Here is a 115,343-nt window from a genome sequence, read left to right on the forward strand (position 1 = left end):
AGAAGCAGGTTCCCGGCGAGAGGATGCCGCAAAAAGGGATTGACTAACCAAGGCCCGTTACAGAAGCCCGGATGGAGCGCAAGCGAAATCCGGGACGGTTCCTCCCGTTGCAAGCCCCCAGATGCGCTCCGCTCCATCCGAGCTACGCACCCCGAAATAGAAAAGGCCCGATCGCCAATGGCGACCGGGCCTTTTGTTATCAGTGATCGCAGAAACCGCTCAGGCGGCCTCGGAGACCAGCGCTTCGCTCTCCACGAGCTCGGTGCCAATCAAATAATCCCGGCAGCCGCGCAAGGAGCGTAGCGCGCGATTGAAGTCGAGGCCGGTCGAGACCAGTCCATGCAGCGCGGTCGGATTGCGCGCGATGCCGCGCAGCACGGCCAGCACGTCGATCTGGCCGTTCGGCTTGATGGCGGCGCGGGCGAGTGCCGGCAGCGCGCGATGGGCAGGATCGCTGATGACGCGGACCGCGGCGAACGGCAAGCCGGCCTCGGCGGCATAGGCGGCCGCGATGTGGCTTTCCATGTCGACGGCGGCAGCTCCGGTCTCCGAATGCAGCGCCGCCTTGCAGGAGCGCCCGGTGACCACTTCCTCGGCACCGGCGAGGCTGCCGCGCACCACGCGGCGGCGCCCCGACGTCAGGCGGTCGATGAGATCATCTCCGAGCGAGAGGCCAGCGGCCCAGCGGGTATCGCCCGCGAGCACCTCGGTCGCGAGCACAACGTCACCGGAGCGTAGCGTCGGGTCCAGCCCGCCGGCCACGCCGAACGAGATCACACCGCGAATCGTCTCGGGATCCAGCACAGTCAACAGCGCCCGCAACTGGGTCGGGCTGCTCGACGAACAAATGACCGCCATGCCCGGCCCCGCCGCGATGCGGGCCTCCTGAACCAGTCCAGTCACGATCAATATCGGCCTCGGATCAACGGTTTGACCCGCGGTAAGATAGTCCCCCGTCCCCAAAGTCACATTCCGACCCCTACCACCCTGCTGTTGGTGTTCCGCAAGTTCCGATACCGCGCCAACGCCCACAGCGGGAAGAACTTCGGGTAACCATGGTACCGTAGATAGAATACACGGGGAAAGCCTGTGGCGGTGTACCGCTGTTCGTCCCACAGTCCTTTTTCGTTCTGTGTTGCAATCAGGTACTCCACCCCGCGGGCGACGGCCGGGTGATCAACCTCGCCTGCCGCCATCAGGGCAAGCAAGGCCCATGCCGTTTGCGAGGCGGTCGAGAGAGCAGCCTCCCAGCCCCGATAGTCCAGCCGGTAGCTGACGGCATCCTCGCCCCAGCCGCCGTCCTTGTTCTGGATCGAGGCCAGCCAGCCGGCGGCTTTCCGGATCATGGGGTCGTCATGGCGGACGCCGGCCATGTTGAGGGCGCACAGCACCGACCAGGTTCCATAGATGAAGTTCATGCCCCAGCGGCCATACCAGGACCCTTCCGGGTGCTGGGTCTTCCGCAGGTAGGCGACGCCATCGGCGACATGCTTGCTGGTCGTCGCGGTCTCGCCGAGCTGGGCCAGCATCGAGATGCAGCGCGCGGTGACGTCTTCGGTCGGTGGATCGAGCAGCGCGCCATGGTCCGAGAACGGGATGTTGTTTAGATAATATTCGAGATTGTTGACGTCGAAGGCAGCCCAGCCGCCGTCGTCGCTCTGCATGCCCTCGATCCATTCCCGGCCGCGATCGATCGCGGCGTCATAGCCGGCCGCGCCATGCTCCCGGCGCATGCGGTCCATCGACATCACGACAACCGCGGTGTCGTCGAGATCGGGATAATGGGCATTGTTGTACTGGAAGGCCCAGCCGCCCGGGCGCACGTCGGGCCGCTTCACCGCCCAGTCGCCCTTCACCTCGAGCTCCTGCTTCGGGATCAGCCAGTCGAGACCCTGCTTCGCCGCAGGCACCGCTCTGTCACCGCCGGCTTCGAGCAGTGCGTGCGCGGTCAGCGTCGTGTCCCACACCGGCGAGACGCAGGGCTGGCAATAGGCCTCGTCGTCCTTGATCACGAGCAGCTTGTCGATACCCCGGCGCGTGATCGCGCGCGGCGGATAACTCTCATCCTTGCCGAGCGCCTCGTACATCATGACGATGTTGGCCATCGGCGGGTAGATCGCGCCCATGCCGTCCTCGCCGTTCAACCGCTCCTCGGTGAAGGCGAGCGCGGCATCGATGGCGCGCTTGCGCAGGCTCTTGGGAAACATCGGCTCGATCACGCGCAAAATGCCGTCGAGCGCACGGAACAGCACGAACCAGGCCATGCTCTGGTGCGGCGCCTTGGCGGTCATGCCGATCGAGCGCGGATCCTGCAGGAACAGCTCGTCGATGCCGACGCCCTTGGGATTCTTCGCCCGTGGCTTCAGCGCGGCGATGACCATCAGCGGCACCATGGTGGTGCGCGCCCAGTAGGAGATCTTGTTGATGTGGAACGGCGACCAGAACGGCAGCAGCACGATCTCGATCGGCAGCACCGGTACCGCGCGCCAGGTCACGACGCCAAACATCGCAAGCATGAAGCGCGTGAAGACGTTGCTGTGAATGGCGCCGCCGCGGGAATGGATCGCCTCGCGCGCACGCGCCATGTGCGGCGCGTCGATGGAATCACCGATCATCTTCAGCGCGAAATACGCCTTCACGCTGGCGCTCATGTCGAACTCGCCGTCGTGCACCAGCGGCCAGCCGCCATGGGCGCCCTGAACGCGGCGAAGATAATTGGCGATCTTGGCTTCGAGCACGGCATCGACCGGCTCGGCGAGATAGTGGCGCAGCAGGACGTATTCGGCCGGAATCGTGCAATCGGCCTCGAGCTCGAACACCCAATGGCCGTCGGGTTGCTGGAAGCCGAGGACGCCTTCGGTGGCCGACGCAATGCTCGATTCCAAGTTCCTGAATTCTTGGGCTTCGCGGCTGGTCGCGTTCACGGAATCCATCTCGCTCGATTGCTCCGATAGTCGATTGAATTAGCCGAAATTGACCGGGACAAATGCCCGTCAGGGCCGCCTGTCACTATCCCTTGGCGGCCAGAACCAGATCGGCGGCGCGATCACCGGATCGGACCGATCCCTCGATGGTTGCAGGCAATCCCGTAGCAGTCCAATCGCCTGCAAGAAACAGGTTTTTCAGCGCAGTGACCGGCCCTGGACGCAGGGCATTCTGCGCCGGCGTCGCCGCAAATGTGGCACGGCGCTCGCGCACGATCTGCCAAGGGGGAAGCTCGCCGGACACACCGCCCGCCTTGCAGACGTCGTTCCAGATCGCCTGCGCGAGTTCCTCCCGCGGCATGTCGACCAGGCGGTCGCCGTTGCTGATGGTGACGGACAGCCGGTTCGGGAACGCGAACAGCCATTCAACGACGCCGCCGATCACGCCAAGGATCGGAGCCGATCCCGCCGGCGGCTCGACGCGGAAATGCGCATTCACGATGGCGCGGAATTCGGTCGGCGTCTTCAGGCCCGGCAGCAGGTTGGAGGCAGCACGCGGCGGCACCGCCATCACGACGACATCACCCTCGCCGATCTGGATCACATCCTCGCCGCCGAAATTCAGCGCGCCAACCTTGCCGTCCTGAGTCGCAAACGAGCGCAGCTCATGGCCGAGCTGAACGGTGTGGCCGCGCTCGCTCAAGAATTTGACGGCGGGTTCGATCAGCACCGCGCTGAGGCCGTCGCGCGCGATCAGCGGGCGGCAGGCCTGCCCGCCGGCGAGCAGCGTCTCGCGCACGATCGCGCCGGCAAGCCCCGCCGAGCCTTCGGGTGGATCGACGTTGAGCGCCGCGAGCAGCAGCGGCTGCACCAGGCGCTGATAAAGGACGCCCTCGCAGGGAATGGACTTGCCGACCAGCGTCTCTTCCGAGGCCCAGATCAGCGGCGCCAGCTTCAGATAATCGGTCAAGCCGGTGTCGGGGACGCGGCGGCTCTCGTCGAGCACCCAGGTCGGGAGCCGGCCGTCGCCGAGGTCGATCTGCCAGCGCTGCCCGGTCTTCATATCGACGAAGGGAAACTGCGCGCGCTCCGGTCCGACGAGGCCCGCCTCGGTGCCGATCGAGCGCGCATAGGCGCGCGCATGGCTGTTGCCGGACAGCAGCAAATGGTTGCCGTTGTCGATGGTGAGATTGGTGGCGCCGTCGAAATAGGAACGGCAGCGGCCGCCGGCCTGCTGCGTCGCCTCGTGCACGGCGATCTTGAAGCCGGCACTGGCAAGCCGCACGGCGGCGGAGAGGCCGGAAATTCCAGCGCCAATGATGTGAGCTGTTTTTTGCATCAGATGAGAGCGTAACGGAGCAGGATGGCGATGCGTGTGACCTTCGACACACGCACCGGCTCGCGCGGCGCGTTGAACCCGCGCGCGATCAGGAGATCCAGAATGGCATGATAGTATTTCGACATCATCCGGGGCGCGCGCACCGCGCGGCGCCGGTTGCGGTTCATGATCTCGTCCGACTTCTCGAAATACACCTTTGCGCGCTGCGCCAGCGGCAGGCAGACCTTCGGCAGCGCGCGGTCGACGATCACGCGGTCCGGATCGTTGGAGGTGATGCCGGCATGCAGCAGCGCTTCGCGCGGCAGATAGAGACGGCCGAGGCCCGCGTCCTCGTCGATGTCGCGCAGGATGTTGGTGAGCTGGAGCGCGCGGCCGAGATGATGGGCAAGCTCGATGCCGTCTTCTTCCGGCAGGCCGAAGACCCGGACCGACAGCCGCCCCACCGCACTCGCGACGCGATCACAATAGAGATCCAGCGTCGCCATGTCAGGCGCGCGGATGTCCTGCGGCACGTCCATCTCCATGCCGTCGACGATCGCAAGGAAATCCTCGCGCTTGAGGCCGAAGGTCTTCACCGAGGCGAGGTAGTCCTTCAGCCGCGGCGGCGGATTGCCCTGGTAGAGCGCATCGATGTCGTTGCGCCACGCCTGAAGGGCGGCGAGCCGCTCGTCGCGCGGTCCGTCGGAATCGGCGATGTCGTCGACCTGGCGGCAGAAGCTGTAGATCTGGAACATCGCTTCGCGCTGGTCGTGCGGCAGGATGCGCATCGCGGCGTAGAACGAACTGCCGGATGCGGTCGAGCCATAATTGGCGCCGGGCGAGGTCGCCTCAAGCGTCATGTGCAGTCCCCGGTCTGGAAATGGCCTTGCGTCCGACCGCGCGGCGGCCGACTTCGCCGATCATGCCTGCGAGGCTGAAGGTGAGGAGCTCGAGCTTGTTCAGGTGCACGCGCTCGCGCAGGGGATCGCGCACCTTCAACAGGCGCACGATGCGGTCGGCATAGGCCTGGATCACCGAGACCTCGACGCCGAGGCGGAAATCCCGGATCTCCGCAGCTAGCGACCTGCCCTCGTCGAGCAGCGCTTCGTTGCGCACGGCGAGAGCCTGAAGGCAGGCCAGCATCGGCGGTGGCGACTGCGCCAGTCCGAGCTGCTCGACCGAGGCGCCACTCGCGGCCAGCGCATCGCGCGGCAGATAGACGCGGTTGAGCTCGCGGAAATCCTTGCCGCAATCCTGAAGATGGTTGTTGATCTGCAGCGCTGCGCAGAGCGCATCCGACGCGGCCCAGGTCGCGGTGCTCTCACCATGGACGTCGAGCATGAAGCGGCCGACCGGCATCGCCGAATAGCGGCAATAATGGATGACCTCGTCCCAATTCTCGTAGCGCAACTTGGTCACGTCCATGCGGAACGCGATGAGCACGTCGAGCGCGTGGCGCGGCGCCATGCCGCGTTCGGCCAGTGCGTGCCGCAGGCTGACGGCCTCGGCCTGGGTGTCGCCTTTGCCGACCAATTCCGCCTCGAGCAGGTCGAGATAAGCGAGCTTCTCGTCCGGCGGCAGCGTCGCGTGGTCGGCGATGTCGTCGGCGGTGCGGACGAAATTGTAATACGCCAGGATCAGCGCGCGATGACGCGGATGAATGATCCAGGACGCGACGGGAAAGTTCTCGTCGCGCTCACCCTTTCCGGATCGCAATTCGCTCGCAGAGGTCATCGAGGGCTGGTCTACAATCGTTTGGACAGGAAGGGCTTTTTCGCTCGCGCTAGCCCGTGCCGGCGATGCCGCCGCGGCCCCCATATAGGGGAATACGGCCGCAAAACCAATCCTGTCTCTCGATGGCTGCCCTTTGCGGATCAGGTCCGAAAAGGCGGCCCTGGGGGCCGCCTTTTGTGGGCCAGTGGCCGAGCTTACTGGTTGTGGTTCTTCAGGACCTGGTCACAGGCCTGCGAAATCTTGGCCCGGTTTTCCTTGAGGCAGGCCAGGATGGTGAAATCGCCCTGATCGATGACCGGACGGCAGAGCTTCTGCACATCGCGCGAGCAGGCCTTCTGCTCGGCGTCCGTGCCGCGCCCTTGCTGGGCGAACGCTGCGGTCGAGAGGGAGGCCGACAGCAAGGTGAGAGCGACGAGAAGCTTACGCATTGTATTCCTTCATTCTGACGGCAGAATCGCACCAATCCCGGACAGCACAGCGCGACGACCGGAGCGGATTGTTCTGATGGGCAAGTCGCCGCGGGAGTAGCGGCCTCGGAGAAGGCACAAGCACTGGCAAATGCGGCCAAATTGGCGCCACGTCCACCAAATCAGGTCTTCCCTGCGCCTTCTCTGGCAAATGTAAGAGATTGATACTACGTCATAATTCAGGCACGCCGCGTTTTGCTGCGCACCTGTTGCAGAGCTGCATCTCTTCCTCCCGCCTTGGGCGTCAGAAACATGCCGAAACGCAGAGAATCCGGAGGCCAACCATGGCAAGCGCGCTTCGCGATGCCGACGTGTGGGCGGCCGGCCATTGAACCTGACACAGGCTCGGAACACTAAACCTTCGATGTGGCGAGACGTCCTTGGTGACAAGCGGACGTCGTTCCAAAACGGGATATTTTGAGATGAGATTCTTTGGACGATCTGAACTGGCAATCAAGGCAGCCGGCATCGGCGCTGTGCTGCTCTTCTCGGTTTCGACAAGTCAGGCTCAGTCGTCCGGACCGTTTGCAGGTTTCGAGGGCGCATGGACCGGCACGGGTACGGTGTCGCTGTCCGACGGCTCCACCGAGCGCATCCGTTGCAAGGCCGACTACAAAGTTGCCGGCACCGGTCTCAGCCTCAAGCAGGCGCTGCACTGCGCGTCCGACAGCTACAAATTCGACCTCACCAGCGACGTGACCAGCCAGGGGGAGCGGATCTCCGGCAATTGGAGCGAGACCAACCGCAACATCTTCGGCAATCTGCAGGGCACCGCCGGCGGCGGCCAGATCGAAGTGTTCGTCGAGGCCAACGGCTTTGCCGCCAATTTGTCGCTGCGCACCAACGGCACCAAGCAAACGGTGCAGATCTCATCCAAGGGCGAGATTCGCGGCGTCAACATCACGATGACGAAGGGCTGACAGCTCTTACCGCTTCGAAAGCAGCAAGCCCCGGATCTCGCGAACCGGGGCTTTGTTGTTTTCGGAGGCGCGGCGCAGTCGCCCGGACCGCGCCGATTCGAGTGCCCGATGAATGAAGCCGCTCAGATCGCGGGCTTGTCGGTGCCCTGAAGCTTGGCGTGCAGATTGATCAGCCACATCGCCGTCGGCCGCAGGATGAAGAGATCGGCGACGAGCGCCATCACCATCGAGAAGGCGCTGAGCCAGCCGAACAGCCGCAGCGAGGGCAGGTCGGAGAACACCGTGACGACGAGGCCGCAGGCCAGCACCAGCGTGGTCAGGATCAATGCCGGGCCGACCAGCACGGTGGCGCGCTCCACCGCCAGCGCCGAGCCGACGCCCGGCTTGCTCTCGAGCCTGAGGCGGTTGAGGAAGTGGATGGTGGCGCTCAAGCCCAGGCCGAACGAGACGGTGAGCGCCACGACGCTGGCGAATTGCAGTCCCTCGCCCATCGCCCACAGCACCGTTCCCGACATCACGACGGGGAAGATACCCGGCAGGATGCAGGCGAACATCACGACCCAGGAACGGAAGGCCAAGCCGATGAAAATCGCGACCAGCGCGAATTCGACGGTGAGCCCGCGGTTGAGTTTCTCGATCATGCCGGCCGAGTTGCGCGCGGCAATCGCGGCAAGACCCGTGACCGCCACTTCATAGCCGGGATGCTTCTTGCGGACGGCGTCGAGCTCGGTATCGAGCTTGTCGACGATCGGCAGGAGCTGGCTGGAATCCTTGTCCGGCACGCGACCTGCGACCACGACGGCGTCCTGCTCGGCATCGATGAACCGGCGCACCAGATGCTCCGGAATGACGCTGACATATTCCTTCAGCGTCGCGACGTCGGCGCTGCCTGCCTTTTCCGCGAGCCAGCGGCGCAGGGTCTCGACCGACCAGACATTGCCGACACCGGCTGCCTTCTCCACCGTCGCGTGCACGTCCGCGATGGTCTGCAGCGTCTCCGGCGAATAGAGCGATTCACCCTTGGGGAACTGGACCAGAACGTTGACCGGGTTGGCGCCGGTGAGCTTGGCGTCGAGCCGGTCGCTGGCGGCGACCGCTTGGCGCTTGTCCGGCACCTGGTCGGCGAGGCGATAGCGCGGCTCCAGATTGGCGTAGATGACGCCGAGACCCGCCACGAACAGCACCGCGATCAGGCTGAACAGGCCGGGACGGCCCACCATCCGCACCGCGATCCAGTAGCAGAAATTACGCAGCGCCTGCACGCCGGCGTCCGCGCTCTGGAACTTGGTCGCAAAGACCTTCTCGTTGCGCACCAAAAGCACGCCGAACACCGGCACCAGCGACAACACCGCGACCAACGCGATGATGGTGGCGGCGAGACCCGCCTCGCCGAACTTGCGGATCAGATCGGAATCGGAGAACTGGAGCGCGATGAAGGAAATGCCGGCGGTGCCGTGCGTCAGCACGCAGGCCGGTCCCACCACCAGCACCGCGTTCTTGAATGCGGTGAACTTGTCCTGGCCCGCGATCAGCCGGTCGCGCGCGGCGAAGGTGAGCTGCATCGAGTCGGAGAAACTGATCACCATGATGAGCGGCGTCATCACGTTCAGGAACATGTTGAGATTGAAATTGGCCCAGCCGAGCGCGCCGAGCGCCAGCAGGATCGCGATCATCGGCGGGAACGCCGCCGCCACCATGAACGATATCTTGCGGAAGAAGATGATGGCGATGACACAGCCGGCGAGAATGCCGAGGATGTTGTAGGTGAGCCCGTCGCGCTCGACCGCGTTGCGGATCTCGAGCTGCATCACCGGCACGCCGGAAAGCTGCACGTTGAGGCCGGTGTCGCTGAGGTCTTCCTTCATCAGCGCGCGGATGTCGGCGACGGTCTTGGTCAGCTTATTGGAGGCGACCACCTCCGGATCGAGCGAAAGCACGATCAGCGCCAGCGTGCCGTCCTCGGACAACAGCTTGCCGCGGATGATCTCGTTGGCTTTGACGCCCTCGATGAACTTGTCATAGGCCGCGCCCTCGGGCAGCTCGGGCGGGAACAGCGCGGCGGGAAGCTTGCCCGGCGCCGGCGCCTGACGCGCGGAGAACAGCGAGACCAGTCCGCGCGTACCCTCGACCAGCTGCATGTCGGTGACGAAGTCGCGCAGCTTCTCGAGGTTGTTCCGCGCCAGCAGGGTCTTGCCCTCGACCACGACGAGGACGTCGAATTCCTCGGCTGGGAACTTCTTGGTAACCGCTTCGTACTGGCGGAATTCCGGCGTATTGGACCGGAACAGCTGCGACAGCGAATCGTCGATCTTGATCCGGTGGATGCCGAACACGGCGCCGACGATCAGGACGAGCAGGACGATGCAGGAGACGATGGGCGCCCGGACTGCAAACAGCCCGATGCGCTCCAGCCCGAAGGCGATCGAGGACGCAGGCCCCTGCTCGACCTTGTCGACATGAACCTCACTCTCGCTGTGCTTTTCGAGCATGCCTTGTCCAGTTCCTAAATCGGCTCGGGTCTGTGAGCTTGTCGCGCCCCGCGAACGGCTTGAAAATGCCATACCAATGGGAGGCTTGCCCTTTGAAAATGCGCAGAAAATCGCCGCGAGGGGTTTAGCAGGTCAATCACCCTTCTCGCAAGCAGGCGGAGTGTGGCCGAATCGATCAAGATGTGGCGATTTTGCCTTAATGCCCTTCATTCGAGGAAAGCCGTGCCAATTCGACGCGGCGCGCGGTCCGCGCTCTCGTCCTTCAACGCCACACCGCTCACTTCCCGCGCGAGCCCCTCGCGGACCAGCCAGGCGATCTTGGAGGCAGCCTCGTCATAGCTCAACCCGGCCTTGTGGATGTTCGACACGCAATTGCGCTCGGCATCGGTGCGATCAGGCTTCGGGGCGAAAGTCAGATAGGCGCCGAGACTGTCGGGCGCCGACAGGCCCGGCCGCTCGCCGATCAGTGTCACAACCATGCGCGCGCCGAGAATGGCGCCGATCTCGTCGCCGAGCGCGACACGCGCGCCTGAGGCGACGACGACATGGCCGATCGCGACACCATCGTCGGCTGCGAGCAACGGCAGCAGGCGCATCACCAGCGCGACCGCATGGGCCTGGACCGCCGCCGCCGACAGCCCATCGCCAATCACGACCGCGACTTGGCACGCTTCCGAGGCGCTCTGCGTCAGAGCCTCGGCTGATCCGGCATCGAGCCGTCTGCCCAGATCGGGCCGCCGCAGATAGTCCCCGCGGTCGACCGCCCGGCTGTTCGCCTCGGTGACGACGAGGCCAAGCGCGCGGAGATCTGCGACCAGCCGCGGCGCATCGAAGACGGCATGCACGGCATCACGGGCGCGGGCATGGTCCAGCGTAAAATCGAGCAGCGCCCGCGTCGGCAGGCTCGCGCCGCTGCGCCCGAGCGCGACGCGTGCGGGCGTAAGCGACCGCAGATCGAGGGTCGGACGACGCGGGATGGCCGGATCAGACATGTTGTGTCATTCGGCCGGGACGGAGGCCTCGCGTAGCCGGATCGAATAGTTCGAGGCGTTCTGCTGGCCGGTCGAGGCCGCCCGTGCAAAGGTGATGAGATGGTGCGCGATAAGGGTGCAGCCGATCAGACCTTCGAGATCGCCGCGCTTGATGCGGCCCAGCGCGAACTTCCAGAACACGCGCTTGTAGTCGCCGAGCACGCCGACCTTCCAGAAGATGTTTCGCAGCATGACGAGGCCGCGCCTGATGTTGGGCCAGGTCTTCATCTCGTCCGGTTTCGGCATCTTCAAGCGGTGCACGTAAACGTGGTCGCATTGATACTGGAAGCGCGCGTAGACCTTCTCGGGCTCGTAGGCGACGGCCATGGCGTGCTTCCAGGACGCGACGACGTCGTCGTAGGGCAGCAGGAAGTTGACATTGGAATCGCGCCCGTCGTCCTCGACCAGGCGTCCCTCGCGCTCCAGACGGTCCCACAGCGGCGTCTTCGGCAGCGCCTGAAGCAGATTGATCGTGAGCAGCGGAATCCGGGAGTCCTCGACGAAGGCGAGCAACGCCTCCGAAGTGTTGGGCTTGTCGGTGTCGAGCCCCATGATGATGCCGGACACGACCTCCATGCCGTAGGAGTTGATGGTTTGCACGCCCTCGAGGATCGGGACCATCATGTTATGGTCCTTGTGCATCGCCTTCAGCGCATCGGGGTCGGGCGTCTCAATGCCGCAGAAGATGGTGACGAAATAGGCTTCGCGCATCTTCTCGAGGATTTCCGGCCGCTTGGCGATGTTGAGCGTCGCCTCGCAGGCGAGCCGCACCATGTAGCCGGTCCTCTTCTGCCATTCGATCAGATGCGGCAGGAGGTCAAGCGCCGCCTTGCGGTTGCCGATGAAATTGTCGTCGACGAAATAGACCGTGTCGGTCATGCCGCATTCGCGCAGGCGGTCGAGTTCGGCGATGATCTGCTCGGGCGACTTGAGGCGCGGATTGCGGCCATAGAGGCCGGGGATGTCGCAGAACTCGCACTGATACGGACAGCCGCTGGAATACTGGATGCTGCCGAGGAAGTATTTCTTGACGTCGGCGAGCTCGTAGGCCGGGATCGGAAACTCCGTCATCGGCACGCGGTCTTTGGTGGTCAGCACCACCTGCGCTTCCGGACGCGAGGTGTCGCGGGACAAGATTTCGAGCAGCTGATTGGTGGCGTCTCCGAGCTCACCGACATGGAGATAGTCGAACGACGGATAGTAATCCGGGCAGGCGCTGACAGAGGGACCGCCGAGCGCCACCGGCAGATCGAACTCGTGGGCGCGGCGGCAGATGTCGTTCATCTGCTGGCGCTGGATGTGCATGCCGCTGACGAAGACCGCCTCCGCCCATTCGAACTCTTCCCTCGTCGTACGGCGGAGGTTCTCGTCGACGAATTTGACCTGCCACTCCTCGGGCAGATAGGCCGCGAGCAGCAAGAGTCCCTGCGGCGGCATGAAGGCGCGGACGCCGTCGGTCAGGGGATAGGAATGCTCGAACGTCCCGAACGACGATGTGTATCGTGGAAACACGCAGAGAATCCGCCGGGACGTCCCGTTACTTTCAGCTCGCATCAAAGCTCCCCCGCCACGCTCGACTTAGCTGCGGAAATTGCCAGACAGACACATAGCGTAATGCTGCCGCCGGAATTTCTCAATATTGTGGCACGAGCATAATTCCCGGAAGCACCAATGGTTGCTTCAGGCCGCCGGGTGGCTTCGGCCGCGTCATGCGATCAGCCGGGAGGCAAAATCGGGCAGCAGGCCTGCATCGCCGGCAAGACGGAAATCGGGGCCCGCAATGCCGGACCGCACCAGCCAGTCGTCGAACTCCGGCGCGCGGCGCAGTCCGAAGACGTCGCGGACATACAGCGCGTCGTGAAAAGACGTGGACTGATAGTTCAGCATGACGTCGTCGGCGCCGGGGACACCCATGATGAAGGTGACGCCGGCGGCAGCAAGCAGCGTCAGCAGATTGTCCATGTCATCCTGGTCCGCCTCGGCGTGGTTGGTGTAGCAGATGTCGATCCCGAGCGGCAGGCCGAGCAGCTTGCCGCAAAAGTGATCCTCCAGCCCCGCCCGGATGATTTCCTTGCCGTCGTACAGATATTCCGGGCCGATGAAGCCGACCACGCTGTTGACCAGGAGGGGCGCAAAGGCGCGGGCGACCGCATAGGCGCGCGCCTCGCAGGTCTGCTGGTCGACGCCGTGATGGGCGTTGGCCGACAGCGCCGAGCCCTGCCCGGTCTCGAAATACATCACATTCTGCCCGACCGTGCCGCGCTTCTGCGACAACCCGGCCTCCTGCGCCTCCTTGAGAAGCGCGAGGTCGATGCCAAAACTGCGGTTGGCGGCCTCAGTGCCGGCGACCGACTGGAACACGAGGTCGACCGGCGCCCCCTGCTCGATCAGCGACAGCGTCGTGGTGACATGGGTCAGCACGCAGCCCTGGGTCGGGATCTTCAGCCGCGCGATGATCTCGTCGAGCAGCCGCAGCAATTGTCCGATCACGGCCGGGTCGTCGCTCGCCGGGTTGATGCCGATGCAGGCATCGCCGGCGCCGAGCAGGATGCCGTCGAGGATGGAGGCGGTGATGCCCTTGGCGTCGTCGAAGGGATGGTTGGGCTGGAGCCGGGTGCTCATCCGACCCTTCAGACCGATGGTGTTTCGGAAAGCGGTGGTGATCTCGCATTTCCGCGCCGCCAGGATCAGATCCTGGTTGCGCATCAGCTTCGAGACCGCAGCCGCCATCTCCGGGGTGATGCCGCCTGCCAGCTTGCGCAAGATTTCGGGCGTCGCGGCATCCGACAGCAGCCAGTCGCGAAAGGCGCCGACCGTCAGCGAGGCCACGGGCGCGAAGGCCTTGGCGTCGTGCCTGTCGATGACGAGGCGGGTGACCTCGTCGGTCTCATAGGGGATGACGGCTTCCTGCAAGAACTGCCCGAGCGGGACGTCGGCCACCGCCATCCGCGCGGCGATCATCTGTTCGGCACTTGCGGCGGCGATCCCGGCCAGCCGGTCGCCGGAGCGCGGCGGCGTCGCCTTGGCGAGCAGGTCGCGCAGATCCGGGAACGTGTAGGTCGTGGCGTCGATGGTGTGGCGGTAGACCAAGGGTCTCTCCGGGCTTCGTCGGCCAAAGGCCGACTCCTGGGCAATCCCAAGACTATACCTTCAGATCAAGGCGCTGAAATATCTACCTTTCCTGCGACCGAGGGCGAAGGGCGCCAAACCCGGCGTTAACGCTGTGTCCATCTTCATTCTGCATAGTTTTGCAATAATTTGCACGACCGCGCTCTCCGGCCGATCCCGGCCATTCGGGCCTCTGGAAACCATGACAACCGACCAATCTGGGAATGCCGCCGGCCTCGCCGGCCGCTTCACGCTTGCCAACAAGCTCTACGCGATCTTCGCGCTGTTCGCGCTGCTCACGGCGGCGATCGCGATGCTGTCTGACTACAACAGCCGCCGCGGCGCCGAGCTGACCACCGCGATCGAGACCGCCAACGCCGCCGCGCTGAACGTCGAGCGGGTCAACTCGCTGGTCTATGCGGTCGTGATGGAATCGCGCGGCGTCTACATGTCGACTGAACCGGCCGTGGTGAAGAAATACGGCGAGGGCCTGCTCAAGTTCAACGCCCAGATCCTCGATGTCGTGAAGCGCTGGGAGACCATCGTCAAGGCTGACGATGCCGAGCAGTTCGCCACCTTCAAGAAGCGCATCGAGCAGTTCGTCGAGTTTCGCAAGGAGCTGGTGCGCCGCGGCGTCGAGATCAATGCGGCCGCGGGCCGCGAATGGGGCGACAACGACGCCAACCGCGCCGTGCGCTCGGCGCTGAACAAGGATCTCGAGGCGCTGTCCAAGGTCTATGCCGAGCGCGCGAGGCAAATCGCGCACGAGACCGAGACCAATCGCACTCTGTCCTTCGTCCTGACCTGCCTCGCCGGCGTGGCGCTCGCACTCGTCGTGATCGGCATCGTCATCATCGCCCGCTCCATCGCACGCCCCCTCTCCGCGATAACCGCGACCATCAAGCAGGTCGCTGACGGCGCCGAGAACGTCGTGGTGCCCCACAGTCACCGCGCCGACGAGATCGGCGCACTGGCACGCGCGATCCAGATCTTCCAGGACGCGATGGGGCGCAACCGCAACCTCGCCTCCCAGGTCTCGCAGGACTCCGCCGCGCGCGAGGAGCGCGCCCGCCACATCGAGCAATCCGTCGACGCGTTCCGCGAGGCGATCGGCGCGATCATGCGCGGCCTCAGCGACAACGCCTCCGTCATGCGCGAGACGGCGCAGACCATCACCCGCGTCACCGCGGACGCGAGCAGCCGCGCCGGCACGGCGGCGAACGCCACCGAGCAGGCCTCGCACAACGTCACGGCGGTGGCAGGCGCGGCCGAGGAGCTGTCTGCGTCGGTGGTGGAGATCGGCCGGCAGGTGCGGCAATCCGCCAGCGCGGTCGAGCAGACCGGCCAGCGCACCGAGAAATCGATCGCCGAGATCGAGAGCCTGGCGGCCGCCACGCAACGTATCGACGGCGTGCTCAGCCTGATCCAGGCGATCGCCGAGCAGACCAATCTGCTCGCGCTCAATGCCACCATCGAGGCCGCGCGCGCGGGCGATGCCGGCCGCGGCTTTGCCGTCGTCGCGCACGAAGTGAAGGCACTCGCGGGGCAGACCGCGAAGGCAACCGCCGACATCAGCGAGAACGTCTCGATGATCCAGTCGTCCACCCGCAACGCAGTCGACGCCGTCCGTGAGATCGGCGGCGCGGTGCGCGAGATCAACGACGTCACCTCGGCGATCGCCGGCGCCATCGGTCAGCAGGACGCCGCCACGCGCGAGATCTCGTCCAACGCACAATCGGCGGCCCAAGGCAACGAGACCCTCGTCGCCAACATCAGCTCGCTCCGCGACGCCATCGGCGAGACCGACACTGCGGCCTCCTCGGTGCTGACGGCTGCGAGCAGCGTGACCGAGACGGCGGAGACGCTGTCGCGCGAGGTGGAGAAGTTCTTCCAGAACCTGCGCTCGGGTGCAGCGGACGGCCGCGTCGCCAAGGCGGGGTAGCAGCACGTCCATCGCCAGCAGAGCCGGCGGTGGGTCGCTCCATCAAAAAACGCGAAAACAACCCCATGCACAGTAGCCGGGGATAGCGATATCAACGGCTTGGCTCTAGTCTAAAACTATTCGTATTTTACGAAATGATATTTGACTCGTCGGGCAAAACACTGGCACGATGTCAGTGTTGGAGCTTTCCGCACTGGGCCGGCAGATCGTGAGAAGCCGAAGGCTGGCTGAAGCCGCCACCCTGTGAACCAAAGCCGCGGAGCAGTCCGCGGCTTTTTGCGATCGCCACCATCAGGCGTTATCGGAAGCGATGCAGGAGGCAGTGATCCTTGGAAGCGGCCTAAATGCTCAGGCTTTTCGGCGGGAAGCAGGCCGGAAAGATCACGCGCCGAGACGCTATCGCGAGCTGAAGCGGGGCGCCATACCGCGCTCTTGGAGCAGCGCGCGGAACTAAACCCGGCGTGGCATGTTCATTCCCAACGTGGCTTGGCGCTCCCGATTCAATGCCGCCGTTAGCGCAACATCGTTCGCTTCAGATGCTCATGGCAACAATGCGTACCCGTCGGGATCGTAGCCCCAGCCGATCGGGCCTGGTCAGTTGTGACCGGCCTCGCAAACCGGCCTGAAGCTCATGCACCGACTTCGACAGCTTGCGTCATGTCAGGACTGGACGACCTTCCCAAAGATGTGCCGTCCGAACTCACTGGACCCTCAACAAACTCGCCGTCTTTCCCGGCCTAGCGAGGAGCTGTGATCAGGCAGCCATTCAAAGCACGAACACCGGAAGAACTGATTTCGCTGTTGAGCGCCGTGGCGATGGCTATTCTCGCCGCGATCATTGTCATGGTGCTCTATTACGGTCGCGAGATCATCATACCTATAGCGCTTGCCGTCTTGCTCAGCTTCGTGCTGGCACCCCTGGTTCGACTGGTTCAGCGTCTGCGCGTTCCACGCAGTTTGGCTGTGGTGAGCGTGGTCGTAATCGCCTTCGCGTTCATATTTGCGATGGGCAGCCTGCTAGCCACCCAACTCGCGGAGCTGGCCGGCGATTTGCCGCGATATCAATCCACAATCAGCGAGAAGATCCAATCCTTCCGTGAGACCACCGCCGGTCGAGGCACGCTCGAGCGGGCTTCGAGCATGTTGAAAGACCTCAGCAAGGAGCTCGACAAGCCCAAGGACGCCGCGAATTCGTTGGGAACCATAGCAGCTCCGAAAGCGGCCTCGCCGAAGCCCGTTCCTGTGGAAGTGCTTCAGCCCGATCCCGGCGCGCTGGAGAGCTTGCAAACGCTGATTTCACCCTTGCTTCATCCGCTCGCAACGACCGGGATCATCGTCATATTCGTGATCTTCATTTTGCTTCAGCGCGAGGATCTTCGTAATCGTCTGATCAGGCTGGCCGGTTCGGATGACCTGCAGCGCACCACGGCTGCCCTTGATGACGCGGCGAGCCGCCTCAGCCGGCTCTTCCTGATCCAGCTTCTCGTGAACGGGAGCTTCGGCATCGTCATCGGAATGGGTCTCTGGCTGATCGGCGTTCCAAGCGCGATCCTGTGGGGCATTCTGGCGGCAGTGCTGCGCTTCGTGCCTTACATTGGGGCAGTCATCGCCGCCGCCTTTCCTCTCGCTCTCGCGGTCGCCGTCGATCCAACCTGGACGATGCTGCTTTGGACGATCGCGCTGTTCGTGGTGGTGGAGCCCGTCGTCGGCCATGTGCTGGAGCCGATGGTCTATGGACACAGCACGGGACTGTCGCCGGTGGCCGTTGTCGCTTCTGCGACGTTCTGGACGGCGCTCTGGGGTCCGATCGGCCTCGTTCTGGCGACACCCCTTACGGTGTGTCTGGTCGTACTGGGCCGCCATGTCGAGCGCCTGGAGTTCCTGGACGTCATGTTTGGAGACCGACCAGCGCTCTCTCCGCCTGAGATATTCTATCAGCGGATGCTCGCCGGCGATCCGACCGAAGCATCGGCAAAAGCCGAGGAGTTCTTGAAGGAGCGATCTCTCAGCTCCTATTACGACGAAGTCGCGCTGCGAGGACTGCAATTGGCTCAAGCGGATGCCGAGCGCGGCGCTCTGGATCCCGACCGGCTGGCCAAAATCAGGGATGCGGTCCAGGAATTCGCCAACAACATTTCAGAGCAGGATGAGCGTCCGCCTAAGGTCAACCCGACCACAGATATCGAAGCTACATCTGCCATAGAGGGCGTGGCTGAGGACGCGCCTTATGAGAGTCTGCGGGTTCTGCGCAAGGAGGACTTGCCTTCTGAATGGCAAGGCGATCATCCCGTGCTCTGCCTGGCTGGACGAAATCCGATCGACGAAGCCGCTGCGATCATGCTGGCTCAATTGACCGGTGCGCATGGCTTGCCGGCGCGAGTTGAAGCGGCGGAAGCGTTATCAACGGCGAATATCTTCCGGCTGGAGACCGCCGGGGTCGCCATTGTCTGTCTTGTCTATATGGACGCAAGTAGTCCTGCCCATATGCGTTACTCGGTGCGACGGCTTCGCCGTAAATTGCCCAAGGCTACAATCATTCTCGGTTGCTGTATGAAGGACATCGACCCAGGCGCGCTGGAAAGCCTGCGGGAAGGTGCCAAGGCGGATCTGGCTGCTGCAACTCTGGGCGGGGCTCTTAAACTCTGCATGGAGGCGACGGGTGTGGACTCCCTTGGCACAGGAGCTGAAGGCCCGGTTTCGAAGATCACGGCCGCTTAGGAGTTTGTACGCATGGACATGGCTGCCGCAGGCGCGCAGCAAACCATGATGTCATCATGGCGATAACGCCGGGACCTTCGGTCGTGCTGCGCGACCTGCTGGTGCGACGGTTCAACCAACCGGTCCGGGTGTCCAATCGCCCCCGGCAAGCGGCCGGACTTTTACATCAGGAATGACCCCGCGCTCCAGGCTCGGATCGAAATGACGCATCGTCCGCTCATTGAAGTCGATGATGCGGCCGGGCCTTAGCGGTCCCACGTCGTTTATCCTGACGATGACCTTCTTGCCGATGGCCTCGACGAGGGCGTATTTCGGCTTCACGCCAAATCGGACCCCACCGAATTTCTTTCGCAAGCTCGTCTTGATGGCAGCCGACCAGACCGAGGGGTCATAGCGCTCGCCGGAAGCCGTCTTCGGCCCGCCCTCCTCTCTGCCTGGCTTGAACGGATTGTACATGGATGCCGCGCCAACGATCGCTTCTCCGGAAGCGGCATTGTCGGCAGCGCTTGAGTGAACCCCACCAGCTTCACATCGCGCAATAGAAACGGAAACGGCAAGCGCAACCACGGCGCCGCAAACTGCGGCGCTCGATCGGAACACCATTATATCTCCTGTGATTTTCGATTGTTCGGTTCCGATGCCGCAAAGCGTTTTGCGGGTCGAGCCAACCCTTGGCTCCGGAACCGTTTGTAGGAACCCCAACAGTTCCAGCACGGTGTTTTAGTTGTTGCCGTCTAAGACAGACATTGCGTCAACAGCATGACGACGAGCGCGACAGTGAAACAGCGCGACGACATGAGTCTCACGGCGCCACCCGTCAGGACAATCGGTGCGCTTGCCTGTCTGACCGTGTTTTCATTCTTGGAACGTTGTTTTTCGCAAAAGCGCGATAATCGCAGCGACGCTGCGGCGAAGGCAGGCACCTTCTTCCACAAGGAGAGAAGGAAGATCGTCCCTAAGCCATTACCCCGCCGCGCTTGATCAGCTCCTTCCCCACCGCGGCCAGATGCACCTGATCCGGTCCGTCGCCGATGCGGATGAAGCGGGCGTAGACGTAAGCACGCGCCAGGAACGTGTCCTGCGAGACGCCGGCAGCGCCGTGGATCTGGATGGCGCGGTCGATAACGCGGGCGGCCATGCTGGGCACCACGATCTTGGCGGCCGCAATCAGGTCGCGCGCGATCTTGTTGCCCTCGCGGTCCATCCTGTCGGCGGCCTGCAGCGTCAAGAGCCGCGCCTGCGCGATCTCGCAGAAGGAGTTGGCGATGTCCTCGCGCACCGAGCCTTGCTCTGCGAGCGGCTTGCCGAAGGCCGTGCGCGAGACCGCACGCTGGCACATCAACTCCAGCGCGCGCTGGGCGCAGCCGATCAGCCGCATGCAATGATGGATGCGGCCGGGGCCAAGCCTGCCTTGCGCGATCTCGAAGCCGCGGCCCTCGCCGAGCAGGATGTTCTCCGCGGGCACGCGAACGTTCTCGTAAACGATCTCGGGATGGCCGACCGGCGCGTCGTCATAGCCGTAGGTCAGCATGTCGCGCACGATGCGCACGCCGGGCGTCGCTCTCGGCACCAGGATCATGGATTGCTGGCGGTGGCGATCGGGATCGTCGGGCGCGGTCTTGCCCATCACGATCAGGATCTCGCAATCCTCGTTCATCGCGCCCGAGGTGAACCATTTGCGGCCGTTGATGACGTAGTCGCCGCCGTCGCGCCTGATCTCGCATTGGATATTGGTGGCATCGCTGGAGGCGACCTGCGGCTCCGTCATCGAGAAGCCGGAGCGGATGCGCCCCTCCAAGAGCGGCTTCAGCCAGCGCTCCTGCTGTGCCGGCGTACCGTAGTTGGCCAGCACCTCCATGTTGCCGACGTCGGGCGCCGAGCAATTGAAGATCTCAGGCGCCCAAAGGATGCGGCCCATGATCTCCTTCACCGGCGCATATTCGAGATTGGTCAAGCCGGTGTTGTTAGGGTCTTGGCCGTGCTCGCCAGAGAGGAACAGGTTCCAGAGCCCCTGCTCCCGCGCCAGCCGCTTCAGGTCCTGAAGGACATGCGGCGTCCGGTAGCGTGTCGCTTCCGGCTTCACCTGCTCGTAATAGAGCTCCTCGACCGGCTCGACATGCGTCCGCATGAACCGGCGGACGCGCTCCTGCAGCTCGAGCGAACGTTCGGAGTGGTGAAAATCCATGGTGTTCCCCTGTTCGCAACATCTGAGGTCGTCATGCCCGGGCTTGTCCCGGGCATCCACGTTCTTTCGTGCCAGGGGCAAGACGTGGATGGCCGGGACAAGCCCGGCCATGACGATGTGGAAACATCGGTGCCTCCAAAGCGGGCGCTCGCTTGCGCCTCACGTGCCTCGCAGCAGCTCGCTTGCCACGATCCAGTCGTTGCCGTTGAACTGAAGCATATAGCCGTCCTTGATCGGGCGGAAATCCTGCGGCGTGGTGTTGAGCGTGATGCCGGGCAACAGCAGCGACAGCGGCACATTCTTCAAATTGGCCGCCTGCGCCATGATGTTCTCACGCGTCAGATTGTCCTTGCACTGCTTCAGCAAGACCACCAGCGCCTCGGCGACGGTGTAGCCGTAGAGACCCGCGACGTTGTTGACGTCGGCATTGGGCAGACGCTTCTTCATGAAATCGATATAGGCCGTCATCGCCGGATCGTCCTTCGGCGCCTCGACGAACGGCTTGAGCGAGCCGAGCGAGAGCACGCCCTTGCCGGCATCGAGGCCGGCCGGAACCATCACGGTGGCCTTGTTGGCGCAGCCTGAGGCGAGGAAACGCGTCGCCTGCCAGCCGACCTCATGCGCTTTCCGGATCGCCTGGGCGCAGGCACGCGGCGTCACCGAATAGATCATGAACACGTCAGCCTTGGTGTTGGCGAGCGTCAGCACCTGGGAATCGACGGTGGGGTCGGCGACCTCGAAGCTCGACGCCATCGCGATCGCCTTGTCGGCGTCGGCGCCAAGCGCTTCCTTGACGCCGCGCAGATATTCCTTGCCGGCATCGTCGTTCTGATAGAGCACCGCGAAGCGCGCGTTCGGGTTCTTGGCACGGGCATAGGCGACGTCGATGGCGGCCTCGCTGGTGTAGTTCGGCGCCCATGGCAGCGCCATCGACCAGGGCATGTTGGCGGGATCGTTCCACTTCGAGGCCGAGCTGATCAGAAACAGCTGCGGCACCTTGTTGCTGTTGAGATATTTCGCTATCGCCGAGCTCGGCGCGGTGCCCATGGTCGCGAAGATGAAGGCGACGCCGTCGCCCTCGACCAGCCGCCGCGCCGCTTCCATGGTTTTCGGCGGTGAGAAGGCGTCGTCGAGCGACAGGAGATTGAGCTTGCGGCCGTTGATCCCGCCCTTCTCGTTGACCTCGTCGAAATAGGCCGAGAGCACCCTGCCGGTGATGCCGAGCGGCGATGCGGGGCCGCTATAGGGCATGGTGTTGCCGATCTTGATCTCGGTGTCGCTGATGCCGGGACCGTAGGATTTTTGTGCGGAGACAGGCGTGGACAGGCAGGCAGCCAAGGCTGCAGCCAGGACCAAAGCGGCTTTCATGGTTTCTCCCCGGTGATGATCGCTGCGCGAGTCGGAAGGCGCGGCGTGCTGCTTTTTGCCAGCGCGCCAGATCAGCGGAGATCCGTGAGAGGGTCTTGCGTCGAGTTGCTGATCAGTGGCGCCGCTTCAGGCTGAAGCCCAGGCTCACCCACCCCGCGCCCGCCATGATCAGGTCGATGCCGAGAAACAGGCCGAGGATGTAGACGCTGTTCACCGGCCAACGTGCCAGGATCAACAGCCCCAGCAGCAGCGTGATGGCGCCCGAGAGCGCCACCCAGACCCACGGACTTTCACGCTTCATGCTGAAAGCGAGAAAGAGTCGGACGGCGCCGGAGGCGAGCAGCGATGCACCCAGGAACAGGGTCAGCAACACTGCAGCAAACAGCGGGTTCTCGAAGGTGATAAAGCCCGCGATAACATAGAGTACGCCGAGCAAGGCCCAGATCACGAACTTGCCCCAGCTTTTCATCTGGAACGCGCCGATGATTTCGGCCGCGCCTGCGACGATCATCATGGCGCCAACCACGATCACGCTCGCCACCGTCGCCATTACAACACTGCCAAGTGCGACGAAGCCGGCGACGAGGTAGACGACTCCCAAGGCTACGATCCAGCCCCATTTGGCATGCAGGGCCGAGATCCCGGAGCCCAGGCCGGAAGGATGGGAGATATCCGAGGCACTTGTCATGACGGCCACTCCTGCATGGAAGCCCGCGAGCACAGGCCAGACTAGCGCGCGCCGCACCGGGACAACAGCCAGCACAGCAGCCCTCGCGGCCAGCAACCTTGACGCAAATCAAGACCGGATGCGCGTCTCAGCCGCGTGTCCGCTCCATCTCCAGCTCGGTCTTGAGATTGTCGAGATCCCTATAAATTGAAGCAACCGCAAGGACGCGGCCGCCCTTGCGATACTTCAGCAGGCAGTCCTTGCCGGAAATGCTGCCGTCGATCGCGATGTCGTCGAAACTCTCGGCGTGGCCGACATAGTTGATCGGCACGTCATAGTGCTGAGACCAGAAGAACGGCACGGCCTCGAAGCGCTCGCGCTTGCCGAGCATGTTGCGCGCCGCGGTCTGGCCCTGCCGCTCCGCCACGACCCAGTGCTCGACGCGGATGGTTTGCCGCGAGTGAGGATCCGGCCAGCGCGCGATGTCACCGGCCGCGAAGATGCCGGCTATGCTGGTTTCAAGATATTCGCTCACGCTGACGCCCCGGTCGGCCGCAAGGCCTGCCTGCTCGGCGAGCGCAAGGCGCGGCTTGACGCCGATGCCGACCACGACCAGTTCGGCCTCGATCACGCCACCGCTCTTCAACGTGGCGCGCGTGCCGTCCAGCTTTTCCACCGTGTCCTCGAGATGGAAGTTGACCCCATTCTCCTCATGCAGGGCGCGTACGAAGTCACCCATTTCGGGACCGAGCACCTTCTGCATCGGCCGTTCGTCCGGCGCGACCACGTGCACCTCGAGCTTGCGTGCACGCAAGGAGGCCGCAACTTCCAGGCCGATGAAGCTGGCGCCGATCACCAGCGCACGCTTGGCGCTGCCGGCCGCCTGGATGATGGCACGGCTGTCGGCAACCGAGCGCAGGGTGTGGACATGAGGCTGGTCGGCACCCGGAATCTGCAATCTGACCGGCTCGGCGCCGGTCGCGAGCAGCAGCCGGTCGAACGGCAGCCTGTCGCCGTTGCCCAGCGTCACGCTGCGCGTCTTCGCTTCGATCGCAGAGACATTCGTGTTGAGCCTGAGATCGATGCCGGCGTCCTGATAATAGTCCTCGCCCCGCAGCGACAGCCAATCCTCCGGCGCGTTGCCCGCGAGGTAGTCCTTGGAGAGATTGGGCCGGTCCACCGGCATCGCGCTGTCATTGCTGAGCATGGTGATGGCGCCGGCAAAGCCCTCGCGACGGAGCGTCTGCGCCGCCGCGAAACCCGCCGCGCCGCCGCCGATGATGACGATTTTCTCCGGCGTTGGCGCTGTCCGGTGAGACGCCGGAGGATTCGGCACCTCGCGCTTGCGCTGAACGACGATCTTGTCCTGATCGCGCGAGACCTCCCACACCGCCAGCGCATTCAGCGCCGGCGGACGGGTCGCCTCACCTGACCGCAATGAGAAACAGGCGTGATGCCAGGGACAGCGGATGGTGTCGCCAACCACGAGTCCTTCAGCGAGCGGACCGTGATAGTGGCTGCAGGTCGGCTCGATCGCAAAGATCTCGCCGCCGGCCTGCACCACCAGGACGTCTTCCTCGCCGACATGGCCGAGCAATTTGCCGTCCTTGAACGCGGCGAGCGTCACGCCCCGGCTCAGGTCGGGCCCGCTTGGCTTCTTGTCCTCGGTCATGGCGTTGTGCCTCCTTGAGCCGTCGCGGATCAATCGTCCGAATTGGCCAGCCCAAGCAGCTCCTGGCGTGTCAGCGCATTGTCGCGGAACACACCGAGCATGCGGCTGGTGACGAGATCGGTGCCGGGCTTGTGCGCGCCGCGCGTGGTCATGCAGTGATGCGTTGCCTTGATGATGACCCCGACGCCTTCGGGCCTCAGCACATCATTGATGGTGTTGGCGATCTGCGCGGTCATCTTCTCCTGGATCTGAAGCCGCTTGGCGTAGATGTCGACGAGACGCGCGAGCTTGGAGATGCCGACGACGCGCCCTTGCGGGATATAAGCGACCCAGGCGCGGCCGACGATCGGCGCCATGTGGTGCTCGCAATGGCTTTCGAAGCGAACGCCGCGCAGGACGATCATCTCGTCATAGCCTTCGATCTCCTCAAACGTCTTTTGCAGGATTTCGGTCGGATCCTGCGCATAGCCGGAGAAATACTCCTCGAAGGCGCGCGCGACCCGGTCCGGCGTGTCGCGCAGACCGTCGCGCGCGGGATCGTCGCCGGCCCACCGGATCATGGTCCGGATCGCCTGCTCGACCTCCGCCCTCTCGGGCCGCTCGCTCGGCGCCTGCGCGACCGCGACACGTTCCAGCCTGCGCGTTTGCGTCTTCATCGAAAACCTCCCCTGCAACGGACCGCATACAGAACGCGGCCCCACAGCTTGGACGGCTGCGATTGGAAAAGGTTCCCGGGATCAGGAAAAATCGGAAGCTGTGAGAGCGGCAAGACTGAGGGACGAGAAACCCGGCTCTATGCGGCCGCTTTCCGCACATCGAGCACGGCCTGCGCCCATTCGGCCGGCCGCTCCTGCGGCAAATTGTGGCCGGCCCCTGTAAAGACGCGCCGCTCGAAAAAGCCCTCGAATTTGCGTGCATGGTGCGCGGTGCCGGGATTGACGCCGTCGCTGTCGCCGTCGATCGCGATGGTCGGCACCCGAACCGGCGGCTGCACGGCGAGCTTCGCCTCGATCGCGGCATAGGCGGGATCGCCCGCGACCAAGGCATAACGATGTCGGTAGGAGTGGATCACGACATCGACGAAATCAGGATTGTCGAACGAGATTGCGCTGGTCTCGAACATCGCATCGTCGAAGGTCCATGTCGGCGACCACATCGACCAGAGCTGTCGTGCAAAACCGCGCCGGTTGCGCTCCAGCGCGCGGCGGCCGCGCTCGTTGTGGAAGAGATATTGATACCAGAGCGCCGCCTCCTCCGGTGGCGAAGCCGGCTCCATCGAACGCGCGATGTTCTGGATGTTGTAGGAATTGCCCGAGACGAGGCCGATCACGCGCTCCGGATGCAGCACCGAGACCACGCAGGCCGCGCGCCCGCCCCAGTCGTAACCGCCGACCACCGCGCGCGAGATTCCAAGCGCATCCATGAAAGCCAGGAGATCGGCGCCAAGCGCCGCCTGCTCGCCGGAGCGCAACGTCGCAGCGGAACGGAATCGCGTCGGCCCGTAGCCGCGCAGCCAGGGCACCAGCACCCGCGCGCCCGCCTGCGCAATGATCGGCGCGGTCTCGGCATAGGCGTTCACGTCATAGGGAAAGCCGTGACCCATGATGCAGGGCCAGCCGTGCGGCGCACCGTATTCGCGATAGGCGATGTCGAGGATGTCGGTGATGATTGCTTTTTGTTGCATTAGAAGGCGAAGCTATTTTTGCGGCCCCGACAACGTGATGTCACGCTCGGCGCGGAAGACGTTGCTGTAGAGGTTGGCGATCCACTGCCGCCCAATCTCGGTCTTGTTGAGGTAGCCGATCTCGGTCTGGATGTGCGGCGCGACGCTGTTCCAGTAGAACTGAGGATAGCGGTTCACGATGTCGGCCGGCGAATCGTAGCCGAGCTGGCGGTTCATACCGACTTCTTCGAATTCGTAGTAGAGCGCGTTGGCCTTGCGCAGATAATTGGGGTCGCCGAGCTGGCCGATGAAGTCGGCGGCGCGCAGGATCGAGGCGTCGTCGTCATAGTCCTGGCCCTGGCGGGCCGGAAAGCGGGTGCCCTCGATGGCGCGGGCGATGCGTTCCGGATCAAGCCCTGGGATATGCTGCAGGCGGCGCATGACGTACAGCTTGGACCGGTCGACATGATACATCATCAGGCTGGCATCTGATGAGCCGCGGGGCAGCGAGACCTTGGTGCCTGCCGCATCGACCACAAAACCGTCCTCGTCATCCTCCTCGAACAAGCCGCGGACATAACCGATGTCATGGGCAAGACACGCGATCAGGACGTGGACGTAATCCTCGGCCGAGAGATGAATATGAAGATACCGGCCGCTCAGGATGGAATGGCCCGCCAGCGTGACCAGCATCGTATGTTCGACATTATGATAGAGAGCGTCGCTGTTTCCGATGCATTCCATCGCGGTACGGGTCGCGCTCTCGACGATGTTTGCCGGAGAATCGCCGTACCTGCGGCGCATGAACGAACCCAGCGTTTTCTCCAGGGATTCCGCCGCCAGTCTCGGTAACGTCATCATGGATGCAGCCCCGTCTGTCGGTGGTTTTCCACGCAAATACCCGACGTCTCATTCTCGTCCTCGACGCAGGCGCCAGCATAGCCCATCTTGGCCGACTGGCCAAACCCGGGAGCGTAAACACGGAAATATGTTGCGGTTTGTGCCCCGCGATATCACGGTTGCGCTGCGGGCCCGACACACCTTGGCAGGGCGTCGCCGGAGGGCCCGCAATCATTCCACCAGCAGCACGTCGACGGCGACGTCGAGCTTCTGCTTTGGCGAACCGACGATGATGCCGTCGACCGGTGAAACGTCGGAAAAGTCGCGGCCGACCGCGAGCACGATATGGTCGCCAGCAACCATGAGATCGTTGGTCGGATCGAAATCGACCCAACCAAGCTCCTCCCCGCACCACAGCGACACCCAGGCGTGGGTGGCATCGGCGCCCTGCAGGCGCGGCTGGCCCGCCGGCGGAATGGTGCGAAGATATCCACTGACATACGCGGCGGGTAAGCCCAGCCCGCGCAAGCCCGCAATCATCACATGGGCAAAATCCTGACAGACGCCATGGCGCTTGACGAAGACCTCGTCGAGCGGCGTCGAAATCACCGTCGCCTTCGGGTCGTAGCGAAATTCGGCGCGGATGCGATGCATCAGATCGACCGCCCCGCCGAGGATGCCCGCGCCGGGCGCGAAGCTTTCCGCCGCATAGGCGCTGACCGGTCCCAGCACCGGCACCAGCGGGCTCGCAAAGACATAGCCGACCGGCGAGGACGGCCCGAGGCTCGTCGCCTCGAAGGCGATGTCGCGAATGCTCTCCCAGCCCGGACTGGCAGCGGCGCGCGCCGGCGGCTGGCGCGACACCTTCACGCGAGAGCGGGAATCGATGCGCAGAGTGCGATGCGCGGCCTCGATCACGACACTCTCGGTCAGGGTGCCGAAGAAATCGCGCCGGACGCTACGCTCCGCGGCGCGCGGACGAATCTCGACCTTGTGCGAGATCAGCTCCTGGCCATGGCCGCTCCTCGGCTCCAGCCGCAGCGTGCAGCGGGCGAAGCTGACCGGGCTCTCGTATTCGTAGGTGGTGAGGTGACGGATATCGTAGATCACGCCAGCCCCGTCAGCTTTTCCGGCCGGCTCGCATTGGGACCGTGCGGGAAGTAGTGCTGCCCGACCGCCTCGGCGAGGCTGAGCAGATCCTGCTCCAGGGCGAACAGTGTCTTGACCTCGAGCTTCTCGGCCTCCGCGGTCGCGAGCATCGCCTGCATCGCGACCGCAAGCCGCTGCGGCTTCTCGATCAGGCCGTGCTCCTTCAGGCTCGGCAGCGCGGCGATATGCTCGTTCAGCGCCGTCACCTGGAACGCCACCGAGCGCGGATTGTAGCTGTCGAGCACGGCGAGGTCGCGCACCGGCGCCAGGATCGGCGCCAGCAGATAACGCGAGCGGTACGTGATCTGGCAATCCACCAGCGTCAGCAGAATATCGAGATCCTCGTCGCCGGCCTCGTCATAGGCAAACTGCCGGGCAAAACGCGTGGTGTTGATGGCGCGCTCGGTGCGCCGACCGATATCGAGGAAGCGCCAGCCGGCGGCGCGGTTCATGTTCTCATGCGCAAGGCCGGCAAAACTCGCGAGCTCCTGCAAGGTCAGCTCGGCCGCGCTCAGCACGCTGTCGTCGTCCTCGACCTCGACGGCAAGACGCTCGGCCATCTCGGTGATGACTTGCCAGGCATCGGGCGACAGCCGCTCGCGCAAGGAGGTCGCCGTGCGCTGGGCCGCGCGGACCAGCGACAGTGCCGAGCCGAAACGCTCCGGGCTCTGCAGTGCTTCGGCGACGATGCGGCCGGGCGCCGCGCGCGAGGTCTGTGAAATCGCGCCCCAGGTCACCAGCAGGCGCTGGATACGCTCCGCCGATTGCAGCGAGGCCGCGGTGCCCTTGTTGGGCCCGCTCGGCGAGCCCAGCGCCCGCACCAGGCGCAACGTCGCCTCGGCGCGTTCGAGATAGCGGCCGAGCCAGAACAGATTGTCAGCCGCGCGGCTCGGCAGCACGCCGGCGATACGGCGGATGCGCACCTTGTCGGTGGCGGGCAGCAGCGTCGCGGTCGAGACCTGCTTGTCCGAGACCACCCAGACGTCGGCGGAACGCGCGCCGTCGCCCATCGACACCGCACGCGCATCGGGCTGCTCAGCGATCCGGCAGAAGCCGCCGGGCATGATGGCCCAGCCGTCGGGCGTCGCGGCTGCGAACACGCGCAGCACGAAGGGACGCGGCGTGATCTGCCCCTGCTCCCACACCGGCATGGTCGAGAGCCGCACCACCTCCTGGCCGACATAGTCCATGCCGCGCGCGGCGATGGCGTCGCTCAGGCGCCGGCGCCCGGCGGCGTCGAGCTCGCTCGCGAGCACGGGACCGTTGCTGTCGAAACCGGGAACGCCGCGCCGATAGGCGCCTTCGATCGCGACCTCGTCGAGCCGCGACAACACCTCGTCGCGCGCCGAGCGCTGGCCGCACCACCAGGTCGCGATGTGCGGCATCTTCAGCTCTTCGCCGAGCAGGCGACGGCTGAGCGCCGGCAGGAAGCCGAGCATCGCCCGCGCCTCCAGCACGCCCGAGCCCGGCATGTTGGCGACGACGACGCCGTCCTTGCGCAGCACGTCGATCAGGCCGGGGACCCCCAGCCGCGAGGAGGCATCGAGCTCGAGCGGATCGAGCGAATTGGAATCGACACGGCGCAGCAGCACGTCGAGGCGCTTGAGCCCCGCAACCGTGCGGATGTGGATATGGTTGTCACTGACGGCGAGATCGTCGCCCTCGACCAGCAGGAAGCCGAGATAGCGCGCCAGCGTCGCGTGCTCGAAATAGGTCTCGCTGAAGCTGCCCGGCGTGAGCACGCCGATCCGCGGCTCGTCGCGGTCGGCGCGCGCCCGAAGACTGTCGCGAAACGCCTCGAAGAACGGCGCGACGCGCGGCACGTTCATCGACTTGTAGAGATCCGAGAAGGCGCGCGAGAGCACCAGGCGGTTCTCCAGCGCATAGCCCGCACCCGACGGTGCCTGCGTGCGGTCGCCGAGTACCCACCAGCGGCCGTCGGGCCCGCGGCCCACATCGGCGGCATAGAGCGAGAGATAGCGCCCTCCCGGCGGCGGCACGCCGCAGACGGGACGGAGATATTCGGGGCTGCCGGCGATCGCGGCCGCCGGCAGCGCGCCTTCGGCGACGAGGCGGCCCTCGCCATAGATGTCGCGCAGCACGAGCTCGAGCAGCTCGGCGCGTTGGGTGATGCCGTCGGACAGCTGCTTCCAGTCGGCCTCGTCGATCAGCAGCGGCAGATGGCTGATCGACCAGGGCCGGTCGGCGCTCTCGCCGGGCGCGCGATAGGTGACGCCGGCCTCGCGGAGATGACGATCCGCCATGCCAAACCGCCGCTCGACCTCGTCGGGCGCGAGCGCGCCGAAAGCATCGAAGAAGCGGCTCCAGACCGCGCGGGGCTTGCCGTCCGGGCCGAGAAACTCGTCGGGGATGCCAGGCAGGCGCCTATAGTCGCGGACCCATTGCGCGAAACGGCGCTGGCCGTCACGTTGACCTTGCGCCTGACCCGCCTTGTCGTCCTCTTCGGCTGCGCCCTCGGCCATGCGCCTCTCCCTGCCCCCGCATCATACTCATTGCAGGAGCGGGGACCGCAAGTCGAGGGTCAGCGGAAACTCATTTGTGCGTTCCTCGGGCGGCGGCTGCATCGGGCCCGGCGTATGGCCGTGGTCCTGGAATCGCGCCAGCCGCCGCGCCTCGGCCTCGTAGGTGTTGACCGGCTTGGTGTCGTAGCTGCGGCCGCCGGGATGGGCGACGTGATAGACGCAGCCGCCGAGCGAGCGGCCGTTCCAGGTGTCAATAAGATCGAATGTCAGGGGCGCGTGAACGGGAATGGTCGGGTGCAGGCCGGAGGCCGGCTGCCAGGCCTTGAAGCGGACGCCGGCCACAGCCTCGCCGGAGCGGCCGGTGGCGGTCATCGGCAGGCGACGGCCGTTGCAGGTGACGATATGGCGGCCCTCGACGAAGCCTTCCGCCTTGACCTGGAGCCGCTCGACCGATGAGTCGACATAGCGCACGGTGCCGCCGGCCGAGCCCTCCTCGCCGAGCACGTGCCAGGGCTCCAGCGCCTGCCGCAGCTCCAGCGTGACGCCGCCATGATGGATGCGGCCGAAGGCGGGGAAGCGGAATTCGAGCTGGGCCAGATACCATTCGGGCTCGAACGGATAGCCGGACTGCCTCAACTCGGTCAGCACTTCGAGGAAATCTTCCCAGATGAAGTGCGGCAGCATGAAGCGGTCGTGCAGCGCGGTGCCCCAGCGCACGAACTTGCCTTGTTGCGGCTCACGCCAGAATTTTGCGATCAGCGCGCGGATCAGCAGCTGCTGCGCTAGCGACATGCGCGGATCCGGCGGCATTTCGAGCGCGCGAAATTCGACCAGGCCGAGGCGCCCGGTCGTGCCGTCCGGTGAATAGAGCTTGTCGATGCAGATCTCGGCGCGATGGGTGTTGCCGGTGATGTCGACGAGGAGATGCCGGAACAAGCGATCCACCAGCCACAGCGGCGCCTGAGTGCCCGGCGGCGGCACGTGCGTGAGCGCCACCTCGAGCTCGTAAATGCTGTCGTGGCGGGCTTCGTCGATGCGCGGTGCCTGGCTGGTCGGGCCGATGAACAGGCCGGAGAAGAAATAGGACAGCGACGGATGACGCTGCCAGTGCAGGACCAGGCTCTTCAACAGATCAGGCCGGCGCAGGAACGGCGAGTCCTGCGGGCTCGATCCGCCGACCACGACGTGATTGCCGCCGCCGGTGCCGGTGTGGCGGCCGTCGACCAGGAAGCGATTGGCGCCGAGGCGCGTTTTGCCGGCATCCTCATAGAGCCCGACGGTGATCTCGACCGCCTCGCGCCAGTTCTTGGCCGGCTGGACGTTGACCTCGATCACGCCGGGATCGGGCGTCACCTTGATGACGTCGACACGCGGATCGAACGGCGGCGGATAACCCTCGACATGGACCTGGAGCTGCATCTCCTCGGCCGTCGCTTCGAGCGCCGCGATCATCTCGAGATAATCCTCGATCTGCTCGACCGGCGGCATGAAGGCGCAGAGCACGCCGTCGCGGACCTCGACCGACATCGCGGTGCGAACCGGCACGGAGGTGTTGAGCTCTTCGGGCTCGAGCCGCTCCGGCGAGTCCGGACGCGCCGGAAGGCTGAACACGGGCAGCTTGCCGCGGGCCTCCATCGGATCCCGCTCGACGATGTAGGGATATTGATCGGGCGGGACATAGCCGAGCGAGTCCAGCGGCAGGCGCAGGCCGAGCGGCGAATCCCCCGGCATCAGGAACAGATGACTGCGCCGGAGCTGCCAGCGCTCGCTGCGCCAGCGTGGCGCCGCATTCCAGCGCTGCACGGGCAGCACGAAGCCGCGAGGATTGTTGAGCCCCTGCTCGAACACCCGGGCCATTCGCGCGCGGGCCTCCGGATCGGACAATTTGGAATCGGACGGATCGACGTTGACGGGAAGCTCGGCTTCCTTCTGCAGCCAGTACGCGGTGTCCTCAAAGGCCGGCATGATGTAGCCGGGATCGAGCCCGAGCCGCAGCGCCGTGCCCTCCACGAACGCCTTGACGTCCTTGGCCTGCGCCGGCCGCGGATTTTCGATGCTGGCAATGAGGTCGGCATTCTTCCAGATCGGCACGCCGTCCTTGCGCCAGTACAGTCCAAACGCCCAGCGCGGCAGGCTTTCGCCGGGATACCATTTGCCTTGCCCGAAGTGCAGCAGGCCCCCGGGTCCGAAACGCGCGCGCAGGCGGCGGATCAGATCGTCGGCGAGCCCGCGCTTGGTCGGACCGACCGCGTCCGTGTTCCACTCGGCGCCTTCGAGATCATCGACGGAGACGAAGGTCGGCTCGCCGCCCATGGTCAGACGGACGTCCTGCGCTGCAAGATCGCCGTCGACCTGCTCGCCGAGATCGTTGAGCCGTATCCAGGATTCGTCCGAAAACGGCTTTGTGATGCGCGGCGCCTCGCGAATGCGCTTGACGCTCATGTCGAAGGCGAATTCGACCTCGGCGAAGCCGGCGCCGCCGGAGATGGGCGCGGCCGAGCGGTAGTGCGGCGTCGCCGCGACCGGGATGTGGCCCTCGCCCGCCAGCATGCCCGAGGTCGCGTCGAAGCCGATCCAGCCCGCGCCCGGCAGGTAGACCTCGGCCCAGGCGTGGAGATCGGTGAAATCGTTCTCGACCTCCGGCGGCCCCTCGATCGGATCGATGTCGGGACGGACCTGGATCAAATAGCCGGAGACGAAACGGGCGGCGAGACCGAGGTGACGGAAGGTCTGAATCAGAAGCCAGGCAGAGTCACGGCATGAGCCGGCCGCGGAGGAGAGCGTCTCCTCCGGCGTCTGCACGCCCGCCTCCATGCGGATGACGTAGCCGATCCTTTTCTGCAGCTCCCTGTTGAGATCGACCAGGAAGTTGACGGTGTTCGGGGCTTCGGGCGGGATCGTGTCGAGATATTTCGCGAACAGCCGATCGGGCTTGACGGTCTCGAGATAAGGCGCGAGCTCCGTCTTGAGATCTTGCGTATATTCGAACGGAAAGCTGTCGGCATAGGGCTCGACGAAGAAGTCGAACGGATTGACCGTGGTCATCTGCGCCGTGAAATCGACCTCGATCTTGAGCTCGGTCGTCTTCTCCGGGAAGACGTAGCGCGCGATCCAATTGCCCAGCGGATCCTGCTGCCAGTTCACGAAATGATTGGCTGGAGTGACCTTGAGCGAATAACTCAGGATCGGCGTGCGGGTATGCGGCGCCGGCCGCAGACGGATGGTCTGCGGGCCGAGATCGATCGGACGGTCGTATTTGTAGTGCGTGACGTGGTGTAATGCGACGTAGATCGACACGGGGTGCGGTACTCCAGCAGCTTTTTTGAGCAGAACACCGCTGGTGACCTCGATCAAGCACTAACAACGGGCAAACGGTGCCTACGAAGTATCCCCGTTGTCCACGGAGCAATCGCAGCGTCATTGCCGGGCTCGTCCCGGCCATCCACGACCTTCACGGTCCCCAAGAACGTGGATGCCCGGGACGTCTAGCGCGAAGACGCGCTTCGCGCTTCTGCCCGGGCATGACGACCTCATGCGGGGCAACGTTACGCCGCTGACGTCAGCCGTTGCAGGAACTGCGTCACCTCGCGCCGGAGCGTCTCGACCTCGCCATGGACGCGTTCGGAGGCGCTGTTGACGCGGCTCGCCACACGGCCGGTGTCGGCGGCGGCTTCGCTGATGCCTGTCACGTTGGAGGACATTTGCGAGGTGCCGGCCGAGGCTTCCTGGACGTTGCGGGCGATCTCCCGGGTGGCGAGACCCTGCTGTTCTATCGAGGCCGCGATCGAGGCGGTGATGCCGTTGATCTCGGTGATGGTCTGCGCGATCGCCTCGACGGCGGCGACCGAATTGGTGGTCGATTGCTGCATCTCGCCGACCTTGGCGCTGATCTCCTCGGTCGCCTTCGCGGTCTGGTTGGCGAGGCTCTTGACCTCGGATGCGACCACGGCGAAGCCCCGGCCGGCCTCGCCTGCCCGCGCGGCCTCGATGGTGGCGTTGAGCGCCAGGAGATTGGTCTGCTCGGCGATCTCGCTGATCAGCTTGACCACGTCGCCGATCCGCATCGCCGCATCCGCGAGCGTGCGGATCTCGCTGCCGGCACGATTGGCTTCGTTCACCGCCCGCCCCGTGCTCGCGGTCGAGCCCGCGACCTGGCGACTGATCTCGGCGATCGATGACGCGAGCTGCTCCGCGGCGCTCGCGACGGTGGCGACGTTGCGCGAGGCCTGGTCGGACGCACTGAGCACGCCGGAGGTCTGCCGGCTGGTCTTCTCGGCCGCGGCCGCCATCTGGCCGGCGTCGGATTCAAGCTCAGTTGCCGCGCCCATCAGCGTGCCCGCGACCTGGTCGAGATGCGTGCCGAACTGCTTTGCGAGGTCCGCGATTTCGACCACGCGGCGGCCGAGGCTGTCGGTGCCGGAATTGATGACCGTGGCCGAACGGCGGAACGAGCCGGGTAGTCCGCGTGCGAGGATCTTGCGGAAATGTTTACCGCGGCTCGCATAGTCCATCGACGCCGAAGCTTCCCGCAAATAGGCATCGGTGATGTCGAGCATGTCGTTGACCGACTTCTGAATGGCGCCGATGCGTCCGGCCTGGCGGATGCTGAGGATCCGCGCCTCGAGGTCGCCACGTGCGGCCTTGCGGCACACGTCTGCCGCCTCGTCGACGGCCACCGCCGTGCGATGCTGGCACCAGACGGCATAGGCGAGCAGCGCGACCGTAACGCCTAACAACGCCGCGCCGGAAATTCCGGTTGCCCCAGTCAGCGAGAGCACGAACGCAACGACGGCAAGAACGGATGCGAGCGCGGTCGCTCCCTGCGCCTTAGAGAGAGAGCACAAATTCATCGTAACCGACACCCTGTTGGTTGAGCAGCCCGACCATCGCCTCGAAGCTCGCATGCATGCCGTCCTTGGCATTGGCATGCCGCGCCTCTTCCGCGCACAGCGCCTTGTAGATCGGCTTGATGCGCTCGATCTGCGCCGGATCGGGCTTGCGACGGTTGGAGTGATAGCCGACGATATTGCCACGCTCGTCGAATGTCGGCGTGACGTGGGCGAACACCCAGTAATGGCTGCCGTCCTTCGCGAGGTTGACGACGTAGGCGAAGATCTCCTGTCTGGACTGAACCGTGTCCCACAGCAGCTTGAAGACGGAGCGCGGCATCTCGGGGTGGCGGATCAGGCTGTGGGGCGCACCCATCAGCTCCTGCCAGGAGTACTTCGCCATGCGGATGAAGACATCATTGGCGTAGGTGATGCGGCCCTTGAGATCGGTCTTCGACACGATCAGCTCCTCCTCACCGAGGAGATTTTCCACGCCGGTCGGCCGTATCGTACGCGTCATCGTTGACGAATCCTCACGAAGGGCGAACGCCCCGAATGAGTGGAGCTCGCATCCTCCCAGGGATCACGGCAGAAGATGTTAATCAGGTGTGACCGCGGGAACCCCCGCGATCGCTTGACGGCTCCGTATCATTACTTAGGAGCGTCGCTTGCAGTGCGGTGCTACCGCCGACGCGCAACGACGGGACTACATCGTCGCGCCCAGCACCCACGGCGCGAACTCGGCGCCGCCGAAATCAAAACTCTCGCTCTTGGTTGGCTGTCCGGACGCGGTCTTGAGGATGAGATCGAAAATGCGCTGGCCGCACTGCTGGACGCTCTCCTCGCCTTCGAGGATGGTGCCGCAATTGACGTCCATGTCCTCTTCCATGCGCTTGTACATGGGCGTGTTGGTGGCGAGCTTGATCGAGGGCGCCGGCTTGCAGCCGAACACGCTGCCGCGGCCCGTGGTGAAGCAGACCAGATTGGCGCCGCCGGCGACCTGCCCGGTCGCGGCAACCGGATCGTAGCCGGGCGTGTCCATGAAGACGAAACCCTTCTTGGTGATGGGTTCGGCGTAGCGCAGCACCTCGACGAGGTTGGTGGTGCCGGCCTTCGCCATCGCGCCGAGCGACTTCTCCAAAATGGTGGTGAGACCGCCGGCCTTGTTGCCCGGGCTCGGATTGGCGTTCATCTCGGCGCCTTCGCGCGTCGTGTACTCGTCCCACCAGCGCATGAGATCGACCAGCTTCTCGCCGACCTCGCGGCTGACGGCGCGGCGCGTGAGCAGATGCTCCGCGCCATAGGTCTCCGGCGTCTCCGAAAGGATCACGGTGCCGCCGTGACGTACGATGAGATCGCTGGCCGCGCCGAGCGCTGGGTTGGCGGAGACACCCGAATAGCCATCCGAGCCGCCGCACTGCAGAGCCACGGTGAGCTCGCTCACCGGCACGGACTCGCGCTTGACCTTGTTGGACTCCGCGAGTGCCTCGCGCACGAAGGCGATGCCCGCCTCCACCGTCTTGCGGGTGCCGCCGACCTCCTGGATGTCCATCGCGCGCAGACGTCCTGCGAGCTTCTGCTCCTCCATCAGGCCGCCGATCTGGTTTACCTCGCAGCCGAGGCCGAGCACGATCACATGAGAGAAGTTCACGTGCCGCGCATAGCCGCCGAGCGTGCGGCGGAGCAGCGCCAGGGGCTCGTTCTGCGTCATGCCGCAGCCGGTCTTGTGAGTCAGCGCGACCACGCCGTCGACATTGGGGAAGTCGGCCAGCGGATTGTCGCCGGTGAACGGATTCTTCTTGAAGACGTCCGCGACGAGGCTTGCGACATGCGCGCTGCAATTCACCGATGTGAGGATGCCGATATAGTTGCGCGTGGCGACGCGGCCGTCCGGGCGGCGAATGCCTTCGAAGCTCGCCGGCAGATCGAAATTCGGCGTCGGCTTGACGTCGGCGCAATAGGCATAGTCCTTGGCGAAATCGCCCATGCCGCAATTCTGCACGTGCACGTGCTGGCCCGGCGCGATCGGCGTGGTCGCAAAACCGATGATCTGGCCATAGCGTATCACCGGCTCACCGACTGCGATCGGCTTGATCGCGACCTTGTGGCCGGAAGGAATGCGCTCGACCGTCGTCACGCCGTCGGCCACCAATGTTCCCGGCGGCAGACTCGCGCGCGCGATCAGCACGCCATCATCGGGATGCAGGCGAATGACGGGGCTGATGGTCATGGGAGGTCTCCTATATCGAAACTATCGTGCCCCGGACGCAGCGCAGCGTGAAACGGTGCGCTGCTGAGCCGGGGCCCAGTTGTTTACGTAATGTGCTTCACTGGGTTCTGGGTCCCGGCTCTGCGGAGCGGAGCTACGCGCCGCATCGCGTCCGGGACACAGAGAGAGCTCAGGCCTTGCCGCCGGAATCCTTCCGCGTGGCATTCACCTGCATCTTGGCGTAGGTCGTCATCAGGCCGACCTCGTTCGAGAGCGTCACCAGCTTGAAGCCCATGTTGATGGCGCGCGCGGCACCTTCGGCGCCGCTGCAATGGATGCCGGGGTTGAGGCCGCGCTTGCCGCACTCCTTGATGATCTTCTCGTAGATCGCGAGGATTTCGGGCTCGGTGCGATCGAGCTTCGGTTCGAGGCCGTAGGAGAAGCCGAGGTCGGATGGGCCGATATAGACGCCGTCGATGCCTTCGACGTCGAAGATCGCTTCCATGTTCTCGACCGCGGTCCTGGTCTCCATCATCGGCAGCAGCACGATGTCGTCGTTGGCCGTCTTTTGGTAGGAGCCCGCGGTGCCGTACATGCCGGCGCGGATCGGGCCGTTGGAGCGCACGCCCTTCGGCGGGTACTTGGAATAGGAGACGAGGTTCCTGGCTTCCTGCGGCGTGTTGACCATCGGGCAGATCACGCCATAGGCGCCGCCATCGAGCACCTTGCCAATGATGCCGGGCTCGTTCCAGGGCACGCGGACCATCGGTGTGATCGGGTGCTTGTCCATCGCCTGGAAGCACTGCACCATCGACAGATAATCCTGCACGCCGTGCTGCATGTCGACGGTGACGCTGTCGAAGCCGCATTGCGCAATCATCTCGGCCGAGAAGCCGGAGGGAATCGCGAGCCACGCGTTGACCACGGCCTTGCCCGACTTCCAGATTTCCTTGACCTTGTTCGCCACGTTGCCTTCCTTCTTTGTTTTGGACCGTGTTATTTGGACCGTGTGATTTGGACTATCGTCACCATGACGAGCGTCGCGACAGCACAACCGCTGTTAGCGCGAACTGGCGCGTCGCGCTACGCTCGCAATGACGCAAGACCTATGCGGTCGCCCTCTGGATGCTGACTTCGCTGACGCCGACCTCGCGGGCGGTATTCACTATTGCCGCCCAGGTGTCATCCGGCAAGGGGATGCCGTTTTGGGTCCGCTCAGCCCGGGTTTTCCGCTCGGGATCGCCGGGGATCAGCACCTGATCGACCCCGGCCACCGGCTTGGTGGTACGAATGAAGTCGGCATAGCGCGACACCTCTGCGTCGAAGACATGGGAGGTATCGACCACTTTCGGATCGACGTAGAAGGCCAGCATGCCGTTGGCGAAGCGCCGACCGCCGGACGTGGCCCCGGTTCCGGTCAACGCGCCGCCGAGCAGCTCGCACATGAAGGCAAGGCCCGAGCCCTTGTGCTCGCCGAACGCACGGATCGCGCCCGTTCCCTTGGTGTGATCGCGCGGCCCATCCGGCGTGTAGGGGCCGTAGAGCACGGCCGGCTCCTCGCTCAGGCTGCCGTCGGCATCGACCAGCGCCTCCTTCGGCAACTTCTTGCCGCCGCGGCTTGCGACCAGCACCTTGCCCTCAGCCACGACCGAGGTTGCAAAGTCCAGCACGATCGGATCCTGGCCCTCGCGCGGAATGCCGACGCAATAGGGTGCGGTGGAGAGCCGTTTCTCCACGCCGCCGAACGGCGCCACCAGCAACGAGCCTGCGGCATTGACGAAATGAACCGAGATCAGTCCTTCGGCGGCGGCCATCTCGGCCCAATCGCCGACCCGGCCGATATGGCCGGCATTGCGCAGCGCGACTGCGGCAAGTCCCGCCTTCCTGCACTTCTCGATGCCGATCCGGACCGCTTGCGGCGTCACGGTCTGGCCGTAGCCGAACTTGCCGTCGATCACCGCGAGCGAAGGCGTGTCGAGCACCAATTCGGCGTTCTGGTTGGGCACGACCGCGCCGGACTTCTGCCAGCGAATATAGACGGGGACGCGGATCACGCCGTGGCTGTCATGGCCGGTCAGATTCGCCGTGGTTAGATAAGTGGCGATGCGCCTGGCTTCGTCAGGCGACGACTGCGCATGCGCGAAGACCTCGGTGACGAAGTCGATCAGCTTCTGAACCTGGATGGTGACCATGAGGGTCTGTTTGCCTCTACCTCGGCGCCGATTTTGCAGTCATCGGCTTGAGCGGCACTTGAGCGAAAAAATGCGGCGATGTCCATGATTGTTGCCGCGCGCTTGCGCATATCAGCTTTCACCCCTCGGCACTTGCCTCCTCGCCCGCGCCGAGCCCTGCGAGACTTTGTTCGAGCTCGCCGAGCATCTCCTGCAACTCGACGAGCTTGCGTGCGCCAAAGCGGCGCGTGATCTCCGCATAGATCGCTTCGGAGGATGGCGCCACGGAGGCCATCAGCTTCACGCCCTTTTCCGAGATCGAGACCATGCTGCGGCGCTGGTCCGCCTTCGCGGTCTTGCGCTCGATCAAATTGCGCGCCTCCAGATCACGCAGGATCCGCGACAGGCTTGGTCCGAGCAGGAACGCGGTGCGCGCCAGTTCCGTGACCTCGACCGTGTCGATCGCCGCGAGCGCGCGCAGAATGCGCCATTGCTGCTCGGTCAGGCCATGCTCGCGCAGCGAAGGACGGAATTGCCGCATCACCGCTTCGCGCGCCCGCAGAAGCGACATCGGCAGCGAGCGCGAGAAGTCGCGCATCGGCACCTGCCGGACGGCGGGCTCGCTTCCGTTCGCAGGATCAGCCGGTCTTTTCACCATGACGCCCCTTCATGCCGCAAAACGTTTGCAGTGCAGCAAGCCAATTTGCGATTGACGCATTCACTTAACATGTTAAGTATCTTCCCGCACCACGGTTTGTAAGATCACACATGGCGCTTTCCAACGACGATATCCGAGCTTGCGCGAACCGTCTGCATCAGGCGGAAAAGACCCGTACACAGATCCGGCAGCTCTCGCAGGACTTTCCCGACATCAGCATCGCTGACGCCTACGCGATTCAGAAGGCCTGGGTCGACGTCAAGATCGCCGAGGGGCGCATCGTCAGGGGACACAAGATCGGCCTGACCTCGAAGGCGATGCAGAGCGCGCTCGGCATCAACGAGCCGGATTCCGGCGTGTTGCTCGACGACATGTTCTTTGCCGATGGTGGCCTCGTCCCGACCGAGCGCTTCATAGCCACGCGCGTGGAAGCCGAGCTCGCCTTCGTCATGAGCAAGCGCCTCGCGGGCCCCGACTGCACGCTGTTCGACGTGCTCAACGCCACCGACTTCGTGGTGCCGGCGCTGGAGATTCTGGACACGCGGATCGAGCGCGTCGATCCCCGGACCAAGGCGACGCGAAAGATCTTCGACACCATTGCCGATAACGCGGCCAATGCCGGCATCGTGCTCGGCGGACGGCCGATCCGCCCGCTTGACGCCGATCTGCGCTGGATCGGTGCGTTGTGTTTCAAGAACGGCCAGCTCGAAGAGACCGGCCTTGCCGCCGGCGTGCTCAATCATCCCGCAACGGCCGTTGCCTGGCTCGCCAACAAGATCGCACCGCTCGGCCTTGCGCTCGAGCCCGGGCAGGTCGTGCTCGCGGGCTCCTTCATCCGTCCGATCGAGACCCGCAAGGGCGACACAATTCAAGCCGATTATGGCGCCTACGGCTCGGTGAGCTGCTACTTCGCCTAGACGAACAAAAAGACAGGGAGTGAAACCGCGATGCCGCATTTCACGATCGAATATTCGGCCAATCTAGACGACCGCTTCGACATCGGCGCGGCGTGCGAGGTGGTGCGCAAGGCGGCGGTCGAGACCGGTATCTTCCCGCTCGGCGGCATCCGCGTCCGCGCCGTCAAATGCGAGCATTATGCGATTGCGGACGCGCGGCAGGACTACGGCTTTCTCGACATGGTGCTGCGCATTGGCGAAGGCCGAGACCTCTCCACCCGCAAGAAAGCCGGCGAGCACGTCTTCCAGGCGCTCTCCAAACATCTCGATCCCGTGTTCGCTGCGAGCAAGTTCGCCCTCTCGTTCGACATGCAGATCAACGACAAGGACACGAGTTGGAAGCGCAACAACATCCACGACGCTCTGAAAGCGGAGGCCGCCCATGGATAAGCCCACGCCGAAAACCGATGTGTTCCAGGCCAACCGCGACCGCGTCGCGCCGCTGCTGAAGACGCTGCGGGCCGACGGCATCGGCCACATGATCGACGGCAAGATCGTGCCGTCGATCTCGGGCGAAACTTTCGAGACCAAGTCGCCGGTCGACGGCGCGACGCTCGCAAGCGTCGCCCGCGGCAACGCCGAGGACGTCGATCGCGCCGCGACCGCTGCCGCACTCGCCTTCAAATCCTGGCGCGACATGGGCCCAGCGATGCGGAAGAAGCTGCTGCATCGCGTCGCCGACGCCATCGAGGACAATGCCGAGGACATCGCGGTGCTCGAATGCATCGACACCGGCCAGGCCTATCGCTTCATGGCAAAGGCCGCGATCCGCGCCGCCGAGAATTTCCGCTTCTTCGCCGACAGGTGCGGCGAGGCTCGCGACGGCCAGAATACGCCGAGCGACGAGCATTGGAACGTCTCGACCCGCGTGCCGATCGGGCCGGTCGGCGTGATCACGCCGTGGAATACGCCGTTCATGCTCTCGACCTGGAAGATCGCCCCTGCCCTCGCCGCCGGCTGCACCGTCGTGCACAAGCCGGCGGAGTGGTCGCCGGTCACGGCGGCTATCCTTGCGAAGCTCGTCAAGGAAGCCGGCGTGCCCGACGGCGTGCTCAACACCGTGCACGGTTTTGGCGAAGAAGCCGGCAAGGCATTGACCGAGCATCCCGCCATCAAGGCGATCGGCTTCGTCGGCGAAAGCTCGACCGGCTCGGCAATCATGGTTCAGGGCGCTCCGACCTTGAAACGCGTGCATTTCGAGCTCGGCGGCAAGAACCCCGTGATCGTGTTCGACGACGCCGATCTCGACCGCGCGCTCGATGCCGTCGTGTTCATGATCTACTCGCTCAACGGCGAGCGCTGCACGTCGTCGAGCCGCCTGCTGATCCAGGCCGGCATCGCCGAAAAGTTCATCGAGAAACTGACCGCGCGGGTAAGAGCCCTGAAGGTCGGCCATCCCCTCGATCCCGCAACCGAGATCGGGCCGCTGATCCACGAGCGGCATCTGGCGAAGGTTTGCTCGTATTTCGACGTCGCACGCCAGGACGGCGCGACGATCGCGGTCGGCGGCAAGGCCTATGACGGCCCGGGCGGCGGACATTATGTCGAGCCGACCCTGGTGACCGGCGCGCATGGCAAGATGCGCGTGGCGCAGGAAGAGGTGTTCGGCCCCTTCCTCACCGTGCTGCCCTTCAAGGACGAAGCTGACGCGATCGAGATCGCCAACGACATCCGCTATGGCCTGACCGGCTATGTCTGGACCAACGATCTCGGCCGCGCGTTGCGTGTCGCGGATGCGCTGGAGGCCGGCATGATCTGGCTGAACTCGGAAAACGTCCGCCATTTGCCGACGCCGTTCGGCGGCATGAAGGCCTCAGGCATCGGGCGCGACGGCGGCGATTATTCGTTCGATTTCTACATGGAAACCAAGCACGTCTCGCTGGCGCGAGGCACGCACAAGATTCAGAAGCTGGGAATCTAACTGTCATTCCGGTGCGGCTCGAAGAGCCGAACCCGGAATCCATCGCGCAGCAGAGTTCGTGGAAGAATGGATTCCGGGCTCGCGCTCCGCGCGCGCCGGAATGACAAGAGCCGAGAGGGGAAACGCAATGCCCGTACCGCAACATGTCTTCGAGCCGCCGTTCAACATCATCCGCTCCAGCCACGCTGTGCTGGACGTTACAGACCTGAAGCTCAGCCGCGAGTTCTATGAAAGCGTTGTTGGCCTGCATGTCGAGGACGCCGACGACAAGGTCGTCTACTTGCGCGCCGCCGAGGAGCATCAGCATCACTCGCTGGTGTTGCGCAAGGCGGCGGCGCCCGCCTGCAACCGCCTCGGCTTCAAGGTCGGCAATGACGGGGATCTGGACAAGGCTGCCGCGTTCCTGTCCGAGAACGGCCTTGGCTACGCCTTCGTCGATCAACCATTCCAGGGCCGCACGCTGCAGTTCACCGACCCCTTCGGCTTCCAGATCGAGCTGTATGCGTCGATGGACCGGCGGCCGCATCTGCTGCGCCGCTACGATCTCTACAGGGGCTGCCATCCGCAGCGGCTCGACCATTTCAACGTGTTCGCCGCCGAGGTGCAGGACACCGTCGAATTCTATGCCCGGCTCGGCTTTCGCCTCACCGAATACGCCGAGGAGGACGGACCGAACGGGCGCATCGCCGCCGCCTGGATGCATCGCAAGGGCAATGTCCACGATTTTGCGATCACCAACGGCAAGGGCCCGCGGCTGCACCACTTCGCGTACTGGACGCCGACGGCGATGAACATCATCCATCTCTGCGACGTCATGGCCTCGCAGGGCTTCGTGAAGAACATCGAGCGCGGCCCGGGTCGCCACGGCATCTCGAATGCGTTCTTCCTCTACGTCCGCGACCCCGACGGACACCGGCTCGAGCTCTACACCAGCGACTATTTCACCGGCGATCACGACCACGAGCCGCTGCGCTGGTCGCTGCGCGATCCGCGTCGCCAGACATTGTGGGGCGCGCCTGCCCCGCGCTCCTGGTTCGAGCAGGGCTCGCCGTTCTCCGGGCAAGCCGTGCGTGAGCCGAAGTTCGTGGCCGATGTGCTGGTGGCGGATTAAGCAATGACACTCCCTCGCCTCGCCACCTATTCCGTCAACGGCGCCGTCAGCTACGGCGCCGTCGTTGACGGTGGCATCGTCGATCTCTCCGCGCGCCACGCCAAAGACTATCCGACGCTGCGCGAGGTGATCGCGGCGGGAAAGCTCGCGAGCCTCGCCGAGGAGGCCGCCAGCCGCACGCCCGATCACGCGCTCGGTGACATCATCTGGCTGCCGCCGGTGCCCGCGCCGGAAAAGATCATCTGCATCGGCGTCAACTACCCCGACCGCAATGCCGAGTACAAGGACGGCCAGGACGCGCCGAAATATCCGAGCATGTTCATGCGGAGCCCACGCTCCTTCGTCGGCCACGACACGCCGCTGGTGCGCCCGCGCGCCTCCGCGCAGCTCGACTATGAGGGCGAGATCGTGCTGGTGATCGGCAAGGCCGGCCGGCACATTGCGGAAAGTTCGGCGCTCGATCACATCGCCGCGATCACGCTCTGCAACGAGGGCTCGGTGCGCGACTGGCTGCGCCATGCCAAGTTCAACGTCACGCAGGGCAAGAACTTCGATTCCAGCGGCAGCCTCGGCCCGTGGCTGGTGCCCTACACGCAGGAATCGCAGATCGCCGACATCCGCCTCACCACGCATGTCAACGGCGAGCTGCGACAGGACGACCGCACCAGCCGGCTGATGTTTCCGTTCCGCTATCTCATCAGCTATATCTCGACCTTCGCAACGCTCGTTCCCGGCGATATCATCGTCACAGGCACGCCGACGGGCGCCGGCGCCCGATTCGATCCGCCGCGTTATCTGAAGCCCGGCGATGTTATCGAAGTCGCGGCCGAGGGCATCGGAACCTTGCGAAACGGCGTCGTCGACGAAGCCTGAACAATGATTGAAATGGAATAATGCCATGACCACCCTCACCGGCGGCGAAGCGATCGTAAGCGGCCTTGTCGCCCATGGCGTCGACACCGTGTTCGGCCTGCCCGGCGCGCAGGTCTACGGCCTGTTCGACGCCTTCCATCAGGCGCAGCTCAAGGTGATCGGCGCGCGGCACGAGCAGGCCTGCGGCTACATGGCGTTCGGCTATGCGCGTTCCAGCGGCAAGCCCGGCGTGTTCAGCGTGGTGCCGGGTCCCGGCGTGCTCAACGCAAGCGCGGCACTGCTCACCGCCTTCGGCTGCAACGAACCGGTGCTGTGCGTCACCGGCCAGGTGCCGACGCAATTTCTCGGCAAGGGCCGCGGCCATCTGCACGAGATGCCGGACCAGCTCGCGACCCTGCGCACCTATGTGAAATGGGCGGATCGGATCGAATATCCCGGCAACGCGCCGACCACGGTCGCGCGCGCCTTCCAGGAGATGACGTCCGGACGGCGTGGCCCCGCCTCGGTCGAGATGCCCTGGGACGTCTTCACCCAGCGCGCGGATACAGCCGCAGCACAGGTGCTGGCGCCCTTGCCTGCGCCGCTGCCTGATCCTGACATGATCAAGCAAGCGGCCGCGCTGATCAGGAACAGCAAGGCGCCGATGATCTTCGTCGGCAGCGGCGCGATCGAGGCGCGCGAGGAGATTCTCGAACTCGCCGAGATGATCGACGCTCCTGTCGTCGCCTTCCGCAGCGGCCGCGGCATTGTCTCCAATGCGCACGAGCTTGGGCTGACCATGGCGGCAGCCTACAAGCTGTGGCCGACAACCGATTTGATGATCGCGATCGGCACGCGCGCCGAGCTGCCGGCGTCGGGCTTCCGCTGGCCGTACCAGCCGAAGGGGCTGAAATCCATTCGTGTCGATATCGATCCGGCCGAGATGCGCCGGCTCGCCTCCGATGTCGCTGTCGTCGCCGACGCCAAAGCCGGCGCGGCCGATCTCGTCGCCGCCGTGAAGAAGGCCGGCTATGCCAGGACGAGCGGCCGGCGGGGAGAGATCCGCGAGGCGACTGCAACGGCGCAAGCCGAGATCCAGCGCATCCAGCCGCAGATGGCGTATCTTAACATCCTGCGCGAGGTGCTGCCGGCGAACGCTATCGTGACCGATGAATTGTCGCAGTTCGGTTTCGCCTCCTGGTACGGTTTTCCGATCTACGAGCCGCGCACCTTCATCACATCAGGCTATCAGGGCACACTCGGCTCAGGCTTCCCGACCGCGCTCGGCGCCAAGGTCGCCAATCCCGACAAGCCGGTGGTGGCGATCACCGGCGACGGCGGCTTCATGTTCGGCGTGCAGGAGCTCGCCACCGCGGTGCAGTTCAACATCGGCGTGGTGACGCTGGTGTTCAACAACAACGCCTACGGCAATGTCCGCCGCGACCAGCGCGAGCGCTTCGACGGCCGCGTGGTGGCGTCCGATCTGGTCAACCCGGATTTCGTCAAGCTCGCGGAATCCTTTGGTGTCGCGGCAGCGCGCGTCACCGCGCCGGATCAGTTCAAGGCGGCGATGGAGAAGGCGCTGGCCTATGGCGGACCGTATCTGATCTCCGTGGAAGTGACGCGGGATTCGGAAGTCAGCCCGTGGGCGTTCATTCACCCGCCGAAGCCTTGAGGTGAACGCCGCCCTGTAGCCGCGCCGCCGCGATCACCAGCAAGCCCGCGCCTGCGACCGCCCAGCAGGCGACCGGGGCCCAGTGCAGCAGCGGCGCGTATTCAGGCATTTTCTGCAAGCCGCCAGCGACCGCCGCCATCCGCGCCAAGGTCCCGAGTGCGAGCGCCGAGAAAACGAGGCCGGTCACCTTTCCTTCCGCGCCGGTCGAGCCGATGGACAACGCGGCCGAGATCGCGCTCATCAGCATGCAGCCCCACGCCGCTCCGGCGAGAAACTGCGCGACGATCAGCGTGTTGAGGCTGCCGGCGAATTCGGCCCCAGCGATCGCGGCCGCTCCAAGCAGTCCGGCCGCGCCCATCACGATCACGCCGCCACGGTGCTTGACGACGAGGCTTGCCGGAAACAGCGCAATGTTGAAGCCGATCCAGAACACCGGCATCAGCCATTGCAGCTCATCCGGCTGGGCAAAGCGCAGGTAGAACGGCGCGCTGTTCAGAGCGAAGTGCAATTGATACCCGAGCGCGAGCGCCACCATCGCGACGATGAAGGCGATCGGCACGAGGCCAAGCGGCTTTGCTGCCTCGGCCGGTGTCGGCGGCGCGGTGTCGCGGGCCACCTCGTGCTCGATCCTTGACAGTCCGAGCGCGGTCAGCAGCAGCACTGCGCTCGATATCACGAAGGGTAGCCGCGCGTCGTGCTCGCGCAGCACCACGCCAAGATAGGGCGAGACCGCGCCAGCGATGCCATAGCCGAGCATCGCGAGCGCGGCGAGGAACGGCACCTGCGGCCGGGCGCGGTATTTGCCGAGCAAGGTCAGCGGAGGCGCGCGCATCGCGGACGAGGTGATCGACCAGACCACGATCAGCGCAATAAACCAACCCTGCGCGGCCATGCCGCGTCCCGCGACGAAGGGCAGCGCGACAAACGCGCCGCAGGAGATCGCGGCCACGAGCCCGACGAACAGGCCAAGCCTGCCGAGATGGGGAGCGATCTTGTCGGCGGTGATCCCCATCGCGGTGTCAGCGATGGTGAAGATCGCCTGGTCCAGCATCAGGATGAGGATGACGGCTGATGGCGCGATGCCGACCTCAGCGGCGAGCTTTGGCAGATAGATGACGTAGGTGGTCCAGCCAAGCGTGAACGCCAGTTGCAGCACGGCTAGATACAGGCCGGTGCGGTTGGCCGCGCCGGTGCCGGCCGAGAGCTGTGTGGTCGCCATATTGCCTCCCCCCGCCGGAAGCTTAGACGAGCGGGCGCCGCGAGGAAACGCGTCAGCGGACTTTTCGGAACGTCAAATTGATCCGCTTGCGCCCGAGCAACGCATGCTCGCCGTCGGCGAGCGGCGCCACGCCGTGATAAGCGAGCCGTGACGGCCCGCCCCAGACCACGACATCGCCATGGACCAAGCGGAAGCGGCGCGGCTTGTCGTTGCGTGCCAGGCCGCCGAACAGGAAGGTCGCAGGCAGGCCGAGCGAGACCGAGACGATTGGCGCTGAATAATCCAGCTCGTCCTTGTCCTGATGCAATGACAGCCGCGTGCCGGGCTCGTAGCGGTTGACGAGGCACGCGTCGGGCGCGAAGCCTGTAAAGCCGCCCTGCTCCGCCGCGCGGCGGGCGAGATCACGGAGCACCGGCGGCATCGCCGGCCATGGCGCGCCGGTCCGCGGATCGACGGGATCATAGCGATAGCCGGTATGATCGGTGATCCAGCCGCGCTCGCCGCAATTGGTCATGGCGACCGACATCAGGTGCCCGCCGGGCGTGGTCATCCGCCGGAACGGCGATTGCGCCACGATGGCACGCACGGCTTCGATCAACTCGCTTTCGATCGCCTTGACGAAACCGCGCAGCAGAACGGCGCCGTCGGCGATCTCCTCGCGCGACGGCTGGGCTTCGGCGACATTGTCGAACAAATCCGCCATCAGCGGCAGCGTTTATTTCGCATCGTGAAAGATCACACCTAGTGTGTGGCGCTGGCCAGAGCGAATCCGGCTGACGCCATGGCGCAGGTTAACGCGGTAGGTGCCCCGTGTCCCCTGCACCGGGCGGTGATGCACAGCGAAGGCCACCGCGTCGCCCTGCGCGAGCGGAACCACCTCGGCGCGGGACTGCATGCGCGGACGCTGCTCGGTCAGCACGAACTCGCCGCCGGTGAAATCGCGGCCCGGTTCGGACAAGAGGATCGCCACCTGCAATGGGAACACGTGCTCGCCATAGAGATCCTGATGCAGGCAGTTGAAATCGCCCGTCTCGTATTGCAGCAGCAGCGGCGTCGGCCGCGTCTGCCCGGCCTCGTGGCAGCGCTTCAGGAACGCCGCATGCGCGGCCGGATAGCGGATGTCGATCCCCATCGCCTCGTTCCAGCGATTGGCGACGCCCTGGAGATGCGCGTAGAGCGCCGGGCGGAGCTGCGCGATCAGGTCGGGCAGCGGATAGGAGAAATATTTGTACTCGCCGCGGCCAAAGCCGTGGCGGCCCATGACGATGCGGCTGCGGAAGTTGGCGTCGTCGGGATAGAGCGCGGCGACGGTGCGGCATTGCTCCGGCGTGAACAGCCCCTTCAGGACAGCGCAGCCCTGGGTATCGAGCTCGCCTGTGATCTGCGGCCAGTCGAGGGCATCGACGTGGGCGACGAGGTCGGCTGTCGGAGATTGAGCCGATTTGCGCGCTGTTGCTGTCATGGCACTGATCTTCGCAGGACCGCCCCGTCCTCTACCACCCGATTTCCGACTCTCTCCCCGTCATTGCGAGCGGAGCGAAGCAATCCAGAATCCCTCAGCGGAACCAGTCTGGATTGCTTCGTCGCATGGGCTCCTCGCAATGACGGCGGAGAGAGTTCCGCTGGCAATGACCGTGGGGCGTATCAGCCCCGCACCGGCAGCGTCACCACGTCGTAGCCGTGCTTGATCGTGCGCTTCAGCACGGGGTCTTCCAGCTCGAAATCGAAGCGGTCGGCGGGGCGGATACCGCCTTTCGCCGCAAACGTACCGCCGAACATGGCGCAGCCGTCGGGGAATTTCCCACCCTCGAAACCGCGCGCGATCAAGTCGTCGACCGGGAGCATCGCGTCGAGCGTGCCCTCCTGGTAGAGCACGCGCTCGCCGTTGATGGTGGCCCAGGAGCGCAGGATCATCCTGTCCCAATGGCCGATGACGTCCTCGAGCTCCCACAGCGTGGATGCGACCGGCTTGTCGCACATCTGCTTGGAAACCGTGACGTTGTAGGCTTCGACCTTGCGGTCGGTGTGGTCGGAGCCGCAACCGACAAAAATGCGGCCCTGCCAGCCGATCAGCACGAACTCGACCTCGCCGCTGGAATCGCCGCCGGTGCACTCGATGCTGTCTTCCATCGTCAGGCGCCGCGCCGAGGCGCGATAGTAGATCGGCGTCGAGGCCGGCGGGGCGATACCCATCTCCTGCAGCTCGGCAATGTGCTTATCGCGCGCAACCGGATCGCGGCCGGTCCAGCCGGCGATGACCATCTGGTCGATTGCCAGCGTCAGCGGCGTGGTGGTGTCCTGGGCATCGACGGTGAAAGTCAGGTCAAACACGAATAACGGCCTCCACGCCGGCAGCAAGCTCGAAGATACGGCGGTCCGATCCGCCCGCGCCCGCCAGCATCAGGCCGACGGGAATCTCGCCCTCGCGATGCGCCGGCAGCGAGATGGCGCAGCCGTCGATCATGTTGATCAGGGTGCAGTTCCGGAGCGCCCGCAGGTTTTCCCTGGTGAACGCCTTGTCGTCGGCAAGGTCCGAAATTTTCGGCGGCGTGTTGGCGGTGGTCGGCAGCACCAGCGCGTCATAGGGCGCGATGCGCGCATTGACGCGGGCGATCAGCGAGCGGCGCTCGTTGAGAAGATCGATGTAGTCCGCCGCACTCTGCGCCTCGCCACGCATGATGCGCACGGAGACTCTGGGATCGTAGACGTCGCCCTTGGACGTGAGGAGGTAGCGATGCCAGGCATAGCTTTCGGAAGCCGCAAAGCCACCCTTGGCGTTCATCGGCCCGATGTCGTGGAATTCGGCCATCTCGATGCGCTCGATGATCGCACCGTGTTCGGCAAGGCTCTTGAGCGCCCGCTCGAATGTCGCGGCCACAGCCGCATCGAGGTCGTCGAGCACGATCGTGGTCGGCACCGCCAGCCGCATGCCCTTGACCGGGCGAGGCTTCGGCGGGGCGATCGGCTCGTTGGCGAGCACGGCATCGAGAATGGCACAGCAACTGACCGATCGTGCCAGCGGACCGATGCTGTCGAGCGAGAACGACAGCGGCACAGCCCCATCGAGCGGCACGCGCCGCTGCGTCGGCTTGTAGCCGACGATACCGTTATAGGCCGCCGGAATCCGGCAGGAGCCGCCGGTGTCGGTGCCGAGTGCGCCATGCGCCATGCCGTCGAGCACGGAGACCGCGGCGCCCGAGGACGAACCGCCGGGCACGTGGCCCTCGGCCCGGTTCCAGGCGCCCTTTGGCGTGCCGTAATGCGGATTGATGCCGATGCCGGAATAGGCGAACTCGGTCATGTTGGTGCGCCCGATCACGACAAAGCCGGCCTTGCGCAGCCGCGCCACCGTGGGGGCATCCTGTTCGGCCGGCGAGGAATCGTCGAGCGCGCGGGAGCCGGCGCGCGTCACCTGGCCCTTGATGTCGAAGAGATCCTTGATCGAGACCGGGATACCGGCATAGCGCGATGGCGCCGCCTTCACCTTGCGCAACCCGTCCATCGCATCCGCCGCAGCGAGCGCGGCATCCTTGTCGACATGGATGAAGGCACGCTGCCCCTCGCCGGCCGGATCGCCGATTTTGGCGAGGCACGCCTCGACCAGCTTGCGGGAGGTGGTGCGGCCGCTTTCGAGGTCTTCGGCGAGCTTCTTCAGTGTCGAAAAATCAGGCATGTCTGTCTCACGGAATATTTGCGCGCAATGTATAGCGCTGCCTCACTTCGACACAAGCATTGTGCGCATGATGGCATGCATGCGCATTGCTGGACCGTTGACGCGCCATGGTCGATTGTCGCATCAAGATCGCAACAGCCGGGCTCAGCTTGGCCTTGGGAGGACCTGCCGAGATGGCCGAACCGCAGCGCGCGCGACCGAAACCGACGCCGGAGACCCAGCATTTCTGGGACGGCACCAGAGCGGGCGAGTTGCGCCTGCAGCGCTGCGACGCCTGCGCGCATGTCTATTTCCCGCCTCGCCCGTTCTGCCCGTCCTGCGCCTCGCGCAAGGTCAGCATCTTCAAGGCGAGCGGCAAGGGCTTTCTCTACAGCTACGTGATCAACCACCGTCCCGCCGCGCCCGGCTTCACGCCGCCTTACGCCATCGCGGTGGTCGAGCTCGACGAGGGGCCGCGGATGATGAGCAACATCATCGACTGCCCGCAGACGCCGGAGGCGCTCGAGCTCGACATGAAGCTCGAGGTCACCTTCGAGGCACTCGACGACAAGATCACCCTTCCCGTATTCCGTCCGGCGAAGGGGTAAGCCCATGCGCAGCAACCAGGTTGCCGTCGTCGGCGCGGCCGAGACCACCGAGCTCGGTGTCATCCCCAACGCCTCGCAGCTCCAGCTTCACGCGGATGCGGCGCTCAATGCCATCGCCGATGCCGGACTGAAGCTGTCGGACATCGACGGCTTCGCCACCGCGGTCGAAACGCCGCAGCAGGTCTGCCACTATCTCGGCATCAAGCCGACCTGGGTGGACGGCACCTCGGTCGGCGGCTGCTCCTTCATGCTGCACGTCCGCCATGCGGCCGCGGCAATCGAGGCCGGCCTGTGCAAGACCGTGCTGATCACCCATGCCGAGAGCGGCAAGTCGATGATCGGCAAGGCGCCGCGTTCAATCCCCGCCGACAGCCTGCAAGGCCAGTTCGAGGCGCCGTTCGGCGTCTACGGCCCGCCCAGCATGTTTCCGATCCCCGTGCTGCGCTTCATGAAGACCTATGGCATCACGCACGAGCAGCTCGCCTCGGTCGCAGTGGTGCAGCGGGAATGGGCGGCGAAGAATCCGCGTGCGATGATGAAGGATCCGATCACGGTCGCAGACGTCCTCAACTCGCGCATGATCGCCTATCCGTTCCGCCTGCTGCAATGCTGCCTCGTCACCGACGGCGGCGGCGCGCTGATCCTGACCTCGGCGGACCGTGCCCGGGATTTTCCGCGCAAGCCGGTCTACATCATGGGCACCGGCGAGAGCGTGGAGACGCCGATGGTCAGCCAGATGGAGACGTTCAACTCCTCGCGCGCGTTCAAGACCGCGGGACCGCTGGCGTTCAGGGAGGCTGGCATCGCGCACAAGGACGTCGATCATCTCATGATCTACGACGCGTTTGCGCATCTACCGCTGTTTGGCCTCGGCGATCTCGGCTTCATGCCGCATGAGGAGACCGGCAAGTTCATCGCCGACGGCAACACCCGCCCCGGCGGCAAGCTGCCGCTCAACACCAATGGCGGCGGCTTGAGCTACATGCATTCCGGCATGTACGGCATGTACGCGCTTCAGGAGAGCGTGCGGCAGATGCGCGGTATTGCGCCGGCGCAGGTCGCCAACGCGAAGATTTCGCTGTGCCACGGCGTCGGCGGCATGTTCGCCGCGTCGGGCACGATCGTGTTTACGAACGAGAGGTAATCCAAATGACGAAATCACTCCAAGACAAGGTCATCATCGTCACCGGCGCAGGCCGCGGCATCGGACGGGAGATCGCGCTGCTCTGCGCTGGCGAGGGCGCCAAGGTCGTCGTCAACGATCCCGGCGTCGCCGCTGACGGCGCCGGCACCAGCGCAGCGCCAGCCGAGGAGGTGGTCGAGGAGATCAAGAAGCGCGGCGGCACCGCCGTCGCCAATTTCGAGTCGGTGGCCGAAGCCATCCCCGCCAGCAAGATCGTGAAGACCGCAACCGATCATTTCGGCCGGCTCGACGGCGTCGTCAACAATGCCGGCATCCTGCGCGACATGATCTTCCACAAGATGAGCGTGGAAGCGTTCGAGGCCGTCATCAAGGTTCACCTGATGGGCTCGTTCTACGTCAGCCACGCCGCGGCGCGGATCTTCCGCGAGCAGGAGTCCGGATCGTTCGTGCACTTCACCTCGACCTCCGGCCTGATCGGCAACTTCGGCCAAGCCAATTACGCCGCCGCCAAGCTCGGCATCGTCGGCCTGTCGAAGTCGATTGCGCTCGACATGGGCCGCTTCAACGTTCGCTCCAACTGCGTCTCGCCGTTCGCCTGGACCCGCATGATCGGCACCATCCCGACCGAGACCGAAGCCGAGAAGGCGCGCGTCGAGAAGATCAAGCAGATGGGCCCGGAGAAGATCGCGCCGGTCTGCGCCTATCTGCTCTCTGATGCCGCAAAGGACGTCTCCGGGCAGATCTTTGGCGCGCGCATGAACGAGCTGTTCCTGTTCAGCCAGAACCGCCCGCTGCGCTCGGTGCATCGGAGCGAAGGCTGGACCCCGCAATCGATCGCGGAGCACGGCATGCCGGCGCTGAAGGGATCGTTCTACAAGCTCGACCGCTCCGCCGACATCTTCCCGTGGGATCCCGTGTAAGGAATCTCGTCTGACCGTATTTCCGGCATTTCTGCCCTGCAATCTCCGGTTATCTTAGTCCGGAGATCGCTCCGCTTTACGCCCGATTGCTGGCGGATCATTTCCTCCCAACACAACTTTGGGAGGAAACCATGACAAGAATACTGACCGACTCCGACGACACGACTGCAAGCAGCGGCCTCGCCCGCCGCACTCTGCTCAAGGGCGCCGCGACCGTTGCCGCATCCGCCCTGCTCGCCTCGAACGCCGACGCTCGTGACTTCGGCGCCAATGCCGAGCCGCAGCGCTATCCCGACCCGGATATCGTTGCCATCGATCCCAAGCGCTTCAAGGCCAAGGTCGGCAACACCGCAATCAAGCGGCTCTATACCGGCTGCCTGTGGGCGGAAGGACCGGCGTGGAATGCGCAAGGGCAATATCTGGTCTGGAGCGACATCCCTGCCAACCGCCAGCTGCGCTACCTCGACGACGATGGCCACATCTCCGAACAGTTCCACAAGCCGTCGAACGAGGCCAACGGCAACTCGTTCGACACCGAGGGCCGGCAGATCAGCGCGGAGCGCACCCGCCTCGTCCGCTACGAGCATGACGGTTCGGTCACGACGCTGGCCGAACAGGCCAACGGCAAGCCGCTCAACGGCCCCAACGACATGGTGGTGCATCCCAACGACAAGGCGATCTGGTTCACCGATCCCGGTTATGGCGCGATCAGCATCTACGAGGGCAAGCTTGCCAATACCGGCTCGCTGCAGCCGTATCAGAAGGAAGCGGTTTATCGCATTGATCCGCAGAGCGGCCAGGTCGCGAAGGTGGCCGACGAGCCGTTCAAGCCGAACGGCATCGCTTTCAGTCACGACTACAAGAAGCTCTATGTCTGCGACACCGGCATCACGCACTATCCCGAAGCCAAGAACGTGGTGTGGTCGTACGACATCGACGGGACGAAGCTGTCGAACCCGAAGAAGCTGATCGACATGACCCTCGACGGCAAATCAGGCTTTCCGGACGGCCTGCGCGTCGATACCGAGGGCAACATCTGGGTGGGCGCCGGCTGGGTCGGCCCCGGCTATGACGGCGTGCAGGTGTTCGCGCCGAACGACGGCGCGCGCATCGGGCAGATCCTGTTGCCCGAGACCTGCGCCAATGTCTGCTTCGGCGGCAAGAAGCGCAACCGCCTGTTCATGACCGCGAGCCAGTCGCTCTATGCGGTGTATGTGGAAACGCAGGGCGCGCACTTCTGTTGAGGCCGTGCTCTCACCACGCGTCATGGCCGGGCTTGTCCCGGCCATCCACGACCTTACGCGCTGCACCTAGAACGTGGATGCCCGGGACGAGCCCGGGCACGACGACTGAGGGTGGGTCGCCTTACCCCGTATTCCTCAACCCCGCCGAGATCCCGTTGATCGTCAACTGAATCCCCCGCAGCACCTGTTCGTCCGGGTTCTGCGCGCGGTGCTCTTTCAGCAATTCGACCTGCACATGGTTGAGCGGGTCGAGATAGGGGAAGCGGTGGCGCACCGAGCGTTCCAGCAGCGGGTTGCCTTGCAGCAGCCGGTCCTGCCCCATGATGTCCAGCAGCGTCTCGATGCAGGAATGCCATTCGCGACGGATGCGACCGAAGATCTTTTCGCGGAGCGCTTCGTCGGGCACGAGCTCGGCATAGCGCGAGGCTATCGCGATCGAGCTTTTCGCCAGCACCATGTCCATGTTCGACAGCAGCATGCGGAAGAACGGCCATTCCTTGTAGAGCTCTTTGAGGAACGGCATGCCCTTGTCGGGATGCTCCGCGATCCATTGCTCGACCGCGCTGCCAAAGCCGTACCAGCCCGGCAGCATCAGGCGGCATTGCGCCCAGGAGAACACCCAGGGAATCGCGCGCAAATCCTCGATCGCACGCGTCTTCTTGCGTGAGGCCGGGCGGCTGCCGATGTTCAGCGTCGCGATCTCGTTGATGACGGTGGACGCCCAGAAATAATCGACGAAGCCGTCGGTCTCGTAGACGAGGCCGCGATAGGCCTTGAAGGCGAGGTTCGAAAGCTCGTCCATCGCGGTCAGATAGTCGCGTCGCGGCGCGCTCTGGCGCGGATGCAGGAGGCTCGCCTCCAGCGTCGCGGCGGCAAGGATCTCCAGATTGTTGCGGCCGACTTCGGCGTTGGAATATTTCGACGAGATGATCTCACCCTGCTCGGTGATGCGGATCTGGCCATTCACGGCGCCACCGGGCTGGGCGATGATGGCGTCATAGCTCGGGCCGCCGCCGCGGCCGACCGAACCGCCGCGGCCATGGAACAGGCGCAGCCGCACGCCATGGCGCTCGAACACGTCGACGAGCCCGATCTCGGCCTTGTAGAGCTCCCAGCCCGAAGTGACGAAGCCGCCATCCTTGTTCGAGTCGGAATAGCCCAGCATCACCTCCTGCACGCTGCCGCGGCTGTCGACGAGGCGGCGGTAATCGTGCAGCGACAGCATGCGGTCCATGATGGTGGAGGACGCTTGCAAATCCTCGATGGTCTCGAACAGCGGCACGATGTTGATGGCGCTGCGCCCGGAGGGATGGACGAGGCCAACCTCCTTCAAGAGCACCGCGACCTCGAGCATGTCGGACATGCCCTTGCACATCGAGATGATGCATTGGGGAATGGCGTCCGAGCCGAACTTCGCATGCGCCTCGGCGGCCGCATGGAAGACGTTGAGCTCGCCCATGGTCTCGTCGCTGTATTTGACGAACGGCGACACCAGCGAGCGCGTTGAGCGCAGTTCGTTGGTGAGCAGCGAGATGCGGGCGTCCTCGCCGAGGGCGAGATAGGACATGCCGGGGTTGGCGGCGTCCATCAGCTCGGCGATGGTGCGCTCGTGCACGGCTGAGTTCTGGCGGATGTCGAGCCGGGCCAGATGGAATCCAAAGCAGTCCACCGCACGCCGCAGCAGCCGCAGCCGGCCGCGGGCGATGACGCCGGCGTTGTTGGAGATCAGCGAGCGGTGCAGCACGTCGAGATCGGCCTTGAACTCCCCAACGCTGTCGTACGGCGCGCCCTTGCCGACCGGCCGCCGCGTGATCTCGACCTGAAGCATTTCAGCCGTGGCGGTCAGGCGCGCATAGATGCCGGAGACCGCGAGGCGATAAGGCTCGCCGCTCCGGTGCGGCGAGGTATCGGGCGAGCGCTCCGCCAGCGTGCGCAACTCCTCGGACACGTCGGCGAGATGCGCCGCGATCGACAGCTCGGAGCCCAGCACGTGCAGCTCGTTGAGATAGAACTGCATCACCCGGCTCGACTGCAGCCGCAGCGTGCCGCGCATCACGTCGGCGGTGACGAAGGGATTGCCGTCGCGGTCGCCGCCGATCCAGCTGCCCATGCGCAGGAACGAGGCGAGCTCGCCTGCCGCCTGCTCGCCGTCCTCCTGCAGCCGGTCCTCCAGCCCGTTGACCAGCCGCGGCACCTCGCGGAGAAACGTGTAATCGTAGAAGGACAGGCCGTTGGCGACCTCGTCGAGCACGGTGAGCTTGGTCCGGCGCAGCAGATTGGTCTGCCACAGCGTCAGCACCTCGCGACGAAGCTGCTCGTCGCTGGCGGCGGCCTCCTCCGCCGTGAGCGCGACGCGCTCGCGACGATCGAGCAGGCTAGCGACCTCCATCTCGCGGTCCATCGTGCTCTTGCGGCGGACCTCGGTCGGATGCGCGGTCAGCACCGGGCTGACCAGCGCGCTCTTGAAGAAGTTGCGCAGGGCATCGGCACCGATGCCCGCAGCTCTCGCATGGGCGAGCGTCTCGGCCAGCACGCCGGAGCCGCCGCCCTTGTTGGCGCGCATCTGGCGAATGTTGTTCTGGTCTTCGGCGATGTTGGCGAGGTGGGAGAAATAGCTGAAGGCGCGGACGATCCGCACCGTCTCCGAGGTCGACATGCTGTCGAGGATCTGCTCGAGCTCGCGGCGGGCGAGCCGGTCCTCGTCGCGGTGGAATCGGATCGAGGTCTGCCGGATGCGTTCGACCAGATCGAACAATTCAGGCCCCTCCTGGTCGCGCACCGTGTCGCCGAGGATGCGCCCGAGCAGGCGGATGTCGTCGCGCAGCCGCGCATCTGCTTCCAGCGCCTGGACATCCTCGGGGCGGTTGGGGCGCTGATCGGCGGTGTCGGATGGTAATGTCTGGAGGGACATGGCTCGGCTCCCCTTGTAGAGCTCCCTATGGCTCCCCGGCCCGGTCGAGTGTGCGATATTCTTCTACCGCAGTGCAAGGTGAACTTGGTGGCGACGCACACGTCCGCGGTCTCGCGGCGCGGGCGCCCGAGTTTTGCTGTCCGTTTCGCCCTCGTCGAGAAGAAAGGGCGCAGGGAAGGCCGGGCGCCGGCTGGCGTCCGCACGCGAGAAACGCACGCGGGGGTGACCACAGGTGATGCCGGAACATCCGGCTTTCCCTGCGCAATGGTTTTACGGCTTATGGCGCGCTCTCCCCGGGGAGCGATGCACTATTGCCCCCGTCGCCTTGCGGACGATCGATGCACGCACCCGGTCGGGCCGCACATCACCGCAAGCCTTGACGCACAGACCCCGGGCGTCAGGACCACACGCTTTTGCCGTCCGCGGACGTCCCTCCCCGGACATCCGGAAGCTCGCGCGTGCTCGCCTCCGAAGCCGAAAAGAACCGCTGTGACAGCGCCGGGTCGTTCGCGCAGATCGCGATGGCTCACAGGGGTCGCCCGCCCTGCCACCTCGTCACGCGCCGGCGCTGCCGCGTCCATCGCATCCCGGCTCACGTATCGTGACGATCGCGAAACGCCCTTTTTAGCGGGCCGGAATGTCTGCGGTTTACCCGAATCTATGAATTCGGTCAATCAGAATATTTGGCAACACAGTCCTTGACCTGTCTGTGGCGTGTTTTTGCCTGTCGGGCAACGCGAGGGATGGTGGGCGGAAGGTGCGTGAGCGCAACGGCCTCGCCGGATGGGGCGACGACGCACGGATCATCAGACCGGCCCCCTCGGCCTGCGGATAGCCGTTAAGTGTTGCGCATCGCGCCTGGACTCGCCAGCTCCGGCGGACGGTTCGATAGGTCTCGGTGACGCTCTCCCCATCCTACGAGTTCTGAAGCGCACGGCGGTCGGCCATGTACTGACAACCGAAGGAGCACAACTTTATTTTTGCTTTCGTGGATCATCCTCGGCGTTCAAATAGTCGATGCCGGTCGGTCCGATCCCGGTGATCTCGAAGATCACCTCTTCATCCCTGGTTTCCGCAAACTGCCACACCTTTGGCGGCACGTGCGAAAACGTACCGGGAGGAAAGCTCAGGAGTTTCGATGCATCGACCTTGTCGCCGAGCGCAGAATAGTATGTTCCCGAAATGATAACGCGAACGCGTTCGTCAGGGTGTGAGTGCACAGGCATCTTGGAATTCGCCGGTACTTTGAGTCGAACAGTATACAGGCCAGGCTTGCCCGGATTGCCGTGGAGCACCACCGATTGCGTCCCTCTGGGCATCGAAGCCAGCGGGCTCCACTTCAAGGCGGTCGCCGTCACGCGGTTGTATTCAAGTGAACTATCTTCCGCCAAGGCCGCACAAAATCCACTCGCCGCAAGGACGGCCAAAAAAGCGATCCCAAACTTGAAAAAGGACATCTCGCGCTCCGTTGAAAATATCCGGCGCGGCTACTCTACTCCAAGTGGTCTTTCTCTGCCATGGGTCGTCGCCACGCATAGGAAAGGTACAGCCCTTGCGAAACCCATCATGCTTCGTCATCGCTGACGGTGATGGGTTTCGCTCTCTATCCTTCCTACGAACTGACAGTGTGCTTATCGTCTTCGCGTCAAATCATGCTCGCCATGCCGAGCGCGCGAAGGAGGTCGTTCTGGATCGGCGCGACGGCCTCGTTCAGCCGCTCGACACCGAAATCCATGCCTTCGGGCATCACGACCGTCCGCAGAGGCCGCCGTTCCGTGGCCTCGACCAGCTGCGCGATTGCATTCGCGACGCGCTGGGGCTGTGGCGGATTCTGCGGATCATTTGCATCGTTGGAGTGCTGCTTGATCTGACCCGGGATCGCCGCAACACCGCCATAGGTTTTCAGCACGTCCTGGTCGGACGGTTCGGGGCTGGATGGAAGAAGGTTGCTCGGGAACGGGCCCGGCTCGACGATGACCGAATCGACGCCGAAGCTCGAAAGCTCGTAGCGGTAGGCTTCCGCGAGGGCTTCGAGCGCGAACTTGCTGGCGGAATAGACACCGAAGAACGGGAAGACCACCCGACCCATGAGCGACGTGACATGGATGAGGACCCCGCTGCCGGCGGCCCGCATGTGCGGCAGAACGGCGCGATCGGTGCGAACGGCGCCGAAGAAGTTCACGGCGAACTGCGCTTCGATTTCCTTGACCGTATAGGCTTCCGTGACGCCGACGGGCATCATTCCCGCGTTGTTGACCAGGGCATCGACCCTGCCGTGCTGCCGGATGACATCCGCGATCGCGGCGTTGACGGATCGTTCGTCGGCGACGTCCATCTCGAGGACCTGGAGCGCATGCCCTTCAGCCTTTGCCGCCTCGACAAGCTCGTCGCGAACACGGCTATTTCTTCCTGCGACATCGCGCATGGCAGCAACCACCATGTGGCCCCGCTTTGCGAGTTCCAAGGCGGTGAGTTTTCCGAAACCACTGCTTGCACCCGTCACAACCACAACTTTTCCGCTCATTCAGCTCTTTCTTTGAAATCCAAGGGACGACGGAACTTGTAGACAGACCTGTATGTATTTGCAATCCCAAACTTGACAGAATAGTCTGTCCAGCGACGCAAACGGCTCGGTTAAGGACGATCGATGGGCACGCTGCTTGATTTCGTGGACGTGGATATTCAACCGCTCGATGCGCTCGCCCCGCGCGAGCGCATTTTGAAGACGGCGTCAGACCTGTTTTACCGGTTCAGCATCAACTCTGTCGGCATCGACCGGATCATCGCCGAAAGCGGCGTGGCCAAGATGACGTTCTACAAGCACTTTCCCTCGAAGGCCGACCTCATCGCCACCTACCTGCGCTATAAGAGCGCCGTCTGGTTTCAGATGCTTTTGACCTCCACGGAGCGAGCCGGTCTCACGCCAGTGGAGCGCGTTCTCGCTGTTTTCGACGCACTCGAACAACCGCTCCTTTCGCCTTCCTTCCGCGGCTGTCCGTTCGCGAAAGGCATGGCCGAATTCGGCCCGGAGGCAAACTCGCCGGGCGTAGAGGCGACCATCGCAGCGTATTTTACAAAGTTGCACGACTTCGTTGCGTCACTCATTGAGCCGTTGTCATTGAGCAAACCCGAAAGGGCCGTGATCCAGATCCTGTCGCTGTTCGAAGGCTCGCTCGTGATCGCACAGTCAACGCGTGATCCCGCCATCGTCGGGGCTAACCGCGAGGCAGCCAGAGTGTTGCTGGAACAAGGGATCGCATCGTCGTCTTAATCTGGAGCCCTTGCGAAACTCTTCCTTCTTCGTCATCGGCAAGCGGACTGATGAGTTTCGCTTCGCCTATCCATCCAGCGGGCTATAGACTGTTTCTCTGCCCAAGAAAATTGTCCCACTCCTCCCTGAGGATTGTGCGTTAGTTGGTGATCAAGCTCCCGGATGTGCTTCGCGGTACGTATTAGCGCGGTCACCAACTCCGATCTCGGGACAATAGTGACGCTTACGAGTGGTGATGGTGCCGCCAGCCATAATGATGGCCTCGACCTCTGCCCCAACCGTAATGATGACCACGGCCACCGTGATGATCCCAGCCGTGGCCACCACCATGTCCGTGGCCGCCCTTGACCTCGATAGTGGCAGTCTGAGACGCGCCCAGTGCGTCCGGCTTGGCAACGGGCATCGCCGAAGCAGAAGGTGTGGGTGTTAAAGCAGCGGCCCCCGCCACAAAGCCGACCAAGCAAAGCCATTTCATGCAATCGCCTCTCGATAAGAATGAGCCAAGGGCCAGCCAGCCGCGGCACATTGCGGCCGCGTTCGCTCTCGTTCTTCAACAATGAAGCCGGGAAAAGTTGCAATGAAATCTGACGCATTGCCGAGGGGCGGGATAGCTATGCCGGTTGAAAGCAGTCTCGGTCCACTTCGAACCAGCGCGTCGGATGGGTTGAGCCCTTGCGAAACCCATCATGCTTCATCATCGGCGGACGGATTGATGGGGTTTCGCTGGCGTTCTATCCATCCTACAAGCGGAGCAAGCGCCTCGTCCTTCGAGACGACCGCTTCGCGGTCTCCTCAGGATGAGGCTGAGCTGCGTCGGGACTCGTTGCAGGTGCAGCCAAGTGTTCGGCCCTCATCCTGAGGGCCCGCCGAGGGCGGGCGTCTCGAGGATGTGCCACGAGGACGCTGCTTCAAAACGCGTCCGCGCCTTAAGCCGGCACGATCACCTTGCCGATCGGCCAGAGCGCGATGCCCGCGAGCTTGAGATGGGCCCAAGCGAAGGGGATACCGATGATGGTAATCGCGAGGGCCAGGGCGGTAAGGAGATGGCCGAGCGCCAGCCACCAGCCGGCCAGCACGAACCAGATGATGTTGCCGATGACCCCGAGCGGGCCGGTGCCGATATCGCTCATGCCGGTGACCTCATAGCGGCTGACGGCCCGCGAGCCGAACGGCATCAGCGTGTAGACCGCGATGTTGAACGCCGCCCGCGCCCAAGGCAGGCCGATGATCGTGACCGCCATGATGACCGCGGCGACCAGCCAGCCGAGCGACATCCAGGCGCCGCCGATGAGAATCCAGAGCAGGTTTAGCAGGATGGAAACGGGAGCCATGGGATATCCGAAGGTCGATGATCCCGTTGGTATAGCACGATGAGCGAGGTTGCGGTCCATGAAGCCGCTCACGAATTCGCGGTCTCGTGTACTACGCACCGTCAGATCTTCCGCCCCGCCTGCTCCCAATAGGGATCGCGCAGGCGGCGCTTGAAGATCTTGCCGGAATCTTCGCGCGGCAGCCCGGCGCGGATCTCGATGTGCTTTGGGACCTTGTAGTCGGCGAGCGACGCCTTCAGCCGCGTGCGAATATCGCCGGCGTCGAGCGCGATGCCCACCTGCGGCTCGACCACCGCCATCAGCGCTTCGCCGAACTCGGCATCAGGAATGCCGAACACCGCGCAATCATGCACGCCGGGGACGGCGTGCAGCACGGATTCGATCTCGGCCGGGTAGATGTTGACGCCCCCCGAGATCACCATGTCGCGCTTGCGGTCGCAGATGAAGACGTAGCCCTCTTCGTCGATGTAGCCGACGTCGCCGGAGGTGATGAAGCCGTCGCGATCGATCTCGGCGCGCTTCTCCGGCTTGTTGTGGTAGGTGAAATCAGCCATCCCGGCCATGCGCGAGTAGATCTCGCCGATCTCGCCCACGCCCAGCAGGCTTCCGTCCTCGCCTATGAAGCGCAGCTCGGCGCCGGGCGATATTTTGCCGACAGTGCCGGGTTTCCTCAGCGCATCCTCGGAGGTTGCGAAGGTGACGGCGCTGGATTCGGTCGAGCCGTAGAATTCGTAGATCACCGGCCCCCACCATTCGATCATGGCGCGCTTGACGTCCGCCGGACAGGGTGCTGCGGCATGGATGATATGGCGGAGCGAGGAGACGTCGTATTTGTTGCGCACCTCCTCCGGCAGCTTCATCAGGCGGATGAACATGGTCGGCACCATGAAGATGGTGTCGATCCTGTACCGCTCGATCAACTGCAAAAACTCCTCCGGCTCGAAGCGCGGCATCAGCACCAGCGCACCGCCAAGCTTGCCGGCGCGGATGCCGAACGAGTTCGGCGCGGAATGATAGAGCGGGCCCGGCAGGATCGTGCGGGCGCCGGGCTTCAGCCCGTAGATCATCGCGCGCATGCGCTCGCCGGCGGCCGCCTGCTCCGGCGTCGGCGCATTGCGCCGCACGCCCTTGGGGTGGCCGGTCGTGCCCGAGGTGTAGATCATGTTCATGGGCTGCGGCACGATCGGACCGTCATAGGGCTGGAATGCCGCGAGCCATGACTCGAAATCGATCGCGAAGTCCGGCGTCTTCAGATGCTCGGGATCGATCTTGTAGCTGGACAGGATCTCCGGCGGCGTCGGCACGCTGAGCACGGTGACGGCTTTCGGGATCGCATCGCGCAAGGCATGCAGCATGTCGGCATGCCCGATCAGCACGGAGGTGCCGGTATCCTCAAGGATGTAGTCGATCTCATCCGGCTTGAAGTGCCAGTTGATCGGCACGCCGTAGGCGCCCAGCCGCATGGCGGCGTAGGCGGCTTCCAGAAAGGCGATGTCGTTGCGCATCAGCATGCAGACGCAAGCGCCCTGCCTGACGCCGATTTGGCTGAGACCGCTCGCGATGCGATCGGCACGATCAGCGACCTCGGCATGGGAGCGGCTGCGCTCGCCGGAGACGATGCCGAGGAAATTTGAGGTTTCGCTCATTTGTTTTTCTTTGTTGTTTAGCGACGATGTCCGCTAGTCGTCATCACCGGGCTTGTCCCGGTGATCCACGTTCTGCTTCGTCGCCTTGCCAAAGAACGTGGATGGCCGGGACGAGCCCGGCCATGAAGGAGAAAGTCGCTAATCCGCAAACCTCGGCGCGCGCTTCTCCAGATTCGCGCGCACCGCTTCGGTCTGGTTCGCACTGCCGATCAGCTTCTGCTGCTCGACGGACTCGGCGAGCAGCGCGGGGCCCGGATCGACCGAGAGATTGTTGAGCAGGCGTTTGGCGGCGCGGATCGCATCGGGGCTCTTGCCCGCGATCTCGCGCGCGACTTCGAGGGCGCTCGCGCGCGGGTCGTCGCAGATGCGCGTGGCGAGACCGTAAGCCATCGCCTCCTGCGCGGAGAAGATCCGGCCGGTGTAGGTGAGATCGCGCAAGATGTCGTCGCGCACGAGCGAAGCCAGGATCGGTGTGCCCGCCATGTCGGGCACCAGGCCCCATTTGATTTCCATCACCGACATCCGCGCATCGGGGGTGAGGAAGCGCATGTCGGCGCCGAGTGCGAGCTGGAATCCGCCGCCAAAGGCGACGCCCTGGATCGCTGCGATCACCGGCACGGGAAGCTGTCGCCAACCCCACACCGCCTGTTGCGCAAAATTCGCCTGGCCGTGCGTACGCTTGGTGAGATCGCGATTTTCGCCACCCGGAATTCCGTTGCCGCCCTTCTCCTTCATGGCGGCAAAACGCCCCATGTCGAGACCGGCGCAGAAGGCACGGCCTTCTCCGGACAGCACCACGACGCGCACGCCTTTGTCCTTTGAAAGCCGATCCGTTGCGGCAACAAGCGCCTCGAACATGGCCTGATCCAGCGCATTCATCTTGTCCGCGCGCACCAGGCACACGTCGGCGACGCCTTCCGAGATCGAGATCGAGACGCGCTCTTCCATGGATGAATTCTCCCCTGGTTCCCTGCTGTTCTTGTTCGGTGCCGCTTTACAGAAAGACGGCGGCCGGATTTAGTCAATCGACCAATTAACTGACAATCCCTGCGGAGGAAACAGCCATGTTCAAGGAAAACCTTCTGGCCGGCCGCAACATCCTCGTGACCGGCGGTGGCACCGGGCTCGGCAAGTCGATGGCGGCGCGCTTTCTCCAGCTCGGCGCAGAGGTGCACATCTGCGGCCGGCGCAAGATCGTCTGCGACGAGACCGCGACCGAGCTGATGGCCGAGTATGGCGGCCGCGTGAGCAGCCACGGCGTCGACATCCGCAACGCGCTCGCGGTCGAGGAGATGATCGAGACCATCTTTCGCGACGCCCCCCTCACCGATCTCATCAACAACGCCGCCGGCAATTTCATCTCGCGCAGCGAAGAACTGTCGCCTCGCGGCTTCGACGCGGTCGCCAACATCGTCATGCACGGCACGTTCTACGTGACGCAGGCGGTCGGCAAGCGCTGGATCGCCTTGAAGCAGCCCGGCAATGTCGTCTCGATCACCACGACCTGGGTGCGCAACGGCTCGCCTTACGTGGTGCCGTCGGCGATGAGCAAGTCCGCGATCCATGCCATGACGATGTCGCTCGCGGCCGAATGGGGCCGCTACGGCATCCGGCTGAACACGATCGCGCCGGGCGAGATCCCGACGGAAGGCATGAGCAAGCGCATCAAGCCCGGCGACGAAGCCGGCGCGCGCACCAAGGCGATGAACCCGATGGGCCGCGTCGGCACCATGGAGGAATTGCAGAACGTCGCGGTGTTCCTGATCTCCGGCGGTTGCGACTGGATCAGCGGCGAGACCATCGCCATGGACGGCGCTCAGGCGCTCGCCATGGGCGGCAATTTCTATCAGCTCCGCGACTGGAGCGACGACGACTGGAAAACCGCGCGCGAGAGCATCATGGCGCAGAATGAGAAGGATCGGGCGAAGCGGGGGTAGTTGTTGTCGTCCCGGCGAAGGCCGGGACCCATAACCACCGAATCTTGTTTGGCGAAGATTGGCCATGGCCGGTCTTCGCAAAATTGCGTCTTGTGGCTATGGGTCCCGGCCTTCGCCGGGACGACGCGTTGAGAGAGCGGGGCCACGAACCTCCCCCGTCTTGTCTTCCCCTGCGGAAGACGCCACACTCCGCCGCATAAGAACAAGACCTCACGGGAGAAACATGACCACACAGCCATTGGCCAATCTCGCCGCCATGGTGCGCGAGCGCGCGACGAGCCGCGGCAATGCCATCGCCTTCGAGTTCGAGGGGCGCGCCACCAGCTTTGCCGAATTCGACGTCAAGACGAATAAAGTGGCCAACGCGCTGATCGCGATGGGTGTGAACAAGGGCGAGCGCATCGCCTATCTCGGCAAGAACAGCGACATCTATTTCGAGCTGCTGATGGGCGCGACGAAGGCCGGCGTGGTGATGGCGCCGGTGAACTGGCGGCTCGCCGGCCCCGAGGTCGCCCTCATCGTAAGGGATTGCAAAGCGCCGGTGCTGTTCGTGGGACCTGAGTTCATCACCCAGGTCCGCCAGATCAAGGACCAATTGCCGGGCGTGCGCAGCGTCATCACCACCGAAGGCGGCGCAGCGGAATGGCAGGATTTTACAGTCTGGCGCGATACACAGAGCGGCGACGATCCCAAGGTGCCGATCGCGACGCGGGACATCGCGATTCAGCTCTATACGTCGGGTACGACAGGCAAGCCGAAGGGCGCGATGCTGTCGCATGCGAACTTCCTCAACCTGGTGCAAACCGGCAATGCCGAGGACAAGCCCGAGTGGAACCGGTGGTCGACCGACGACGTGTCGCTGGTGGCGATGCCGATCTTCCATATCGGCGGCTCCGGCTGGGGCGTGATGGGGCTCTACCACGGTGCCCGCGGCGTAATCGCGCGCGAGTTCGATCCGACAAAAGTGCTGGATTTCTTCGAGCAGTCCGGCATCACAAAACTGTTCATGGTGCCGGCCGCGATGCAGTTCGTGGTGCGGCAGCCACGCGCGAAAACGGTCGATTTCTCCCGGTTGAAATACATGCTGTACGGCGCCTCGCCGATCCCGGCGGCGCTGCTGAAGGAATGCATCGAGATCTTCAAATGCGGCTTCGTGCAGATGTACGGCATGACCGAGACGACCGGCACCATCGTCGCGCTGCCGCCGGAGGATCATATCGAGGGGCTCGAGCGGATGCGCTCGGCCGGCAAGGCGCTGGCGGGCGTCGAGATCGCGATCCTCGATGTCGACGGCAAGCCGCTGCCGCCGCGCGAGGTCGGCGAGATCGCGACGCGCTCAGGCTCCAACATGGCGGGCTATTGGAATTTGCCCGAGGCGACCGCCGCGACGCTCCGTGGCGACGGCTGGCTGCGCACCGGTGACGCCGGCTACATGGACGAGGACGGCTATCTCTACATCCACGACCGCATCAAAGACATGATCATCTCCGGCGGCGAGAACATCTACCCGGCCGAGGTCGAGAGCGCGCTGTGCGATCATCCCGACGTCGCGGAAGCTGCCGTGATCGGCATACCCGACGACAAATGGGGCGAGGCGGTGAAAGCCGTCGTGGTGATGAAGCCGGGCAAGCAGGCGACCGCCACCGACATCATCAACTTCACCCGCGAGCGCATCGCCGGGTTCAAGACGCCGAAGAGCGTGGAGTTCCTGCCGGCGCTGCCGCGCAATCCGTCAGGCAAGATCTTGCGGCGGCAGTTGAGGGAGCCGTATTGGGCGGGGAAGGATAGAAGGGTGAATTAGGCCGCTCTATCCACATCGTCGTCCTGGACAAGCGAAGCGCCGATCCAGGACCCATTATCCCAGAGAGCAGTTTGGGGAAGACTCGTGGTGACCTGCCTGCTTCGCCAACTTCTTCCTGGGGCAATGGGTCCTGGCTTTCGCCAGGACGACGTGGAGAGATAACCCGACGTGGAGAGATAGTTCGCAACAATGCCTCAATGCTTCCCCGGCCCCATATACCCGAACAAAAATCCCGCCACCTTGCGGATCTGGATCTCCTCGCTGCCCTCGGTGATGCGGTAGCGGCGGTGATGGCGGTAGATGTGCTCGAACGGCTTGTGTCGTGAGTAGCCCATGCCGCCGTGGACCTGCATGGCGCGGTCGGCGGATTCGCAGCAGAGGCGGTTTGCCCAGTAGTTGCACATCGAGACGCGGTCGGAGAGCGTGCGCTCGATCTGCTCCTCGGTGAGCTTGTCCATTTCCCAGGCGGTCTTGCGGATCAGCAGGCGCAGCATCTCGGCTTGCGTCGCCAGGTCGACCAGCGGGAACTGGATCGCCTGGTTCTCGGCCAACGCCTTGCCGAACGGTTTGCGCTCGCGCGCATATTTCACGCTCTCGTTGATACAATAGACAGCCGCGCCCAGCGAGCTCGCCGCCTGCCGGATGCGGTTCTGATGGACAAAACACTGCGCCAGCGACAGGCCGCGCCCGACCTCGCCGAACAGCGCGTCCTCCGGCACGAACACGTCCGTGAAACTGACGCGCGGATGATCGGTCGGCATGTTGAAGGTCCACATGTACTCTTCGATCTTCACGCCGAGGCTCTTGGCAGGCACCAGGAAGCAGGTGATGCCGCGCGCATCGCCGTCATTCCCTGACGTCCGCGCGAACAGCGCACAGTGCGTGGCGACGTGCATGCCGGTCGTCCACATCTTCTCGCCGTTGATGATCCAGCCCTTGACCTTGTCGCGGGTCGCGGGCACTGCGCGCGTTTCCATGTGGGTGGCGTCGGAGCCATGATTTGGCTCGGTCAGGCCGAACGTGATGCGGTACTTGCCCTTGATCGAGCCATCGATCATCGCCTTCTGGTCGTCGCGGCCGTAGCGATCGAGCATGGTGGCGACGGGAAAGTTGCCGACGATGGAATGCTCGTTCTGGAGATCGTTGTGCAGGCCGAGCCCCTTGGCGGCAAAGTGTTCGCGGATCACGGCCATCCAGAGGTTGGAGCCATCCTTGCCGCCATATTGCTTCGGCACCGGAAACCGCAAATGACCGGCGGCGTCCGCGAGATCCTTGGCCTTGCGCAGCAGCGCTTCCCATTCGTGGCGCGGCAGGCCGCCGTTCTCGAAATCGGTACGCGCCCATTCGCGGCGGTGATCGAAGAAGCGGATATTGTCGTCGGCCGCTTCCAGCGGCTTGATCTCGCGTTCGATGAAACGGTCGAGCTCTGCGAGATAGGCGACGAGATCGGCAGGCAGTGAGAAATCCACGGCTCTCTCCCGGGTGTTTTTTTCGTTTTGCGTTAAGGCGCTGGGCGCAGCTTTGCTTCGCACGATTAAGGTGAGAAGAGCTCACACAAGTCAAGCAATGCGAGGCGTGTGAGAGGCGCAAGGCGCGCCCGCGCAATTCGATGGTGTTGAAACGCGCCTGCGCGCTAGTATGGCCGCAATATTCCTTCACGAGAAAATGCGGAGCGACCATGGAGCTGAAGTTCTCAAAGGTGGAACGCAAGGGGCCGATCACGATCGTCACGCTGTCGCGGCCCGAGGTCTACAACGCGCTGCACACCGACGCGCATTTCGAGCTGCAAAAGGTGTTCGACGATTTCTCCACTGACCCTGCGCAGTGGGTCGCGATCGTCACCGGCGCCGGCGACAAGGCGTTCTGCGCCGGCAACGATCTGAAGTGGCAGGCGGCCGGCGGCAAGCGCGGCTGGGACAAGGGCGGCTTTGCCGGCCTCACCGCGCGCTTCGACTGCGACAAGCCGATCATCGCCGCGGTCAATGGCGTTGCCATGGGCGGCGGCTTCGAGATCGCGCTGGCCTGCGACCTCATCATTGCCGCGGAGAACGCGACCTTCGCCTTGCCCGAGCCGCGCGTTGGCCTCGCCGCACTCGCCGGCGGCCTGCACCGGCTGCCGCGGCAGATCGGCTTGAAGCGCGCCATGGGCATGATCCTCACCGCGCGCCATGTCAGCGCCAAAGAGGGACTCGAGCTCGGCTTTGTCAACGAGGTGGTGCCGCAGGGCGAGGCGCTCACGGCCGCGCTGCGCTGGGCCGAGATGATCACCAAGAATTCGCCGATGTCGATCCGCGCTTCGAAGCAGGCGATCCAGAAAGGCCTCGGCGTGTCGCTGGAGCAGGCGATCGAGGAGCAGCGCGAGTATCCGGCCGTGAAGGCGATGGTGGCCTCACAGGACTACATCGAAGGCCCGAAGGCGTTTGCGGAGAAGCGGCCGCCGAAATGGGTGGGGAAGTAAACTGTTTCCGTCATGGCCGGGCTTGTCCCGGCCATCCACGCCTCACCGCACGGCACGAAGAACGTGGATGCCCGGGACGAGCCCGGGCATGACGATGCGGAGAGAGTAGCGCGCCTGCTTCGTCGCTACGCTCATCGCAATGACGAGGAGAGGTCTACCCACCTCGCGACAACTCCCGTTTGTACGACGCATAATTCGGCTGGTCGACTGCAAGCTTGTCCATCGTGGTCGCCCACAGATGCTCGGCAAGGCCGGGCGTCGCCAGATCGGCCTCGCCCTTGGCGATGCGCTCGGCGAGTGCGCGGTTGAGATCGGTCACCGAGCCGTCCATGCCGAGCAGAGCACGCAGCCGCTCCATCTCCGCACCGTCGCTCCCCTCTTCCTGCGTCAACTGCCGCGTCACGAGGTCGAGGATGTTGATGGCCACGCGCAGCTTGAAGGCCTGGTGGCCGGAGATCAGCGGCGCGATGTCGTTGCGGAGGAAATCGGAGACCGATTTGGTCAGCTCGATCGGGGTCGGCTCGTCCTGCATGGTCAACTCCCCCGCGGCGCCAGCAGCCGCAACAGATCGATCTCGGTCTCGGAAGCGCGACGACCGATCATGGCGCGTTCCATCGAATGGTCCGGGCCTTCGCGAAATCGCTGCATCATGCCGCCGCACATGATACCCCAGCGTAGCGTGCCCATCACTTCCCAGAATTTGACACGCGATGGATCGACCTTGCGCCCTGCCGCCTCATAGCCGGCGAACAGCTCCTCACGCGAGCCAAACCCGCCGACGGGCTTGTCGATCTCGCCAAAGCGCCAGGAGTTGACGCAGACCCAGCCGAGATCCTCCATGGGGTCGCCGAGATGAGCGAGCTCCCAGTCGAGCACCGCGCGCACGCCGTCGGCGCCGATGATGAGATTGCCGTTGCGGAAATCGCCATGCACCAGCGTGGTCTCGGCCGAAGGACCCGGGTCGTGGTCGCGCAGCCAGCGCAGCGCCAGCTCGAACACGGGTTTTGGCCAGTCCAGGCTGCGATAGTCGCGTTCGAACTCAGAAATCTCCTCCGTCGCGGACCGGCTGCGCAGCTCGGGCAATTTGTCCCGCGGCAGCCCGTGCAGCTTCGCGAGCACGCCGCCGATCTGCCGTGCGAGATGCGGCCGCGCCGCGGCGAACTCGTCGTCGCGCAGGATCTTGCGTGCGATGGTCTCGCCCTCAACCCGCTGCATGATGAAGCCAGTGCCGAGATCGTCGCCTGGCGTGAGCACATGCATCACGCGCGGCGACGGCACGTCGGCCTCATAGGCAAGTTGCATCAGCTGCGCTTCCGCACCGAGTCCTGCCGCGCGCGTCGGCGCAGCGCCATACCCCTTCGGCGAGCGGCGCAGGATCGCACCGATCGGCCCATCGGGATGCGCGATATCGAAGCGCCAGGTCTCCTGGCTGGCCCCGCCGGACAGCTTGGCCGCGCCGGTCACGCCGGTCGCCCCCTCGCACCAGCGCGCAACACTGCGGGAAAGCTCCGCCTCGATCATTTGCCCTTGAACTGCGCCGGGCGCTTCTCCAGGAAGGCGCCGACGCCTTCGCGGAAATCATCCGTGTCGCCGGCGCGGAGCTGGCACTGGAATTCGAGATTGAGCTGATCCTCGAAGGAATTCTCCGGGCTGTCCCAATAGAGCTTGCGGATCAGCGACAGCGCGACCGTCGGGCCGCTGGCGAGGTCGTGCGCGAGCTTCATCGCCTCCTCCATCAGCACGCCGTCATCGTAGACGCGGTTGACGAGGCCCCATTCCAGCGCCTTCTCGGCAGGGAGCCGCTCGCCCATCAGCGACAATTCGATCGAACGTGCCTTGCCGATCAGCCGCGGCAAGAGCCAGGTCGAGCCGCAATCCGGCACCAGGCCGATGCGGCGGAAGGCTTGCAGGAAATAGGACGAGCGCGCGCACAGGATCATGTCGCCGAGCAGCGCGAAGCTCATGCCGGCGCCGGCCGCCGGGCCGTTGACCGCGGTCACGATCGGGCAATGCAGATTGCGAATGCGACGCAGGAAGGGATGGAAGCCGGTCTCGAGCGTCAGGCCGGCCTTGGTCTTCTTCGACTGGTTGTTGCGGCCCTGGAGATTCGCCCCAGTGCAGAACGCCCGCCCCGCGCCCGTCAGCACGACGCAGCGCACCTCGTCCTTCTTTTCATCGATCGCGTCGAGCGCTTCCGCGAGCCCGCCCAGCATGTCCACGGAGACCGCGTTCATCACCTCCTGATGGTCGAGCTTGAGGATCGCGACCGAACCATCGAGATCGAGCGTGACGTGTTTGAACTGCATGGTTTCCTCGTGAGTTGCGGCCTGCACCAGTTTCGCAGACCGGAATTGCTTTTGCCGGGGCGCATATTTGATTTTTGGCGCGGTCTTGTCCATGGTGATCGGAGCATAGCAAGCAATCTTGCGCGCAGCGGCTGATGCGCGACCCAAGCAAAAACAGGAAACGCGCCATGAATCTTTTCGACCTTTCAGGCCGGGTCGCCGTGATCACCGGCGGCAATGGCGGCATCGGGCTAGGCATCGCGCAGGCGCTCGCCGGCCAGGGCTGCAATGTCTCGATCTGGGGCCGCAATCCTGACAAGAACAGCAGCGCTGCCGCGAGCCTGGCGGGGCTATCCGGCAAGGTCGACGCGCAGGTCTGCGACGTCACCGACCCGGCCTCGGTCAATGCCGCGATGAAGGCCACGCTCGACACATTCGGCCGCGTCGACGGCTGCTTCGCCAATGCCGGAATCGGCGGCGGCGGCCGGCGCTCCTTCATCGAACGCACCGAGGAAGAATGGCGCACGATGTTTGCGACCAATCTCGACGGCGTGTTCCACGCGTTCCAGGCGGCCGCAAAACACATGACCGCGCGCGCCGAGGCTGGCGATCCCTTCGGCCGGCTGGTGGCGACTTCGAGCCTCGCCTCGATCTTCGGTACCGCCCGCAACGAGCACTACGCGGCGACCAAGGCCGCGATCAACGCGCTGGTCCGCGCGCTCGGCGTCGAGCTGGCGCGCCACGGCGTCACCGCGAACGCGATCCTGCCCGGCTGGATCAAGAGCGACATGACATCAGGCCTGATGGCCAACGAGAAGTTCGTGGCCAACGTGATGCCGCGCATTCCGGTGCGCCGCTTCGGCGAGCCCAGCGATTTCGGCGGCATCGCGGTGTATCTGATGAGCAAGGCCTCGTCGTATCACACCGCGGATACGTTCGTGATCGACGGCGGCTATACGGCGTTTTGAGTCTCGTAGCCCGGATGGAGCGCAGCGCAATCCGGGACCGCCAAAAAGGCAAACAAGACCCGGATTTCGCTTCGCTCCATCCGGGCTACAAGATGAGGGAACGGCAAAATGTTTTCACACGTGATGATCGGCACCAACGACCTCGACAAGGCCAAGGCCTTCTATGACAATTTGCTGACCACGCTCGAGGTGCGGCCGGCGCGCGTCGACGACCATCGCATCTTCTACATCACCAAGACCGGCGTGTTCTCGGTGACGAAGCCGATCAACGGTGAGGCGGCAACGCCAGCGAATGGCGGCACCATCGGCTTTGCCGCCAACTCGCCTGAGCAGGTCAATGCATGGCATACGGCCGGCATCGCCGCCGGCGGCGTTCCTTGCGAAGATCCTCCCGGCATCCGCCAAGGCCCCGGCGTCAACCTCTATATTGCGTATTTGCGTGACCTCGACGGCAACAAGATCTGCGCGATGCATCGGATGGCGAACTGAGCCAGCCGCAACCACCGCTGTCATGCCCCGGCTCGACCGGGGCATCCAGTACGCCGCGGCCTCTCCATGAATCACCGACGCCTCGGAGTACTGGATCGCCCGATCAAGTCGGGCGATGACAGCGAGAATGCAGCCCCATTCAAACAACATTTCAAACGCCCTCGCGAAATTCCATCGCATGGCATGGCTCATGTTGGAAAAATGCGCGCTCGCACTTTGGCGACGCTGCGACTATTCTCACGTCCAACACGATCTCAGCGCCCCCGGGAGGAACAATGACAAAACACACCTATATTCCCCGTACCACCAACTACACCCTCAATCCCGGCGACGAGCTCAACGACCTCAGGATGTCGGACCAAGTCCGGCCGCTCTACGATCACGTCAGGAAGTTCATCCGCGACACCGTCGAGCCGATGTCGATCGAGTTCGCCAAGGCCGGCGAAGGCAAGCAAGACCGCTGGAGCTTCACGCCGAAGCAGCTCGAGGTGCTGGAGAAGGCCAAGAACAAGGCCAAGCAGGAAGGCCTCTGGAACTTCTTCCTGCCCGACGACGAGACCGGCCAGGGCCTGAAGAATCTCGACTACGCCTATATCGCATCCGAACTCGGCAAGAGTCCGCTCGCCTCGGAGAGCATGAACTGCTCGGCGCCTGATACCGGCAACATGGAAGTGCTGGAGCGCGTCGGCACCAAGGAGCAGAAGGAGAAGTGGCTGAAGCCGCTGATGAACGGCGAGATTCGCTCGGCCTATGTCATGACCGAGCCGAACGTCGCCTCTTCCGACGCCAAGAACATCTCGACCACCGCAAAGCTCGTCGGCGACGAATGGGTCATCAACGGCGAGAAGTATTACATCTCCGGCGTCGGCGATCCACGTTGCAAGATCCTCATCGTGATGGTGAAGACCAATCCGGATGCGGCGCCGAGCAAGCAGCAGTCGCAGATCCTGGTGCCGCGCGACACGCCCGGCGTCGAGGTGCTCGGCCCCATGTACGTGTTCGGCCAGGACCACGCGCCGCGCGGCCACATGCACATGCGCTTCAACAATGTGCGCGTGCCCAAGGAGAACATTCTGCTCGGCGAAGGCCGCGGCTTCGAGATCTCGCAGCTTCGGCTCGGGCCGGGCCGCATCCATCACTGCATGCGCACCATCGGCAAGGCCGAGAAGGCGCTCGATTTGATGGTGCAGCGTGGCCTCACCCGCGAGGCCTTCGGCAAGAAGATCGCCCATCTCGGCGGCAACATGCAGATCATCGCGCAGGCGCGCTGCGAGATCGAGGCGATGCGGCTGATGGTGCTGAAGGCCGCCAAGGCCATGGACGTGCTCGGCAACAAGGAGGCCCGCGTCTGGGTCTCCATGGTCAAGGCCATGGTGCCGGAGCGCGCCTGCAAGATCATCGACCAGTCGATCCAGATGCACGGCGCCACCGGCATCTCGCACTGGACCCCGCTGGCCGAAATGTACCAGGACGTCCGTCATCTCCGCTTCGCGGACGGTCCGGACGAGGTGCACTGGATGGTGGTGGGACGCCACGAGCTGAGCATGGCGTGATCTTTCTTCCCCTTCTCCCCGCCTGGGGGGAGAAGGTTGGGGATGAGGGGGAGTCTCCGCGGGGACGCTGTCAGTGGGACTCGCGGAGACTCCCCCTCACCCGGATTGCATCTTCGATGCAATCCGACCTCTCCCCGCAAGCGGGGCGAGGTGAAGTTGGCACCGCCCTTACGACGCGGCCACCTCGCCGATCTTGTCCTGCGTCCTGGTCTCGAAATCGCTGGCGTCGTGCCGCTCGTGGAGCTGGCTGGCGGGGTCGCCGGAAACACGGTTGACCATGCGGCCGCGCTTGACGGCGGGGCGCTTGGCGATCTGGTCGGTCCAGCGTTGCACGTGCTTGTAGTCCTGCACGGACAGGAATTCGCCCGCGCCATAGACCAGCCCCTTGGCGAGCGCGCCGTACCAGGGCCACACCGCCATGTCGGCGATGGTGTAGTCGCTGCCGGCGAGATATTCGTTATCGGCGAGCCGGCGGTCGAGCACGTCGAGCTGGCGCTTGGTCTCCATCGCGAAACGGTCGATGGCATATTCGATCTTGGTCGGCGCGTAAGCGTAGAAATGGCCGAAGCCACCGCCGAGATAGGGCGCGCTGCCCATCTGCCAGAACAGCCACGACATCGCTTCAGTGCGGCTCTTGATGTCCTTCGGCAGGAAGGCGCCGAACTTTTCGGCGAGGTAGAACAGGATCGAGCCGGACTCGAACACCCGGATCGGCTCCGGGCCGGAGCGGTCCGTCAGCGCCGGGATCTTGGAATTCGGATTGATGTCGACAAAGCCGCTGCCGAACTGGTCGCCGTTGCCGATCTTGATCAGCCAGGCGTCATACTCCGCGCCTTTGTGGCCGAGCGCCAGAAGCTCCTCCAGCATTACGGTGACCTTGACGCCGTTCGGCGTCGCCAGCGAATAGAGCTGGAAGGGATGCTTGCCGACCGGCAGCTCCTTGTCGTGGGTGGGACCGGCGATCGGGCGGTTGATGCTGGCGAACTGTCCGCCGTTCTCCTTGTTCCAGGTCCAGACTTTCGGCGGCACGTAGGCGGGGATGTCGGTCATGGGAAGGCTCCGGCGAAAAAGATGCGCCTGCATTAATTAGCCCACGGACGGCCGATGGCAAGCCCTGCCGGCCCTGCGTCCTGCGCGGGCCTCGCGACCGCGTCATGCATCCGACGTTGCCGAGGACGGCCATCACGGAAAACCGCATCCGTCGAGCCAGGCGTACGGCTTCGCGCAGCACGGCGTGTGCACGCAAGATGCGCCGCCAAATCCGGATTGGCATAGCGCAAGACGATGGTCTAGCGTCGATGAGCCTGCGCTCAAGATTGCAACGACAGCAACGCGAGGCCGCCGGGAGAGAACGATGAAATCGCCGATCTGCGACATGCTGGGCATCGATTTCCCGCTGCTCGCCTTCAGCCATTGCCGCGATGTCGTCGCCGCCGTCAGCCGGGCCGGCGGCTTTGGCGTCTTAGGTGCGACCGTGCACACGCCGGATACGTTGGAGCGCGAACTGAAATGGATCGACGAGCACGTTGACGGCAAGCCTTACGGCATCGACGTGCTGATCCCCGAAAACATCTCGACCTCCGGCGAGAAGGACGTCACCTGGAAGAGCCTTGAAGCGCGCGTGCCACAGGAGCACCGCAACTACACCCGCGATCTCCTGAAGAAATATGACATCGAACTCACGACCACTGAAGTCGCCGACAACCAGCCGCAGCCGTTCGATGGCAGGACCGCGCTGGAGCTGCTGGAGGTCTCGTTCAACCATCCGATCCGCCTGATCGCCAATGCCCTGGGCGTGCCGCCGAAGGCCATGATCGAAATGGGCAGGAAGCATGGCGTGCCGGTCGCGGCGCTGGTCGGCGCCAAGGAGCACGCGCTGCGCCAGGTCGCGGCCGGCGTCGATATTCTCGTGGTCCAAGGCACCGAAGCCGGCGGCCATTGCGGCGAGGTCTCGACCATGGTGCTGGTGCCCGAGGTGATCAAGGCCATCAAGAAGGTCCGCGACCTGCCGGTGCTGGCCGCCGGCGGCATCATGACGGGACGGCAGATGGCAGCCTGCATGGCGATGGGTGCCGCGGGCGCCTGGACCGGCTCGGTGTGGCTTGCCACCGTGGAGGCCGAGACCACGCAGATTTTTCGCGAGAAGATGATCGCGGCGTCCTCGCGCGATGCGATCCGCTCGAAGGGCCGCACCGGAAAGCCGGCACGGCAGCTTCGCTCGGTCTGGACCGACGCCTGGGACCGCGCACCCGAGAGCCCCGGCGCATTGCCGATGCCGCTGCAAAGCATCGTCAGTCGCGACGCCTTCAACTCGATCGACCGGGCGGCGGCGGGCGGCAACGCGAAGGCGCGCGATCTCGTGAGTTACTTCGTCGGCCAGGGCGTCGGGCTGATCGACAGCGTGAAATCGGCCGGCGCGGTGGTGCAGGAGTTCAAGGAAGAGTTCGCCGAAGCCGTCGAGCACATGAATGCGCTGGTGGCGGAGTGATGGTGCCTGAGGTGGCCGCTTCTTCAGCGGCCCTCGAAGGGCGACGGCCTGCCGAAGATCTAGAAAGCGAACCACGAAGAAATGACCAATACCCCCGAAGACCGCATCCCCGTCATCGTCGGCGTCGGCGAGATCGTCGATCGCCCCAAGGAGATCACCGATGGCCTCGAGCCGCTCGACCTGCTCGAACAGGCGCTGCGGCGCGCGGAAGCAGATGCCGGCACAAGGCTGCTCGGCGAGGCGCAATCGCTCGACGTCGTCAACTTCCTGAGCTGGCGCTATCGCGATCCGGAAAAACTGCTGGCGCAGCGGCTCGGCATCACGCCTTCGCATTGCTATTACGGGCCGGTCGGCGGCGAGAGCCCGATCCGCTATATTCACGAAGCCGCAAAGCGCATCGCGCGCGGTGAATGCAGTGTTGCCGCAGTTTGCGGCGCGGAGGCACAGTCGACGGCGACCAAGGCCGAGCGCGCCGGCGCGAAGCTGCCATGGACGCCGTTCGCGCATGATGTCGAGGAGCCGAAGCGCGGCGCGGCATTCCAGAAGCCGCTGGCCGTGGAGCTCGGCGTGTTCCGGCCGGTCACGGTGTATCCGTTCTACGAGGCGGCCTCCTCCGCGCATTGGGGGCAGACGCCGCGCGACGCGATGGCAGAGTCTGGCGTGCTGTGGTCGCGCTATTCCGAAGCCGCCGCGCAAAATCCGAATGCCTGGCTGAAGCGGCGCTATGCGCCGGAGGAAATCGCGACACCGACGGCGGACAACCGCCTGATCGCCTGGCCCTACAACAAGCTCATGGTTGCCAACCCTAGCGTCAACATGGGCGGCGCGCTGCTGCTCACCAGCCTCGCCAAGGCGCGTGCGGCAGGCATTGCCGAGGACAAGCTCGTCTACCCGCTCGGCGGCGGCTCGGCCGAGGAGCCGCGCGACTATCTGTTGCGCGACCAGTTTTACGAGAGCCATTCGCAGAACGCCGTTTTGAAGGCCGTGATGGATCTCGTCGGCGGCGACGGCAAGACGTTCGACGCGATCGAGCTCTATAGCTGCTTCCCGTGCGTGCCCAAGATGGCGCGGCGGACGCTGGGCCTGGGTGCGGACGTGCGGCCGACCGTGACCGGCGGCCTCACCTTCTTCGGCGCACCGCTCAACACCTACATGACGCATGCAGCCTGCGCGATGGTGCGGCGTGTGCGCGACGGCGCAAAGCTCGGCCTGCTCTACGGCCAAGGCGGCTTCGTCACCAAGCATCATGCGCTGGTGGTGTCGAAGGTGCCGCCGCGTGAGGCATTGGCACAGGAGACGAGCGTGCAGGCGGCGGCAGACAGCAACAGGCGCGCGGTGCCGGAGTTCGTCACGGATGTCTCGGGCAAAGGCAAGGTCGAGAGCTTTACGGTGCTCTACGGCCGGGCCGGCGATGTCGAGCACGGCGTGGTGATGCTGCGGACGGAAGACGACAGGCGCACGCTGGCGCGGATTCCGGCGAGCGACACGGCGACGCTGGCGCATTTGCTCGACATGAACAGGACGCCGGTGGGTTCGCTGGGCGAGATCACGGTGGCCGCCGATGGCGTGCCGGAGTGGCGGGCGGCGTAGTGGTCTCCCTCGCCCCGCTTGCGGGGAGAGGGTGGGGTGAGGGGGAGTCTCCGCAAGGACGGTGAGAGTTGGACTCGCGGAGAGTCCCCCTCACCCGATCGCTTCGCGATCGACCTCTCCCCGCAAGCGGGGCGAGGTGAAGAAACCTACCCCTTCGGCGCCTGCTTCTCGGACGCGGTCGCCGGCTTGCCCTTGGCGCCGGCGCCGGTCACGCGGACCTGGTCGCCGTCGGAGAGGCCATCCGGTGGTGCCGTGATGACGCGGTCATCCGCTGCAATTCCGGAGGCGAGCTCGATCTCGCGGCCGAGATCACGGGCGATGGTCACGGGCTTGAACAGCACCTTGTCGTCCGGACCGACGGTTGCGACGCGCAGGCCGTTGCCGTTGAAGATCAGCGCGCTCGCGGGAATGCTGAGCGGCGCGGCATCGCGCTGCAGGCTGAGCTTCACGCTGGCGTAGCCACCGGGCATCAGCTCGCCTGAGGAATTGTCGAGACCGAGTTGCATGCGCGTCGTGCCGGAGGCGACATCAACCGCCTGGGAGGAGGCCTCCACCGTCGCCTGGAAGGTCCGGTTCGGATACTCCGGCAGCACGATGGCGGCCTTGGCGCCGATCTTGATCGCGGGCACGTAGTTCTGGGGAACGTTGATGTAGACGCGCAGCTTGGTGATGTCGGAGACCACGAACATCGCCGGGCCCGAGCCGCCGCCTGAATTGATCAGCGCACCGACGTCGGTGTCCCGCGCCGTAACCACACCGTCAAACGGAGCGGTGATCTTCTTGTAACCGGCGAGCGCCTCGAGCCGCTCGACATTGGCCTGGCCCGAGCGAACCGCCGCGTTCTTGTTGGAGAGATCGGCGGTACGCTCGTCGATCTCCTGCGCGGAGACGAAGTTGGAGGCGACCAGCGTCTTGCGGCGGTTGAGGGTGGCTTCCGACAGCCTGGCGCTGGACTGCTGGCTGGCGAGGTCGGCGCGGGCCTGAAGCAGTTGCTGGTCGAGGTCGGGCGCCTCGATCTCGGCGATCACCTGACCGGCCTTCACCCGCGCACCGATGTCGGCGCTCCAGCTTTTGAGATAGCCGGGAACGCGGGCAAAGATCGGCGCGCGATAATAGGCTTCGAGACGGCCCGGCAAGTCGATGGTCGAATTGAGAGCCTTGCCATTAGGCAGCGTCACCGCGACGCTGGGAACGGCCTGGTCATCGGTCCATGCCTTCAGCCTTGAGCCCTGCTCCTCGCGGGCACGGATGCCGGTGCCCACGACCAGCCCCGCCGCGATCAGCGCCACCACGCCGAAAATGCCCAGTTTCCGGTGCGACACCGGGGAGCGGGATTCAGTGGGCGACATGCGGGGTCTCCAGGGAGGCGGCCGCTTTGGCGCCTTGCTTCTTGTGTACCATGCTGAACACCACGGGAACAAACATCAGCGTGGCGAAAGTTGCAAAGATCAGGCCGCCGATCACGGCGCGGCCGAGCGGCGCATTCTGCTCGCCGCCCTCTCCGAGCCCCAAGGCCATCGGCGCCATGCCGATGATCATGGCGAGCGCGGTCATCAGCACCGGGCGGAACCGGACGAAGCCGGCTTCCAGCGCCGCGGCGATGGGATCGCCGAGCTCTTCGTAGCGCTCGCGCGCGAACGAGATCACGAGTACGCTGTTGGCGGTGGCAACGCCCATGCACATGATGGCGCCGGTCAGCGCGGGCACCGACAGCGTCGTCTCCGTGGCGAACAGCATCCAGACGATGCCGGCGAGCGCGGCCGGCAGCGCCGTGATGATCACAAAGGGATCGGACCAGGACTGGAAGTTCACGACGATCAGGAAATAGATCAGGACGACCGCTCCGAGCAGGCCGAACAACAAGCCGGTGAAGGCGCTGTTCATGGTCTGCACCTGGCCGAGCAGCACCACGGAAGAGCCTTTCGGCACCTCCTTCGCGGTGTCGGCGATCACCTGGCGGATGTCGGTCGCGACCGCACCAAGATCGCGGCCCGATGTCGTGGCGAAGATCTGCACCATCGACTGGATGTCGTATTGCGAGACCACCGCGCTCGAGGTCGAGCGCCTGATATCGGCGATGCCGCCGAGGATCGGCGACTGCGAATTGCCGACGGCCGTGATCGGCAACGTTTGAAGCGCGCTGAGCGAATCCATCTGGTATTGCGGCGTCTGCATCACGATCGAATAGGACACGCCGTTATCCGGATTGAGGTAATAGGTCGGCGCCACCTGCGAGGAGCCGGCAAGGTTGACCACGAGACTGTTGGTGACGTCGCGCTCGGTCAGGCCTACATATTGCGCGCGGGTGCGGTCGACATCAATGTTGAAGGTCGGATTGTTCGGCGACTGCTGGATGCGCGCATCCGCGACGCCGGGAATCCTGCGGACCCTGGCCAGCAGATTGTTGGCGTACGCGAAGTTAGCGCTGAGATTGGCACCGCGGATCTGCAGGTCGATCGGCGCCGGCGCGCCGAAGTTCAGGATCTGGCTGACGATGTCGGCGGGCAGGAAGGCGAAGCTGACGCCGGGGAACAGCCGCGGCAGTTGCTCACGCAGCACGCGCACATGCTCCTCCGTCGGCTTGTGGCCTTCCTTCAGCTTGATCTGGATGTCGCCATCCTGCGGGCCGATCACGCCGGTGTTGTTGTAGGTCATGTTGATGCCGGAGATCGGCATGCCGATGTTGTCGGTCAGCGTGTCGATCTCGCCCGGGATCAGCTTGCGGATCGCCTTCTGCACGTCGGCGAGCTGGTTTGCGGTCTCCTCCACGCGGGTGCCGACCTGGGTGCGGACGTGCATCAGGATGTTGCCGGCATCGACCGCGGGGAAGAAGTTGCGCCCGAGGAACGGCACCAGCGCGAACGACGCGCCGACCACGCAGAGGAAGCCGATCACGAACACCGGACGGTGCGCGAGCGCGAGCCGGAGGAAATTGTGATAGCCACCGCGAATGCGCTCGAAGCGAGCCTCGAAACCGCGCTGGAACCAGACCAGGGGATTGCGCGACTTCGGCGGACCGTCCTCGTGGTGGACATGCGCCTGCAACAAATAGTTCGCCATGGTCGGCACCAGCGTGCGCGACAGCAGGAACGACCAGATCATCGCGAACATCACCGCTTCCGCCATCGGCACGAACAGGAAGCGCGCCACGCCGGTGAGAAAGAACATCGGTACGAACACGATGCAGATGCACAGCAGGGAGACAAAGGCCGGCGTCACGATCTGGTTGGCGCCGTCGAGGATCGATTGCTCGACCGGCTTGCCTTGCTCCAGATGGTAGTTGATGTTCTCGATCGTCACGGTGGCGTCGTCGACGAGAATGCCGACCGCGAGCGCGAGGCCCCCGAGCGTCATGATGTTCAGCGTCTCGCCGATCGCCGACAGCATGATGATGGCGCCGAGCACGGAGAGCGGGATCGAGACCGCGATGATCACGGTCGAGCGCCAGCTGCCGAGGAACAGCAGGATCATGACGCTGGTGAGCAGCGCCGCGATCACGCCTTCGAACGCGACGCCTTCGATGGCGCCCCGGACGAATACCGACTGGTCGCCGATGAAGCCGATCTTGAGCGCGTCCGGCAGCTGGTCCTTGACGTCGATCACCTTCTGCTTGATGCCCGCGATGATGTCGAGCGTCGAGGTCGCGCCCGCCTTCAGCACCATCATCAGCACCGAGCGGTTGCCGTCGACATGGACGATGTTGGTCTGCGGCGGGTTGCCGTCCCTGACGGTCGCGACGTCGCGCACATAGACCATCGCGCCATTGACGGCCTTGATCGGCAGATTGCCGAGCTCGTCGATCTTCAGCGGCGAGTTGTTGAGCTGGATGATGTATTCGAACTGCCCGATCTTCTGGGTGCCGACCGGCGTGATCAGGTTCTGGGCCGCCAGCGCATTGGCGACGTCCTGGCCGGACAGGCCCCTCGCCTGGAGCGCGGTCGGGTCGAGGTCGATTTGGATCTGGCGCTGCTTGCCGCCGAACGGGTACGGGATCGCGGCGCCAGGCACGGTGACCAGCGGCGTACGGAGCTGGTTGATGCCGATATCGGCGAGGTTCTGCTCGGTCAGCCCGTCGCCCGACAGCGCCACCTGGACGATCGGCACGGTGGAGGCGGAGTAGTTCAGGATCAGAGGCGGCGTCGCGCCCGGCGGCATCTGCTTGATCAGCGTCTGCGAGATCGCGGTGACCTGCGCATTGGCGGTGCGGATGTCGACGTTCGGCTGGAAGAAGATCTTGATGATGCCAAAGCCGTTATAGGAATTGGCGGTGATGTGCTCGATGTCGTTGACCGTCGTGGTCAGCGCGCGCTGGAACGGCGTGGTGATGCGGCCCGACATCTGGTCGGGCGGCAGGCCGGTGTATTGCCAGACCACCCCGATCACGGGGATGCGGATGTCCGGGAAGATGTCGGTCGGCGTCCGCAGCGCCGCCAGCGGTCCGATGATCAGGAGCAGGAGCGCGAGCACGACAAACGTGTAGGGCCGGCTCAGGGCAATACGGACCAGAGCAATCATTCGTTGGGCAATTCCAGATCAGGGACCGGAAACACCGCCCCCGCGGGTTCCTCGGCTGATTTACCTGAAGACCGCACAAATGGCCAACGACGCTGCGGCACCTGCGGTAACTTCCCTGCTATCGCACTGCGAAATCGCATTCCAGATATGCAGCTCAGGCCCGAAAGATGACAGAAGCCGCTGTTCCCCGCGTAAAAAAAGCGGCGTCCGCGGACGCCGCTTTCAGGAATTCCGTGCCTGCCAGCCTAGGCCGCGCGGACGTTGGTCAGGAACTTGCTGACTTCGGTCTTGAGCCGGTTCGAGTCGTTCGACAGCATCTGCGCCGCCGACAGCACCTGCGAGGAGGCCGTGCCGGTCTCGGTCGCGCCGCGCTGCACGTCGGTGATGTTGGAGGAAACCTGCTGGGTGCCCTGCGCTGCCTGCTGGACGTTGCGGGCGATCTCCTGGGTCGCCGCGCCCTGCTCTTCCACGGCCGCCGCGATCGCCGACGAAATCTCCGACAGACGCTCGATGGTCGACGAGATCTCCTTGATGGCGCCGACCGAGTCGTTGGTCGCCGCCTGGATGCCGGAAATCTGCTGGCCGATCTCACCGGTCGCCTTCGCGGTCTGCTCGGCGAGCGCCTTCACCTCGGAGGCGACGACCGCAAAGCCGCGGCCGGCTTCGCCGGCGCGTGCGGCTTCGATGGTCGCGTTCAGCGCCAGAAGGTTGGTCTGGCCGGCGATGGTGTTGATGAGCTCGACGACGTCGCCGATGCGCGAGGCTGCCTTGGAGAGCTCGCTGACGCGTTCGGTGGTGGTGCGCGCCTGGCCGACGGCGTCGCCCGCCATCCGCGCAGATTCCTGCACCTGACGGCTGATCTCGCCGACCGATGAGGCCATCTCCTCGGTGGCCGAGGCCACCGACTGCACGTTGGTCGAGGCCTCCTCCGACGCTCCGGCAACCGTGGTCGCCAGCCGCTGGGAGCGGTCGGCGGTCGAGGTCAGCGTCGAGGCCGAGGCCTCCAACTGGGTCGACGCCGACGACACGGTCTGAACGATCTCGCCGATCATCGTTTCGAATTCGCGGGTGATGTTGTCGACGCGGCGGCCGCGCTCGATCTTGGCTTCGGCATCGGCGGCGGCAGCCTCGTCGGCGGCCTTCTTGGCGATCAGCGCTTCCTTGAAGATCTGGAGCACCTCGGCCATGGCACCAATCTCGGTCTTCTCACCGCGATGAGGGACTTCGGCGGAAAGCTCGCCCTTGCCCAGCGCCTGCATCGGCTCAATGATCGAATTGATGCCGCTGGAGACGTCCTGGACGAGGTAGAAGCCGACGCCGATGCCGATGATCACGGCTGCGCCGAGGATGATCGAGACGAGCATGAAGGCATAATAGTAACTGTTGGCGGCATCCTGCGCGGCCTGGTCGCCACCCTTGGTGTTGAGCTCGATGTCCTTGCGCAGGATCTCGTCGGCCTGAAGCCCGATCTTGTTGACCGTCTTGGTGTTCAGCTCATGCGCCTCGTGCGGGACCTTGCCGGCCTCCTTGCGCGACAGCGCCATGACCTCCTGGGTGCCTTTCTTGTAATCGTCCCAGAACCTGGACCATTCACCGTAGAGTGCCCGTTCTTCAGGCGAGGTAATCATGTCCTCGTAAGTTTTGCGGAATTTGGTGTTGGCCTCGATCACGGTCGCAAGCGTCTTCTCTGCCGCGAGCTTCTCGTCCAGCGTTTCCGACAGCATGTGCTCCCGGATGACGTTGCGGTAAGTGATGACGCCGGCACGCAGGTCGCCGAGCACGCGCACGCTGGGCATCCAGCTCGTGGTGATGTCGACGGTGTTGGCATTCATCGACCGCATCTTCATGACGGCGAGCAGGCCCATGCCGGCCATCGCGACCAGCAGGAACGCCACGACACTGATGATCTTGGCGCGGATGGAAATGGTGGCGAGCATATGGAGTCTCTTTGTGCTGGCGCGGCGGCGCGTCCGGAAGTCTACGAATCAACCTAAGGGAGCAGCACCGACATCCAACACCAGAGCACCTGAGCAGACGTTAACGACGACTCCGTACGAGTACGGAAGCCTGAAACAAGTGAACACGACGCTAAAAAAGCCCTGCGCTCAGCGCATGAGCCTAAGCGCATCGGAGAAAAACTCGGGCCCGCCGAAATTTCCGGACTTCAAGGCGAGCAGCATGTCGCCTTTTTCAGCACCGACCGCGCGCAGCACCGGGACGCCCGCCGCAATCTCTACTCCGACGAGAAATCCCGGAATCTTCAATCGGTCGACCACGGCGCCGGATGTCTCCCCGCCGGCAACGACCAGTCGCTTGACGCCGGCCTGCACCAGACCTTGGGCAATGTCGGCCATCGCCTGCTCGATAGCGTGCCCGGTCGAGTCGCGGCCGTGGCGCGCCTGGAGCGCGGCGACCTGATCCGGTGTCGAGCTCGACGCGATCAGCACCGGACCGTCCGCCAGTCGCGGCTTCGCCCAGGCCAGCGCGCGCTGCGCCTCGTCCTCGCCCGTAGTAATACGGTCCGGATCGAGATGCAGCACCGGCATGACGCGCTCGGCATTCGCGATCTGCTGAAGCGTCGCCTGCGAGCAGCTTCCGGCCAGGCACGCCGCCGGTCCGCCGACCGCTCCCCCCGCCTCGCTGCTCGCCGCTGTCGATTTGACCTTGCCTGTCGAGACCAGCGCTCGCGCCAGCCCAAGACCCATGCCGGAGGCGCCGACCGACAACCGATGCTGGACAGCGACGAGGCCGATGGTTTCGAGGTCGTGGTCGAACACGGCGTCGATGATCGCCGCGCCAATGCCCTTGCCCGCGAGTTCGGCGAGCCGCGTCCGCACGGCATCCGCGCCGCGCGTGACGGTGGCGAGGTCGATGAGGCCGATTTGCGCCTTGCTCTGGCGCGCCAGCACGCGCACCAGGTTGGAATCGTGCATCGGGTTGAGCGGATGGTCCTTCAGCGGGCTCTCGTTCAACGGCACGGCGCCGACGAACAGGTTGCCCTGGTAGACTGTGCGGCCGGTCTCCGGAAACGCCGGCGTCACCAGCACGGCCGCCTCGCCGCAATCGGCGCGCAGCGCGTCCATCACCGGGCCGATATTGCCGGCATCGGTGGAATCGAAGGTCGAGCAGATCTTGAACAGCACGTGGCCGGCGCCACGGCCGCGCAGCCATTTGTCCGCCGCACGCGAGCGCGATACGGCAAGACCGGCTTCGATCGAGCGGCTCTTCAAGGACACCACGACGGCGTCGACCTCGGGCAGCGCGAGATCGTCCGCGGGCACGCCGATGGTCTGCACGGTGCGCAAGCCGGCGCGCGTCAGCGTGTTGGCGAGGTCGGAGGCGCCGGTGTAGTCGTCGGCAATGCAGCCAAGAGAGATTTTCGCTGCAACTGTCACGACTTCACTCCCGCATAAGGCTTGAACCAGGCAAGGCCGTCGGTGGTCTTGCCGCGCGGATTATATTCGCAGCCGACGAAGCCGGCATAACCGAGCCGGTCGAGTTCGTCGAACAGGAACGGATAGTTCAGCTCCTCGCCATCAGGCTCGTTGCGCGAGGGGATGCTGGCGATCTGGATGTGGCCGATCACCGGCATCATCTCGCGCAGCCGCATCGTGACGTCGCCATGGATGATCTGGCAGTGATAAATATCGAACTGCAGTTTCAGGTTCGGAAGCCGCAGCTCCTGGATCAGGTCGCGCGCGAAGCCGAAATCGTTGAGGAAATAGCCGGGCACGTTGCGCGCATTGATCGGCTCGAGCACGATGTCGATGCCGTGCGGCGCAAAGAACTCGGCGGCCCACGCCACTGATTTGTAGAACGCCTCGATGGCGACGCGCTCGCCACGGTTGGCGATGCCCGCCATCAAATGCAAACGCTTGACGCCGGTTGCCTTGGCGTAGGGCAGCGCGGTCTCCAGGCTCGCCTTGAGCTCGGGGAATCGCGACGGGAGCGCCGCAAAGCCCTTCTCGCCGGCATTCCAGTCGCCCGGCGGGAGGTTGAACAGCGCCTGGGTCAAGCCGTTGCGCTTGAGCCGCTCGCCGACCGCCTCGGCCGGATGCTCATAGGGAAAGAGAAACTCGACCGCCGTGAAGCCGGCTGCCGCAGCGGCATCGAAGCGGTCGAGGAACGGCACCTCGGTGAACATCATCGAGAGATTGGCGGCAAAACGGGGCATCGGAATCCTCTTGTCTACTTGTCGCCGGGCAGCTTCACGCCGGTGACCTGCGCATACATCCGCGCCACCGACGCATCGTCGTCGCGGCCCATGCCGGCGGCTGATGTCATCAAGAACATCTGGAGTGCTGCGGCGGAGACCGGAACCGGGAATCTGGCACTGCGCGCCATGTCCTGGATGATGCCGAGATCCTTGACGAAGATCTCGACCGCACTGCGCGGCGTGTAATCGCCGTCGAGCACGTGCGGCATGCGGTTCTCGAACATCCAGGAGTTTCCGGCGGACGCCGTGATCACCTCATAGACCTTGCGGATATCAAGACCCTGCTTGGCCGCGAACGCGATCGCCTCGCTGGCCGCGGCGATATGCACGCCGGCGAGCAACTGGTTGATCATCTTGAAGGCGGCGCCCTGGCCTGCGGCATCGCCGAGCTCGTAGAGCTTTGCGGCCATGGCATCGAGCGCGGGCCGCGCTTTCTCAAACGCAGCCGGACTGCCGGAGGCGAGGATCGTCAGCTCGCCCTGCGCTGCGCGCTGCGCCCCGCCGGAGATCGGCGCATCCAGATAGTGCCGGCCGGTCGCCTCCAACTGCTTGGCGAGACGCCGCGCCACGTCGGGATCCATGGTCGCCGACGACAGGAAGACGCTGTCCTCGGCCATGGTTTCGGCGACGCCATCCTTGCCGAACAGGATGGTCTCGGTCTGCGCGGCATTGACGACGACGCTGACGACGATGTCGGCGCCTTTGGCGGCTTCAGCCGGCGTCTTGGCGCCGGCGCCGCCCTCCGTCACGAAGCGCGCGACCGCATCAGCCGAGACGTCGCAGCCGGTGACGACATGACCGGCGCGCTTCAGCGAAGTCGCCATGCCAAACCCCATCGAGCCGAGCCCGATGACGGCGATGCGCTGATTCTGTGACGTGGAGGCGGACATGCAACTGATCCTTGCGACGTTTCCCGGACGGCCGCCCTTTGCGGCAGCTTGGCAACCGATTAACACGGCTTGGCCGCGCTGCCAAAGCGTGAGACAAACGGACATGACGGCCATGAGCAACGAGACACGGCTCCGCGAAGACATTTGCCGCTTCGGACGGTCCCTGTTCGAGCGTGGGCTGACGCCCGGCTCCTCCGGCAATATCAGCGTCAGGCTGGACGGCGGCGGCTGGCTGGTGACGCCGACCAATGCCTCGCTCGGCTTCCTCGATCCCGCAAAACTGTCGCGGCTGGACGATCAGGGCCGACTGGTTTCGGGCGATGCGCCGACCAAGGAAGTTCCGCTGCACAATGCGCTCTACGCCACGTGCGGGAGCGCAAGGGCGATCGTGCATCTGCATTCCACCCATTCGGTCGCGCTGTCGATGCTCCCGGAGATCGAGCCGCGCGCTGCGCTGCCGCCGATGACCGCTTATTATCTGATGAAATGCGGCGCCACCGCGCTCGTGCCTTATTACCGCCCGGGTGATCCCGCGGTCGCCGATGCGATCAGGGGGCTGGCGGGGAAATACTCATCCGTGCTGCTCGCCAATCACGGCCCGGTCGTCGCGGGCGACACGCTGGAAGCAGCGGTGTTCGCGACGGAGGAGCTGGAGGAGACGGCGAAGCTGTATCTGTTGCTGCGCGGGATGAACCCGCGGTATTTGTCGCCGGAGCAGGTGATGGATCTGATGAAGGTGTTTGGGCTGCCCCTGCCGGAGCATGGGCACGAGCATTGAGCCTCGTGCAGCCGAGGGCGAACTAACACCGCCCTACTCACCGCTGTCATTCCCCGCGAAGGCGGGGAATCCAGTACGCCGCAGCTTCTCGGCTCAATCACAACGGCCTCTGGAATACTGGATCGCCCGCCTTCGCGGGCGATGACGCCGAGTGTGTTGCGCGAGCGTGCCCAACACTTCGCGGCTACAGCCCCAGATACGCCTTGCGCACGTCCGGATTGCCCTTGATCTCGCTTGCCGCACCCTGCATCAGCACGCGGCCGGTTTGCAGGATGTAGGCGCGGTCTGCGATCTCGAGGCACTCCGCCATGCGTTGCTCCACGATCAGCACGGTCATGCCGGCATCGCGGATGTGCTTCACAGCCTGGAAGATCTCGTCGACAAGCTTCGGCATGATGCCCTGTGAGGGTTCGTCGAGCATCAACAGCCGCGGGCGCGTCATCAGCGCACGGCCGATCGCGAGCATCTGCTGCTCGCCGCCGCTTAGCGTCTCGGCGCGCTGCTCCAGGCGCTCGGAGAGGCGCGGAAACAGCTGGAACACGAGATCGAGCGGGCTCTCGCGGTCGGCCTCGCCGCGGTAGAGATAGCTGCCGAGGCGCAGATTGTCGCGCACGGAGAGGCGCGGAAACAAGCGGCGGTTCTCCGGCACATAGGCGATGCCCGTGGCCGTGATATGATGCTGCGCCATCCCGTCGAGGCGCTTGCCGTCGAACGTCACCGTACCCGAACGCGGGCGCTCGGCGCCGGCGATGGATTTGAGCAGCGTCGACTTGCCCGCGCCGTTGGCGCCGGCGACGCAGACGATCTCGCCCTTGGCGACCTCAATGCTGACCGCGGAGATCGCGACCAGGCCCTGATAGGCGGTCGTGACTTCACGCACCGACAGCATGACGATCTCCCAGATATGCGCTGATCACCTTGGGATCGCGGACGATTTCAGTGGGCTTGCCCTCGACCAGCACCTTGCCGAGGTCGAGCACGATGGCGCGGTCGACCAAAGGCATCACGATCTCCATAACGTGCTCGACCATCAGCACGGCAATGCCGGCGTCACGCACCTTGCGCACCAGCGCGACACCGGTCTGCGCCTCGGTCGGCGTAAGACCAGTGAGGACTTCGTCGAGCAGCAGCAATTTCGGTTCTGTTGCAAGCGCGCGCGCGACTTCGAGGCGGCGCTTTTCGGCCGGCACGAGGTCGCTCGCGAGCACGTTGGCGCGCGCGGCAAGGCCGGTGAACTCCAGCACCTCATGCGCCTTGCGGCGGGCCTCGCGCATTACGGTGTTGCGCACGAGAGCGCCGACGATGACGTTGTCGATAACGGTCATAGTCTCGAAGCTCTTGACGACCTGGAAGGTGCGCCCGACGCCGCGCTGGCAGCGCTCGGCGGCCGGCATGCTGGTGACATCCTCGCCGTCGAACCAGATCGAGCCTTGCGTCGGCGGCAGCACGCCGGCGATGAGATTGAACAGCGTCGACTTGCCGGCTCCATTCGGGCCGATCAGGCCGACGATCTCGCCGCGGCCGACCGAGATCGAGACGTCGCTGTTGGCGACGAGGCCGCCGAAGCGCTGCCAGACGCCGCGGGTTTCAAGCAGCGGGGTCATCGCGTGGCTCCCTTCCGCTTCGCACGAGAGAACAGGCTCACCAAACCCTGCGGCAGGGCGAGCGAAATCAGCACGATCAGCGTGCCGTAGACGATCAGGTCGACGCCGCGGCCCGAGCCGCCGATATAGGAGCGCGTCAGCTCCGTCATCGGGATCAGGATGGCCGCCCCTAACACGGGTCCCCAGAGGGTGCCGATGCCACCGAGCACGGCCGGCAACGCCATCAGCAGCGAGAACTGGAAGCCCATGACGCTTTCAGGATCGATATAGGCGAGAAACTGCGCATAGAAGGCGCCGCCAATGGCAACGAGGAAGGCGGAGACGGCAGCCGCGCCCATCTTGGAATTGAACACGACGACCCCGAGGCTCTCGGCCGCTTCCGGATTGTCCTTTACCGCGCGCCACCAGAAGCCCCATTTGGAGTCCTCCAGCCACCAGGTGACGAACCAGGCGAGGCTGCACAGCACCAGTGCGAAATAGAAGTACGGCAGCTTGCTGCGCATGAACTGGAATTTCAGCCAGCTGTCGCCGCGCACCGGAATGGTGATTCCCATCGCGGCCCCCGCCCATTCCCAGTTCTGGAACAGCAGCAGCCCGATCTCGGCGATGACGATGGTCGCGATCACGAAATAATGGCCGCGCAGGCGAAAGAAGGGATAGCCGAGCCCCATCGCGATCGCGGCCGCGACTGCGCCGCCGGCGAGCATGCCGAACCAGGGCAGCACGCCGAACTTGGTGAACAGCAGCTCGGTGGTGTAGGCGCCGATGCCGAAATAAAGCGCATGTCCCAGCGAGATCTGGCCGCAATAGCCGGAGAGAATATTCCAGCTCTGCGACAGCGCCGCATACATCAAGGTCAGGATCAGGATGTTCTGGACGTAGACGTCCTTGATGAGCAGGGGAGCGACCGCCGCCAGGGCGGTCAGCACCGCGGCGATGATGAGGTCGCGGCGGCGCCGCGCGGCAAAATCCTTGTCCATCACATCGATCCGAACAGGCCGCGCGGCCGGATGAAGACGACCAGCAGGTAGACGGCGTAGATGCCGACCGATTTCAGCGACGGCGGCAACACCAGCGCGGTGGTGGCCTCGACCAGGCCGACGATGATCCCGCCGGCGAAAGCGCCGAACACGCTGCCGAAGCCGCCGAGCGCGACCGTGACGTAGGCGATCAGCGCAAAGGACGCGCCGACGTCGGGATAGATATAGAAGAAGCTCGCCATGATCGCTCCGGCGAGACCGACCAGCGCGGCACCAAGCCCCCAGCCGAGCGCGAACACGCGATTCTTGTCGATGCCGACGAGGGCCACCGCGCCGGGATCTTCACGGGTGGCCTCCAGAGCGCGACCGAAATCGGTGCGATGGATGAAGAAGTAGAGGCCGGCAAAGGCCAGGATCGAAACCAGCGCACCCATGAGCTGCGGCTCGGGCAGGAAGACGCCGGCGATCGAGATCGTCTTGCCACCGAGCCAGGACTGCGGAACGCTGCGATAATCGGGCGTGAAGAAGAATTGCGCGAGGCCGCGCATCACGATGGCGAGGCCAAAGGTGGAGAAGATCTGCACCATGCCGGCATTGGCCTTGGCCCGCATGGCGAAGCGTACGATCAACAAATAGACGACCGCTCCGAATACGAACAGCGCGGCGGCCACCAGCGGCGCCGACAGCAAGGGGTCGATGGCGAAGAACGTGAACAGGAAGAAGCTCACATACATCGCGATCATCAGGAACTCGCCATGGGCGAAGTTCACGACGTCCATCAGGCCGAAGATCAGCGCGAGACCGACGGCGATCAGTCCGTAGAGCAGGCCCATGAGAAGGCCGCTCGCGAGACTTTGGATAATGGTTTGGGCTGTCAAAAGTCTGTCCCCCGAACTACGTCCTCATCCTGAGGAGCGCGCACCGCGCGCGTCTCGAAGGATGGCCCAGCCCTCGTCCTTCGAGACGCGGGCTGCGCGCCCGCTCCTCAGGATGAGGGCGGGAGCTACGATCTGTGCTCCCGCTCGCCGTGTCTTACTTCATCGGCCAGATCGCCTCGGCGATCGCGGCCTGCGGCGGGAAGATGGTGACGAACTTGCCGCCGACATATTGCAGCAGCACAGGGTCAGCGTCGTTGTTCTGGCCCATCTCGTCGAACTTGACGCGCTTCCAGGGCATGATGGTCTGCTCGCCCGGGATGTCGGTGGCGGCGAGCGCGTCGCGGATCTTCTCGCCGTCGGTCGACTTGGCGCGGCTGATGGCGTCGGCGAGGATGATCAGGCCCATGAACTGACGCGAGGTGAGATCGTTGAAATCCTTGCCCGACCGCGTCTTGAACATCTCGTTGATCTTGCCGACCATCGGGCGCTTCTGCGCGAGGTCGAGCGAGAAGGTGCCGCGCGAGATCACGCCTTCGAGCTTGTCGCCGACGGCGTCGTAGAGCGCCTTCTCGGAGAAGCCGGCGTCCTGCGCCACGATCGCGTTCGGCTTGTAACCGAGCTCGCCCATGGTCTTCACCAGCAGGATGCCATCGGTGGTGTAGCTCGAGGGCATCAGCACGTCGGCGTTCGCGCTCTTGAGTTGCTGCACCTCGGCCGAGAGCGAGGGCGAGTTGGCGCGATATTTGATGTCGGAGACGATCTTGTAGCCACGCTCGCCGGCGATCTTGGCCTGGGCGTTGCCGGAATCGGTGCCGAAGATGGTGTCCTCGTGGAACAGCGACAGCGTCTCGATTTTGGTGCCCTTCTTCTTCAAGGCATCGAAGAAGTCGAACATCGCGGCCGAGTACATCTCGTCGTGCGGGGAGGCGCGGAAGTAATATTTGAGGCCGCGGCGATGCAGGCTCGGCGAGGAGTTGTCGGCGGAGACGAACGGGATCTGGTAGCGCTCGCAGATCTGGCTGACGGTGACGGCGACCGCGCTCTGATAGGTGCCGATGATGGCGCAGACCTTCTCCTGCGTGATCAGGCGCTCGGCTTCGGCACGGCCCTTCTGCGGATCGGCCTGGTGGTCGGCGAAGACGAGGCGGACCTTGGCGCCGCCGAGACCCGGCAGGCCCGCGCCCTTGGCCAGCGGCAGGTCGAAATCGGTGTCCTTGTTGATGACCTCGAGCGCGGTCTCATACGCCTTCTGCGCGTCGACGCCCTGCTGCGCGCTGCCGCCGGAGAACGGATAGATCACGCCGATCACGACTTCGGAAGTCTGTGCGCGTGCTGCCAGCGGCACCAGCGCGGCCGTAGCGGTGGCTCCCAACAATACGTCGCGGCGAGTGATCGTCATGGCAAAGTCCCCTGTTACTGAATTTCGGCTGATCGAATGAAGCGATTGATGGATGCGGTAAAGCTCGAAGAAGCAGCAAACGCTGCCCACTAAATCACGGCCATGGTCCTGTTCTTGAGATCCGTCACCAGCATCAGGCCCGGCGAATGCGTGATCGCGAACGGCAGCCTTGCGGCGTTGATAACCGATTGCGGCGTCACGCCGCAGGCCCAGAACACCGGGATCTCATCGTCGGCGACCGGCACCGGATCGCCGTAATCGGGCTTGGCGATGTCCTTGATGCCGATCAGATGCGGATGGCCGAGATGCACGGGCGCGCCGTGCACGGCCGGATAGCGCGAGGTGATCTGCACCGCACGGATCGCATCCGCCGGCTTGAACGGACGCATCGACACCACCATGGGACCGGCGAAGGGACCGGACTCGCCGCAGGCGATGTTAGTGCGATACATCGGCACGCGCACATTGTGCTCGATGTGGCGGATCGGCATGCCCTCGTCGAGCAGCGCCTCTTCGAACGAGAACGAGCAGCCCAGCACGAAGGTCACGAGATCGTCCCGCCAGTATTTGGTGACGTCGGTCGGCTCGTCCACGACATCGCCGTCGCGCCAGACGCGATAGCGCGGCACGTCGGTGCGGATGTCGAGATCGGCGCCAAGCGCGGGGATGTGCGGACTGCCGACATCGGACATGCCGATGATCGGGCACGGCTTGGGATTGAGTTGGCAGAAGCGGTGAAAGGCGCCGGCATGTTCCGCCGGCAGGATCGCCAGATTGCCCTGGACGAAGCCGGGGGCGACGCCGGCGGTGGAGGCGACCAGCCCCTCGCGGTAGGCAAGCCGCGCCTTGCGGCTCGGGAGCGTGTCGGGCGTTTCAGTTTGCTGCACTGCCACCAAAACAGTCATGAGATCGACCTGCCTATAAACTCGACAAAGACAAGCCAACACCACGCGTGCTATAAAGTCTAATCTTCCTTTCTAATCAATATCGATAAATTTCTTTTATCGAGCAGGAAAATCCCTCCAATGCTGGACTTCAGATCGATCGAGACGTTCCTTTGGGTTGTGAAGCTCGGCAGCTTTCGCGGCGCCGCAGCACGCCTCAACACGACCCAACCGGCGATCTCGCAGCGCATCGCCCAGCTCGAGCGCGAGATGGGGGTGAAGCTGTTGAACCGCGACCACCGCGTGGCCTCGCCGACGCCAAGCGGCCGGCAGATGATGGTCTATGCGGAGAAGCTGATCGGCCTGCGCGCCGCGATGATCGCCGAGATCGGCGACCGCTCGGCGATGCGCGGCGTGATGCGGCTCGGCGTCGCCGAAACCATCGTGCACACCTGGCTGCCGCGGCTCGTAAAGAGCATGAACGAAGTCTACCCGAACCTGTCGCTGGAGATCGAGGTCGACATCACGCCGAACCTGACCGCGCGCCTGCTTGCGCAGGAAATCGAGCTTGCCTTCGTCGTCGGTCCGCTCTCAGCCTCCGGGGTGCACAACCGCGTCCTCGCCGACTATCCGATCGGCTTTCTGGCGAGTCCTTCGCTCGGGCTCGGCAAGGGTCCAGTGACGCCGGCGGATCTCGCGCGCTTTCCGATCATCACCTTCCCGCGCAAGACCAAGCCTTACGAGGTCGTGCGCGAGGTGTTCGACCGGCCGGAGCTGCCGCCGATCCGGCTGCACGCCTCCGCCTCGCTTGCGACCGTGATTCACATGGCGGTCGAGGGCCTCGGCATTGCCGTGATCCCCGACGCCATCGTCGAGAGCGAGCTCGCAGACGGGCGCCTGCAACTGCTCGACACCGATCTCAAAATCGCGCCGCTGACATTCACCGCCAGCTGGCTCGCCTCGCCCGATGTCGTGGCGGTGGAGCGGGTCGCAGAGCTTGCATGTCAGATTGCGCAGGGCAGCCTTACAGTTGACGCGCCCGCGCCGGCGCGTCATTGAAACAGGCGCCGGATTACTGAGAGACTGACCGCATGAGCCGAGCCGCCACCAATTTGCAAATCGATTCCGCCCGCCTCTGGGGCTCCATCCACGAGACCGCGCAGTTCGGCGCGACGGCCAAGGGCGGCGTGCGGCGGCTGACGCTGAGCGCCGAGGACAAGCAGGTGCGCGACTGGTTCCGCAAGGCCTGCGAGGACGCCGGCTTAGAGGTGCACACCGATGCGCTCGGTTCGCAGTTCGGCCTGCGCAAGGGACGCGACATGTCGAAGCCGCCCGTCGGCATCGGCTCGCATCTCGACACGCAACCCACCGGTGGCAAGTATGACGGCATTCTGGGAACGCTCGGTGCGCTGGAAGTGATCCGCACGTTGAACGACGCCGGGATCGAGACCGAGGCGCCGATCTGCGTCGTCAACTGGACCAACGAAGAGGGCTCGCGCTTCGCTCCCGCGATGATGGCCTCCGCCGCCTATGTCGGCGACTTCACCACCGACGACATCCTGTCGCGCAAGGACGCCGACGGCACCACCGTCGGCCAGGCGCTCGACGGGATCGGCTATCGCGGCGACAAGCCGGTCGGCTTCCAGAAGCTCGGCTGCTTCGTCGAATTGCACATCGAGCAGGGCCCGATCCTGGAAGCCGAAGGAAAGACCATCGGTGTCGTCGATTCCGGCCAGGGCGTACTTTGGTACGACGGCAAGATTTCCGGCTTCGAGAGCCATGCCGGGTCGACGCCGATGCCGCTGCGGCGCGATGCGCTGGCGACGCTGTCCGAGATCGTGCTGGCGATGGAAGCCATTGCGAAGAGGCATGGGCCAAAGGCAGTCGGCACCATCGGCGAGGCCGTGATCGCAAACCCCTCGCGCAACGTCATTCCCGGCGAGATCGCCTTCACGATGGATTGCCGCAGCGCCGATGGCGCGATCATGGATGCGCTCGATCGCGATCTTCGCAGCGCGATTGCCGAGATCGCCGCACGCCGCAAGGTCGAGGTGAAGATCGACCTGGTCTGGCGCAAGCCGCCGACGCATTTCGATCCCAGATTGATTGCGGCAGTCGAGAACGCGGCAAAGACGCTCGGCTACTCCTCTCGCCGCATCACCTCCGGCGCGGGCCACGATGCCTGCAACCTCAACACAATCATCCCGGCCGCAATGGTGTTCGTGCCCTGCAAGGACGGCATCAGCCATAACGAGCTCGAAGACGCCACGCAGCCCGATTGCGCCGCGGGCACCAATGTCCTCATGCACACGGTGCTGGCGATCGCCGGCGTCGCATCCTGACCGGAGAGAACCATGCGCGGAGTTTTCGTCGACGCCAATGAAGCTCTCGCCATGATCATGGAGCGGCTGGAGCAGCCGGGCGATCCCAAGGTGCGGATCCACAGGGATCCCGACATCAAGCCCGAACAATATCCTGAAATCCTCGACGGCGCCGAGATCGCGATCGTCGACCACACCGCGCTGCCGACCGATGTCGCAAAGAAGTGCGCAGGCCTGAAGCACGTCGTGTTCCTCGGCACCGGCGCCCGTAGCTACATGAACCCGGAGGAGCTCGCCGAGCTCGGCATCTCCGTGCACCTGATCAAAGGCTACGGCGACACGGCGGTCGCGGAATGCGCGATCGCGCTGATGTGGGCTTCGGCCCGCGTCATCGCGATGATGGACCGCGAGATGCGCGGCGGAAACTGGCTCCGCGAAGACGGCATGCAGCTCACCGGCAAGACGCTCGGCCTGATCGGCTTCGGCGGTATTGCCGCTGAAGTCGCGCGCATCGCCTCGGGCAGCGGCATGAAGGTAATCGCCTGGAACCGCTCGCCGAAGAGCTATCCGGGCGTGGAATTCGCCGATCTCGATACGGTGTTGGCGAGAGCAGACGTCGTGTCGCTGCATCTGCTGCTCAACGACGAGACGCGCGGCATGATCACCCGCGAGATGATCGCGAAGATGAAGCCGGGCGTCATCCTCATCAACACCGCCCGCGCTGCCGTTGTCGATGAGATCGCCATGATCGATGCGCTGAAGTCGGGCCACATCCGCCATGCCGGCCTCGACGTCTTCAACATCGAGCCATTGCCCGGCGATCATCCGCTGACGAAACTGCCAAACGTGACATTGTCGGCGCATTCGGCGTTCCGGACCCCGGAGGCGAGCGAGAACCTGATTGGCGCGGCGTGGGAGCACTGCCGCCGGATCGTGAAGGGATGAGAGCACCAACAATGGCCGACTATCGCACCATCAAGGCACAGCCGCTCATCGAAGCCATCAGCGCCATCGTCAAGGCCGGCGGCTCCACGGACCGCGAGGCCGAGCTCGTATCCACCAATCTGGTCGAGGCCAATCTCAAGGGACACGACTCCCACGGCGTCGGCATGATCCCGCGCTATGTCCAGAGCGTCACCACGGGCGGCCTCGCCGTGAACCAGCACGTCAAGATCGTGCTCGACACCGGTCCGCTTCTCACCCTCGACGGCCTCACCGGCTACGGCCAGGTGATCGGCCATGAAGCGATGGAGCTGGCGGCCGAGCGCGCCAAGCGCAACGGCGTGTGTCTCGTGGGCCTCTCCAATTCGCACCATATCGGGCGCATCGGCCACTGGGCCGAGCAGTGCATCGACCACGGACTGGTCTCGATTCACTTCGTCAACGTGATCTCGCGCCCGATCGTGGCGCCGTGGGGCGGCAGCGATGGGCGCCACGGCACCAACCCGTTCTGCGTCGGCATCCCGCGCGCGGGCAAGGACCCCATCGTGCTCGACTTTGCCACCAGCAGGATCGCGCAGGGCAAAACCCGCGTCGCCCACAACAAGGGCGTCGAGCTCGAGCCCGGCACGATCATCGACAACGAGGGCAAGCCGACCACCAACCCGCGCTACACCGTGATCCCGCCGCACGGCGCCATCCTGCCGTTCGGCGAGCACAAGGGGTCGGGGCTCGCGCTGGTGTGCGAAATCCTCGGCGGCGCGCTCTCCGGCGGGCAGGTGGTCAAGGGCCCCTCCGACGGCAAGCACAACGTCCTCAACGGCATGCTCTCGATCGTCATCGACCCGAACAAGCTCGGCACCGCCGAGAATCTCGCGCGCGAAGTCGAGAGCTTCGTCGCCTGGCACACCGGCTCGCCGCCCGCCGCCGGCGTCGACAAGGTGAAGATCGCCGGCGAGCCCGAGCGCGAGACGAAGAAGAAGCGGCTGGCTGAGGGTATTCCGGTCGATCCGACCACCTGGCGGGATATTTTGGAAGCTGGGAAGCAGTTTGGGCTGGATCAAGCCGCGATTGAGAAGATTGCGGGCTAAGTCATTACAACCGGTGTCGTCCCGGCGAAGGCCGGGACCCATAACCACAAAAAGCAGTTTGACGAAGGCTCGGAGTTACCAGCTTCACTCCACAACCACTCCCTGGGGTTGTGGGTCCCGGCCTTCGCCGGGACGACCCCGTACGTAGTTGGTGACTCGGCTTAATCCACCATATCCGCAACCGCCTTGCCGCAAGCCGTGGTGTCGGCGTTGCCGCCGAGATCCTTGGTGCGGAGCGTGCGCTCCGCCAGCGTGCGCTCGATCGCCTCGACGATCGACTTGCCGGCTATCTTCTCGCCGAGATGCTCGAGCATCATCGCGCCGGACCAGATTGCGCCGATCGGATTGGCGATGCCCTGCCCCGCGATGTCGGGTGCCGAGCCGTGCACCGGCTCGAACACCGACGGGAAATTGCCCTCGGGGTTGATGTTGCCCGACGGCGCGATGCCGATGGTGCCGGTGCAGGCCGGGCCGAGATCGGACAGGATGTCGCCAAACAAATTGGAGCCGACCACGACGTCGAACCAATCCGGGTGCAGCACGAAGTTCGCCGTCAGGATGTCGATGTGGTACTTGTCCCACTTCACGCCCGGGAACTTCTTCGCCATCGCCTCCACGCGCTCGTCCCAATAGGGCATGGTGATGGAGATGCCGTTCGACTTGGTCGCCGAGGTCAGGTGCTTCTTCGGCCGCGACTGCGCGAGTTCGAACGCAAACTTCAGGATGCGATCGACGCCGATGCGGGTCATCACCGTCTGCTGCGTCACAAACTCGCGGTCGGTGTCCGGGAACATGCGGCCGCCGACGGAGGAATATTCGCCTTCGGTGTTCTCGCGCACCACCCAGAAATCGATGTCGCCGGGCTTGCGGTTTGCCAGCGGCGACGGTACGCCCGGCATCAGCCGCACGGGGCGCAAATTCACATATTGATCGAACTCGCGGCGGAACTTGATCAGCGAACCCCAAAGCGAGACGTGATCCGGAATCTTGGCCGGCCAGCCGACCGCGCCGAAGTAGATGGCATCGTGCTTGCCGATCTTATCCTTCCAATCGTCCGGCATCATCTGGCCGTGCTTCTCGTAATACTCCCAGGACGAGAAGTCGAAATGATCGAAATGAAGCGACACCCCGTGCTTCTTCGCCGCGGTCTCCAGAACGCGCAGACCTTCGGGCATCACTTCCTTGCCGATGCCGTCGCCGGGAATGACCGCGATCCGGTATTGTTTCTTGCTCATCGAGAACGTCCTTGATTGCTCCGGCAGCCGCCGCCTTTTTGACCGCACTGCAATGGACCAAACGCGGCGGCAGTGCAACGCTGCACTGCAATGTTGACCATGGCGCGGCCGACCGCCTACTGATTTTATTCCCGTTCCTCTCCTGCGAGTTACTCCCATGGATCTGCATCTGCGTGGCAAGCGCGTCCTGATCACGGGCGCGTCCAAGGGCATCGGCGCAGCTGCCGCCGAGGCCTTTGCCGAGGAAGGCTGCCATCTCCTCCTCGCCGCCCGCAACGGCGATCAGCTCAAGGCTCTGGCCGAGCGCTTGCGCTCGGCGCACCAGATCAATGCCGCCACGAGCATCGTCGATTTGCGTAAGAGCGAGGATTTGGCGCGGCTCGCCAAGGAAGCCGCCGACATCGACGTCCTCGTCAATAATGCCGGCGACATTCCCGGCGGCTCCATCGACAAGATCGACGAGGCGACCTGGCGCCACGCCTGGGAATTGAAAGTGTTCGGCTACATCAACCTCACGCGCATGATCTATGCGCAGATGAAGGCGAAGGGCGGCGGCGTGATCGTGAACGACATCGGCGCGGCCGGCGAGAAATTCGACGCCAACTACATTTGCGGCAGCGCCGGCAATGCCGCGCTGATGGCCTTCACCCGCGCGCTCGGGGGCAAGAGCCTCGCCGACAACATCCGCGTGGTCGGCATCAATCCCGGCCCTGTGGGCACCGACCGTCACGTCACCTTGCTGAAGACGCGGGCAAAGCACCAATTCGGCGACGAGAGCCGCTACAAGGAATTCCAGAAGAGCCTGCCGCTCGGCAGGCCTGCGCATGCGCGCGAGATCGGCGACCTCATGGCGTTCCTGGCGTCAGATCGCGCGGGCTACACGTCAGGCGTGATCTACACGGTGGACGGCGGCATCAGCGCGGGATGGGGTTAAGTTAAGTCTGTCCACGTCATTGCGAGCGAAGCGATGCAATCCAGAAATGTATCTGCGGCAAAAGTCTGGATTGCTTCGTCGCTTCGCTCCTCGCAATAACGGAGCCTAGAACAAGCACAGGAGTAAAATAGTTGTCTCAAGACCTGATCCGCGAAACCGCGTGCACCGTCGTCGACAAGCTGCGGTCCGGCGACGTCTCGCCGCTGGAGCTCTTGGATGTGCTGGAGAAGCGCATCGGTCAAGTCGATGGCAAGGTCAACGCGCTGCCGACGCTGTGCTTCGATCGCGCGCGGGATAGCGCAAAGGCGCTGATGCGGAAGCCGGCCGGGGCGCGCGGATTGCTCGCAGGCCTGCCGCTGCCGATCAAGGATCTGACCGATGTTGCTGGCGTGCTGAACACCCAGGGCTCGCCGATCTTCAAGGACAACATCCCGGCGACGTCCGATATCCTAGTCGAAAATCTCGAGGCCAACGGCGCGGTCGTCTATGCCAAGTCGAACACGCCGGAGTTCGGTGCGGGCGCCAACACCTTCAACGAGGTGTTCGGCGCAACCCTCAATCCCTGGGATACGTCCAAATCGGCAGCCGGCTCGTCAGGCGGCGCGGCCGTTGCGCTCGCCACCGGCATGGCCTGGCTCGCGCAAGGCTCCGACATGGGCGGCAGTCTGCGCAGTCCGGCAGCTTTCTGCGGCGTCGTGGGCATGCGGCCGAGCATCGGTCGTGTCGCGCACACGCCGAAAGCGGCCATCGACCGCAATCTCGGCGTCGTTGGCCCGATGGCCCGCAACGTCGAGGATCTCGCGCTGCTGCTGGATGCCATGAGCGGCGATTATGCCGCCGACCCGCTGTCATTGCCGGCGCCCTTGGCGTCGTTTCTCTCGGTAGCGCAGTCAGGCAGCAAGCCGAAGCGCATCGCCTACTCGCCAGACCTCGGTATCACGCCGGTCGATCCCGAGGTCAAAGCGATCACGCGAAAGGCGGGGGAACGCTTTGCCGAAGCCGGCGCCATCGTTGAGGAGGCGCATCCGGATTGGCGCGAGGCGCATGAGTGTTTCCACGTGCTGCGTGCGTTCGACTTCGCGATCAGCAAGGCGCAGCTGCTGCGCACCAAGCGCGACCTGCTCAAGCCCGAGGTGATCTGGAACATCGAGGAAGGCCTCAAGCTCACTGTCGAGCAGCTCGAACGCGCCGAGGCGCAGCGCGTCGGCATGACCGCGCGCGCGATCGAGTTCTTCAAGAGCTACGATCTGCTGCTGGTACCGACCACGATCGTGCCGCCCTTCCCGATCGAGCACCGCTATGTCGCCGAATGCGCCGGCAAGAGGTTCGACAACTACGTCGAATGGCTCGGCATCGTCTACGCTATCACGCTCGCTTGCTGTCCGGCGCTGTCGCTGCCGTGCGGCTTCACCGCATCGGGACTTCCGGTCGGCCTGCAGGTCGTCGGGGCTCCGCGCGCGGATGCGCAGGTGATCGCCGGTGCGAAGACGCTGGAGGATATCCTGGGCCTGCGCGGCACGACGCCGATTGATCCGCGAGTGAAGAAGTAGGCCTCCGCTCTCGTGCCCCGGACGCGGCGCAGCGCGTCGCGCTGCACCTTGTCCGGGACAAGAGAGATAGTCACCTTCCGCTTGTCGCCTCCAGGCTCCGGCTATACCGCGACATCGCGAAGCAGAAGACAAAATAGATCCCGGCGACGAAGATGTAGACTTCGACGGAGAATTGCTGCCACGCCGGATCGATGATCGCGGTCTTGGCCGTCGTCAGCAGGTCGAAGATACCGATAATCAGGACCAGGCTGGTGTCCTTGAAGAAGGCTATGAAGGTGTTGACCAGCGGCGGGATGACGTGGCGGATCGCCTGCGGCAGGACGATCAGCCTGTTCTTGCGCCAGTAGGACAGGCCGAGCGCGTCAGCCGCCTCGTATTGCCCGCGCGGCACGGCCTGGAGGCCGCCACGAATGACTTCGGCAAGATAGGCACCCGCGAACAGGATGATCGCGACCTGCGCGCGCAGGAGCTTGTCGATGTTGAATCCGTTCGGCATGAACAGCGGAAACATCACGCTCGCCATGAACAGCAGGCTGACCAGCGGCACGCCGCGGATCAGCTCGACATAGAGCACGGTGAGGGAGCGGATCGCCGGCAGTTTTGAGCGCCGGCCAAGCGCGACGAGGATGCCGAGCGGGAAGCCGAAGGCCAGACCGAAGGTCGCCAGGATCAGCGTCACCGGCAAGCCGCCCCAACGGTCCTGCGAGACGAACGACAAGCCGAGTATGCCGCCCCACATCAGCACGCTGATCAGCGCGAGCGCTCCGATCCAGAGATAGGCCAACTCGCGCCGCCATAAGGCGCGGCGGGTGGAGAGATAGAACAGGGCGATGAACAGCAGTACCGCCAGCGCCGGCCGCCACTGCTCGTCGAACGGATAGGTGCCGAACAGGATGAAGCGGTATTTTTCGGGGATGATCGCCCAGCATGCACCGACGCCGCGTACCGCGCGGCAGGCGCTGGAATCGTTCGCCGGGGTGAGCCAGATCGCATTGGCGATGCCCCATTGCGCGAAGCTGAAAAGGCCTTTTGCGAGCACCGCCAGCAACACGACCGAGAGGATGCCGTTCGGGATCGACGAGAACAAATTGGCGCGCAGCCAGCGCAGCACCGGATTGCCGATCTGCGGGCGGCGGGCGGCGCGCGGTGCTTCCGGAATGTCGGCGATCGCCGTCATGGTCAGCGCTCCACCAGCGCGATGCGCGAATTATACCAGTTCATGAAGAAGCTGATGCCGAGGCTGATGGTCAGAAACACCGCCATGATCAAGGCAATGGCCTCGATCGCCTGGCCGGTCTGGTTCAACGTCGTGTTGGCGATCGAGACCACGTCCTGATAGCCGATCGCCACCGCCAGCGAAGAGTTCTTGGTCAGGTTGAGGTACTGGCTCGTCATCGGCGGCACGATGACGCGTAGCGCCTGTGGCAGGATGATCTGCCGCAGCATGAAGCTGCGGCGCAGTCCCAGCGCATTGGCGGCATCCCACTGCCCGCGCGGCACCGACTGGATGCCGCTGCGCACGATCTCGGCGATGAAGGCCGAGGTGTAGGTGACGAGCGCGATCAGCAGCGCGAAATATTCCGGCGCGAGCGTCAGTCCGCCGACGAAGTTGAAGCCGCGCAACTCAGGCCATTCGATCGTCCAGGACACGCCGAGCAGCACGGACACCGCCGCGGGCAACACAACGAGCAACCCGAGCACAAAAGGCCAGGCCGGCCGCGGCTTGCCATCGCGCATCTGCTGCGCGATGAGCCGCCGCCGGATGACGTAGAACACGACGAGCCCGAGCACTGCCGTGCCGAGCACCCAAAGCTGCGGCGTCTCGATCGGAATCGCCGGCAGGATCAACCCGCGATTGGACAAGAACACGCCCTCGATCGGCCGCCATGCCGCGCGCGCGGCCGGCAGCGCCTGCATCAGCACGTACCAGAACAGGAGCTGGAGCAGCAGCGGGATGTCGCGGAGCGTTTCGACATACACCGCGGCGAGCCGCGACAGCAGCCAATTGGCCGACAGCCGCGAGATGCCGATCACCGTGCCCAAGATGGTTGCAAGCACGATTCCGATCACGGCGACGCGCAGGGTGTTGGCGACGCCGACGACGAAGGCCCAGAGATATGAGTCTCTCGGATTGTAGGCGAGCAGGCTATCGGAGATGGGCATGCCGGCCTCACGGCCGAGGAATGCAAAACCGGTCGTGATGCGGCGCGCGGAGAGATTGGTGACGGTGTTGGACCAGAGGAAGACGATGACCGCGACTGCGATCCCGACCACCACGGCCTGCCAGAACAGGCCTTTCAGCTCGCGTTGTCCGAAAGCGCCGAAGAAGCGGCGGCGCGGCGGCGGTCTCGGAGCGTCTGACGTCACAGCACAAAAATCCTTCTCAAGACGGCGATTTCCGGCGGCGTACGTCAACTGTTGCACCAAACTCTACTTTGTGCAACAAATGTTTCATGGCCGAGCCCGCGAAATCCTCGCCGCTGAGCGAACTGCGCATTGCATTGCCATCGCTTCCGATGCGACTGCAGGAGGTCGGGCGTTTCGTCGCGGCGAATGATTACGACGCCACCACGCGTTCGATGCGCGATCTCGCAGCGGTCGCCGGCGCCGATCCCGCCGCGTTCACGCGGCTTGCCAAGGCGATCGGCTATTCGGGCTGGGATGAATTGCGTGCGGCGCTGACGGAGGCGCGGCGGCCCTCGCAGATCGCGCCCTTCTCCGGCCGCGCCAAAAGTCGCCGCCACGGCCCGAACGCCGATGTTGCGCTCGTCACCGAGAAGCTGCAGGCCGAGGCCGCCGGCCTTCCGCGCATCCCGGCCCAGCCGATTGCGGAAGCGGCGCGTGCGCTCCACGACGCCAAGCGGATCTGGATCACCGGCTACCGAAGCTGTCGCAGCGTCGCGGAACTGCTGAACTACGAACTCCGGCTGTTTCGTCCCGAACAGGTGCAACTCGTCGGCGCGTCCGGCCCCGATGATCTCGACATGGGCGCGTTCCGGCCCGGCGAGGCCGTCATCGTCATCGGCTTCATGCCCTACACCCATGCGAGCGTCCGGGTCGCGCAGGCCGCCTATCGCGCCGGCGCGGCCCTGATCGCGATCGCCGATAGCCCTTCGGCGCCGATGGCTGAAGGCGCCGATCACGTGCTGCTGTTCGAGGCGGCCTCCTCTCCCGGCTTTTTCCCGAGCCTCACCGGCGCCATTGCGATCGCGCAATCGCTCGCCGCCGTGACGTTTTCGCTCGGCGGCACGACCGCGAAGAAGCGCCTTGAGAATACCGAGGCGCGGCTCGCCGCGGCTTCAACTTACGTATCCGAGAAAGGTTGACCCATGGCCGCTCGCACCAGCCGTGTGCTGCATCGCTCGCTGCGCGAAACGCCGCCCAAGGCGATCGGCGGCGAAGGCGTCTATCTCTTTGCCGAGGACGGACGCCGCGTGATCGACGCCTCCGGCGGCGCGGCGGTCTCTTGTCTTGGCCACCAGCATCCGCGCGTGATCGCAGCGATCACGAAGCAGGCTTCGACGCTGGCCTACGCTCACACAGCCTTCTTCACGTCCGAGCCGGCGGAGGCGCTGGCCGAGAGGCTGGTCGGGCATGAGCCCGGTGGCCTCGCCTACGCCTATTTCGTCAGCGGCGGATCGGAAGCGATCGAAGCCAGCATCAAGATCGCGCGGCAGTATTTCATCGAACGCGGCGAGCCGCAGCGGCAGCACTTCATTGCGCGGCGGCAGAGCTATCACGGCAATACGCTCGGCGCGCTCGCGGCGGGCGGCAATGCCTGGCGCCGCGCGCCCTACGCGCCGCTGCTCTCAGACGCCTTCAGCCATGTGACCCCGGCTTTCGCTTATCACGAGAAGCACGAGAGCGAATCCGACGCACAATTCGTTGCCCGGCTTGCGGCCGAACTCGAAGCCGAGTTTCAGCGCCTCGGCCCCAACACGGTCGCCGCATTTCTCGCCGAGCCCGTCGTCGGCGCCACCGCTGGTGCTGTGACGGCGCCGGACGGCTACTTCAAGGCGGTGCGCGAGATCTGCGACCGACACGGCGCCCTGCTCATTCTCGACGAGGTCATGAGCGGCATGGGCCGCACCGGCACCGCGCACGCCTGGGAGCAGGAAGGCATCGCGCCCGATATCCAGGCGATCGCCAAAGGTCTCGGCGGCGGCTACCAGCCGATCGGCGCGATGCTCGCCAGTGGCAAGGTCATCGACACAATCCGCTCAGGCTCGGGCGCCTTCCTGCACGGCCACACCTATCTGGCGCACCCTCTCGCTTGCGCTGCTGCGCTCGCGGTGCAGGACGTGATCCGCGAGGACGGCCTGCTCGATCGGGTCAAGGAGCGCGGCAAGCAGCTCGAGCAGCGGCTCACCGAGCGCTTCGGCAATCACCGCCATGTCGGCGACATCAGGGGCCGCGGCCTGTTCTGGGCGATCGAGCTCGTCGCCGATCGCGCCAGCCGGACCTCGTTCGATCCCGCGCTGAAGCTGAACCAGAAGATCAAGGCCGAGGCCTTCGCCAACGGTCTCGGCTGCTATCCCGGTGGCGGCACCGTGGACGGCGTCCGTGGCGACCACGTGCTGCTGGCGCCGCCCTATATCACCTCCGCGGAGGAGATCGACCTGATCGTCGACAAGCTCGGCACGGCTGTCGACAACGTATTGTGTCGTGTCAATCAGTGAGGGGAGAATAGCATGATGAGGAAAGTGGTTATCGTAGCCGGCTTGCTCGCGGCATCGACAGTCGTCGCGGCGGCGGCAACGCTCGACACTGTGAAGAGCCGCGGCACGCTGATATGCGGCGTCAGCGCCGGTTTTGCCGGCTTCTCCGCACCGGATTCGCAAGGCAACTACAAGGGTCTCGACGTCGATTATTGCCGCGCACTCGCCGCCGGCGTGCTCGGCGATGCCACCAAGGTGCGTTACGTCTCGCTGACCGCGCAGAACCGCTTCACCGCGCTCCAGTCCGGCGAGATCGACGTGCTCTACCGCAACTCGACGCAGACCTATCTGCGCGGTGTCACGCTGGGCCTGCGGCAGGGTCCAATCAACTTCTACGACGGCCAGGGCTTTGTGGTGAAGAAAGACCTCGGCGTGAAGGAGATCAAGGATCTCAAGGGCGCCACCGTCTGCGTCGCGCAGGGCACCACGCATGAGGTCACGCTCGGCGACTACGGCCGCGCCAACGGCATCGACTGGAAGCCGCTGGTGTTCGACCGCGTCGACACCATGTACCAGACCTTCTTCGGCGGCCGTTGCGATGCCATGACCCAGGACGCTTCCGCGCTCGCCGGCGCCGTGACGACCGCGGCGCCGAACGCGGCCGACTACGTCGTGCTGCCGCAGACCATCAGCAAGGAGCCGCTCGGCCCCTTCACCCGCAATGGCGACGAGGTCTGGAGCGACATCATCACCTGGCTGCATTACGGCTTGATCGAGGCCGAAGAGCTCGGCGTCACACAAGGCAATGTCGACGAGATGGCGAAGTCGCAGACGCCCGCGATCCAGCGCCTGCTGGGCGCCTCCGGCGATCTCGGCTCGCGCCTCGGGCTCGACAACAAATGGCTGGTCACGGCCCTCAAGGCCACCGGCAATTACGGCGAGATCTACGAGCGCAATGTCGGCAAGGCGAGCCCGCTCAAGCTCGAGCGCGGCCTCAACGGCCTCTGGAGCAAGGGCGGCTTGATGTACGCGGTGCCGTTCAAGTAAACGTTTTGCGTGTCCCGGACGCGCTGCGTCCGGGGCACGCGACCTCCCATCAGGTAACGTTCAATGCCGACGTCTCCTCGCATCGCCCTCATCCACGCCCTCAAGCATTCCATCGCTCCGATCGAAGCTGCGTTCGCGAAGGCGTGGCCGGAAGCACGGCTGATGAACCTGCTCGACGACAGCCTCTCGTCGGATCTGGCGCGTGACGGCAAGCTCAATGATGCCATGACCGAACGCTTTCTTGTGCTCGGCCACTACGCCGCGGCGACAGGCGCGGATGCGATCCTGTTCACCTGCTCGGCCTTCGGTCCCTGCATCGAGGCGGTCGCGCGCGCGCATGCGCCGATGCCGGTGCTCAAGCCGAACGAAGCCATGATCGAACGGGCGGTGACGATGGGCCAGCGCATCGGCCTGCTCTCGACATTCGCGCCGACGCTGGCCTCGATGCCGCCGGAGTTTCCTTCCTCCGTCCAGATCGTACCGAAGCTTGCCGAAGGAGCGCTGGCCGCGCTCGACCGCGGCGACCGCGCGACTCACGACCGGCTGATCGTGGAAGCCGCACATGATTTGCGCGATTGCGACGTCGTCGCGCTCGCGCAGTTCAGCATCGCGGCAACTGCGCCCGTAGTGGCAGAAGCTACCGGCCGCCCCGTCGTGACCACGCCTGAAAGCGCCGTCGAGAAGCTGATGAAGTTGCTGAAAGCGAAGACCTAGGCGCCAGCCTTTTTCCGGCGCCGCGCACCCTTGATCGCCGCCGCAAGTGCCGCCTTCGTTTCGCTGACAAAATCCTCGACAAGGTCCTCGCGCGTGGCATGGGCCGCCTCGCCGGTGAACAGTCCCTGCTCGGCCAGCATCACCACGCCGTGCACCGCCGCCCAGATCTTGAGCGCCTGCCGCTCGCGCAAGTAATCAACTGCCGGAGCTTCCAGCGCCTCGACCACGAGCGCAAAGGTTTCGCGCGTCGCTTCGTGCAGCTCGCTGCCTTTCGCCGCACACGACACCGTGCGCGAGGCGAACATCAAGCGATAGACACCGTTGCGACGTAAGCCGAAATCCAGCGTCGCCTGCGCCAGCAGCGACAGTTTCGACCGCTTCGACGGCTTTGCCATCGCCGCCCGCAAGATCCCGCTGAGCTGCCGGAACGCCTCCGCCGTCACCGCCGCAAGCAGCGCCTCGCGATCGGCAAAATGGCGGTAGGGCGCCGGCTGCGAGACGCCCAGCTGCTTTGCCAGCGCTTTGATGCTGATCGCCTCCGTTCCACCCTGCTCGGCTTCGCGCAGTGCGGCCTTGATCAAGGCGTCGCGGAGATCGCCATGGTGGTAGGTGTTCTCGGGCTTGCGGGCGAGTTGTGAACGCATGTTGCGCAGAGCCTATAAGTTTGCGCTTGACAGGGGAAGCCTGCCGCGAATGTAATAGCCTATAACTTGAACAAAAATTCAAATGGGAGCGCGCGCCGGCTTCGGCCGGGGTGCACACGACCGAGGAAGCCGCCATGACAGAGCGACTGAGGGTTCACGTCGATCCCGACAAATGCCAAGGGCACGCGCGCTGCAAGGCGCTGGCGCCGGAGTTGTTCGAGCTCGACGAATACGGCAACGCCCACGAAGCCGGCGACGGCACCGTCCCGCCCGGCCTCGAAGACAAGGCCTGGCTTGCCAAATCCAATTGTCCGGAAATCGCGATCGACGTGATCGAGGAGTAGCGCGCCCGGCTTCTGCCCGCGTGCCTTCCGTGACCACGAGCCCCGAGGGATTTCGAGATGTCCGACATCAGCCAGCCCGCCGCCCATCCGCCCGTGACCGACTGGGTCCATGATTTCGACCACACCGATCCGCAATGGACGGAAGATCCCTTCCCGATCTGGGACGAGCTGCGCGCCGCAAGCCCGATCGTGCATACCGACCGCTTCCTAGGCTGCTATCTGCCGACGACCTATGAAGCGGTGCGCGAGATCGCTAACGACAGCGAGCATTTCTCCTCGCGTCGCATCATCGTCCGCGACGTGCGGCCGGAAATCACCAGCAGAAACGCCGCCCCGCCGATCACGTCCGATCCGCCGGTGCACAAGCCAGCCAAGCAATTGCTGCTGCCGCCGTTCACGCCGGACGCGATGAAGAAGCTGGAGCCGCGGGTGCGCGCGATCTGCAACGAGTTGATCGACGGCTTCATTGCTGAAGACCGGCTCGACGCGGCAGAGCGCTACACCAAGCACATTCCGGTTCGCGCAATCGCCCACATGCTCGGTATCCCCGAGACAGACAGCGATCTCTTCATCCGCTGGATCCACATGATCCTGGAACTTGGCATCAAGGACGAAAACACGTTGCTACAGGCGGTGCACGAGATGAGCGCCTATTTCAGTGGCCATATCGAGGCGCGCAAGCAAAAGCCGACCGACGACCTCATTTCCTACCTGATGAATGCCCGGGACAAGGACGGCAATCCGCTCGAGGATTCACACGTGCTGGGCTCGTTGCGCCTGCTCCTGATTGCCGGCATCGACACCACCTGGAGCGCGATCGGCTCCTCGCTGTGGCATCTTGCCCGGACGCCCGCCGATCGCGAGCGCCTGATTGCCGAGCCCGGGCTGATCCCGACCGCGGTGGAGGAGCTGCTGCGCGCCTATTCGCCGGTGACGATGGCCCGCGAAGTCGTCAAGGAGACCACGGTCTCAGGCTGCCCGGTCAAGGCAGGCAACATGGTGCTGCTGTCCTTCCCGGCCGCCAACCGTGACCCGAAAATGTTTCCGGATGCTGACAAGGTCGTGATTGACCGCCGCGAGAACCGCCACGCAGCTTTTGGCCTCGGCATCCACCGCTGCGTCGGCTCGAACCTTGCGCGCATGGAGATGCAGGTTGCGCTGGAGGAATGGCTGAAGCGAATTCCGGACTTCGCCCTCGATCCGGCAGGCACGGTGACCTGGTCCCAGGGAACCGTCAGAGGCCCCCGCCAGTTGCCATTTTTGCTTGGAAAGGCGATGTAGACCTTTCCAAACTGCGATACGGAGAGGCCGGACGTGACTGAGCAGCTAAACCGACCGGCCTCCGACCACATTGACATCGCCGACGCCAAGCGCCGGATCAAGGCGATCTTCATCGGCTCGATCGGCAATCTCGTCGAGTGGTACGACTTCTACGCCTATACCGCGTTTGCGCTCTATTTCGCTCCCGCCTTCTTTCCCGGCAACGACCCCGTCGTCCAGCAATTGAATGTCGCCGTCGTATTCGCGGCGACCTTCCTGATGCGGCCGCTGGGCGGCTGGCTGTTCGGCTATATCGCCGATCATTACGGGCGGCGCATCTCGCTGACGCTGTCGGTCGTCTTCATGTGCTTCGGCTCGCTGATCATCGCGTTGACGCCGACCTACGCCACGATCGGCTTCGCCGCGCCGGTGATCCTGGCGCTCGCCCGCGTCATCGAAGGCTTGAGTCTCGGCGGCGAATACGGCGCCAGCGCCACCTACCTCAGCGAGGTCGCCGACCCCAAGCACCGCGGCTTCTATTCGAGTTTCCAATACGTCACCCTGATCGGCGGCCAGCTCACCGCGATCATCGTGCTGCTGCTTCTGCAAAAGATCTTCCTCACGCCGGAGGAATTGAGAGCCTGGGGCTGGCGCATCCCGTTTGCGATCGGTGCGGCGCTCGCGATCTTTGCCGCGGTGATGCGGCGCGGCTTGCACGAGACCGTGGCCTTCGAAGAAGCCAAGAAGGTGGTGAAGCCGACCGGCTCGCTCACCAATTTGCTGCGCTATCCCCGCGAGTTGCTCCTGGTGGTCGGCCTGACCGCGGGCGGCACTGCGGCGTTCTACACCTTCACCACCTACATGCAGACCTTCGTCAAGCTTTCGGTGGGGTTGACCGAGGACCAGACCACTTTCGTGATCTTCGGCACGCTGATCTTCGCGACCATCCTGCAGCCGATCTATGGCGCCATCTCCGACAAGATCGGCCGCAAGCCGCTGCTGATCTTCTTCGGCGCCGCCGGCACGCTCGCAACCGTGCCCCTGCTGATGACGCTGAAGGAGACCAAGTCGCCCTTCATCGCGTTCATCCTGATCTGCTGCGCCTGGCTGTTCGTCGCCGGATACACCTCGATCAACGCCGTAGTGAAGGCCGAGCTGTTCCCGACCAATGTCCGCGCCCTCGGCGTCGGCCTGCCCTATGCGATCACCGTCTCGCTGTTCGGCGGCACGGCGCCGGCGATCGCGCTCTATTTCAAGAGCATCGGGCATGAGGCGTGGTTCTACTACTATCTCGCCGGTATCATCTGCCTGTCACTGATCATCTATTCCACCATGCGCGACACCAAGCACGCCTCTGCGATGCACCGCCACGAGTAGCCGATGGCCGAAGACAACGAGCCGCCCGACAGCAAGCTGACGCGCACCAAGGAAAAATGGGCGCGTGAAGGCCGCTTTTTGACCGGCAAGATCACGCGCCCGGAAGATCAGCGCCTGCCGCCCGGCCAGCATCTGACAAAAGACTGGCCGGTGCTCGATCTGGGCGTCGTGCCGCCGATTTCGCGCGAGCGCTGGCGGCTCGACGTCTACGGCGCGATCGAGACCCCCGTGTTCTGGACCTTTGCAGAGTTCGCCGCCCAGAAGCAGGCGCGGTTCACCTCCGACATCCACTGCGTCACCACATGGTCGCGCTACGACAATGAGTGGGAGGGGCTCGCCACGCGCGAGCTGCTCGCGGCCTGCCAGCCGCGCCAGGACGCGCGCTTCGTCGTGCTGCATTCCCATGACGGCTACACCACTAACCTCGCGCTGGACGACTTTGCCGCCGATGACGCATTGCTCGCCCATAGCTGGTCCGGTGAGCCATTGTCGGCCGAACATGGCGGCCCG

97 protein-coding genes (1 of these 97 running past the window's edge) are annotated in these 115,343 nt (G+C 64.6%); 37 read left to right on the top strand and 60 right to left on the bottom strand.

Going from position 1 to position 115,343, the window contains the following annotated elements; all coding sequences use genetic code 11:
• Positions 1-219: 219 nt before the first annotated feature.
• The 6 genes from AC0L21_RS22725 to AC0L21_RS22750 all read right to left on the bottom strand — a co-directional run bounded on the left by AC0L21_RS22725 (position 220) and on the right by AC0L21_RS22750 (position 6,404).
• Entirely contained in the window at positions 220-969 is a 750-nt protein-coding gene (locus AC0L21_RS22725) for a phosphorylase (RefSeq protein WP_473264023.1), read from the bottom strand.
• Positions 966-2,933, bottom strand: coding sequence for a squalene--hopene cyclase (shc, locus tag AC0L21_RS22730; RefSeq protein WP_473264024.1), 1,968 nt, complete (start codon positions 2,931-2,933; stop codon positions 966-968). The genes AC0L21_RS22725 and shc overlap by 4 nt, the downstream gene beginning before the upstream one ends.
• Positions 2,934-3,009: 76 nt before the next feature.
• Positions 3,010-4,263, bottom strand: coding sequence for a hydroxysqualene dehydroxylase HpnE (hpnE, locus tag AC0L21_RS22735; RefSeq protein ID WP_473264025.1), 1,254 nt, complete (start codon positions 4,261-4,263; stop codon positions 3,010-3,012).
• Positions 4,263-5,102 (bottom strand): presqualene diphosphate synthase HpnD, encoded by an 840-nt coding sequence (gene hpnD / locus AC0L21_RS22740; RefSeq protein WP_473264026.1) that lies wholly within the window; start codon positions 5,100-5,102, stop codon positions 4,263-4,265. The genes hpnE and hpnD overlap by 1 nt, the downstream gene beginning before the upstream one ends.
• The gene (gene hpnC, locus AC0L21_RS22745; RefSeq protein WP_473264027.1) at positions 5,092-5,976 is read right to left on the bottom strand and encodes a squalene synthase HpnC; all 885 of its coding nucleotides are present in this window, start codon (positions 5,974-5,976) and stop codon (positions 5,092-5,094) included. The genes hpnD and hpnC overlap by 11 nt, the downstream gene beginning before the upstream one ends.
• Before the next feature lie 194 nt (positions 5,977-6,170).
• Positions 6,171-6,404, bottom strand: a complete 234-nt coding sequence (locus tag AC0L21_RS22750) for a hypothetical protein (protein WP_007593627.1) — start codon at positions 6,402-6,404, stop codon at positions 6,171-6,173.
• 461 nt (positions 6,405-6,865) lie between these two features.
• Between AC0L21_RS22750 and AC0L21_RS22755 the strand changes: the two genes are divergently transcribed.
• The gene (locus AC0L21_RS22755; protein ID WP_473264028.1) at positions 6,866-7,363 is read left to right on the top strand and encodes a hypothetical protein; all 498 of its coding nucleotides are present in this window, start codon (positions 6,866-6,868) and stop codon (positions 7,361-7,363) included.
• A gap of 122 nt (positions 7,364-7,485) precedes the next feature.
• Here AC0L21_RS22755 and AC0L21_RS22760 read toward each other — a convergent pair whose 3' ends face one another.
• The 4 genes from AC0L21_RS22760 to AC0L21_RS22775 all read right to left on the bottom strand — a co-directional run bounded on the left by AC0L21_RS22760 (position 7,486) and on the right by AC0L21_RS22775 (position 13,973).
• Positions 7,486-9,852 (bottom strand): efflux RND transporter permease subunit, encoded by a 2,367-nt coding sequence (locus tag AC0L21_RS22760; RefSeq protein WP_473264029.1) that lies wholly within the window; start codon positions 9,850-9,852, stop codon positions 7,486-7,488.
• A gap of 206 nt (positions 9,853-10,058) precedes the next feature.
• Positions 10,059-10,844 (bottom strand): ethanolamine ammonia-lyase subunit EutC, encoded by a 786-nt coding sequence (gene eutC / locus AC0L21_RS22765; protein WP_473264030.1) that lies wholly within the window; start codon positions 10,842-10,844, stop codon positions 10,059-10,061.
• 6 nt (positions 10,845-10,850) lie between these two features.
• Positions 10,851-12,437, bottom strand: a complete 1,587-nt coding sequence (locus AC0L21_RS22770) for a B12-binding domain-containing radical SAM protein (RefSeq protein WP_473264031.1) — start codon at positions 12,435-12,437, stop codon at positions 10,851-10,853.
• 153 nt (positions 12,438-12,590) lie between these two features.
• Positions 12,591-13,973, bottom strand: a complete 1,383-nt coding sequence (locus tag AC0L21_RS22775; RefSeq protein ID WP_473264032.1) for an ethanolamine ammonia-lyase subunit EutB — start codon at positions 13,971-13,973, stop codon at positions 12,591-12,593.
• A 220-nt stretch (positions 13,974-14,193) separates the two neighbouring features.
• Here AC0L21_RS22775 and AC0L21_RS22780 point away from each other — a divergent pair, with 220 nt between their 5' ends.
• Complete coding sequence (locus tag AC0L21_RS22780; protein ID WP_473264033.1) at positions 14,194-15,933, top strand: methyl-accepting chemotaxis protein; 1,740 nt, start codon at positions 14,194-14,196, stop codon at positions 15,931-15,933.
• Positions 15,934-16,683: 750 nt separating this feature from the next.
• Complete coding sequence (locus AC0L21_RS22785) at positions 16,684-18,651, top strand: AI-2E family transporter (protein ID WP_473264034.1); 1,968 nt, start codon at positions 16,684-16,686, stop codon at positions 18,649-18,651.
• A 111-nt stretch (positions 18,652-18,762) separates the two neighbouring features.
• On the opposite strand, the gene AC0L21_RS22790 is transcribed toward AC0L21_RS22785, so the two are convergent.
• The 17 genes from AC0L21_RS22790 to hpaR form a co-directional block, all read right to left on the bottom strand.
• A complete protein-coding gene (locus AC0L21_RS22790; protein ID WP_473264035.1) occupies positions 18,763-19,254 on the bottom strand; it encodes a septal ring lytic transglycosylase RlpA family protein in 492 nt (163 codons plus the stop codon).
• A gap of 352 nt (positions 19,255-19,606) precedes the next feature.
• Positions 19,607-20,836: an acyl-CoA dehydrogenase family protein gene (locus tag AC0L21_RS22795; RefSeq protein ID WP_473264036.1), complete on the bottom strand. Its 1,230-nt coding sequence runs from the start codon at positions 20,834-20,836 to the stop codon at positions 19,607-19,609.
• Between the two features lie 159 nt (positions 20,837-20,995).
• On the bottom strand, positions 20,996-22,204 hold the full coding sequence (locus tag AC0L21_RS22800) for an ABC transporter substrate-binding protein (RefSeq protein WP_473264037.1): 1,209 nt from the start codon (positions 22,202-22,204) through the stop codon (positions 20,996-20,998).
• A gap of 112 nt (positions 22,205-22,316) precedes the next feature.
• Positions 22,317-22,892 (bottom strand): HdeD family acid-resistance protein, encoded by a 576-nt coding sequence (locus AC0L21_RS22805; RefSeq protein ID WP_473264143.1) that lies wholly within the window; start codon positions 22,890-22,892, stop codon positions 22,317-22,319.
• A 127-nt stretch (positions 22,893-23,019) separates the two neighbouring features.
• On the bottom strand, positions 23,020-24,543 hold the full coding sequence (locus AC0L21_RS22810) for an FAD-dependent oxidoreductase (RefSeq protein WP_473264038.1): 1,524 nt from the start codon (positions 24,541-24,543) through the stop codon (positions 23,020-23,022).
• A gap of 29 nt (positions 24,544-24,572) precedes the next feature.
• Positions 24,573-25,199, bottom strand: a complete 627-nt coding sequence (gene folE, locus AC0L21_RS22815; protein ID WP_018456940.1) for a GTP cyclohydrolase I FolE — start codon at positions 25,197-25,199, stop codon at positions 24,573-24,575.
• A gap of 137 nt (positions 25,200-25,336) precedes the next feature.
• Positions 25,337-26,227, bottom strand: a complete 891-nt coding sequence (locus AC0L21_RS22820) for an alpha/beta fold hydrolase (protein WP_473264039.1) — start codon at positions 26,225-26,227, stop codon at positions 25,337-25,339.
• Positions 26,228-26,239: 12 nt separating this feature from the next.
• Positions 26,240-27,067 (bottom strand): metal-dependent phosphohydrolase, encoded by an 828-nt coding sequence (locus AC0L21_RS22825; RefSeq protein ID WP_473264040.1) that lies wholly within the window; start codon positions 27,065-27,067, stop codon positions 26,240-26,242.
• A 210-nt stretch (positions 27,068-27,277) separates the two neighbouring features.
• A complete protein-coding gene (locus AC0L21_RS22830; RefSeq protein WP_473264041.1) occupies positions 27,278-28,156 on the bottom strand; it encodes a transglutaminase family protein in 879 nt (292 codons plus the stop codon).
• Positions 28,153-30,678, bottom strand: coding sequence for a circularly permuted type 2 ATP-grasp protein (locus AC0L21_RS22835; RefSeq protein ID WP_473264042.1), 2,526 nt, complete (start codon positions 30,676-30,678; stop codon positions 28,153-28,155). The genes AC0L21_RS22830 and AC0L21_RS22835 overlap by 4 nt, the downstream gene beginning before the upstream one ends.
• A 27-nt stretch (positions 30,679-30,705) precedes the next feature.
• Positions 30,706-33,975 (bottom strand): transglutaminase family protein, encoded by a 3,270-nt coding sequence (locus AC0L21_RS22840; RefSeq protein ID WP_473264043.1) that lies wholly within the window; start codon positions 33,973-33,975, stop codon positions 30,706-30,708.
• Between the two features lie 248 nt (positions 33,976-34,223).
• Positions 34,224-35,528, bottom strand: a complete 1,305-nt coding sequence (locus tag AC0L21_RS22845) for a methyl-accepting chemotaxis protein (RefSeq protein ID WP_473264044.1) — start codon at positions 35,526-35,528, stop codon at positions 34,224-34,226.
• Positions 35,506-36,027, bottom strand: coding sequence for a PAS domain-containing protein (locus tag AC0L21_RS22850; RefSeq protein WP_473264046.1), 522 nt, complete (start codon positions 36,025-36,027; stop codon positions 35,506-35,508). The genes AC0L21_RS22845 and AC0L21_RS22850 overlap by 23 nt, the downstream gene beginning before the upstream one ends.
• A 186-nt stretch (positions 36,028-36,213) precedes the next feature.
• On the bottom strand, positions 36,214-37,737 hold the full coding sequence (locus tag AC0L21_RS22855) for a UxaA family hydrolase (RefSeq protein WP_473264047.1): 1,524 nt from the start codon (positions 37,735-37,737) through the stop codon (positions 36,214-36,216).
• Between the two features lie 169 nt (positions 37,738-37,906).
• Entirely contained in the window at positions 37,907-38,683 is a 777-nt protein-coding gene (locus AC0L21_RS22860) for an HpcH/HpaI aldolase family protein (RefSeq protein ID WP_035974924.1), read from the bottom strand.
• A gap of 139 nt (positions 38,684-38,822) precedes the next feature.
• Positions 38,823-39,908: a malate/lactate/ureidoglycolate dehydrogenase gene (locus tag AC0L21_RS22865; protein ID WP_473264048.1), complete on the bottom strand. Its 1,086-nt coding sequence runs from the start codon at positions 39,906-39,908 to the stop codon at positions 38,823-38,825.
• 118 nt (positions 39,909-40,026) lie between these two features.
• Complete coding sequence (hpaR, locus tag AC0L21_RS22870) at positions 40,027-40,545, bottom strand: homoprotocatechuate degradation operon regulator HpaR (protein ID WP_473264049.1); 519 nt, start codon at positions 40,543-40,545, stop codon at positions 40,027-40,029.
• 110 nt (positions 40,546-40,655) lie between these two features.
• Here hpaR and hpaH point away from each other — a divergent pair, with 110 nt between their 5' ends.
• The 6 genes from hpaH (at position 40,656) to AC0L21_RS22900 (ending at position 47,060) form a co-directional block, all read left to right on the top strand.
• The gene (gene hpaH / locus AC0L21_RS22875; RefSeq protein WP_473264050.1) at positions 40,656-41,462 is read left to right on the top strand and encodes a 2-oxo-hept-4-ene-1,7-dioate hydratase; all 807 of its coding nucleotides are present in this window, start codon (positions 40,656-40,658) and stop codon (positions 41,460-41,462) included.
• A 30-nt stretch (positions 41,463-41,492) separates the two neighbouring features.
• Positions 41,493-41,891 carry a 5-carboxymethyl-2-hydroxymuconate isomerase gene (locus tag AC0L21_RS22880; RefSeq protein WP_473264051.1) on the top strand — a complete coding sequence of 133 codons (399 nt, stop codon included), beginning with the start codon at positions 41,493-41,495 and terminating at the stop codon, positions 41,889-41,891.
• Positions 41,884-43,422 carry a 5-carboxymethyl-2-hydroxymuconate semialdehyde dehydrogenase gene (gene hpaE / locus AC0L21_RS22885; protein ID WP_473264052.1) on the top strand — a complete coding sequence of 513 codons (1,539 nt, stop codon included), beginning with the start codon at positions 41,884-41,886 and terminating at the stop codon, positions 43,420-43,422. Before AC0L21_RS22880 ends, hpaE begins: the two co-directional genes overlap by 8 nt.
• A gap of 127 nt (positions 43,423-43,549) precedes the next feature.
• Positions 43,550-44,533 (top strand): 3,4-dihydroxyphenylacetate 2,3-dioxygenase, encoded by a 984-nt coding sequence (gene hpaD, locus AC0L21_RS22890; protein ID WP_473264053.1) that lies wholly within the window; start codon positions 43,550-43,552, stop codon positions 44,531-44,533.
• Between the two features lie 3 nt (positions 44,534-44,536).
• A complete protein-coding gene (locus tag AC0L21_RS22895) occupies positions 44,537-45,406 on the top strand; it encodes a fumarylacetoacetate hydrolase family protein (RefSeq protein ID WP_473264054.1) in 870 nt (289 codons plus the stop codon).
• 25 nt (positions 45,407-45,431) lie between these two features.
• Positions 45,432-47,060 carry a thiamine pyrophosphate-dependent enzyme gene (locus tag AC0L21_RS22900; RefSeq protein WP_473264055.1) on the top strand — a complete coding sequence of 543 codons (1,629 nt, stop codon included), beginning with the start codon at positions 45,432-45,434 and terminating at the stop codon, positions 47,058-47,060.
• Here AC0L21_RS22900 and AC0L21_RS22905 read toward each other — a convergent pair.
• From AC0L21_RS22905 to AC0L21_RS22925, 5 genes are all read right to left on the bottom strand, one after another.
• Positions 47,038-48,279: an MFS transporter gene (locus tag AC0L21_RS22905; protein ID WP_473264056.1), complete on the bottom strand. Its 1,242-nt coding sequence runs from the start codon at positions 48,277-48,279 to the stop codon at positions 47,038-47,040. The genes AC0L21_RS22900 and AC0L21_RS22905 overlap by 23 nt on opposite strands.
• Before the next feature lie 52 nt (positions 48,280-48,331).
• Entirely contained in the window at positions 48,332-48,985 is a 654-nt protein-coding gene (alkB, locus tag AC0L21_RS22910) for a DNA oxidative demethylase AlkB (protein WP_473264144.1), read from the bottom strand.
• A 9-nt stretch (positions 48,986-48,994) separates the two neighbouring features.
• Positions 48,995-49,741, bottom strand: a complete 747-nt coding sequence (locus AC0L21_RS22915) for a 2OG-Fe(II) oxygenase (protein WP_473264057.1) — start codon at positions 49,739-49,741, stop codon at positions 48,995-48,997.
• Positions 49,742-49,923: 182 nt separating this feature from the next.
• The gene (locus AC0L21_RS22920; protein ID WP_473264058.1) at positions 49,924-50,610 is read right to left on the bottom strand and encodes a DUF2848 domain-containing protein; all 687 of its coding nucleotides are present in this window, start codon (positions 50,608-50,610) and stop codon (positions 49,924-49,926) included.
• Positions 50,603-51,952, bottom strand: coding sequence for an amidase (locus tag AC0L21_RS22925; protein WP_473264059.1), 1,350 nt, complete (start codon positions 51,950-51,952; stop codon positions 50,603-50,605). Before AC0L21_RS22925 ends, AC0L21_RS22920 begins: the two co-directional genes overlap by 8 nt.
• 173 nt (positions 51,953-52,125) lie before the next feature.
• On the opposite strand from AC0L21_RS22925, the gene AC0L21_RS22930 reads away from it, so the two are divergent.
• The 4 genes from AC0L21_RS22930 (at position 52,126) to AC0L21_RS22945 (ending at position 55,847) form a co-directional block, all read left to right on the top strand.
• Positions 52,126-52,539: a Zn-ribbon domain-containing OB-fold protein gene (locus AC0L21_RS22930; protein ID WP_473264060.1), complete on the top strand. Its 414-nt coding sequence runs from the start codon at positions 52,126-52,128 to the stop codon at positions 52,537-52,539.
• A gap of 4 nt (positions 52,540-52,543) precedes the next feature.
• Entirely contained in the window at positions 52,544-53,683 is a 1,140-nt protein-coding gene (locus AC0L21_RS22935; RefSeq protein ID WP_473264061.1) for a thiolase C-terminal domain-containing protein, read from the top strand.
• A 5-nt stretch (positions 53,684-53,688) separates the two neighbouring features.
• A complete protein-coding gene (locus AC0L21_RS22940; RefSeq protein ID WP_007593675.1) occupies positions 53,689-54,603 on the top strand; it encodes an SDR family oxidoreductase in 915 nt (304 codons plus the stop codon).
• A gap of 131 nt (positions 54,604-54,734) precedes the next feature.
• Positions 54,735-55,847 carry an SMP-30/gluconolactonase/LRE family protein gene (locus tag AC0L21_RS22945; protein WP_473264062.1) on the top strand — a complete coding sequence of 371 codons (1,113 nt, stop codon included), beginning with the start codon at positions 54,735-54,737 and terminating at the stop codon, positions 55,845-55,847.
• Positions 55,848-55,968: 121 nt separating this feature from the next.
• On the opposite strand, the gene ppc is transcribed toward AC0L21_RS22945, so the two are convergent.
• The 3 genes from ppc to AC0L21_RS22960 all read right to left on the bottom strand — a co-directional run bounded on the left by ppc (position 55,969) and on the right by AC0L21_RS22960 (position 61,282).
• On the bottom strand, positions 55,969-58,758 hold the full coding sequence (ppc, locus tag AC0L21_RS22950; RefSeq protein ID WP_473264063.1) for a phosphoenolpyruvate carboxylase: 2,790 nt from the start codon (positions 58,756-58,758) through the stop codon (positions 55,969-55,971).
• A 974-nt stretch (positions 58,759-59,732) separates the two neighbouring features.
• The gene (locus tag AC0L21_RS22955) at positions 59,733-60,215 is read right to left on the bottom strand and encodes a cupin domain-containing protein (protein ID WP_473264064.1); all 483 of its coding nucleotides are present in this window, start codon (positions 60,213-60,215) and stop codon (positions 59,733-59,735) included.
• A gap of 188 nt (positions 60,216-60,403) precedes the next feature.
• Complete coding sequence (locus tag AC0L21_RS22960; RefSeq protein WP_473264065.1) at positions 60,404-61,282, bottom strand: SDR family oxidoreductase; 879 nt, start codon at positions 61,280-61,282, stop codon at positions 60,404-60,406.
• A gap of 123 nt (positions 61,283-61,405) precedes the next feature.
• Between AC0L21_RS22960 and AC0L21_RS22965 the strand changes: the two genes are divergently transcribed.
• Positions 61,406-62,029, top strand: coding sequence for a TetR/AcrR family transcriptional regulator (locus tag AC0L21_RS22965; protein ID WP_473264066.1), 624 nt, complete (start codon positions 61,406-61,408; stop codon positions 62,027-62,029).
• Positions 62,030-62,179: 150 nt separating this feature from the next.
• Here the strand turns inward: AC0L21_RS22965 and AC0L21_RS22970 are convergent, their stop codons facing one another.
• The 4 genes from AC0L21_RS22970 to AC0L21_RS22985 all read right to left on the bottom strand — a co-directional run bounded on the left by AC0L21_RS22970 (position 62,180) and on the right by AC0L21_RS22985 (position 65,954).
• Entirely contained in the window at positions 62,180-62,359 is a 180-nt protein-coding gene (locus tag AC0L21_RS22970) for a hypothetical protein (protein ID WP_473264067.1), read from the bottom strand.
• Positions 62,360-62,955: 596 nt separating this feature from the next.
• Positions 62,956-63,360 (bottom strand): YccF domain-containing protein, encoded by a 405-nt coding sequence (locus AC0L21_RS22975; RefSeq protein ID WP_473264068.1) that lies wholly within the window; start codon positions 63,358-63,360, stop codon positions 62,956-62,958.
• 101 nt (positions 63,361-63,461) lie between these two features.
• Positions 63,462-65,006 (bottom strand): acyl-CoA synthetase, encoded by a 1,545-nt coding sequence (locus AC0L21_RS22980; RefSeq protein ID WP_473264069.1) that lies wholly within the window; start codon positions 65,004-65,006, stop codon positions 63,462-63,464.
• Between the two features lie 138 nt (positions 65,007-65,144).
• On the bottom strand, positions 65,145-65,954 hold the full coding sequence (locus AC0L21_RS22985; RefSeq protein WP_473264070.1) for a crotonase/enoyl-CoA hydratase family protein: 810 nt from the start codon (positions 65,952-65,954) through the stop codon (positions 65,145-65,147).
• Positions 65,955-66,070: 116 nt separating this feature from the next.
• On the opposite strand from AC0L21_RS22985, the gene AC0L21_RS22990 reads away from it, so the two are divergent.
• The gene (locus AC0L21_RS22990; protein ID WP_473264071.1) at positions 66,071-66,943 is read left to right on the top strand and encodes an SDR family oxidoreductase; all 873 of its coding nucleotides are present in this window, start codon (positions 66,071-66,073) and stop codon (positions 66,941-66,943) included.
• 223 nt (positions 66,944-67,166) lie between these two features.
• Complete coding sequence (locus AC0L21_RS22995; protein WP_473264072.1) at positions 67,167-68,744, top strand: fatty acid--CoA ligase; 1,578 nt, start codon at positions 67,167-67,169, stop codon at positions 68,742-68,744.
• A 194-nt stretch (positions 68,745-68,938) separates the two neighbouring features.
• Here AC0L21_RS22995 and AC0L21_RS23000 read toward each other — a convergent pair whose 3' ends face one another.
• Positions 68,939-70,213, bottom strand: a complete 1,275-nt coding sequence (locus AC0L21_RS23000; protein WP_473264073.1) for an acyl-CoA dehydrogenase family protein — start codon at positions 70,211-70,213, stop codon at positions 68,939-68,941.
• A gap of 209 nt (positions 70,214-70,422) precedes the next feature.
• Here AC0L21_RS23000 and AC0L21_RS23005 point away from each other — a divergent pair, with 209 nt between their 5' ends.
• The gene (locus tag AC0L21_RS23005) at positions 70,423-71,202 is read left to right on the top strand and encodes an enoyl-CoA hydratase-related protein (RefSeq protein WP_473264074.1); all 780 of its coding nucleotides are present in this window, start codon (positions 70,423-70,425) and stop codon (positions 71,200-71,202) included.
• Positions 71,203-71,356: 154 nt separating this feature from the next.
• Here AC0L21_RS23005 and AC0L21_RS23010 read toward each other — a convergent pair whose 3' ends face one another.
• From AC0L21_RS23010 to AC0L21_RS23020, 3 genes are read right to left on the bottom strand one after another with little or no spacing between them, the layout of a single operon-like run.
• Positions 71,357-71,734, bottom strand: a complete 378-nt coding sequence (locus tag AC0L21_RS23010; protein ID WP_473264075.1) for a DUF6285 domain-containing protein — start codon at positions 71,732-71,734, stop codon at positions 71,357-71,359.
• 2 nt (positions 71,735-71,736) lie between these two features.
• Entirely contained in the window at positions 71,737-72,723 is a 987-nt protein-coding gene (locus tag AC0L21_RS23015; protein ID WP_473264076.1) for a phosphotransferase family protein, read from the bottom strand.
• Positions 72,720-73,508 carry an enoyl-CoA hydratase/isomerase gene (locus AC0L21_RS23020; protein WP_473264077.1) on the bottom strand — a complete coding sequence of 263 codons (789 nt, stop codon included), beginning with the start codon at positions 73,506-73,508 and terminating at the stop codon, positions 72,720-72,722. The genes AC0L21_RS23015 and AC0L21_RS23020 overlap by 4 nt, the downstream gene beginning before the upstream one ends.
• Before the next feature lie 167 nt (positions 73,509-73,675).
• Between AC0L21_RS23020 and AC0L21_RS23025 the strand changes: the two genes are divergently transcribed.
• The 3 genes from AC0L21_RS23025 to AC0L21_RS23035 all read left to right on the top strand — a co-directional run bounded on the left by AC0L21_RS23025 (position 73,676) and on the right by AC0L21_RS23035 (position 76,497).
• Complete coding sequence (locus AC0L21_RS23025; RefSeq protein ID WP_473264078.1) at positions 73,676-74,455, top strand: SDR family NAD(P)-dependent oxidoreductase; 780 nt, start codon at positions 73,676-73,678, stop codon at positions 74,453-74,455.
• A gap of 108 nt (positions 74,456-74,563) precedes the next feature.
• The gene (locus AC0L21_RS23030) at positions 74,564-74,944 is read left to right on the top strand and encodes a VOC family protein (RefSeq protein ID WP_473264079.1); all 381 of its coding nucleotides are present in this window, start codon (positions 74,564-74,566) and stop codon (positions 74,942-74,944) included.
• A 275-nt stretch (positions 74,945-75,219) separates the two neighbouring features.
• A complete protein-coding gene (locus AC0L21_RS23035) occupies positions 75,220-76,497 on the top strand; it encodes an acyl-CoA dehydrogenase family protein (RefSeq protein WP_007593713.1) in 1,278 nt (425 codons plus the stop codon).
• Between the two features lie 168 nt (positions 76,498-76,665).
• On the opposite strand, the gene yghU is transcribed toward AC0L21_RS23035, so the two are convergent.
• Positions 76,666-77,547, bottom strand: coding sequence for a glutathione-dependent disulfide-bond oxidoreductase (yghU, locus tag AC0L21_RS23040; RefSeq protein WP_473264080.1), 882 nt, complete (start codon positions 77,545-77,547; stop codon positions 76,666-76,668).
• Between the two features lie 304 nt (positions 77,548-77,851).
• Here yghU and AC0L21_RS23045 point away from each other — a divergent pair, with 304 nt between their 5' ends.
• Both AC0L21_RS23045 and AC0L21_RS23050 read left to right on the top strand, forming a co-directional pair.
• Entirely contained in the window at positions 77,852-78,985 is a 1,134-nt protein-coding gene (locus AC0L21_RS23045; protein WP_473264081.1) for a nitronate monooxygenase, read from the top strand.
• Positions 78,986-79,066: 81 nt separating this feature from the next.
• Entirely contained in the window at positions 79,067-80,575 is a 1,509-nt protein-coding gene (locus AC0L21_RS23050; RefSeq protein WP_473264082.1) for an acetyl-CoA acetyltransferase, read from the top strand.
• Between the two features lie 146 nt (positions 80,576-80,721).
• Here the strand turns inward: AC0L21_RS23050 and AC0L21_RS23055 are convergent, their stop codons facing one another.
• The 6 genes from AC0L21_RS23055 to ltnD all read right to left on the bottom strand — a co-directional run bounded on the left by AC0L21_RS23055 (position 80,722) and on the right by ltnD (position 90,196).
• The gene (locus tag AC0L21_RS23055; protein ID WP_473264083.1) at positions 80,722-81,924 is read right to left on the bottom strand and encodes an efflux RND transporter periplasmic adaptor subunit; all 1,203 of its coding nucleotides are present in this window, start codon (positions 81,922-81,924) and stop codon (positions 80,722-80,724) included.
• The gene (locus AC0L21_RS23060; RefSeq protein WP_473264084.1) at positions 81,911-85,090 is read right to left on the bottom strand and encodes an efflux RND transporter permease subunit; all 3,180 of its coding nucleotides are present in this window, start codon (positions 85,088-85,090) and stop codon (positions 81,911-81,913) included. Before AC0L21_RS23060 ends, AC0L21_RS23055 begins: the two co-directional genes overlap by 14 nt.
• Before the next feature lie 245 nt (positions 85,091-85,335).
• Positions 85,336-87,027, bottom strand: coding sequence for a methyl-accepting chemotaxis protein (locus AC0L21_RS23065; protein WP_473264085.1), 1,692 nt, complete (start codon positions 87,025-87,027; stop codon positions 85,336-85,338).
• A gap of 168 nt (positions 87,028-87,195) precedes the next feature.
• Complete coding sequence (otnK, locus tag AC0L21_RS23070) at positions 87,196-88,485, bottom strand: 3-oxo-tetronate kinase (RefSeq protein ID WP_473264086.1); 1,290 nt, start codon at positions 88,483-88,485, stop codon at positions 87,196-87,198.
• Positions 88,482-89,264: a 2-oxo-tetronate isomerase gene (gene otnI, locus AC0L21_RS23075; RefSeq protein ID WP_473264087.1), complete on the bottom strand. Its 783-nt coding sequence runs from the start codon at positions 89,262-89,264 to the stop codon at positions 88,482-88,484. Before otnI ends, otnK begins: the two co-directional genes overlap by 4 nt.
• A gap of 14 nt (positions 89,265-89,278) precedes the next feature.
• Complete coding sequence (gene ltnD, locus AC0L21_RS23080; protein WP_473264088.1) at positions 89,279-90,196, bottom strand: L-threonate dehydrogenase; 918 nt, start codon at positions 90,194-90,196, stop codon at positions 89,279-89,281.
• Positions 90,197-90,299: 103 nt separating this feature from the next.
• On the opposite strand from ltnD, the gene otnC reads away from it, so the two are divergent.
• On the top strand, positions 90,300-90,974 hold the full coding sequence (otnC, locus tag AC0L21_RS23085; RefSeq protein WP_473264089.1) for a 3-oxo-tetronate 4-phosphate decarboxylase: 675 nt from the start codon (positions 90,300-90,302) through the stop codon (positions 90,972-90,974).
• 184 nt (positions 90,975-91,158) lie between these two features.
• On the opposite strand, the gene AC0L21_RS23090 is transcribed toward otnC, so the two are convergent.
• The 6 genes from AC0L21_RS23090 to AC0L21_RS23115 form a co-directional block, all read right to left on the bottom strand.
• Complete coding sequence (locus AC0L21_RS23090; RefSeq protein ID WP_473264090.1) at positions 91,159-91,863, bottom strand: ABC transporter ATP-binding protein; 705 nt, start codon at positions 91,861-91,863, stop codon at positions 91,159-91,161.
• Positions 91,847-92,578, bottom strand: coding sequence for an ABC transporter ATP-binding protein (locus AC0L21_RS23095; RefSeq protein WP_473264091.1), 732 nt, complete (start codon positions 92,576-92,578; stop codon positions 91,847-91,849). The genes AC0L21_RS23090 and AC0L21_RS23095 overlap by 17 nt, the downstream gene beginning before the upstream one ends.
• Complete coding sequence (locus tag AC0L21_RS23100) at positions 92,575-93,558, bottom strand: branched-chain amino acid ABC transporter permease (protein WP_473264092.1); 984 nt, start codon at positions 93,556-93,558, stop codon at positions 92,575-92,577. Before AC0L21_RS23100 ends, AC0L21_RS23095 begins: the two co-directional genes overlap by 4 nt.
• Positions 93,558-94,436 (bottom strand): branched-chain amino acid ABC transporter permease, encoded by an 879-nt coding sequence (locus tag AC0L21_RS23105; protein WP_026233279.1) that lies wholly within the window; start codon positions 94,434-94,436, stop codon positions 93,558-93,560. The genes AC0L21_RS23100 and AC0L21_RS23105 overlap by 1 nt, the downstream gene beginning before the upstream one ends.
• Before the next feature lie 154 nt (positions 94,437-94,590).
• Positions 94,591-95,835: an ABC transporter substrate-binding protein gene (locus AC0L21_RS23110; protein ID WP_473264093.1), complete on the bottom strand. Its 1,245-nt coding sequence runs from the start codon at positions 95,833-95,835 to the stop codon at positions 94,591-94,593.
• A gap of 89 nt (positions 95,836-95,924) precedes the next feature.
• Positions 95,925-96,740: a putative hydro-lyase gene (locus AC0L21_RS23115; RefSeq protein WP_007607957.1), complete on the bottom strand. Its 816-nt coding sequence runs from the start codon at positions 96,738-96,740 to the stop codon at positions 95,925-95,927.
• A 120-nt stretch (positions 96,741-96,860) separates the two neighbouring features.
• Between AC0L21_RS23115 and AC0L21_RS23120 the strand changes: the two genes are divergently transcribed.
• Genes AC0L21_RS23120 through AC0L21_RS23135 form a run of 4 tightly spaced genes read left to right on the top strand, consistent with a single transcriptional unit; the run spans position 96,861 to position 101,070 of the window.
• Positions 96,861-97,778 (top strand): LysR family transcriptional regulator, encoded by a 918-nt coding sequence (locus AC0L21_RS23120; RefSeq protein ID WP_473264094.1) that lies wholly within the window; start codon positions 96,861-96,863, stop codon positions 97,776-97,778.
• 32 nt (positions 97,779-97,810) lie between these two features.
• On the top strand, positions 97,811-99,061 hold the full coding sequence (locus tag AC0L21_RS23125) for an allantoate amidohydrolase (RefSeq protein WP_473264095.1): 1,251 nt from the start codon (positions 97,811-97,813) through the stop codon (positions 99,059-99,061).
• A gap of 12 nt (positions 99,062-99,073) precedes the next feature.
• Positions 99,074-99,985 (top strand): NAD(P)-dependent oxidoreductase, encoded by a 912-nt coding sequence (locus tag AC0L21_RS23130; RefSeq protein WP_473264096.1) that lies wholly within the window; start codon positions 99,074-99,076, stop codon positions 99,983-99,985.
• Positions 99,986-99,996: 11 nt separating this feature from the next.
• The gene (locus AC0L21_RS23135; RefSeq protein ID WP_473264097.1) at positions 99,997-101,070 is read left to right on the top strand and encodes a malate/lactate/ureidoglycolate dehydrogenase; all 1,074 of its coding nucleotides are present in this window, start codon (positions 99,997-99,999) and stop codon (positions 101,068-101,070) included.
• Positions 101,071-101,231: 161 nt separating this feature from the next.
• Here the strand turns inward: AC0L21_RS23135 and AC0L21_RS23140 are convergent, their stop codons facing one another.
• Complete coding sequence (locus AC0L21_RS23140) at positions 101,232-102,305, bottom strand: tartrate dehydrogenase (protein ID WP_473264098.1); 1,074 nt, start codon at positions 102,303-102,305, stop codon at positions 101,232-101,234.
• A 157-nt stretch (positions 102,306-102,462) separates the two neighbouring features.
• Here AC0L21_RS23140 and AC0L21_RS23145 point away from each other — a divergent pair, with 157 nt between their 5' ends.
• Entirely contained in the window at positions 102,463-103,239 is a 777-nt protein-coding gene (locus AC0L21_RS23145; RefSeq protein ID WP_473264099.1) for an SDR family oxidoreductase, read from the top strand.
• A gap of 131 nt (positions 103,240-103,370) precedes the next feature.
• A complete protein-coding gene (locus AC0L21_RS23150) occupies positions 103,371-104,789 on the top strand; it encodes an amidase (protein WP_473264100.1) in 1,419 nt (472 codons plus the stop codon).
• A gap of 70 nt (positions 104,790-104,859) precedes the next feature.
• Here the strand turns inward: AC0L21_RS23150 and AC0L21_RS23155 are convergent, their stop codons facing one another.
• Positions 104,860-105,966 carry an amino acid ABC transporter permease gene (locus tag AC0L21_RS23155; RefSeq protein ID WP_473264101.1) on the bottom strand — a complete coding sequence of 369 codons (1,107 nt, stop codon included), beginning with the start codon at positions 105,964-105,966 and terminating at the stop codon, positions 104,860-104,862.
• Positions 105,967-105,968: 2 nt separating this feature from the next.
• Positions 105,969-107,156 carry an amino acid ABC transporter permease gene (locus AC0L21_RS23160; RefSeq protein WP_473264102.1) on the bottom strand — a complete coding sequence of 396 codons (1,188 nt, stop codon included), beginning with the start codon at positions 107,154-107,156 and terminating at the stop codon, positions 105,969-105,971.
• A gap of 86 nt (positions 107,157-107,242) precedes the next feature.
• Here AC0L21_RS23160 and AC0L21_RS23165 point away from each other — a divergent pair, with 86 nt between their 5' ends.
• The 4 genes from AC0L21_RS23165 to AC0L21_RS23180 all read left to right on the top strand — a co-directional run bounded on the left by AC0L21_RS23165 (position 107,243) and on the right by AC0L21_RS23180 (position 111,208).
• Positions 107,243-108,115: a MurR/RpiR family transcriptional regulator gene (locus AC0L21_RS23165; RefSeq protein ID WP_473264103.1), complete on the top strand. Its 873-nt coding sequence runs from the start codon at positions 107,243-107,245 to the stop codon at positions 108,113-108,115.
• Positions 108,116-108,118: 3 nt separating this feature from the next.
• Positions 108,119-109,468, top strand: coding sequence for an aspartate aminotransferase family protein (locus AC0L21_RS23170; protein WP_473264104.1), 1,350 nt, complete (start codon positions 108,119-108,121; stop codon positions 109,466-109,468).
• A gap of 12 nt (positions 109,469-109,480) precedes the next feature.
• Positions 109,481-110,494 carry an amino acid ABC transporter substrate-binding protein gene (locus tag AC0L21_RS23175; RefSeq protein WP_473264105.1) on the top strand — a complete coding sequence of 338 codons (1,014 nt, stop codon included), beginning with the start codon at positions 109,481-109,483 and terminating at the stop codon, positions 110,492-110,494.
• A gap of 63 nt (positions 110,495-110,557) precedes the next feature.
• Positions 110,558-111,208, top strand: coding sequence for an aspartate/glutamate racemase family protein (locus AC0L21_RS23180; RefSeq protein ID WP_473264106.1), 651 nt, complete (start codon positions 110,558-110,560; stop codon positions 111,206-111,208).
• Here the strand turns inward: AC0L21_RS23180 and AC0L21_RS23185 are convergent.
• The gene (locus AC0L21_RS23185; protein WP_473264107.1) at positions 111,205-111,852 is read right to left on the bottom strand and encodes a TetR/AcrR family transcriptional regulator; all 648 of its coding nucleotides are present in this window, start codon (positions 111,850-111,852) and stop codon (positions 111,205-111,207) included. The genes AC0L21_RS23180 and AC0L21_RS23185 overlap by 4 nt on opposite strands.
• 134 nt (positions 111,853-111,986) lie before the next feature.
• On the opposite strand from AC0L21_RS23185, the gene AC0L21_RS23190 reads away from it, so the two are divergent.
• The 4 genes in view from AC0L21_RS23190 to AC0L21_RS23205 are tightly spaced (at most 57 nt apart) and all read left to right on the top strand, a layout consistent with a single transcriptional unit that may run on beyond the window.
• On the top strand, positions 111,987-112,196 hold the full coding sequence (locus AC0L21_RS23190) for a ferredoxin (protein WP_007607931.1): 210 nt from the start codon (positions 111,987-111,989) through the stop codon (positions 112,194-112,196).
• Between the two features lie 57 nt (positions 112,197-112,253).
• A complete protein-coding gene (locus AC0L21_RS23195; protein WP_473264108.1) occupies positions 112,254-113,477 on the top strand; it encodes a cytochrome P450 in 1,224 nt (407 codons plus the stop codon).
• Positions 113,478-113,510: 33 nt separating this feature from the next.
• Positions 113,511-114,833 (top strand): MFS transporter, encoded by a 1,323-nt coding sequence (locus tag AC0L21_RS23200; RefSeq protein WP_473264109.1) that lies wholly within the window; start codon positions 113,511-113,513, stop codon positions 114,831-114,833.
• Positions 114,834-114,836: 3 nt separating this feature from the next.
• Positions 114,837-115,343 carry the 5' portion of a sulfite oxidase-like oxidoreductase gene (locus AC0L21_RS23205; protein WP_473264110.1) on the top strand. The gene runs 156 nt beyond the window's last position, so only the first 507 of its 663 coding nucleotides appear in the window; the start codon lies at positions 114,837-114,839; its stop codon lies beyond the right edge, outside the window.

Source organism: Bradyrhizobium sp. WSM4873, assembly GCF_055811355.1.

Bases quoted from the DNA above. Each gene is read 5' to 3' on its own strand.
- AC0L21_RS23035 (WP_007593713.1), top strand. From the start codon at position 75,220: ATGACAAAACACACCTATATTCCCCGTACCACCAACTACACCCTCAAT.
- AC0L21_RS23045 (WP_473264081.1), top strand. From the start codon at position 77,852: ATGAAATCGCCGATCTGCGACATGCTGGGCATCGATTTCCCGCTGCTC.
- AC0L21_RS22960 (WP_473264065.1), bottom strand. From the start codon at position 61,282: ATGAGCGGAAAAGTTGTGGTTGTGACGGGTGCAAGCAGTGGTTTCGGA.
- AC0L21_RS22835 (WP_473264042.1), bottom strand. From the start codon at position 30,678: ATGGCCGAGGGCGCAGCCGAAGAGGACGACAAGGCGGGTCAGGCGCAA.
- AC0L21_RS23090 (WP_473264090.1), bottom strand. From the start codon at position 91,863: ATGCTGTCGGTGCGTGAAGTCACGACCGCCTATCAGGGCCTGGTCGCG.
- AC0L21_RS22915 (WP_473264057.1), bottom strand. From the start codon at position 49,741: ATGACAGCAACAGCGCGCAAATCGGCTCAATCTCCGACAGCCGACCTC.
- AC0L21_RS22880 (WP_473264051.1), top strand. From the start codon at position 41,493: ATGCCGCATTTCACGATCGAATATTCGGCCAATCTAGACGACCGCTTC.
- AC0L21_RS22925 (WP_473264059.1), bottom strand. From the start codon at position 51,952: ATGCCTGATTTTTCGACACTGAAGAAGCTCGCCGAAGACCTCGAAAGC.
- AC0L21_RS23020 (WP_473264077.1), bottom strand. From the start codon at position 73,508: ATGCAGTTCAAACACGTCACGCTCGATCTCGATGGTTCGGTCGCGATC.
- hpaR (WP_473264049.1), bottom strand. From the start codon at position 40,545: ATGGTGAAAAGACCGGCTGATCCTGCGAACGGAAGCGAGCCCGCCGTC.
- AC0L21_RS23115 (WP_007607957.1), bottom strand. From the start codon at position 96,740: ATGACTGTTTTGGTGGCAGTGCAGCAAACTGAAACGCCCGACACGCTC.
- AC0L21_RS23030 (WP_473264079.1), top strand. From the start codon at position 74,564: ATGTTTTCACACGTGATGATCGGCACCAACGACCTCGACAAGGCCAAG.
- hpaD (WP_473264053.1), top strand. From the start codon at position 43,550: ATGCCCGTACCGCAACATGTCTTCGAGCCGCCGTTCAACATCATCCGC.
- AC0L21_RS22945 (WP_473264062.1), top strand. From the start codon at position 54,735: ATGACAAGAATACTGACCGACTCCGACGACACGACTGCAAGCAGCGGC.
- AC0L21_RS22780 (WP_473264033.1), top strand. From the start codon at position 14,194: ATGACAACCGACCAATCTGGGAATGCCGCCGGCCTCGCCGGCCGCTTC.
- AC0L21_RS22820 (WP_473264039.1), bottom strand. From the start codon at position 26,227: ATGCAACAAAAAGCAATCATCACCGACATCCTCGACATCGCCTATCGC.
- AC0L21_RS22850 (WP_473264046.1), bottom strand. From the start codon at position 36,027: ATGACGCGTACGATACGGCCGACCGGCGTGGAAAATCTCCTCGGTGAG.
- AC0L21_RS23170 (WP_473264104.1), top strand. From the start codon at position 108,119: ATGGCCGCTCGCACCAGCCGTGTGCTGCATCGCTCGCTGCGCGAAACG.
- AC0L21_RS22805 (WP_473264143.1), bottom strand. From the start codon at position 22,892: ATGACAAGTGCCTCGGATATCTCCCATCCTTCCGGCCTGGGCTCCGGG.
- AC0L21_RS23055 (WP_473264083.1), bottom strand. From the start codon at position 81,924: ATGTCGCCCACTGAATCCCGCTCCCCGGTGTCGCACCGGAAACTGGGC.
- AC0L21_RS23005 (WP_473264074.1), top strand. From the start codon at position 70,423: ATGGAGCTGAAGTTCTCAAAGGTGGAACGCAAGGGGCCGATCACGATC.
- AC0L21_RS23065 (WP_473264085.1), bottom strand. From the start codon at position 87,027: ATGCTCGCCACCATTTCCATCCGCGCCAAGATCATCAGTGTCGTGGCG.
- AC0L21_RS22905 (WP_473264056.1), bottom strand. From the start codon at position 48,279: ATGGCGACCACACAGCTCTCGGCCGGCACCGGCGCGGCCAACCGCACC.
- yghU (WP_473264080.1), bottom strand. From the start codon at position 77,547: ATGACCGACATCCCCGCCTACGTGCCGCCGAAAGTCTGGACCTGGAAC.
- AC0L21_RS22970 (WP_473264067.1), bottom strand. From the start codon at position 62,359: ATGGTGGTGGCCACGGCTGGGATCATCACGGTGGCCGTGGTCATCATT.
- AC0L21_RS22985 (WP_473264070.1), bottom strand. From the start codon at position 65,954: ATGGAAGAGCGCGTCTCGATCTCGATCTCGGAAGGCGTCGCCGACGTG.
- otnI (WP_473264087.1), bottom strand. From the start codon at position 89,264: ATGCCCCGTTTTGCCGCCAATCTCTCGATGATGTTCACCGAGGTGCCG.
- hpnE (WP_473264025.1), bottom strand. From the start codon at position 4,263: ATGCAAAAAACAGCTCACATCATTGGCGCTGGAATTTCCGGCCTCTCC.
- otnC (WP_473264089.1), top strand. From the start codon at position 90,300: ATGACGGCCATGAGCAACGAGACACGGCTCCGCGAAGACATTTGCCGC.
- AC0L21_RS22995 (WP_473264072.1), top strand. From the start codon at position 67,167: ATGACCACACAGCCATTGGCCAATCTCGCCGCCATGGTGCGCGAGCGC.
- AC0L21_RS23135 (WP_473264097.1), top strand. From the start codon at position 99,997: ATGGCCGACTATCGCACCATCAAGGCACAGCCGCTCATCGAAGCCATC.
- hpnD (WP_473264026.1), bottom strand. From the start codon at position 5,102: ATGACGCTTGAGGCGACCTCGCCCGGCGCCAATTATGGCTCGACCGCA.
- eutC (WP_473264030.1), bottom strand. From the start codon at position 10,844: ATGTCTGATCCGGCCATCCCGCGTCGTCCGACCCTCGATCTGCGGTCG.
- AC0L21_RS23175 (WP_473264105.1), top strand. From the start codon at position 109,481: ATGATGAGGAAAGTGGTTATCGTAGCCGGCTTGCTCGCGGCATCGACA.
- AC0L21_RS23130 (WP_473264096.1), top strand. From the start codon at position 99,074: ATGCGCGGAGTTTTCGTCGACGCCAATGAAGCTCTCGCCATGATCATG.
- AC0L21_RS22795 (WP_473264036.1), bottom strand. From the start codon at position 20,836: ATGGATTTTCACCACTCCGAACGTTCGCTCGAGCTGCAGGAGCGCGTC.
- AC0L21_RS22980 (WP_473264069.1), bottom strand. From the start codon at position 65,006: ATGAGCGAAACCTCAAATTTCCTCGGCATCGTCTCCGGCGAGCGCAGC.
- AC0L21_RS22855 (WP_473264047.1), bottom strand. From the start codon at position 37,737: ATGACCATCAGCCCCGTCATTCGCCTGCATCCCGATGATGGCGTGCTG.
- AC0L21_RS23010 (WP_473264075.1), bottom strand. From the start codon at position 71,734: ATGCAGGACGAGCCGACCCCGATCGAGCTGACCAAATCGGTCTCCGAT.
- hpaH (WP_473264050.1), top strand. From the start codon at position 40,656: ATGGCGCTTTCCAACGACGATATCCGAGCTTGCGCGAACCGTCTGCAT.
- AC0L21_RS23180 (WP_473264106.1), top strand. From the start codon at position 110,558: ATGCCGACGTCTCCTCGCATCGCCCTCATCCACGCCCTCAAGCATTCC.
- AC0L21_RS23095 (WP_473264091.1), bottom strand. From the start codon at position 92,578: ATGACCCCGCTGCTTGAAACCCGCGGCGTCTGGCAGCGCTTCGGCGGC.
- folE (WP_018456940.1), bottom strand. From the start codon at position 25,199: ATGAAGACGCAAACGCGCAGGCTGGAACGTGTCGCGGTCGCGCAGGCG.
- AC0L21_RS22760 (WP_473264029.1), bottom strand. From the start codon at position 9,852: ATGCTCGAAAAGCACAGCGAGAGTGAGGTTCATGTCGACAAGGTCGAG.
- AC0L21_RS22790 (WP_473264035.1), bottom strand. From the start codon at position 19,254: ATGGTGTTCCGATCGAGCGCCGCAGTTTGCGGCGCCGTGGTTGCGCTT.
- AC0L21_RS22955 (WP_473264064.1), bottom strand. From the start codon at position 60,215: ATGTCCTTTTTCAAGTTTGGGATCGCTTTTTTGGCCGTCCTTGCGGCG.
- AC0L21_RS22895 (WP_473264054.1), top strand. From the start codon at position 44,537: ATGACACTCCCTCGCCTCGCCACCTATTCCGTCAACGGCGCCGTCAGC.
- AC0L21_RS23015 (WP_473264076.1), bottom strand. From the start codon at position 72,723: ATGATCGAGGCGGAGCTTTCCCGCAGTGTTGCGCGCTGGTGCGAGGGG.
- AC0L21_RS23125 (WP_473264095.1), top strand. From the start codon at position 97,811: ATGAGCCGAGCCGCCACCAATTTGCAAATCGATTCCGCCCGCCTCTGG.
- AC0L21_RS23185 (WP_473264107.1), bottom strand. From the start codon at position 111,852: ATGCGTTCACAACTCGCCCGCAAGCCCGAGAACACCTACCACCATGGC.
- AC0L21_RS23165 (WP_473264103.1), top strand. From the start codon at position 107,243: ATGGCCGAGCCCGCGAAATCCTCGCCGCTGAGCGAACTGCGCATTGCA.
- hpaE (WP_473264052.1), top strand. From the start codon at position 41,884: ATGGATAAGCCCACGCCGAAAACCGATGTGTTCCAGGCCAACCGCGAC.
- AC0L21_RS23100 (WP_473264092.1), bottom strand. From the start codon at position 93,558: ATGGACAAGGATTTTGCCGCGCGGCGCCGCCGCGACCTCATCATCGCC.
- AC0L21_RS23140 (WP_473264098.1), bottom strand. From the start codon at position 102,305: ATGAGCAAGAAACAATACCGGATCGCGGTCATTCCCGGCGACGGCATC.
- AC0L21_RS22930 (WP_473264060.1), top strand. From the start codon at position 52,126: ATGGCCGAACCGCAGCGCGCGCGACCGAAACCGACGCCGGAGACCCAG.
- AC0L21_RS23050 (WP_473264082.1), top strand. From the start codon at position 79,067: ATGACCAATACCCCCGAAGACCGCATCCCCGTCATCGTCGGCGTCGGC.
- ppc (WP_473264063.1), bottom strand. From the start codon at position 58,758: ATGTCCCTCCAGACATTACCATCCGACACCGCCGATCAGCGCCCCAAC.
- AC0L21_RS22865 (WP_473264048.1), bottom strand. From the start codon at position 39,908: ATGGTCACCATCCAGGTTCAGAAGCTGATCGACTTCGTCACCGAGGTC.
- AC0L21_RS22825 (WP_473264040.1), bottom strand. From the start codon at position 27,067: ATGATGACGTTACCGAGACTGGCGGCGGAATCCCTGGAGAAAACGCTG.
- hpnC (WP_473264027.1), bottom strand. From the start codon at position 5,976: ATGACCTCTGCGAGCGAATTGCGATCCGGAAAGGGTGAGCGCGACGAG.
- AC0L21_RS23155 (WP_473264101.1), bottom strand. From the start codon at position 105,966: ATGACGGCGATCGCCGACATTCCGGAAGCACCGCGCGCCGCCCGCCGC.
- AC0L21_RS22935 (WP_473264061.1), top strand. From the start codon at position 52,544: ATGCGCAGCAACCAGGTTGCCGTCGTCGGCGCGGCCGAGACCACCGAG.
- AC0L21_RS22810 (WP_473264038.1), bottom strand. From the start codon at position 24,543: ATGACCGAGGACAAGAAGCCAAGCGGGCCCGACCTGAGCCGGGGCGTG.
- AC0L21_RS22940 (WP_007593675.1), top strand. From the start codon at position 53,689: ATGACGAAATCACTCCAAGACAAGGTCATCATCGTCACCGGCGCAGGC.
- ltnD (WP_473264088.1), bottom strand. From the start codon at position 90,196: ATGTCCGCCTCCACGTCACAGAATCAGCGCATCGCCGTCATCGGGCTC.
- AC0L21_RS23120 (WP_473264094.1), top strand. From the start codon at position 96,861: ATGCTGGACTTCAGATCGATCGAGACGTTCCTTTGGGTTGTGAAGCTC.
- AC0L21_RS23145 (WP_473264099.1), top strand. From the start codon at position 102,463: ATGGATCTGCATCTGCGTGGCAAGCGCGTCCTGATCACGGGCGCGTCC.
- AC0L21_RS22900 (WP_473264055.1), top strand. From the start codon at position 45,432: ATGACCACCCTCACCGGCGGCGAAGCGATCGTAAGCGGCCTTGTCGCC.
- shc (WP_473264024.1), bottom strand. From the start codon at position 2,933: ATGGATTCCGTGAACGCGACCAGCCGCGAAGCCCAAGAATTCAGGAAC.
- AC0L21_RS22990 (WP_473264071.1), top strand. From the start codon at position 66,071: ATGTTCAAGGAAAACCTTCTGGCCGGCCGCAACATCCTCGTGACCGGC.
- AC0L21_RS23110 (WP_473264093.1), bottom strand. From the start codon at position 95,835: ATGACGATCACTCGCCGCGACGTATTGTTGGGAGCCACCGCTACGGCC.
- AC0L21_RS22770 (WP_473264031.1), bottom strand. From the start codon at position 12,437: ATGCGAGCTGAAAGTAACGGGACGTCCCGGCGGATTCTCTGCGTGTTT.
- AC0L21_RS22845 (WP_473264044.1), bottom strand. From the start codon at position 35,528: ATGAATTTGTGCTCTCTCTCTAAGGCGCAGGGAGCGACCGCGCTCGCA.
- AC0L21_RS23195 (WP_473264108.1), top strand. From the start codon at position 112,254: ATGTCCGACATCAGCCAGCCCGCCGCCCATCCGCCCGTGACCGACTGG.
- AC0L21_RS22750 (WP_007593627.1), bottom strand. From the start codon at position 6,404: ATGCGTAAGCTTCTCGTCGCTCTCACCTTGCTGTCGGCCTCCCTCTCG.
- AC0L21_RS22755 (WP_473264028.1), top strand. From the start codon at position 6,866: ATGAGATTCTTTGGACGATCTGAACTGGCAATCAAGGCAGCCGGCATC.
- AC0L21_RS22965 (WP_473264066.1), top strand. From the start codon at position 61,406: ATGGGCACGCTGCTTGATTTCGTGGACGTGGATATTCAACCGCTCGAT.
- AC0L21_RS23025 (WP_473264078.1), top strand. From the start codon at position 73,676: ATGAATCTTTTCGACCTTTCAGGCCGGGTCGCCGTGATCACCGGCGGC.
- AC0L21_RS22800 (WP_473264037.1), bottom strand. From the start codon at position 22,204: ATGAAAGCCGCTTTGGTCCTGGCTGCAGCCTTGGCTGCCTGCCTGTCC.
- AC0L21_RS22975 (WP_473264068.1), bottom strand. From the start codon at position 63,360: ATGGCTCCCGTTTCCATCCTGCTAAACCTGCTCTGGATTCTCATCGGC.
- AC0L21_RS23190 (WP_007607931.1), top strand. From the start codon at position 111,987: ATGACAGAGCGACTGAGGGTTCACGTCGATCCCGACAAATGCCAAGGG.
- AC0L21_RS23060 (WP_473264084.1), bottom strand. From the start codon at position 85,090: ATGATTGCTCTGGTCCGTATTGCCCTGAGCCGGCCCTACACGTTTGTC.